Genomic DNA, 115343 nt, shown 5'->3' with positions numbered 1-115343 from the left:
TCACCATGCAACCTTCCATCAGTGCTGCATTCTTTCCAATATAAATCGGACCTGCTGAGGCATTTAAAATACAATGCTCCACTTTTGCTCCCGGTTCTAAAAATATTTGCGAAGGATTAATAAGTTTATTGGTTTTGGAAACAGGCCTGCTTTTTCTTTTTGCAGTGATCAGTTTAAAATCTTCTCTTATAGCCCAGTCGTTCAGTTGAAATATTTGCCAGGGGTAATGCAATACTTTCAAACTTTCATCATGCTCCACTGACCGACTGATCTTTATTTTATGCAGCCCCTGCACCTCTTTTTCAGAAAATTTGTAGGCAATCCCTCCCTCATCTTTTACAGAAAGAAATTCACCCCGTTGTAATTTTTTAATTTTTTTGATGATAGCTGCAGTTGGCAACACGTTGGCATGCACCATCAGGTAAATATCTTTACCTATATTCTTATCAATCTTTACAGATTGCTCATCATCCAGGTAATAGCCTTCCCATTTATCAAACGAAGGCAACTTCAGCAGCTTTTCCCATTTTTCCCTGATGGTTAAAATGCCCACTCGTATATCCTGGATGTGGCGGGTAAGTGTGAACGGATGAAGGTTCTTTGGTTTGCAATATTCTTCAGTAAAAATTATCTTTTGCATATTGTAAAACTACTAAGAAGCTGGCAAAAACAGATTTTCAAAAAGAGAGCACCTCATTTTTACCCAGCCTTATCATTAGTATTTGACAGGCAGTCTCCTGTATTAATCCGTGAAAACTTGTATAATCCGTGGCAAAAAAAATCCCCCCGGAGAACCGAAGGGACTTAAAGTATAGCCATGAAAAACAAACTTCAAATAAAGATAATGATCTTTACCAATTATTTTGCCTTCTTTTCGTAACGTTTTTTGAACTTATCAATACGACCTGCAGTATCAACCAATACGTTTTTACCGGTATAAAAAGGATGAGAAGTATTTGAAATCTCCAGTTTAATCACCGGGTATTCGTTTCCATCTTCCCATTTTACTGTTTCTTTACTGTATGCTGTTGAGCGGCTTAAAAATGAATGGCCATTGCTCATGTCTTTGAAAACTACTGTCTTGTAAGTTTCCGGATGAATTCCTTTTTTCATAATTTTTCTGTTTTTCTATACGGATTTTGCCGTATAATACTTTTGTTAGGATGCAAATTTACTAAAAAAAAGGGAATTATACGATTTCTGTTTAATTTTTCAGTGTTACAACATTCAAAAACTGCAACTTTTTGCTATAATCCGCCCAAAATGCCCGTTCTCTAGCTCTTCATATTCACCACCGCTAAAGCTATACCCAGGTTCCAGCCCTTGCTGGCTTGTATAACTTCCTGCAAATCATCTATTTTTTTTCCGGTTACCCTGATAATATCGTCCATTATAGCTGCCTGCACCTTGTAACCACTGTCTTTTATCAGCTTTACTATCTTTTTGGCATCTTCCTGTTTTATACCATTTCTTACCACTACCTCCTGCCGCACTACTTTACCACTCTGGTGCGGTTCTTTACTAAAATCATACACTTCTGCTGCCAGCCCCTGCTTCATACTCCGGCTGATCATCACATCCCGTATCTGTCCCAGTTTCATTTCACTTTCCGCCTCCAGGTTTACCTTAAATTCCTTTTTATTCAATTCAATCACCACGGGGCTTCCTTTAAAATCAAAACGGTTAGTAATTTCCTTACTTACTGTGTTGATGGCATTATCTAAGGTCTGCAGATCTACCTTACTTGAAAAATCAAAAGATGGCATAGCAATTATTTTTTTCAAAAGTACTAAAAAAGTTGAAGGTTGAAAGTTGAAAGTTAAATGCCCTGTCTCAACTTTTGATACAGCCTTCAACTTTCAACCTTCCGCTTTTTAGTTGGCTCCTTTCACCCTGCTTTGCTCATCACCTGCGCCGCCTGATTTCCTGCTTTTTACTCCTTTTAATGGTTTACCAAAACGATAGCTTAAGCTTAAGGTAACCACCCGGCTATCTCTTTGCTGACTAAAACTTGCATCTGTACTTTGTATGTTGATCTCTCCGTGAGGCGTCATTGTTTTAAAGATGTCACGCACATTTAATTTTACGGTGCCTTTCTTTTTTAATACTTGTTTTTGCACCCCTGCATTTAACTGCCCCAGTGAATGGATCAGTATCTGTGCTTCAATACCTTTGGTGCGGTAAAAGCCCGACAGCTCTGCACTCCAGCCATTTTTAAAAGTAAACTGGTTATTCATATTCGCTGTAAATGTAGTAGCATTTACATTTACTTTACCTGATGTAAATTCTCCATTGTAGCTGCTGTAATTCAGTTCGCCATAAGGTATAAACATCCACCATTTTGTTACCGGCACCTGTGCACTTACCGATAAGCTGGCATTATCAGAACTACCATAATTTCTGTGCGTAACCACAATGGCGTTTCCGTTAGGTTCAAATACTTCGGTAAACAACGCTTTGGTATGGGTGTAGTTAATTGAAGTGGTCAAAAAATCTTTGTACGTATGCGATGCTTCTACAGTATTAGCAATAGAAGGTTGTAAAAACGGGTTACCCTGCTCGTAAGTATAATTATCAATGAAGAAGAGGAATGGGTTCAGGTCTTCATAATCCGGGCGCCTGATCCTGCGGCCGTAAGAAAACGACAACTGGTTTTTATCATTCATTTTATAGCTCACAAATACATTGGGGAATAAACCGGTATAAGAGTTTTTAAAAGATGAATCGGTATGTAATGGGTTACCAAACTGGTTACCGCTGTTATTGGTATTCTCCATTCTTAAACCAGCCTGCAAACCCCATTTTTTTATTTCTTTAGATACATTAACATAGGCCGCATTAATGTTTTCTTTGTATTGAAAACGGTTGGTTTTGGAAAGATCCACCACTTTATTACCACCGATCATGTTAAAATAACCAGCAGTATTATCTGTATTTACATAACCTGATTTAATACCGGTTTCTAACTTATAGCCTCTTTTAAGATTCTGGTTGTAATCCATTTTAAAAGTGTAGATATTTACATCTGTAGGTAAATCACCCACTAAATTATCTCCACCTGTACGTTGCCAGTTATCAGAATAATAGTTGTTCAACAGATCCATCGTTTTGCCTGATCTGTAACTTACATAATCTGCATCCATGGTTAACTCTCTGCCGGTTGAATCGAATGTATGGCGGTAATTAAAATTGAGAGAACCATTTTTCCAGGGGCCATCTTCATTATTTTTTGCTACAGCTATAGAATCTAAAGTCTTTACACCATCATAAAAGTAGGTAGTGTTTAAACCATACTGGCCGTGAGAAGCATTAAAACCGGTTGCTACAAAACCAATCGTTGTTTTTTTAGACGCATAAAAATCCACTCCTATTTTACCATTGTAATTTTCATTTGTTCTGTACATTAAGGCATCCTGTTCAAATATCCTGTCTATACTGCCGGCAGAATTTTTAAATTTTCTTAAGATATACAGGTCCTGGTAATTTTTATCGTAACTGGCACTGAAATTACTGAACACATTAAACTTTCCGTTGCGGTAATTAAGATTAAGGCTATTATTATTCCTGGCATAAAAACCCTGGCCGTAAGAAGTGTTGGCACTGCCGTTAAAACCTTTTTGTTTATTCTTTTTGGTTTTGATATTGATGATACCTGCTGTACCTGATGCATCATACTTTGCTGAAGGATTGGTCATTATTTCAATCTGGTCTAAATTACCAGAAGGCATTGTTCTTAATAAATTAGTAAGATCAGCCCCGGTTAAATAAGCCGGTTTGCCATCAATCATAATCGTAACGCCTGCTTTTCCTTTTAAACTAACATTACCGTCTTTATCAACTGTTACGCCGGGGCTTTTTTCCAGCACTTCCAGGGCAGTGGTACCTGCATTTGAAATAGCGGCATCTACATTTACAATAGTGCGGTCGATCTTTCTTTCGATAAAGGGCTTTTTAGAAACTACAGTAACACCTGCCAGGCTCTTATCCTGAGGAACCAGCTGCAATACCCCAACATTTGCGGTTGGCTGATCGGCAGAAATAGCAAAAACTTTACTGTAGGTTTTAGAATGGCCAACCGAAGTAGCTAATACCAGGTAAGAACCATCCTTTACATTTTCGATAATAAAATTGCCCTCTTTATCAGTAATGGCAACTTTAATCAAACTGGAATCCTTTGCTTTTAAGAGAGAAACTGAAGCGGCATCGATGATCTTTTGCTGTCCGCCGTCTTTAATGCTACCGGTAATTTTACCGGCTGTGTTTGTCTGGGCTTGGCTGCACATAGCAATAGTGCTTGCAACCAAAAGGTTGAAAAATTTTTTCATGACTATACTTTTTGTTTTTAATTCCGGTGGCTAATCCGGAACGGCTATTAATAATTGCAGTTATATACTTTGATAACTACCTCACAAAAGTAGGTACTTTGTTTTGCATAGTACATTGTTTTATACTGAACGGTAAAATAAGTGGATAATCGGTATAAAATGTAAAATGAAAAGAAAACAGCTACAAAACTGTAACGTAAGAGGAACAGAAATAGTTACAGCTATAGCTTTAAATATGCAGAATGATAATATTATATTACTTAAATAGAAGAAATCTTAACTATCCTGGGCTTTTGATTTTTGTAATTGTATAATAATAAGTACCATGCCCGATATAAAGAGAAGTAAAGATATTATTTCAGCCTGTGTAGGATGAAGCCCGAATATAGAGTAAGTAGTATTTACCCGTATTTTTTCTACAAGAAACCTTTCCATTCCATTTAAAATCAAATAAATACCAAAAATAATCCCTGGTGTTTTAATCCTTTTCCTGATGCTCCATAAAAATAGAAAAAGCAAGCTGCAGGCAATTGTTTCATATAATGGTGTGGGGAAAACCGGTACCGGCAGCATCCGGTTATGCTCGTCATCGTCCCCGGCTATTTTAACGCCATCATCATTTACATTTTTGGGATAACTGTAAGCAAAAAGCCAGTCAGGCAGAAAGGAATTATTCTTATAATAAATATGAGATACCTTCTCTAATGAACTGAAAGTCCTGCCATTATATTGATTTGCATCCGGCATTTTACCGGTAAGAAAATAAGTGGAATCTTTTTTAAGCACTTCCATAAATTCTCCGTCTTTGGCTAATCTTACCTTTCCGTTTGCGTCGGCAACATAGGCACTGTTGTAAACGCCCCAGTCACCATCACCTGCCACCTGGCAGCCAATTCTCCCCACGGCATAGGCAATCATTAAAGCCGGCGCTGCAGAATCTACCAGGTGAATTAACTTAATACCTCTTTTGGTGGCATACCAGCAAATAGCTATAGCAGCAACAATCAAGCCTCCGTAAAAAGTAAGGCCGCTTTGCGAAAACAATCTTCCTATCGGATCTTTTACAAATTCATCCCAGTTTTCAAAATTATCAAACAGCTTGGCGCCTAAAATCCCAAACAACAATCCCAGGATAATAATATCTCCTACCCTGTCATGTGGCCATATCCTCACATTGCGGCGTTCGGGCTCCTTCAGTTTCTGCTTATTTTTCTCGTACCATTTTAAACCAGCCAATAGTAATCCTATAGCCAAACCTCCAATAATACTACCGTGTTTAGAAAAAACATAGTCCTGCGGATTTATATCATCAGGCCGGCTGAAAATGAGCCCCAGCACTTTAAAGCCAAAAATAAAACCAATAAGTCCATTGATGAGCAACTCCATAAAAGAAGCTGGTTTACCCACCGTAATCATCTCTTCCCTGGGCGATAGCAAGCCTAACTTCTCTTTTCGCTTTAACTCATTGGTAAGTACAATAGCTGCTACAATAAATGCTACAGCTACCATTAGCCCGAATGTATGTAAGATTCCAAGTCCTTGCCATTTCACTCCAAACCAATCTTTAAAAACGTAGTATAAATCGGGATACATTCAATTTTGATTTTAGATTTATGATTTTTGATTTCAGATTTTTATCAGCCGGAGAGCTATTAAAAATTAAAATCGCTTTTATGTTGCAAGATATTGAATAAAGCGATGAAAAAATACTGACCTCACCTTCCTATCGTACATCGAAATTGTATTTCGATACATTTACCCGGTACATTGAAATTATATTTCGACACATTCTATCAATAAAAAAATCCTCCCGCAAAACAGGAGGATGTATTTTACTAACCCATCTTTACTTAGTTACAATGCTGCTCAAAAGCCCCGATAAGGTTTTCGGCAATCATTTGTGCGCTTCTTCCTTCAATCATATGCCTCTCGATAAAATGAACCAACTGGCCATTTTTAAAAAGAGCAATAGATGGAGAAGAGGGCGGATAAGGCAACAGGTGTTCCCTGATCTTTTTTACCGCATCAACATCAAAACCGGCAAAACTGGTAGCCAGGTGATCAGGCTTTTTAGCACTGTTATGAACAGCCATTAAAACGCCGGGCCTTGCTGTACCGGCACTACAGCCGCATACTGAATTAATCACCACCAAAGTAGTGCCTTCATCATTTATAGTTTGTTCAACTTCTGCTGAAGTAGTCATTTCAGAAAAGCCATTTTCTGTAAGCTCTTCTTTCATCGGTATTACAATTTCTTCTGGATACATGTGCATTATATTTTTTGGAACACAAAATTACAGACTTAAAACAATTGAGAAATCATTTTTCTGTATTTAGAGTTTACCATATCTGGAATATTATCCGGGAGCTAAACAGGCAATTATGTCATGTTGAAAATACAAAACAAGCCATTTTGTCTTTTAATTTTCAGCATTTAGGAAATTAAGGCACTAAAAACCGGTTGGAATGTAATTTGAAGACCTGTTTATGTCAAACAAATTTTAAAAACTAAAAAAATATAACCATGACACTCGTAAAAACAAACAACCCATTTGCAAAATCTTTTGATGGCTTAATGAACGAGCTTTTTAATGAACTGCCTGCAACCTTTGGTAAAACTGTGAGGCAGGATGTTTTCGGTTTTCCTCCGGTAAATATTGTTGAGAAAAATGATCATTATCATTTGCAGGTTGCTGCTCCGGGTTTTGACAAAAGCGATTTTAATATTAAACTGGAAGGCGAAACTTTAACTATCAGTGCTGAAAAGAAAGAAGAAACCAAATCGGAAACCGATAAAGTGATCCGTAAAGAATTCAGTTCAAAAGCCTTTAAACGCAGCTTTACTTTAGATGAAAAAATTGATGCTGCCAATATCAGCGCCAAATACGAGAACGGCATTTTACATGTTGGTCTTCCTAAAAAAGAAGAAGTAAAAGCTGTAACAAAAGAAATTAATATTCAGTAAGAGTTTTCATAAGCATACAGTTGGTTTTGATTATTCCCCGCTATTCTTAGCGGGGAATTTTGTTTTAGCCATGGATCTACTTACCGACGGATCACACAGATTTTCGCAAATTAAGAACCAATTTATGCGGTATAAAAATGGGTATGCCTATAAAAGAATCACATATTATCCCCTCTCTGTCTTCGCTTTTCCATCCAATCTACTTCTTTGTTAGTAGTAAAAGCCTGGATGATAGCAATAAGAAAAAGCGTGGCTACATTGCCAGCCAAAAAAAGCAGGGTGAAGCTCCAGTAACCATCGCTGCCAAATGCAGCTTTATTAAAATAGCGGATGTAATCGTTCAGTAATACCACCAGGCACAACAAAAAACCTATTGTGAATATTGACCTGGAAATAAGCTTTACCGGAGTTGACGGGTGCTTTGCACTTCTTTTAAAAAAAATATAATACACACTAGCAAAAATGGCCGCAGGCAAAGACATGATCAATAACTCGTAAATGATATCCGTTGGGCGGGATGAAATAATTTTTGAAAGCCCCCAGAACACCCCTACCAACGATGCTATGATAACCGGCACAGAAAGGAATAACAGGAATATCAGGAAATATAGTTTTGAATATTTTATAAAACGGTCTTCCATTATTTTATTTTATCGGGTTTACTTGTCAGTGCATCCAGTAATTTTTTATTGGCAGAATCAATCGCAGAAGCAGAGTGTTTAAGGCTTTCGTCAACACGTTTAAATTCTTTTACAATGCTATCCGTTTTATGCTGTGCCACAGTTGCTGCATTTTTCATACTAATTGCTACTGAAGCAACCAGCCCAATTGCTGCCACCGCCACCAGTATGATTAACCCTTTTGACACAGGTATTGTTTAAAAATAACTCAAATTAGTTTTAGGTGTTAAGGTCAGCAATGTTTCATACATCAGCTTTACAGTATTTTCAATATCGTCTTTGTGCAGCATTTCCACTGTTGTATGCATGTAACGCAAAGGAATAGAAATTAATACAGAAGGACAGCCATCATTGGCATACGCAAATGCATCGGTATCTGTACCTGTGCTCCTGCTAACAGTATGCAATTGCACGGGAATTTTATTTTTACCGGCTACATGCTGCACAAGGTCCAGCAGTTTATTATGTACAGCAGGGCCAAAAGTTAATGAAGGTCCCTTACCACAAACCGTATCACCCTGTATGATCTTGCTGATCATTGGTGTGGAAGTATCATGGGTTACATCAGTAATGATGGCTACATCTGGTTTTATCCTGCGTGCAATCATTTCGGCACCACGCAAGCCAATCTCTTCCTGCACTGCGTTTACTATGTATAAGCCAAACGGCAGTTTCTTTTTATTTTGCTTAAGTAATCTTGCCACTTCCGCAATCATAAAACCGCCTACACGGTTATCAAATGCTCTTCCTATCAAAAAGTCGTAATGCAGTTCTTCATAACCGTCTTCGTAAGTGGCCACAGCACCAATATGTATACCCAGGTCTTCCACTTCTTTTTTCGTTCTTGCGCCACAATCTAAAAACAGGTTGTCTACTTTTGGTTGCGGTTCCTTAGCCTCCGGATTTTGCAAACGGGTATGAATAGCAGGCCAGCCAAATACGGCTTTTACGGCACCTTTTTTACCATGTATCAATACCCTCATTGATGGTGCTATCTGGTGATCCACACCGCCATTGCGTTTTAAGTAGATCAATCCTTCGGGCGAAATATAATTTACAAACCAGCTGATCTCATCCGCATGTGCTTCTATCACTACTTTAAATGGCGCATCGGGGTTAATTACGCCCACAGCTGTACCATAAGGGTCAGTAAAAAAACTATCTGTAAACGGTTTTACATATTCCAGCCACATTTTCTGGCCACTGCTTTCAAAACCAGTGGGAGAAGGATTGTTGATATAGTTTTTAAGAAATGTATACGATTCTTCTGATAAAATACTTTTCGTTTTCTTTGCTTTAGCCATCTTAATTAATTTATGAAAGCAAAATAACTAAATACTTGCCACAAAAGTTGCTAAAGCCGAAAATAACATCAGCCCGTCTACAATAAAATAATAAAAAATATAGCCTTGTTTTTTAAGCGAGAAAAAGTAAACAATTGCCGTAATTACACCTGTAACCAGTAAGGCTATTACCTGCATCGGTTCATCGTAATAAATCCTGAGTAAAATCCCATTAATAATGTAGGCTGTAAATATAGCCGCCATTATATATTGTACTGTACGGGGTTTAATAATTGTGGTTAAACTTTGCAATCCACGTATTTTGTCTACCCCTGTATCCCTTGCATCAAAAATGATGCATAACATCAGCATAAAAAGAAACCGGTTATTGAATAACATTACCAGTGTAATTAAATTACCGGAGGGGTTTTGTTTAAACGGAATGTACACGGTTACAAACGACCATGTAAGTGCCAGTAAAAAAGTTTTAAGCAAGCCGGCTTTGCGTGCAATATGAAATACTTTGAATGGTAAAAGCGGAATGGTATAAAGTGCGGTGAGCAATAAACCCACAACTATTACAGGCCATAGCTTTGTAAGATAGCATAAAGAATATACCAGGCCAATACTGCCCAAAAACATAACAATAGCGTTGCTGTAGTATTGCTGCAAAAATATTTTTACCGGCCGCCTGGAAAAACTGTAACCGCTCAAAAGCCAGTACAGGTTATAACTACTGATGGTAGAGAAAAAAATAAAGCTGTATAAATATCCTGTTAAACTAATGTGCAGCAATACTGCTGTTTGATAACACAATGCCATAGCGCAAATGGCAATAAAAATAGAATGTGATAAAATGAAGTGAAATAACTTCATTACTGTACGATATAATAAACCGGATCGCCGGTAATAATTACGTTACTTTTATTTTTTGCAAAATCTTTTATATACACTTCAAAGTACAAAGTATCTACCCTTGGCCTTGTAGTTACACCAGGCTTACCGCCTAATACATTAAATAAGTTAACCGTAATATCTGCTTTAAAATTTGCCTGTGCAGCAGTTTTGATATCGGGTAAAAAGGAAGAATCGATCTTATTATTGATAAGGTTTTTTACATATATCTTTGAAGTATCGGAGCCTGCTTTAAAGCCCAGGTCGCCTTCCGCATCAGTAACATTGATGGTAAGTACAGGGGCTATATCTTTCTGAAAAGCCGTGTTAGACGATAGCCAGCCATTGGGTTTTACAGATTTAAAACTGATTTGAGGAACTGTTGTAAATTTATCTTTTTTACAACCAACAAAAACCATAACAAGCATAGCAATTAATAGTGTATATCGCATCTTTGTATATTATTAATCAAATTTACAGATAGAAATTGAAACATCCCGTTAAAAATATTGACCTTGAGAAAAGGGTTTTTGCTGCCTCTGAAAACAACTTTACAGGGCTGGCACTGGAATTATTCCAGTTTCAGTACGGGAATAACGACATATATCGTAAATATTGCGATACCCTTAAGGTTGTGCCGGATAATATCCGTTCGCTGCATCAAATCCCATTTTTACCCATTTCATTTTTCAAATCGCACCGGGTTACAAGCACCGCATTTGAACCTGAAGTGATTTTTGAAAGCAGCGGCACTACCGGTTCTGTAAACAGCAGGCATTTTGTAAAAGACCTGCAACTGTATAAAAAAAGTTTTACTGCAGGGTTTGAGAAATTTTATGGTGCACCCGAAAATAAATGCATCTTAGGCCTTCTGCCCTCTTATTTAGAGCGAAATAATTCTTCCCTGGTTTTGATGGTGGATGAGCTGATAAAACAAAGTTCTCAAAGCTTAAGTGGTTTTTACCTGTACAACCTGGAGCAACTGCACCGTACGCTTTTACACAACGAAATTTTAAAACAACCCACTTTATTGATCGGTGTTACTTATGCCTTATTGGATTTTGCAGAACAATACCCTATGCAATTGCGTAATACCATTGTAATGGAAACAGGTGGTATGAAAGGACGGCGGGAAGAAATAACAAGACAGGAAGTGCATCAGCTGTTACAAAAAAAGTTAGGTGTAACTCTTGTACACTCAGAATACGGTATGACGGAATTGTTATCGCAGGCTTACTCTAAAGGCGATGGCATTTTTCATTGCCCGCCATGGATGAAAGTGGTTATACGTGAGGAAGACGACCCGTTTGCAATACACATAGCTAGGGATATAAAAGAAAAACCTGTTACCGGTGCCATCAATATTATCGACCTTGCCAATATTTACAGTTGCAGTTTTATTGCCACCAGTGATGTGGGCCGTTTATACAGCAATGAGAGTTTTGAAGTATTGGGCCGTATAGATAATAGTGATATAAGAGGATGTAGTTTGATGGCTTTATAATTGCAAGTTCTGAAATAACAACTATTTCAAAATAAAAACTTCAACATCAGTTGAGGTTTTAGTGAACCGGCCGGGACTCAAACCCAGGGCATTCCCGTAGAAGTAAATTTTGAATGGCCGATATTATGTTCATAAAGACGTCTTTCGAGATCGGTACAAACCCCAACATAATATTTATCCAACTTATCAGAATAAATGATATAGACATACGGCATAAAAAAAGCCTCTCATTTTTATGAAAAGGCTTTTTTGTTTTTGTGAACTGGCTGGGACTCGAACCCAGGGCCCATACATTAAAAGTGTATTGCTCTACCAACTGAGCTACCAATTCATCCTTATTAAAAACAGCAGTCAAATTTATATTTCCCAGAGGTCCTCCCGATCTTAAATCGGGATGCTCTACCAACTGAGCTACCAATTCTCCTGTCCCTTTTTTAATTGGGAGTGCAAAAATAGGGTAAAAACATATTGCAACAAATTTTTTACGCAAACTTTTTCAACATTTAAATTTGATTTTCAACATTTTGTTTGTTTTCACCCCGATAACTCACTTATTTTTGCCTATAATTATTTTATGAGCACATATTTTACAAATAAAGTAGTAGCCATTACCGGCGGAAGTGATGGTATTGGAAAAGCATTGGTGGATGCATTAATAGGTATGGGGGCAAAAGTGGCCACCTGCAGCCGCAACCAGGATAAATTGTATGATTTACAGGTGAAACACTCCGGTTTACCATTACATACCCTGGTAGCTGATGTGAGTAACCTGAATGATTGTAAAAATTTCATCAATTCTACTATTGCCACCTTTGGAGGTATCGATATCCTGATCAATAATGCCGGTATAAATATCCGGGGTGTATTACAGGATATAGAAATTGAAGCCGTTGAAAAAGTGATGGACATTAATTTTTACGGCACACTGTATTGTACCAAACTGGCATTAAATTCAATTATAGAAAGAAAAGGTGTTATTGTAGGGGTTTCTTCTGTTGCAGGATACAGAGGGCTTCCGGGAAGAAGCGGCTACTCGGCCAGCAAATTTGCAATGACCGGTTTTTTAGAGTCGTTACGTACCGAGCTATTGGATTCCGGTGTTCAGGTAATGTGGGTGTGCCCGGGTTTTACAAAGTCAAATATCCGCCATGTGCCGTTGATCAGTAAAGGAAAATTGGTAGAAGTAAGTACAGCACATGAAGAAAAAATGATGAGTTCCGAAGAGTGTGCCGAAAAAATTATCAGGGCAATTGAAAAACGAAAAAGAACCCTGGTGTTTACTTTTTCTGACAAGCGTACTGTTATGATGAATAAACTTTTTCCATCCCTGACCGATAAGTTAGTCAGAAAATTCTTTTTTAAAGACGGCGGACTTGTAAGATGATAAGTTGGGAGGTTAGGAGTTTAGAGGGTTAGGAGTTTAGAGGTTTAGAGGTTTAGGGGTTTAGGGGTTTAGGGGAGCCTGCAAGTATTAATTATTCACTATTCAATTATTCATTACAATAAATGCCATTATTAACCCTTACATCTGATATAGGCCAGCAGGATTTTTTAGTTGGCGCAGTAAAGGGACAATTATTACAGTCGAATACCGGTTTTTCTATTGTTGATATTACCCACCACCTCTCTCCTTTTAATTATCCGCAGGCAGCCTATGTTTGCCGCAATGCCATAAAAAATTTTCCTGAAGGAAGTTTTCACCTGGTGCTGGTAAATCTTTTTGATGAAAAACCGGAGCATATGTTACTGGCTGAGCATAACGGGCACTTTATAGGATGTGCAGATAATGGACTGCTTACTATGATATTAGAAGAAGTACCTCAAAAAGTAGTTGCGTTGGCGTTGGATAAAACACAACAAAAAAATACCCTGTATTGCACTACTATTTTTGCCAGGGCGTTTAATCAATTGCTGGAGGGTAAAAGCATTACCGAGATTGGGGATGCTTCAGTATCGATACAAGTAAAAAATCCGTTAAAACCGATGCTGGGGAATAATTGGATTGAAGGACAAATTATATTTATAGATAATTTTGAGAATGTAATCGTTAATATAACCAAAGAAGATTTTGAAGAACAGCGCAAAGGCAGGAGTTTTAAAATTGTTTTTAAACGGGATGAAGTGATTGATAGAGTAAGTGAAACCTATGCTGATGTTACGGAAGGAGAAAAGCTGGCATTGTTTAATTCTGCCGGCTACCTTGAAATTGCCATTAATAAAGGTAATGCCGCAGGGCTGTTTGGTTTGCAAGGCTATTCGGAAAAGCAGCAGCAACACCAATATATGAGCAACAGGATATTTTACCAAACAGTGAAAGTTTATTTTGAATAGACAGCCAGAGCCGGCTCATTTACAAAACCTGACAACTAAAAAACTATTGCTTTCCCGGACTTAGAAATTTGACCTTTTTAAAAAACATATCGCCTGACCAAACTACTGATAAAGAACTGGTAACAGCTTTTAAAGAAAGCGGTGATACCAACTATTTAAGTACGCTTTACCAACGTTATATGGACCTGGTATTTGGTGTTTGCCTGAAATACTTTAAAGATGCTGAAAGATGCAAGGATGCTGTGATGGATATTTACGAGGAGCTTAATACCAAGTTAAAGCAGCATGAAGTGGATAATTTTAAAGGCTGGTTGCATGTTTTAGCCCGAAATTACTGCCTGATGCAACTGAGAAGTCCCAGGAACATGAAAACCACGGAATTTAATGCTGATTTTATGCAATCAGCGGAAAATACGCATCTGAATGGCGAAGTGTTGGAAAAAGAGAGCAATTTTGTTAAATTGGAACAGTGTTTGGATACTTTGACTGAAGAACAAAAGCAAAGCGTGCAATTATTTTATTTAGAGAACAAATGTTATAACGAAATTGCGGCCATTACCGGGTACGACTGGAATAAAGTAAGAAGTTATATTCAGAATGGCAGAAGAAATTTGAAATTATGTATGGATGAAAAGGGACTGGAGTTATAGTTTAGGGGTTTAGAGGTTTAGGGGTTTAGGGGTTTAGAAGTTTAGGGTTTAGAAGAGCATTATAATTTAGAAACTCTTGTAAGTAACTACTAAGGACTCAGTATTCACGACTCACCATTCGCAACAATGTACAATAAAGAAAACGATATTATTTACACCGCAGCAGATATAGCACAATACCTGGAAGGAAAACTTTCGCCATTGCAGATGCATGCCATGGAAAAAGCAGCACTGGACGACCCTTTTTTAGCAGAAGCAATGGAAGGATATGAAGCTGTGCCACATGAAAACCGGGCAGACCAGCTGGCAGCATTAAAGAATGATTTTGGCAGGGAGAAAAACCTGGCTAAAGTGGTTGCTATGCCGGTGAGGCGTAAGAATAACTGGTGGAGGGTGGCAGCGGCAGTATTACTATTGGGTGGCACTGTTTCTATCGCTTACCTGTTGTTGAATAAAAAAGAGACCCTGGATATTGCAAAAAACACAGCGCCACAGGTAGAAAAAGAAAAAGCTGGTGCGGATACAAATTCATTTAAAAATTTACCTGAAACGCCATCATCCGGAAATACCATTGTAACAACAGAAACAAAGTTAAATACAGCAGCAGGTAATCAATATACGCCTGCTAATAAAAGCACAGCAGAAAAAAATGAAACCACCCGGGCCGACGATAGTCTGTTTGTTTACAGGCCTGCCAAAAAACCGGTAATTGCCGATCTGAAATTAAATGGTGGAGAGACTACAGACAATGATGCTATTAAAGACAGAAGCCCCTTACCTCCTGCTGCTACAACCGCTGCGCCTACAGTAAATTACAGCAATAACAGTAATGAAAAGCAAACTGAAGAAGCAAAAAAATATTACAACAGCAACATTGCGCAAAACGGAATTCTAACACAGGCTCAATATGAAAAAGGCCGGCAAGCTGTAGTTGATAAAGAAACTTCGGCTTACTTAAAAAAAGAAACAGCGGCATTTAACCGGAGTTTTTCGGCACAGGTTGTGGGTACAGATAATAGCCCGTTGCCTTTTGCCAACATCAGCATAAAAAGTGAAAACTTTGGCACTTATGCAGATGCCAAGGGAAACTTCAGGTTGGTATCATCCGACTCCCTGCTGGTTGTGGAAGTAAAAGCGGCCGGTTATCAGCCACGTTTTTACACTCTGCAAAGTTTTGTGCAACAAAATAAAATTGTATTGGCCGAAGAAGATGCCGCATCAAGATATAAAGCCGTTGTTGGAAACAGTTCAACAGCAAAAGCTAAAACATCAAGAAGAGCTACATTGGTAAAAGACTCTTTGATAAATGTAGAACCGGCCGACGGATGGGATAATTATAATACCTACGTTAATAATAATATTGAAATACCTGATGACATCACCAAAAAAGATATTCACGGCCAGGTTGAACTTTCTTTTGACGTAAAATCAAATGGCACTATCACTAATATCAGGGTAGATAAATCCCTTTGCGATAATTGTGATGAGGTTGCCAAACGCCTTATTGAACAAGGCCCTCAATGGAAAGTAAAAAAAGGCAAAAAGGGTAAAGGTAAAGTTACCGTGCAGTTTTAATTATTTTTCATCATCATTTTCCTTCTCATTTTATAGCCATTCAGTTACTTTTATAGCCAGAAATTTTATGTATGAATAAAACTATGCTGTTGCCTGTTGTAATGCTGTGCTGTGCGTCTGTATTATCGGCACAGGTAAAAATGCCCGAGCCTGCACCTTTGCAAACTATAAAACAGAGTTTTGGTATGGGCTCAATTGAATTGTTGTATAGCAGGCCTAATTTAACAAAGGGACGCAAAATATACGGCGACCTTGTACCTTATAACAAATTGTGGCGTACCGGCGCCAATGCTGCTACAAAAATAATTTTTACTGACCCTGTGGAATTAAACGGAAAAAAAGTGGATACAGGCACTTATGTTTTATATACTGTGCCGGGGCTGGATAGCTGGGAAATAATACTGAACAAAGGTTTGAATAACTGGGGTATTGAAGGATATAAAGAAAGTGAAGATGTGGTTCGCTTTAGAATTGAACCAGGGAAGCTGAAGACAAATATTGAAACTTTAACTATGCAGTTCGCCAATATAAAACCAGAGAGTTGTGAGTTGCAAATCATGTGGTCGAAAACAGGCATTGTAATTCCAATAACTACAAATATTAAAGACCGGTTAAGGGTGCAGATTGAAAAGGCGATGCAAACAGAGAATAAACCTTACTGGCAGGCTGCACAATTTTATAATGAATATGATCACAACCTGGTAAAGGCTTTAGATAATTGCAATAAAGCTATTGCGGTGAACAGCAAAGCATTCTGGATATATTTATACAAAGCAAAAATTCAAAAAGAAATGGGCGATAAAGCCGGGGCCAAAGCCAGTGCCCAAAAATCACTTGAACTGGCAAGAGATGCAAAGAATGATGATTATGAAAAAATGAACGAGGAGCTACTGAGAAAATTGAAATAAAATTCTAAACAGGTACAGAAAAGCTACTGCAATTATTGTTTTATTTTCTCTTTTAACAGGGGCTGCAATAACGCACTTAACACAATTACCAGTAAGGCACCAATTACATTGAGCCATAGGAACGAAATGATATCCATCCTGTAGATAAGAATGACCAGTAATTCCGAAATAATGGCGGCATAAAAAACAGCATTGCCTTTTACAAATTTTAACCAGAACGCTACTAAAAACACCCCTAATATTACGCCATAAAAAAGTGACCCGATAATATTAACCGCTTCAATTAAACTGTTGCCGATATTATAGGCAAACATGGAAATGATGATAGAAAATATCCCCCAGCCTAATGTGTACCATTGCGATATTTTATAATCTTCCAGTTCTGTTTCTTTTTTTACAAAAAACTTTTTATGAAAATCAATTACCGTACATGCGGCCAGCGAATTGAGTGCCGCAGCAATGCTACCCCAGGCTGCTAAAAAAATAATGGCAAAGATCAACCCTATTAAACCTACAGGTAAATTTTCTTTTACAAACCAGAGAAAGACATAATTGGTATCATTAGGTTTCTGATCGGGTAAGGCTCTTTCCATTACGCCCTTAAAAGTTTTTCGTATAGCATTGGCCGCTGAAGTATTCTTTTGTTCAAATGCTTTACTATACTGCAATTCCAGCATATTTAAAGAATCTTTCTTTACCGTTTGTTTTGCCTGTTGCAAGGTTACAGCATCAAAATACACCGGCCCTTTATTGTATTGGTAAAAAGAAAAAATCAATATCCCGATGAGTAAAATAAAAAACTGCATCGGCACTTTTACCAGGCCGTTTATCAGTAAACCTTTCCTGCTTTCAGTTATATTTTTTGCAGTTAAGTACCTGCCTACCTGGCTATGGTCGGTTCCAAAATAACTCAGCGCCAAAAAGAAACCGCCTATCAATCCACTCCATATATTGTATTTGTCTTTCCAGTCGAAACCTTTATCAGTAAATCCTGTGGTGATGATATTCATCTTGCCGTTTTGTCCACCTACTTTTAAAGCATCCGTAAAGCCAACTGCATCAGGTAATAATTTCACTGCCAAATAACCGGTTAAAAACAAAGCCACAAACACAATGATCATTTGTAGTTTTTGCGTATATGCCACTGCTTTAGCCCCACCACTCATGGTGTAAATGATAAGCATACCGCCCATGACCAGATTAGTGTAATAAATATTCCAGCCCATTAAAGAACTCAACACCAATGATGGGGCAAAAATGCTTACACCGGTACTTAATCCTCTTGATAATAAAAACAAAGCCGAAGTAAAAGTTCTTGTTTTTACATCAAAGCGGTGTTCTAAAAATTCGTAGGCGGTAAATACTTTTAATTTGCTGAATACCGGCACAAAGAAAACGGCGATAACGATCATGGCAAGTGGCAGGCCAAAATAATATTGTACAAAACGCATCCCATCGCTGTAGGCCTGGCCTGGACCGGTTAAAAAGGTAATGGCACTTGCCTGTGTACCCATGATACTTAATAAAACCAAATACCATGGCAGGCTCCTGTTGCTAAGAAAATAGCCTTCTAAATTTTTTGTGGTACGGCTTTTATAAATACCATAAACGATAATGGAAGTGAGTGTAATAATTAATATGGCCCAATCTATACGGCTCATATCCTAACCCCTGAGGAGGCTTTTAAGCATACAATAATTTTATTTTCCTTTCTTTTTTTCACAGAAAATAATCAATTAAAATACCTGGTAATAAAATAGAAAACGCTTATTTGTGCAAGCAAAAATAACAGCACACTAAAATACCATTTGCGCCAGTATGATTTTTCGTTTTTCATTTTTTTAACAAGCATTTATTTTACCAGGTCACTACCCGAAAAGGGTGGCTCACCCGGATTTGTTACTGTTCTATTTGTTGCCGGGTGGGTCACCCAGATTTGCTACTGCTATTTTTTTTTACCAGTTGGGTCACTATACAAAGGTGACTATCCCGGATTTACTACTGCCCCATTTGTTGCCGGGTGAGCCACTCTTTAAGGAGTGACCCACCCTATGATCATTTGATGTACTTCACTCTTTTATTCGCAATCAGGTTGGCAAACAGCCTGTATGCGCCGGGTACACCGGCAGGTAATTCCCTGAAGAAAACCAATCCGGTATACACAAATCTTCCTTTACCGTAATTGGCAATGATCAAACTACCGTCCTGTTCATTTTCGCCGGGATCTTTCATGCTTAAAATTCTCCTGTAAGCGGTATCAATATTTTCTGCATTGTAAATGCTGCGTTCCTGTATCCAGCCTTCAAAATCCTTATCGGTTATTTTATTGGGATAGTTCAACGCTTTATGATCTGGAATTAAAAAATTCACTTTGGCTTCTTCATCAGTAATCCTGTTGCGGCTGATGGTAAAAGGATAAGGTGCAATCTTCGCTCTTACCGGGCCGATCTGGTTACTGGTATTATATTGCGTGAATAATACACCGCCATCTTTTACATATTGCATTAGTGCATCGTACACATTATTCATCCATTCGTTAGTATTGTAAGTTCTTACACCGGTAATAATCACATCAAACTGGCGAAGATTAGCAGGTGTTATATCGCTTTCTTTAAGCGTTACTACTTTATAGCCCATTTGTTCCAATGCTTCCGGAATTTTATCGCCGGCACCAGGGATGTAACCTGCGTAGTTACCTTCTGTTTTTAAATCAAGGTTAATAAGCTTAACCGGATCTACGTGATTGTAAACGATATCAGGTATATGGTCGTAATTAATTTTACGTTGACCAAGCAGCTGTTTTTCTTTTATACCTTTTGCTGAAAAGATTCCGTTCATTAACAATGCATCATTATTTTTTAATCCACTATTGGAAACCGGCACAGTAAACATTTTTTTTTCGCCCTTTGAAAAAGCTGCGTAAGTACTTAAAGACGTGATAGTACTATCGCCTTTATTATAAGCCAGTTTAATACTGTCTGTAATTACCTTATTAGCCTGAACAATAAAACGGATATTTTTAGCCTGGTTTTTCACTTCACTGTTAAACAATACCATTGATGGCGCTGTACCCACAAATGCAGGGCTGATAATATTTAAAGGCTCGTACAATTCACCTTTTACAGGATCTGTATACTTGTACCAGATAGGTTTTGAGAATACAAATTCTTTTCCTTCAATCATCATACTAAAATTTACGCTTAAAGGATCGTTCTCTGCTTTGCCGATTTTAAGCTGATCATCTACATTAAAACTTCCTTTATCTTTTTGATTCTCCAACCAGTAAGGTTGTGTAAGCCTGGTATCCGGCTCCAAAAACCAGGTATACGACTTCGTTGCATTGGTATTTTTTTTCAGCTGATCAAAGATCAAATACGTTGTATCGATCTGCACATCTGCACTTAAAATATTGGCACCGCTCCGGTTATTTACAGTTAAAGTAACCTTTAAACTATCGCCTTGTACAGCATATTGTGTATTGGCAACAGCTTCCATAAATAAACCGCTGCAGTTCTCAATGATCTTTTTGATCTCCGCTTGTTTTAATTCTTTCCAGTAAGGATCGTTTATCTTATCCAGGTCGGTATAAAGCTTTACTAAAGCGGCATCAGATTTTTCGGGATGCTGCACATCGTAATTTTTAAAAATATCGTTGATCGTATTGCCAATATTTTCTTTTGTTACCCTGGACCAGCTCAGATCAATACCATCCATCAGATCATTAACCGGCGTACTGCCTTTTATGGTTTTAAAATATTCAATCACACTTCCCCTTTGCGCCGGCACACCAAAACCCTGGCTTTTGTGCATGCTGCGGCTGGTAGCTGCAATTTCGCCATAACTTTTACCAAGGATCGGATTATAATCACCAGACTCTAATTTAAACTGGTCGTCTCTTTGGGTATTGGTGCTGCCGAAATTAAATGTGTTCCATAGTAAACGTTTGGCCTGCCACACACTCACATATTTTAATTGCTCCGGAAATTTTGTGGGATCTGCTGCAGCATCAAATGCCTCTCCGGCTAATATTGCTGATGCTGTGTGATGGCCATGGCCGCCTTCGCCGGTAGTGGGAAACCTTGTAATGATCACATCAGGTTTAAATTTCCTGATTACCCAAACCACATCACTTAAAATTTTATCGTGTCCCCATATACGTAAGGCTTCTTCGGGGCTTTTACTAAACCCGAAATCAAAAGCACGGCTGAAAAACTGTTCGGCACCATCAACCCTTCTTGCTGCCAATAGTTCCTGTGTGCGAATCAAACCCAGGTCAACACCCTGTTCATCACCAATTAAATTTTGCCCACCATCACCCCTTGTTAAACTTAAATAACCGGTGCGGTATAGTTTTTCATTGGCCAGGTAAGCCAGTAATCTTGTATTCTCATCATCTGGATGAGCCGCAATGTATAATACAGAACCTAATACATTGAGCTTTTTTAACTGCAATAATATTTCGGAAGACGTGTAGGATTTTGGTGTTTGCGATTTTGCTTCGCAAAATAAAAGCACAAGAAAAAAGAATACGATTTGCTTATGCAAACTTAAATTTGCCACAGAGGCACGGAAACACTGCAATTTACTTTTCATATCAGAATACTACTCTTTTTATTTAAAATTTTGAATCGCAACTTGCGATATTACATGCCAAAACTTTGGTTCGGTAAAATGTATCGAAATAAAATTTCAACGTACTAAAAACAGTTGCCTACTGCCCTGCCAGGAACACGGCATTTGCAAATAACAATTTTCCATTCTCCCAAAAACTTCTGAATATCGGATCATCTGCAAAAAACACGATGCTTCCTCTTCCCATATCCTGAACGCCTAAAACAGTACCATCTTTTAATTTATCTTTTAATCGGCTACCTACAAAACCTGCTACCTGGTTATCTTTTTTTATCACCCCAACATTCCAGCCGTCTTTCATAAATTCATACAGGTCGCCATTCTGTTTTAGTGTAAAGTAATTGCCGGTATAGCCAAATGCCAGGGGATGAGAATCATCTAATGTTACTTTATAAATAGAACCGGGAATAAAATCTGCGATGCTTTCTCTTTCCCTGTTTTCAAAACGTTTTACATCTGCATATAAACTTTTATCATCCTTTTTATCGTCTTTCTTTTCATCATCATCGCCTTTCTTTAATTTAAAACCCCAGTCTGCTTTTGCCATTTGGGATGCCCCGTTTTCCATGGCTATAATTTTACCGCCTTGCTGCACCCAGTTTTTTATTTCGGCAGCAGCATCTTTATCAGCCAAAAATTTATAATTACCATCGGGCAAAATCAATACATCCATATTTTTTAATGCCGCTCCGTTAATCTCATCTGCATTAATTAATGTTATAGGATAATCCAATTGCTGTTCAAACAAATGCCATACTTCTCCTGCCCCGGTGGAATTTACACCTTTGCCGGTAAGCATGGCTACATTTGGCTTTTTGATAAAATGTACTTTTTCACTGCCAAAATCAAAGCCGCTTTCCATAAAGCCACTGGCTACAGCAGTTACCGCAGCATTGTATTTTTTTGATACTTCCATTAATACAGCCAGTTTATCTTCATTACCTTTTTTCAAAACAATTAAGGTACCTTTTTTAAATGCTTTGCCGCCATAGGTAAAATCTTTTTCAGCAAAACGCAATTTTATTTTTTCGTTTAATAAAGCAGCTAACAATTTAGCATCTTCAAAAGAAGCATAATTGATAAGATACCCATAAGCATTTGAAGCCACTGTTGCGGCAGCAGGTTGTACCGCATAAATACCGGCCGCCATTTTTTCTCTTACGGCATAAGCCTGCACGCCATATACATACGGCAAACTCCAGGCGGTGATATCATAAGTAACAGAATCAGTAAGCTTAGATCTTGGCTCAAATAAAACTTTTATTAATGTGGATTTCGGCTGATACGCAGATACTGCAATTCCGTTAACCGCCGTAAATATTTCTTCTTTACCCGTAGCGTAATTATACCCTTTAATTGAAGTGCCGCTGATACTGCCATATTTAATTCCATTTGCATCAAAGAAATTTTGCAACGGTTTTAATTTATTGGCATTGGTTTCTGTAATAACATAAGTTTTATATTCCCCAACACCATTATTTTTGGCATCATCAAAAAACTTTTTAAATTCAGTCACCAAACGGCTGTTGTGTACCGATGCAATCTCAACTGTACTCATGCTGGTAGCAAAGTGATGAGCAATCCTGTCTTTTAGTGTCAGTGTATCGCCATCAGATTTTAAGGCAGCGCTGCCGCCGCCGGGGCCACCTGCCTGTTCGTACGTCATCCCAATAGCGCCGTTATATATCGGGTATGTGTCCCCGTATGCAGGATAAAACAAATCGAATATCTCTTTGGTAAAATACAGCCAGCCATTGGCATCAAAATATTTAGCGTGATTTTTCCCGATGGTATATTGAAAATCTCTCTGCCACTGGGTGATCACTTCATGAAAAGGTTCTGCAGCAGGTGCAAAATAATAAGGATTGTTGATGCCCTGCTCGTGGTAATCGCAATGGATCTGCGGCATCCAGTCATTGTATTTTTTTACACGTCCCTGCGTTTCTATTTGTGTCTGCCATGCCCAGTCACGGTTAAGGTCAAAATTATAATGATTGGTTCTGCCTCCGGGCCATGGTTCGCTGTGTTCTCTTGCATCTGTATTAGGGTTGGCATTTTTACCAGACACTTGTGTAAACCAGTTTACATATCGGTCACGTCCATCAGGATTTAAACAAGGATCAATGATGACCACGGTGTTCTTTAACCACTCTTTGGTTTGCGTATTATTGGGATTCAGCAATTCATACAATGTTTTCATTGCTGTTTCGGAAGAGCTGGTTTCGTTACCATGCACATTATAACTGAGCCACACAATAGTTGGAGCATTTACATCTCCGGGTTTATCATTCAACAGGCCGGTGAGGCGTAAATTATTTTTCCTGATCTCTTCCAGCCTGGCAAAATTTTCTGCCGATGCCACAAAAGCCAGCAATAAAGGGCGGGCCTCGTTGGTGCTGCCATATTGTTCCAGCTTCATCATTTTGGGCATTGCCAATGCGGCCTGCTGAAAATAATTTACAATTTTATAATGGGGTGTATATTTATCGCCCAATTGATACCCTAAAAACTGGTCGGGGCTTTTTAATTCCTGTGAAAAAGAGGCGTAACTTGAAAATAATATGGCTAAAAGAATAAACAGGTTTTTCTTCATAAAATGTAAACTTTTATCGGACTGATTTTTTAAAACAATGCTGGGAATATGAAATTAATGAGAACGTTGCTGTCAATAGTTGTGATTTTTTTAGTGCTGCAAAGTACGGCACAAATTAATCCATATAATTACCACTCACAAAAAAAAGTGATAGCCGCAAAAGGAGCTGTAGTATCTGCCCATCCATTGGCCAGTAAGGTTGGTGTAAGTATTTTACAACAGGGCGGCAATGCGGTTGATGCTGCTATTGCCACACAATTAGCACTGGCGGTGGTATATCCCGGTGCAGGAAATATAGGTGGCGGAGGTTTTATGGTGGCACATTTAAAGAACGGAAAAAATATTGCCATAGATTACAGGGAAAAAGCACCGGCCAAAGCATCAAGGGATATGTACCTGGACAGTGCAGGAAATCCGTTATTGAGTTTATCGCAGGACGGACACCTGGCATCGGGTGTGCCGGGTACTATTGCAGGTGTGTTTGCCTCTTATAAATATGCCTCGTTACCTTTTGCAAAATTAATTCAGCCGGCAATTGACCTTGCAGAAAAAGGCTATGCTATTACTGCTGCAGAAGCATCTTCACTTAATAATTTAAAAGAAGAATTTATACAATTAAATTCAACTACTCCTGTTTTTGTTAAACAACGGGCATGGAAAGCCGGAGATACGTTAATACAAAAGGACCTGGCTAAAACTTTAGAACGCATCCGCGATAACGGGCAAAGCGGTTTTTACGAGGGTGAAACAGCAAGATTAATAGTGGAAGAAATGCATAAAGCCAATGGTATTATCAGTTATGAAGACCTGAAAAACTACACGGCCAAAGAAAGAAAGGCGGATGTTTTTGACTACAAAGGCAACACTATTGTTACTATGCCCTTACCCAGCAGCGGAGGCATTATACTGCAGCAAATGATGGGGATGATAGCCACAAGAAATATTGCGGCCATGAAATTTCAAACCCTGCAAAGCGTGCAGTTAATGACAGAAGTGGAACGCAGGGCTTATGCAGACCGTGCCGAATTTTTAGGCGACCCGGATTTTGTGAAAGTGCCGGTAAAGAAATTAGTCAGTAAAGATTACCTGGCACAAAGAATGAAAGATTATGATCCGTTAAAAGCAGGCAGCAGCGCCATAACAAAAGCCGGCGTAATTAAAGAAAGTGATGAGACAACACATTTAAGTGTGGCAGATAACCAGGGCAATGTAGTATCTGTTACCACTACTTTAAATGGAGGTTACGGCAGCCGTACTGTTGTAAGCGGTGCCGGTTTTTTATTAAATAACGAGATGGATGATTTTAGTGTAAAGCCGGGCGTACCTAATATGTACGGTGCCCTGGGCAACGAAAAAAATGCCATTGCACCCGGCAAAAGAATGCTGAGCAGTATGACGCCAACTATTGTATTGAAAAACAATAAACCTTTCCTGGTAGTAGGTACGCCGGGTGGTACCACCATTCCTACCAGCGTATTTCAAACACTTGTAAATATTTTAGAGTTTGGCATGAGTACAGAAGATGCAGTGAATAAACCAAAATTTCATCACCAGTGGTTACCCGATGAAATAACAGTTGAAAAAGATTTTGATGCGGCTGTAAAAAAACAACTGCAAGCCATGGGGTATAAAGTTGTTGCAGGAGGACGTATTGGCAGAACTGAAGTGATACAAATAAACGGCAAACAAATTATTGCTGTAGGTGATAAAAGAGGTGATGATGATGCAGAGGGCTTTACCCCTGTTCCATGATAAAACGAAGTATTATTTATCAAATTATATTTTCAAAATGACTGAAGACCTGATCACAAGTAATTTTGTTGACAACATCAACAGGTTAACCATTAAGAAAACTTTCTGGTTGGCAAAATTTATATTAATCCTGGTGATTGTTTATACCATTGTTGATTTAATTGACTGGTATATTGCCATCGTTAATTCGTGGGGGCGTACTTTTAAATACAATTCCACTTTTTATGAATACAGAATTCTCCCTGTTGTTGCCGTTATTCTTTTAGCAATGGGTGTTATAGGCGCAGTATGGCATATTAAAGCAAACAAATTAATTGATCAGTCATTTGAAAAGGCAGATGCGGATCTTTTTAATTTGGGATACCAATTTTATTACCAGTCAGCAAAATTATCCCTGGTGGCGTTTTGCATCAGTATTGCAAGCATCATTATAAGACTATTATTAAAACAATTACCATGACCATTGAAACTGTCTTTCTGCAATCTGCAATCAAACGCCTCAGTTATTATAAAGAATTAGGCGATAAAACATTTGTACAATTAAACGATGCCGGTTTTCATTTTCAACCCAATGAAGCCAGCAACAGCATTGCCATTATTATACAACATGTAGCAGGCAATATGCTCAGCCGATGGACTGATTTTTTAACCAGCGACGGCGAAAAAGAATGGCGCAACCGGGATATTGAATTTGAAGAACAGCAAATGAGCAAAACTGAGCTGATTGCTTTTTGGGAAAAAGCCTGGCAATGCTGCTTAGGGGCTTTACATACATTAACAACTGATGACCTGCTTAAAACTGTTTATATACGTGGCGAAGGTTTGCTGGTGGTGGATGCCATTAACCGGCAGCTGGCGCACTATCCCTATCATGTAGGACAGATCATTTACATTGGCAAGATAATTGCCAACAACAACTGGAATAATCTTTCTATTGCGAAAGGACATTCTGAACAATTCAACAATCAAATGAATAAAAAGGGGTAAATGCAACCTTAAAGAAACTATTAGCTACTCTTAGTAAAACTGTACATTTGCACCCAATAAAAAAACGCATGAAACTATTCGCTACTATTTTTGCCACATTATTAATTATCAACGTTACTAAAGCCCAGGTAAGGGTGGCAGCAAAAGCCGGCTGGAATTATTCAACTGCCACGGCTATGTATTCGGGCGTAAAACAACCTACTGATTTTACTTTTGGTTTTGGTGCCGGTGTATATGCCAAAGTGCCTTTTGAAGGGGTTTTAAATTTTGCCCCTTCGGTAATGGTCAATAAAAGAGGATTTATTGTGAAACCGCTGACAGGTACCAATAAAACAGAACAATACAGTATCACTTATCTTGATATCATCCCTTCCTTCAGTTTCGATTTTCCCCACAAAAGCAATTCTTTTGCCTTTGCCATCGGCCCCGATTTTGGCTTCACTAATTTTGGAAAACTGAAAGCCACTAACAACAACAATGTTACCACTACCGAAAAACTGAAATTCGGTTATGGACAATTTGGTTGGTTCGACCTGGGACTCAATGCCAGCGTGAGTTACCACATGAAAAAGATATTTGTTGAGGCCGGTTATTTGCATGGCCTGGCCAGCATTAACAACAATGAAGAAATTGACCAGCGCAATATCCGCAACCGCATGATCAGCCTTAACCTGGGCTTTTACATCAGGTAGTTCTTCTTCTGCAGGGCTTTTAAAACAGCAATATTTTGCAAAACCATGCTTTTACATGGATAAACCTTATGTTTACTTCTTATCTAAATAAACCATAAAGTTTGGTATTGAATTTGCCTGTAACAGGCGAAACATTATTTTTGTAAGAATAGTATAATACCCTGAGCAAAAGCCTTAACATATTAAAATGGATTTCGCTTACACTGCTTTTTTGGCTGGTGCTGGGCGTGATGACGTTTTTTGTTTACAACGAAAGTAAATGGCTGTTTTACCTGTTACTCATTGGATGGGGTACCGCCTGGGCATTTGTGTTTAAGAAAACCAGGCATAAGTCGGCATTTTTTATCTCCTTTCTTCTGTTTTTAGCCTGCGTTTGGGGCATCATCAACATGACTTCTTTTCAGAATTTCCTGGCTACAAGAATTGCTGCCACACTTTCTCAAAACCTGAAAACAAAAGTTTCTGTAAAACATGTGGACTTTTCTTTTTTTAATAAAATGCTTCTTGAAGGAGTAACGGTAGAGGACAGGAAGAAAGATACTTTACTTTATGCCGGTGTTGCTAAAGTTAATATCACCGACTGGTTTTTTATAAAAGACAAAGCCACCTTAAAGTATATAGGGCTAAAAGATGTTTCCGTAAATTTTAAACGAACCGATTCAATATGGAACTACCAGTTTCTGGTAGATTATTTTTCTTCTCCCAAAGACCCTAATGCAGCACCTAAAAAAGGGATAGCCATTGATTTTAAAGTAATGGAATTTGAAAATATCAGGTTTAATAAAATTGATAAATGGGTAGGACAGGATCTTATTGTGTCGGTAAAAAAAATGAGTGCAGAAGCTGATACTGTTGACCTTTCAAAAAACAAACTTTCTTTTAAGGATATCAATTTAGACAACCCGGTTTTCTTTCAGAGTAATTACACCGGCAACCGGCCGGAAGTTGCAGCACCTGCTACGAATGTTGTAAAAGTTGCAGCTCCTGCTCAATACAAATGGAATAATGATGGCTGGCAGATCAATGTACAGCAGCTACATATCAACGATGGCAGCTTTCAAAACGAAAAAGAAACCATAAGGGCACCTTTTACCGATGACAGGTTTGATGCCCAGCACCTGATTTTTGCAGCTATAAACGGCAATTTGAAAAACATTCGTTTTGCAAAAGATACGCTTACTGCAAACGTGAGCTTAGCCACAAAAGAAAGAAGCGGATTTGAATTAAAAAAACTGGCAGCCGATCTTAAGTTCACTCCAGAAATCATGGAATTTAAAAACCTGGACCTGGCTACTAACAAAAGCAGGCTGGGCAATTATTATTCTATGAGTTATGATGGCTTTAATGCAAGCATGAGTGATTTTATTCATAGTGTAACGCTGGAAGGTAAATTTGACAATAGCGTGGTACATAGTGATGATATTGCTTTTTTTGCACCTGCACTTAAAACATGGAACCGCAGTTTTGATATTAAAGGCACAGCAAAAGGTACTATTGATAACCTGGTGGCAAAAAATATTTTGATCAGGAGTGGTAATACTGCCGTGGATGGTGATATAGCATTGCGGGGCTTACCGGATCTGAAAAATACATTCATCGATTTTAAGTCCAACGACCTGGTAACTAATTATGCAGACCTGATCACCATCATCCCCGCTTTAAAAGATGTAACGCAACCCAAATTAAGCAGGCTGGGTAATATTAAATTCAAGGGCAATTTTACAGGTTTCATTAATGATTTTGTTACCTATGGCAACATCAACACTAACCTGGGTAATATTATTGCAGATATCAACATGAAACTGCCCGACAATAAACCGGCTACCTATTCAGGAAAAATATCTTCTTCGGGTTTTAACCTCGGGCAATTTATAAACACCAACACTTTAGGCAATATTGCATTAGACGGAAATATAGCGGGCAGTGGTTTTACACTAAAAGATCTTGATGCCAATTTTAAAGGTAATGTTCACCAGATTGAATTCTCCGGTTACAATTACAGGAATATTACCCTGGACGGTAATTTTGAGAAACAGATTTTTACCGGCCATGGTGCAGTAGACGACCCCAACCTGGCTATTGAAAGTTTTGATGGTTCTGCAAGCCTTGCCGGCAAAGAAGTTGCATTTAATTTTGATGCGGTATTAAAAAAATCCAATTTAAAACCGCTGGGTTTTACAAAAGAAGACTTTGCCCTGAATGGCCATTTCAACCTGAATTTTACGGGCAGTAATATTGATAATTTTTTAGGTACGGCAAAGGTATACAGTGCAACCTTACTACATAACAACACAAAATTATCTTTTGATTCGCTGGCATTAAATTCCTTTTATGCAGATGGCAAAAAACATCTTTCTCTTCAATCCAACGAAGTGGAAGCAAATGTGAATGGTAATTTTAAGATACTGGAACTGCCCGATGCATTCAAAGTGTTTTTAAGCCGTTACTATCCTGCGTATATCACCAAGCCAAAAAATAAAGTAAGCGAACAGGACTTTGATTTTACGATTAAGACAAAAGAAGTTGATGAGTACGTACAATTGCTGGACAGCAAACTGAAAGGCTTTAACAATGCCACATTCAGCGGCAACCTTAAACTGGCGCAAAATGAATTGAACATAAATGCCAATATTCCTGAATTTGAATACGATAAAAAAATATTCAATTCGGTGGTACTGGAAAGTAAAGGCAATTTTGATACCCTGAACACCAAAATAACAACCGGTGATATTGTTTTGAATGACAGCCTGCATTTTCCCGGCACTAATCTTTCTATAAAATCCAATAACGATATTTCTTCTATTCAGTTAAAAACAAGCGCCAGTAAAACCTTAAGTGAGGCTGAGCTTAATGCTACTGTACAAACTTTAACCGATGGTGTAAGAATTCACTTCTCCCCTTCTTCATTTATTCTTAATGATAAAAAATGGCGGTTAGAAAAAGACGGGGAACTTACCATACGCAAGGCCTTTATTGATGCCAGTGAAGTAAAGTTTGTACAGGAAAACCAGGAAATCACTTTTTCTACGGAAATGGACGATGTAACTGATAAAACCAATGTGGTAGCCAAACTTAAAAAAGTTAATATAGATGATTTTGCACCTTTCTTTTTAAAAAAACCGAGGCCCGAGGGAATGCTAACCGGAACTGTTACACTAAGAGACCCTTTTGGCAAACCCACTGTGGAGTATGATGCATTGGCAGAGAACCTGATGATAGACAATAAAGAAATTGGCAATACCACAATAAAAGGAGATGTAAACACCACCACAGGCCTTATACAATTTAAGGCCGATGCCAACAGTAAACTATACAAATTTCATATTGATGGCAACTACAATTACAAAGACTCTTCTGATAAGCAAATGACAGTTGATGCCGTGGCAGAACATTTTGATATCAGTTTACTGGACAATTATCTCGGTTCAGTTTTCACAAACATGAAAGGAGATGCCGTAGGCCCTTTAAAAATAACAGGCGGCCCTAATAACCGGTCATTTACAGGAAGTGTAACCGTAACTGACGGTTCCTTTAAAGTGATCTACACACAGTGCAAATACAATTTTACCAATACGCCCATTGTTTTTAATCCCGGCGAAATTGATTTTGGCAACATACGTCTTACAGATACACTTGGCAATGCAGGCACATTAAGCGGCAGGTTGTACCATAAATTTTTTGATGATTTTGTATTTGACAACATCAGGTTTACCACAGGTAAAATGCTGTTGCTGAATACGACCCAAAAAGACAACAGCCAGTTTTATGGAAAAGTAATTGGAAATGCCACCATGACGTTAAACGGCGATATTACCGATATGAAGATGAAAATCAGCGGTGAGCCATCCATATTAGATACCAGCCATATTTACCTGCCCATTGGTGCAGGAAAAGAGGCCGGGATAATTGACTATATCGAATTTGTTCAGTTTGGTACCGAAATGAAGGATGTAAGAAATAAGCAGGGCACCAATATTTCTGTTGATATGGACCTGAGAGCTAATACCGCCTGTAAAATTGATGTAATATTGGATGAGGCTACCGGTGATATCATTAAAGGACGTGGTACCGGTAATTTAAATATCACTGTGGGCAGCAAGGAACCATTAACAATGAGAGGCCGTTATACTATCACCGACGGTGAATATAAATTCAACTTTCAAACCTTTATACAAAAATATTTTTCTATCACCAATGGCTCTTCCATTACCTGGAACGGAGATCCTTACGAAGCGTCAATAAATATTAATGCAGAGTACCTTGCCCCCAATGTGGATCTTAGCAGCCTTGCAACCAGTAGTGGTAAATTCAACCAAAAATCAAACATCAGCATTGTATCGCATCTTACCAATACTTTAAAGGCCCCGGTAATAGATTTTGAATTTGTAATTCCTAAAGAGAATCAAAACGAGCGTACAAGCGATCCTGTTGTATTGGAAAATCTTAAAAAGCTTACCAAAGACCCTAACGAAAGAAACCGCCAGGTGGCTTCGTTATTGCTTTTTAACTCCTTTATCAATGATGGTACCAATAGTGGGTTTGGTGCTTCTATAAACCAGTTTTTATCCGGTACGGTAGGCCAGGTTATTTCAGGTTTTTTAAATAACCAATTGACCAAAGTTTTTCAGAAACTATTTAAAGATCCTACTTTAACACCTTACTTAAGTTTCAATTCAAATTATAATCTTACCAGTAAAGAACTGATCAATGCGCTGGAAGCATCCGGCAATTTTGGCTTTAAAAAAGAATACTTCAACGGCAGGCTGATTGTTTCCTTAGGCGGCAATATCGATTATAATAATCCCTACATCCTGCAGGCAAGAAATACCAACGTGCTGCTTACACCAGATATTACAGTAGAATACATTTTAACTGCCGATGGTAAACTTCGTATAGTAGGCTTTAACAGAACCAGCGTAGATGTTACGCTGGGGCAACGTAATAGAACGGGTGTGCGCCTCTCCTACCAAAAAGAGTTTGATAAAAAACAAAACACCACCCCAAAGAAAAGGGAGAAAAAGCCCGTTATAAAAACAAAGCCCTGATCAGCCGTTTAAAATATTATGGCCCAGCTTGTCTTTTTTAGTTTGCAGATATTTTTCGTTGTGCGGATTTGATTTTATTTCTATTGGCACATTATCTACTACCTCCAGGCCATACCCTAAAAGACCGGCACGCTTGCGTGGGTTATTACTCATCAGCCTCATTTTACTTACGCCCATATGCCTCAGAATCTGTGCTCCTACACCGTAATCCCTTTCATCCATCCCAAACCCCAGTTCCAGGTTTGCTTCTACTGTATCACGGCCCTGCTCCTGTAATTTATAGGCTTTTAATTTATTCAGTAGTCCAATGCCTCGGCCTTCCTGGTTCATATATAATATCAGGCCCTTGCCTTCCTGTTCTATCATTTTCATGGCATGATGTAACTGGTCGCCACAATCGCACCGTAATGAGCCCAGTATATCACCGGTCATACAGCTGCTGTGTACCCTTACTAAAATGGGTTCATCTTTTTCCCAATCCCCTTTCTTTAAAGCCATATGAATTTCGCCGGTATTCAATTGTTTAAAGGCCACCAGGTCAAAAGAACCGTATTTAGTGGGTAATTGAACACTTACTTCTTCTTCAATAAGTGTTTCCGTTTTTAAGCGGTATTCAATCAGATCTTTTATAGAGATGAGCTTGAGGTCAAATTTCTTTGCAATTTCCACTAATTCGGGCACTCTTGCCATAGAACCATCTTCATTCATAATTTCAACCAAAACACCGGCGGGATAGAAACCTGCTAATTGTGCCATGTCAATAGTGGCCTCAGTATGGCCGGTACGGCGTAAAACACCTCCTTTTTTTGCCCTTAATGGAAAAATGTGCCCGGGACGTCCCAGGTCTTCTGGTTTGGTGGAAGGATTTATCAAAGCCTGTACGGTTTTAGCCCGGTCGTGGGCCGAGATACCTGTGGTACAACCATTTCCAAGGAGGTCCACACTTACTGTAAAAGCTGTTTCGTGCAAAGAGGTATTATCAACCACCATTGGAGGCAGCAATAATTCGTTACATCTTTCTTCAATCAGCGGCGCACATATAAGCCCACGCCCATGGGTACTCATAAAATTTATCATTTCCGGTGTTACAGATTCTGCAGCCCCGATAAAATCTCCCTCGTTTTCACGGTCCTCATCATCAACCACAATAATCAGTTTTCCTTTTTTTATGTCTTCTATTGCACTTTCAATACTATCCAGCATATTTATGTTTTATACTGCAAAGGTAATAAGGTTTGCAGTTGATATGCTTTTGCGGCTATTTTGAATTTGGGAATATTTTGCATTCTATACAACAAAAAATAAACTAATGTATTAAATATCATCGTTTAAACTTTGATAAGCATTAAATACATAATAAAATAGACGCCTTTTGCGGTAAAGCAGCAAACAGAAGCATATTGTTGCCCTAGAATTTGTTAATAAAAGTTGGCTCAAATTCGCCAATTATTTAGTTTCTTTGCCACCGTAAAAACAAACTATTATGAGAATCAAGAAAATTGTACGTTTACTAATTGTACTATTGGCTTTTCCCTTTGCTTTAGCTGCCCAGGTAACCACCGGTAGCATCAGCGGAAGCGTTAAAGATGCAAAAGGTGCTGATTTAACCGGGGCTACCATCGAAGTACTTCACGAACCTTCCGGAACCCTTTACAGAGGTACCTCCGGCAAAAACGGTGTATTTAACATTCCCAGCTTAAGGGTTGGCGGACCATACAGGGTTACTATAAGTTTTGTAGGTTTTAAACCCGAAGTAATTACTGATGTAAACGTTCAATTGGGTGAGGCTTCTAAAATAAATGTGGTTTTAAATGACGCTAATTCAAGTTTAAAAGAAGTAATTGTATCAGGCGCAGCAAGAAAAGGTTCCCTGATCTCTAAGGACAGAAAAGGAACTTCAACCAATATCAACAGAAGGTTGATTGCAGCTTTACCTACACTTTCCAGGAATATCACCGATTTTACCAAGTTAACACCACAGGCAAGTGGTACTTCATTTGCCGGACAGGATAACCGTTTTATTAACCTTACTGTTGATGGTTCTATCTTCAACAACTCTTTTGGTTTACAGGCATTGCCCGGCAGCCAGACGAGCGCCTCTCCTATTTCTGTAGATGCGATTGAGGAGATACAGGTTAACGTATCGCCTTATAGTGTAAAAGATGCAGGTTTTACCGGCGCCAGTATTAATGCGGTTACCCGCAGTGGTACCAACACTTTCCATGGTTCTGCATTTTACAATAACCGTAACCAGAGCCTGGTAGGTACTAAAGCCGGTTCTGATGGTAAAACACCAGTTACCATCGCAAATTTTGATGTTAAGCAATTCGGGTTCAGCCTTGGCGGACCGATCATCAAAAACAAATTGTTCTTTTTTGCCAACTACGAAAATGAAAAAAGAAACGACCCGGGAACAGCTTTTGTATCAGATAATGGTACTAATACCGGGCAAACCAACGTGTCAAGAGTTAAAAAAACTGACCTTGATGCTTTATCGAGTTTCTTAAATACCAATTTCGGATACGATCCGGGTAAATATGAGGGCTATGATTTCATTACCAAAAGTTACAAGATATTAGCCAAGATCGACTGGAATATCAGCAATAAAAATAAATTCAGTGTACGTTTTAACTCGTTAAGATCTTTCAAAGATATTGGCGCAAGTTCTTCAGGCGTATTGGGAGGTTCAAGGGTAAGTAATTTAAATACCATGAACTATTCCAACAACAACTACGAGATCAATAATGATATCTATTCCCTGATCGGCCAGTTAAATACCCGTATCAGCAATAAAATCTCTAATGAATTGATCTTTGGCTGGACAGCTAACAGGGATTACAGGGCTGTAAAAGGAAAACTTTTTCCATTGGTTGATATATTGGATGGTACTACAGCCGACAGAAACTATATTTCTTTTGGTGCAGAGCCATTTACACCAAACAATAAATTGTTTACTGATACCTGGCAGGCTTCTGACAATATCACTTTCTACAATGGTAAACACACCACTTCAGCCGGTGCAAATTTTGAGTCATTTAAATTCTTTAACCAGTTTACACCACAGATACAGGGACAATACATTTTTAAGAGCCTTGCAGATTTTTATACTTCTGCCAACGCTTACCTTGCCAATAATAACATGGCCACAAACCCTGTTCAGTTAAGAAGGTATATTTTAGGTTTCAGTAACCTTGCAGGTAATGAAGTATGGAATGCAATTACACAAGCAAAAAATATCGGTGCTTACATTCAAGACGAATGGCAGATTGAAGACAAACTGAATATCACTTACGGTGTTCGTTTTGATGTACCATTCTTTACATCAAATGCCGTTTACAATCCACAGGTTGCCGGCTATAGTTTTGTTGATGAAAATGGTAACCCTACCAAATTGAGTACTTCTCAATTACCATCTGCAAAACTGATGATCAACCCAAGGTTTGGTTTTAACTACGATCTTAAAGGCGATAAGAAAACACAATTGCGTGGAGGTTTAGGTTTATTCTCAGGCCGCCCTGCATTTGTATTTGTAAGTAATGCAGTGGGTAACAACGGTATGCAGGCAGGACAGATAAGCCAGGATAATACTGTTAACTATCCTTTCAGCCCGAATATTAACCGTAATGTGCCTACTCCTAACCCAAGCTCACCGGCACCAAGTTATAATATTGCACCTATTGAAAAGAATTTCCGCTTTCCGCAGGTATTCAGAACCAATATGGCTGTAGACCAGAAAATAATTGGTGGTATTGTGGGTTCTGCTGAATTCTTATTTACACAGAGCTTAAGCAATATTTTCTATTATAACGCTAACCAGAAAGTGCCTACCACAACATTTGCAGGCCCTGATAAACGCCCTAAGTTTGCAGGTAGTGCAGCGGCAGTAAGAATTAACTCTAATGTAAATGATGCTACTGTTTTAGCCAGCCGTCCTTACGGTTCTAATACCAGCGTAACCCTTAAATTAGAGCAACCTTTACAAAAAGGATTAAGCTGGATGATCGCTTATAACTTTGGACGTACCAAAGATTATTCCAGTGCAAGTACAATTGCATTCAGCAGTTTTACTTCTACCAGAACGGTTAATGGTAACAACTTACCTGACAATTCTTTCAGTGATAACGATACAAGGCACCGCATCATTGGTAATGTTACCTACAGAAAAGAATTTGCCAAGGCTGCTGCTTTACAGATCTCTTTGTACGGACAGTCTCAAAGCCAGGGCAGATTTGGATATGGCTATTCTAACGATATGAATGGTGATGGTATCAGCGGTAACGATCTGATGTACATTCCTAAAGACCAGAGTGAGATGAATTTTGATGCCATTACAGGAACTACACCATTTACTGTACAGCAACAAAAAGATGCGTTTGAAGCGTATATTCAAAACAACTCTTACCTGAAAAATCACAGGGGCCAGGTTGCACAAAGAAATGGTGTATTGCAACCCATGCTTTCAAGGTTTGATCTGTCTGCAATGGTGGAAATATTTAAAAACTTTGGTAAACAAAGGCATACCATCCAGTTCAGAGCCGATATCTTTAACATTGGTAACATGATCGACCACAAATGGGGTGTTGCTTACGTAACCAATACTACCTCTCCATTAGCATATTCAAGAGTAGATGCAAACGGCGTTCCTTACTTTAAAATGAATACTGTAAACAACAGTTTAACATATGAAACTTACAGAAAAGGAACATCAATTGCTGATGTATGGCAGGGCCAGTTAGGTATACGCTATATCTTTTAAGCAATATAAAAGCACAACAACAAAAAGCCCCGAAAATTTTCGGGGCTTTTCGTATATTTTAAGTGGCATTTTAATCCAATAATTCTTTATTAAAGTAACCCCAACCCCATTTTAAAAAATCAGGGAAAGCACTTGCCCATGTTGGTACATCATGCCGCCCTTCCTGTAGTTCAAGGTACCGGATATCGGTGTCTTTGTTATACCCTTTTGCTTCCAGGTCGTCAATTAAACTTAATGCATCGTCAATAGAATCTATAATTCCATTATTATTTCTATCGGCAGTTTCATCCTGTGTTCCCACTTCAAAAAAGAATTTCAGCCAGGGAGCATATGCGCCCTCTTTTATTTGCCGGTGCATGATACGATCAGTATCCTCATTAAAATCGGCATCATCCTGGTCTTTATCCCTCCACCACAGCGATCCGCTGAAAACACCCACCCTTCTGAATTCCTGCGGATTATTCCACACTATGTCTAATGCACTGAGGCCGCCAAGAGAAAAACCTGCATACGATTTTTCTTTAAAAGATTGTATGCCATAAGTAGTGCGGATAAATGGTAATAGTTCTTCAAAAACAAAACGGGTATATAAAGCGGCTTTGGCACCACGGCCTTTATAATCTAAAATTTTTGCAGTGCCGTATTCATTTTTCCTGTCAGAAGAACAATGAATACCCACACAAAATAATGGTTGTATATCGTTAGTGCTGTAGAGTGTATCTAATATGCCTTCAAAGTTCATTGTTACCAGGTCCTGCCCGTCATTGATGAGTAGCAGGCTGAGTGCAGCGGTATCCTTCATTTGATGAGGAACGTAACAATCCACTTTTACCTGTCTGACTAAAAATTCTGATTGCAATAGATGATTTTCAACAATAACACCGGCAGCTCTTTCTTTGTCCATAGTTTCAAAATTAAGGAAAGAAGACGAAACCAGATGTAGGATGTATGATTTAGGATTTGGGATATCATACATCATAAATCCTACATCCTAAATCAAACAATATTTGTTTTATTGGCGGCGAAAAAATATATTTGAATACGGCACAATAAATTTATTTAAAAAATAAAACCAACTGTTATGAAGAAAATTGGCATGCTCTTCGGGAAAGAAAGAAGTTTTCCCATGGCCTTTATAGATAGGGTAAACAGCAAAAAAATTGATGGCATTATTGCCGAGCCTGTATACATTGATAAAGTAATGCAGGGCGAGCCCAGCGGCTATGCGGTTATCTTCGACAGGATAAGCCAGGACGTTCCCTTTTACAGGGCCTATTTAAAAAATGCTGCATTGTGTGGCACTACCGTAATCAACAACCCGTTTTGGTGGAGTGCTGATGAAAAGTTTTTCAATAACTGCCTGGCCACAAAAATTGGAGTGCCGGTTCCTAAAACAGTTATTTTACCCAGTAAGGATTTACCAACAGATACGTCAGATGAATCTTTCAGCAACTTAGCCTACCCGTTAGATTGGGAAGGTATTTTTAAATACATCGGTTTTCCGGCTTACATGAAACCATTTGCAGGTGGTGGCTGGAAAAGTGTATATCAACTAAACAGTATAGAAGAGTTTTTTGAAAAGCATGCTGAAACAGAACAACTGGTAATGATGCTGCAGGAAGAAATAAAATTTGACGAATATTACCGTTGCTATTGTATTGGCGGCAAGTATGTACGCATTATGCCTTACGAACCACGTAATCCACATCACCTACGCTATGTGGCCGACTTTAAACCATCGCCGGAAAGATATAAATTAATGGAAGATATAGTATTGCGTATCTGCCATTACTTAGGTTACGATTTTAATACTGTTGAATTGGCTATACGTGACGGTGTACCATATGCCATTGATTTTTGCAACCCTGCGCCCGATGCGGAAGTAACCAGCGTAGGACAGGAAAATTTTGACTGGGTAGTGGAAACTGCAGCTAATTATGCCATAGAAAAAGCTTTGGAACATAAAGATGATATGGATAATTTAACATGGGGCACGTATATCACCAACAGTTCTTCTAAAAAGAAACTGTATTAATGAATGAAGAATTATTTAACAATAGTGCATGATGATTTAAGTGAAGAATTGGTGCAGGAGCCGGAGAGTGAGTATGGATTTACTTATGCGGATTATCTTACCTGGAATTTTAAAGAACGGATTGAATTGATAAAGGGTAAGATTTTTAAGATGAGCCCGGCACCAACGGTTAAGCATCAACAAATCTCTATAAGGCTGGAAGCTCAATTAATTTCTTTTCTGCAAGGTAAACCTTGTCAAATGCTTCATGCCCCGGTTGACGTAAGGCTAAAAGGAAAACCATTCAGAAAGAAAAAATTGAAAGATAATGAGATCACAACAGTTGTACAGCCTGATATAATTATAGTTTGTGACGAAGAAAAATTAAAAGACATCCGTAGTGTTGATGGGGCTCCTGACCTGATAGTTGAAATATTAAGTCCGGGAAATACAAGAGTAGAAACGAAATATAAATTTGACCTGTATGAAGAAAATGGCGTACTCGAGTACTGGTTAGTATACCCGGAGTATAAACAGATTCATGTATTTCTGCTGGATGAAAATGAGCAATATGGCAGGCCCCAGATTTACGAAGCCAATGAAAATATTACTTCTTCAGTCTTAAAAGGATTAAGCATACCGATGAATGAAATTTTTAAACTTTAATTAAATTACAACATGGCAAATCTATCATACAAACATTTTACACTGGGGGTTGAAGAAGAATATATGGTAATTGATCCTGTAACCAGGGAATTGAAAAGCCATCAGCAAAAGATTGTACAGGAAGGGCAAAAAGTAATAAAAGATAAGGTGAAGGCAGAAATGCACCAGGCCGTAGTAGAAGTAGGTACTGATATTTGTGCTGATGTGGACGAAGCTTTTATGGATGTGAGTACGCTCCGTAAAACAATCAGCGGTATTGCGGGCGACCTTGGCTTATGGATCGGCGCATCGGGCACCCACCCCTTCAGCCATTGGGAAAGCCAGCTGATAACCGACCATGCCCGCTATAACGAAATTGTAAATGAGTTGCAGGAAGCTGCCCGCAGTAATTTAATTTTTGGCCTGCATGTACATGTAGGCATGGAAACCCGTGAAATGGCTATTCATATTGCCAATAGTGCCCGGTATTTTTTACCCCATATTTATGCCTTAAGTACCAACTCTCCTTTTTGGGAGGGCCGTTTAACCGGGTACAAATCTTTCCGCACCAAGGTATTTGATAAATTTCCCCGTACGGGCATCCCTGATTTTTTTGAAAGCATAGAGGCATACGATAACTATGTAAAGCTGCTGATAAAGACCAATTGTATTGATAATGCCAAAAAGATATGGTGGGACCTCAGGGTACATCCTTTCTTTAATACCGTTGAGTTCAGGATCTGCGATATCCCGATGACTGTGCAGGAAACGATTTCAATAGCGGCCTTATTCCAGGGTATTTGTGCCAAATTATACAAACTCCGGATGCAAAACCTGAATTTTATGATGTACAGCCGGGCTTTGCTGAACGAAAATAAATGGCGTGCCAGCCGCTATGGCATAGATGGCAGCCTGATTGATTTTGGTAAAGAAAGTGAGGTAAATACCAGGGTTTTATTATATGAATTGCTGGATTTTATAGATGACGTGGTGCCTCACCTGGGTAGCCGCCATGCGGTAAACCATGTGCATAAAATGATGGAACAGGGTACCGGCGCCGACAGGCAGCTGAAAGTATACGAAGAAAGCAAGAACCTGGTGAATGTGGTGGATTATATTCACGATAGTTTTCTTTCCGGCCTGTAAATGTTTGGACAGAAAGTATAAACTAACTATATTTGCACCCCGAATAAATGGCTGCGTAGCTCAACTGAATAGAGCATCTGACTACGGATCAGAAGGTTTTAGGTTTGAATCCTAACGCGGTCACTAGCTAAAGGAGATTACTGTTTTGGTAATCTCCTTTTTTTATTTTAATCTCTTTAAGCGTAGCTCCACTGCCAGGTATTTTGATAACTGCATTCCCAAAAAGATATTAATGGATTATTTGTTTGACAGGTTTACCCAATTGTTGCACTTTTTAAAAAGGAAGAATTGGAAGTGCCAAAATCAGGATCCGGAAATTCAATAAAAGGATTCCTTGTAAAAATTGCTTAGAAAATTTGAAGCGTTGATTGGAGAAGCACACCCATGCTTCTGCTGTAAAAATAAATACAGCAAACCTTATCGTTTTTGCGAAATATTTTTTGAACCTACTACATTGATCCAAAGCAACTGGTAAAACAAACCTGGTGAAGAGATTAATAAAAAAATATACTTTTTATAAAACAAATCATCACTGCTTACCAGAATTTTACATAGATCAATGTGATCAGCAACAGAATAATTATGATAAGCACTGTATGCAAAGGTTTAATCTTAAACATACTGCGGTCAATTTCCAATCCTTTAGGATTTACTGCAGGGCTTAGTAAACTAATGCCCACCATTACCGCTATTGCAAAAAAGAAACTGTACCCCATGTTAAGCAGGAATGGTATTTCATAAACACCACCGCTATTTCTGAATGCAGTATAAAGCCATGTCTGGTTTCCAAAAACACCCGGTGCATAATTCATAAAAAATAAGGAACATAAAAATCCGGATAATAAACCAGCTATAGCTGCAGGGCCGGTAGTACGCTTCCAGAAAAAACCAAGAATAAACATCGCAAATACACCCGGGCTGATCAACCCTGTATATTTCTGTATAAAAATAAATCCGCCTTCGCTGCTGATACCTAATAAATCGTTCCATGTAAATGCAATAGCAATAGCCATCGCTATTCCGATAACGATCCTTCCCCGCCATACCATGTTAGTTTCTGTTGCCTGCTTATTGATATATTTTTTATAAATGTCCAGGGTAAAAATAGTGGAGATGCTGTTTACTTTTCCGGCGAGCGATGCTACGATAGCAGCCGTTAATGCAGCAATGGATAATCCCTTTAACCCATTAGGCAAATAGGCAAGTATGGCGGGATAGGCATTGTCTGCACTTACTTTTCCATTAGCCAGCATTTGCGCCTGCAGCCCTCCGTTTTTATGCAATACAAATGCAGCTATCCCCGGAAGCATTACAATAACAGGCATCATTATTTTTAAAAAACCTGCAAATAATATTCCTGTACGGGCCGTTTTTAAATCGGCCCCTAACGCTCTTTGTGTGATGTACTGATTACATCCCCAGTAATTTAAATTGGCAATCCACTGCCCCGCGGCATACATAGCAATACCCGGAAGCGCCAGATAATTATTCACTTCTGCCTGTGTGGCGTTTTCGCCTGGCTTATCAAATATCATTTTAAAATGTTCCGGTGCATCTTCCATTAATTTATTAAACCCTGCCAGCATATTTTTTCCCATTCCAAAATGCTCGCTTACCAGTACCAGCGCAATATAAGAAGTAACCAGCCCGCCAATAATTAGCACTACCACTTGTATCACGTCTGTATAACCAATCACCTTCATTCCTCCCAGTGTAATAAAGAGTGCAAAGCAAGCCAGCAAGATCATAATGAGGTGAAAATGTGCTCCGCCGGTAAGATTATTTATTGCCAGTGCACCAAGAAAAAGTATGGAAGTGAGGTTGACAAATACGTAAAGAAATAACCAGAATATTGCCATGATCAGACTCACGGATTCATTATACCGCTGTTTTAAAAACTGCGGCATGGTAAATATTTTATTTTTCAGGTAGATGGGCATGAACCAGATGGCAATGATGATCAGTGCAATGGCTGCCATCCATTCGTAGGCTGCAATTGCTATACCCATAGAAAAACCGGCGCCGCTCATTCCGATAAATTGTTCAGCGGATATATTGGATGCGATCAGCGATGCACCAATTGCCCACCAGGTAAGTGATCCTTCTGCCAGGAAAAAATCTTTGGTGTCCACCACTGCCTTCTTTTTTCTTTTGTATATCCAGATACCATAAGAGGTTACCAGCAGAAAGTAAAAGGTGAATACAAGATAATCGGCAGTTACTAAACTGTTCATATTAAGCCGGTTTGATGATTTAGAATTTGTGTTGCTTGGTTGCTATAGTAATAAAAATATTATGCTATTTTTCCTCCGCCAGTCGCTGCTCCCACCGCCATGCGTCCCCTACCATATCAGTCAGCGTTTTTTCTGCTTTCCATTGCATTACTGTATTTGCCTTGTGAACATCAGCATATAACGCTGGTGCATCACCAGGCCGGCGTTTACCAATGGTGTATTGTAATTGTATTGCATTTGTGATCTCAAATTGTTTGATCAATTCCAACACAGATATTGCATTACCTGTACCCACATTAAAGATTTCGCAGGCCTCCGGTGCAATATTATCAATAAGCCGATGACAACATTTTACATGCGCTTTTGCCAGATCAACTACATGAATATAATCCCGCAGGCAACTGCCATCCGGCGTGTCGTAATCATTACCAAAAACGATCAGTTCTTTTTGTTTACCGATTGCTGTCTGCGTTAAATATGGCATGAGGTTATTCGGCACGCCTAACGGCAATTCACCAATAAGGCCGGATGAATGTGCGCCAACGGGGTTAAAATATCGTAGTATAATGGCGTTTAAAACGCCTGTTGCACATAGTTTTTCAATCATCTCTTCTCCCATTTGCTTGGTGCTTCCGTAAGCGGAAAGTGCTTTTTTAAAAGGGGCTCTTTCGTCTACCGGCAATACATCAGGAAAACCATAAACTGTTGCTGAAGAGGAGAATACCAGCTTATTACAACCGGCATTGATCATGCCATCCAGCAGGTTCATTAAAGAGGCAAGATTGTTTTGAAAATATTTTAATGGTTCCCGTACCGACTCTCCTACTGCTTTTAATGCGGCAAAATGTATCACTGCATCAAAAGGTTTTTCATTTTTAAATATTCCATCCAGTAGTGCTTTGTCGCAAATATCTGCCTGATAAAATCCCGGCCTGCATCCGGTTATCATCTCTATACGATTTAAAATAAATGCCTGCGAATTGCTAAGATTATCCACTATTACCACCTCATAACCTGCCTGCTGCAACTCCACCACGGTATGAGAACCAATAAAACCTAAACCACCTGTTACCAGTACACGCTTCATAAATTTTTATTAAGACTATAATGTAAAACGGGCAGGTTCCGTAATTTTTCTGCTGCCTGCTCCGGGGTAATATCCCGTTGCGGATTGGCGAGCATTTCGTAGCCCACCATAAATTTCTTCACGGAAGCACTTCTCAGCAATGGCGGATAAAAATGCATGTGCCAGTGCCAGGCCGTATGCTCGCCATCGTTTACCGGTGCCTGGTGCATACCAGCAGAATATGGAAAAGACATATTGAACAGGTTATCGTACTTCACCGTAAGCGCTTTTAGTATTGCTGCAAAAGCTTTTTTCTCCGCTTCATTAAATTGTACAATGCTTTGAATATGCCTTTTACTTATTATCATTGTTTCGTAAGGCCATATTGCCCAAAATGGAACCAGCACAACAAAGTGTTCATTTTCCAGAATGATCCTTTCCTGTTTTTTTAATTCGATATTTATATAGGCAGACAACAAACTGCAATCATGCTGCTGAAAATATTTTTTTTGTTGAGTTGTTTCTTTTGAAATTTCCAGGGGCACAGATGATGAAGCCCAGATCTGCCCGTGCGGATGCGGATTGCTGCACCCCATGATATCGCCCTTGTTTTCAAAAATTTGTATGTACTTAATGGCAGGATTACTTGAAAGTTGCTGATACTCGTACTGCCACAAAGTAATTACCTCTTCTATTTCAGCTGTACTCATTTGCGGCAGGGTAAGATTATGCTTTGGTGAAAAACAAATTACTTTACAAATACCGCTTTCGCTTTTAGCTACCAGTAAATTATTTTCATCCACCGTACCTGCTGGTGTATCCGCCAACAAAGCGGCATAATCGTTTACAAAAACAAATGGCTTTTTATAATCCGGGTTAATGCTCCCTGCAGCCCGGCTGTTGCCAGGGCACAAATAACAGCCAGGGTTATACGAAGGACGCTCTTCTGTAATAATATCTTCCGTTTTACCCTGCCACGGCCTTTTCATACGGTGTGGTGATACTAATATCCAGTCACCGGTTAACAGGTTAAGCCTGGTATGCGAATGTTCTTTTAAATCAAACATAATTTATCTGATGATGGACGTTCCGTTTTCGATTGTTGCGATATAATAAGTTAAAGGCAAACCCATGGCCTCTTCATAGGCCGGTTGTATTTTTTTTAATAATTCCTCTACCGCTTCTTCCTTTACCAGGTTGATGGTACAGCCACCAAAACCACCACCCATCATACGGGAGCCAATAACAGCCGGATCATAACGTACAAAGTCGACCAGGTAATCCAATTCTTTACAACTCACCGCATACATGTAGCTTAACCCGTCATGCGTAGCAAACATTTTTTTTCCAAGTGCACTGATATCTCCATTGATCAAGTCTTCGCATCCTTTTTGCAGGCGTTCTATTTCCTGTACAATAAAGCGGCTGCGTTTGTCTATTAAATTATCTTTTGGAAAAACACATTCGTCCAGCATTTTTTCTGTTGCATCCCTTAAAGAATTTACTTCAGGGTGATGTTCTTTTATCCAGGTCACAGCCTGTTCACATTCTTGCCTGCGGGTGTTATATTCTGATGAAGCCAGCGAATGCTTTACGTTGGTATTCAGCAGCAGTATCTTTATTCCATCTGATTTAAATGGTACATATTCATAGTGCAGCGAACGGCAATCCAGTTTAATAACATGATCCCGCCTTCCTGTTACAGAAGCAAACTGGTCCATAATGCCGCACATAACGCCGGCATATTCATGTTCCGCTTTTTGAGCCATCTGCACCATCTCTATTTTACCAAGCCTGGTTTGCAATAATTCATTCAATGCAAAAACGGAAGCGCATTCCACCGCAGCCGACGAAGAAAGGCCTGCACCAATTGGTACATCACTTGTAAGTACTGCATCAAAACCTCGAAGTGGTATATTCATTTTTTGAAACTGCGCCATTGCACCCAGTATGTAATTGGGCCAGCTTACATCACCTACAGGCTTTAAATCTTTAATTGATGTGGAAAAAGTTTCATGAAGATCCTGTGCCAGTAAATGTATTTCGTCATCATCTCTTAAAGCAACAGTAACATAAGCAGCTTTATCAATGGCTGCAGGCAACACAAATCCATCATTGTAATCGGTATGTTCGCCAATGATATTGACACGGCCGGGAGAACGCACAATGATCGGTTCACCGGAATTGCCATATTGCTGATCAAACAGCCCGAGTAGTTGTTGTATTTTATCTTTCACAAGCATCATTTTGATTATATACCTGGTTCACGGGTAAACAGGTTTATAGCATTCAATTCAGCTGATACGGTATCGTTTCGATTTTAAAAAAATATCCCCGGCATTTAATTGCACAGTTGATTTTTTAAAGAAGAACAACATTTATTATCTAGTAAAAAGCTGAATAACATAACAGCATAAATTTACCAATCAACAACATAAAGGGGCGGGAATATAGGAGTATAAAAAGGGGGTATATGCGTCAATATTCAACAGGCAATCCGAAGCCGGCGTATAATATATGTAAACATGGCAGATAAAATGTTTGACAAAAAAATGAACCGGTAAATGTCGGGCTATAGTGAATCCAATGACCAATAATCTCTCCAGTACAAAACAGGAGCACCCGATTCAAATGTAACCGGCAGCCAGATATATTTTCCTTCTGCTGCATTGTCGGGTGTCCACCGGTCTCCCATAAAAACGTACTTATCTTTTTTTCCGGTTACTTTTAATATATAGGTACTTTGAGAGTGAAATGTAGTAGCCATATCATCTGCTGAACCCCTTACAGGATTGCCTAAAGATTTCCACGGGCCGTAAATATTACCGGCAACAAATGAACGCCCGGGATTAGGTTTCCATCCAGTGGTACCTGAAGTGAACAGGTAATATTTATTATGGTATTTAAATATAGCGGGCGCCTCATTACTTTGCCCCGGCAGTATGCGGTAGTATTCTCCGGAAAATCCTGTATAATCATCATTAAGTTTGGATACATGCAAAGTCTGGTTATCCTCCGCTGATGTAATCTGGTATGCATTACCGTTATCATCTGCAAATAATGTCATATCTCTGGACATCTGCCCTTTTTCAAAATCTCTTCTTACAAACATTCCTGCAATCACTTTTTCCTTCCAGGTGGTATCCGATCTTTTTGGAATGGCATAATCCAACGCATGCTTCTGATCTTCGGGAAAGTTGGCAGGCCACACGCCCTGGTTGGGCCTGATACTTTTTATATAACGATATGGCCCTGCCGGCTGATCTGCAATGGCCAATCCTGCCAGTGCAGCACTATACCCTTTATTTTTTAACTCATGATGAAACCACATCACAAACTTTTGGGTTTTAGCATTATAGATCACTTTGGGACGTTCCAACACACAGCCCGGTTGCAGCATACTATTGGTATCTGCAATCATTTTCAATGCCAGCCCTTCGTTCTTCCAGTGTTGCAGATCTTTAGAAGAATAACAGCTAACGCCATCCAATGCAATGTTGCCATCTTTTCCACTTCCCTTCACTTCGCCAAACCAATAATACGTGTTGCGATAGCTGAGTATACCTCCTCCATGCGCATTAATCATCCTGCCTTCCGTATCGTACCAAAGCTGCCCGAGCGGCAACGGGTCGTATGATGCCGGCAAAGCAAACAGGTTGGATAGAACAAAAAGCAATAAAAATTTTACCATATTAAGCTGAGGAATAAACTAAGACCCAAAATAATTCCTTGAGTCTTAGTTTAACAACGGATGAGTAATTTACGATATCCTATTTAATATATCTTACTGAATATTTGCAGGAAAAGCAACAGGTGAAACCAGGTTATTCCAGTATTTACCGGCATCAGTAAGTGCACCAGTTGCATCTACAGCAGGCACTGCGGCAGGAAAGAAATAGCTGTACCGCTCGATATAATCGGTTGCATTCATCCAGTCTGAAGCAAGCTTCATAAAATATTTATGAACCACCGCCGATGTTCTTGTGGCATTAGCATTAAATTCGGTTACCCATAGCTGTTGTGCCGGGTATGCAGTATGGATTTTATCCATATAATTTTTAAACCTGCCGAATACGGCTTCTGCTGTGAGCGAATCGGTAGCCTGGTTATTGGTTTGATTACCCCAGTCGTACCAGTGCAGCGGAATAAAATCCACCCTTAATTGCAGTGCCTGTGCGGCAGCCATAAAATTAGTTCCCCATTTACCTGCGCCAGACATTTGATCTTGCGTAGTTACCGGTGACCCAAGCCTTAATCCCGATTGCATCATGGTCTTATACCTGGCAATAGCCGTATCGATGATTGGTATATTGGCCTGCGAAGCATTATCCGGTTCGTTGAATGATAAGAGATGGTCCACATCGGGCCTTCCTGCCAGGTAGCCCACATTATCAATTGTTGCTGTACCTTTTCCCCATGTCATGGGAACAAACTGTTCTGTACCAAAGGAGGGCCTGTTTATACTCCAGCCATAATACCATGAAGCGCTGAATAGTTTTACGGCATTACTATCAACAGAAGCAATTCCTTTTTTTAATGGATTGTTTACCGGTATGTACCTGATAAATGAAACCTTGCGGCGAACAGCAGTGGAAAGATTTGCTGTGATGGCGCTTTGTGCAGCCACGTAGCAGGATGATGCCCCTGTACCATCGCTGTTTTCAGCAAAGGTGGCCATATAGCCCCTGGGTAAATAAAATGAAACGATAGCATCTTCCACACCGGCAGGAAGCGGTGCGAATTTAGCCAGCCCATTATTTGTGGATGAATAAATAGTATCCGGATTCAAGTCTATCCTTACGCCACCCATGTCCACACTTTTGGCCACTGTAAGTTTTGGCCCGGGCTGAAATGGGGTTGTATTCGCCGTACTAGAAACGGTATCACTTTTTTTGCACGAGAAAGCAGTGCAAATAAGTACGCCCAAAAACAGTTTTGTAAACATAATATCTCTTTTTTATTTTTAATAATTAATGAACCGAAAACGCATGCACCAAATATTTGCCAGCCGGGTGTATACCTGTTACATTGCTGCAGCGAAGCGATTTTCATTTATCATTGCTACAGACTACAGACCTTTACTGCCAGTTAGGATTTTGAACCAGGCTTGAGTTGGCATCCAGCTCACTTTGCGGAATAGGAAATGTTTCCGATTTTCCACCCCGGTAAACGATACCCGTGTATCCGGGAACGTTATCTGCCAATGCTGCCATAAAAGCCTGCTGAACAGTCCCCCATCTCTTTAAATCAAAAAAACGCAAACCTTCAAATGCCAGCTCAATTCTTCTTTCATGCCTTACAATATCTCTTAAAACAGCCTGGCTTAACCCTGTTCCTTCAACACTTTCTACCGTAGGCATGCCTGCCCTTGCCCTTACCTGGTTTACCAATGCAGACACCGTACCCAGCTGATTTAATTCCACCATAGCTTCGGCACGCATTAGTAATACATCAGCATAGCGAAGTACATAAAAGTCCTGCCCGCCGGGATTGAAAACTGCCACACCTGAAGCAGAAGTATTTAATGTTCTGAGATATTTTTTAAGCCCGTATGTGGTGGATGTATTTCCTGTAAAAACCTTTGCGATATCTGTGAGGAAAATATCATTTTTGAAATACACAGAAGCAGCCAGGCGGGGATCCCGGTTATTTTTAGGCGTTGATGCATTGTATAACGGAGATGTGGTAATTGGTTTACCGTCAGTACAATAATAATCTTTTATCAAATTAGGCATTGGTTGCTGATCCACTTTTGGTAAAGCAGTAAAGGTGGCAGAAAACATTTCTCCGTTATTGGTAACTCCACCATCCTGATAAAACCGCACGGAGAAAATAATTTCTTTTGATGTTTCACCGGCTTCGGTAAACAGCTGCGAATAATTTGGATTGAGTGTGTAACCCAATGTAAGGATCGTTGCTGTGGCGTCTAATACGCCCTGGTAGTCTTTATTGTACAACTGAAACCTGGCCAGTAAACCTAATGCAGCTCCTTTGGTGGCATATCCATATTGAGCAACCGGATAACTAACAGGGAGTTTACTGATAGCATCTTTTAAATCTTTAATGATCTGGGCCGAAACTTCCTGGTAAGAATTTTTAGGTACATAGGCCTCATCTAAAGTTTGCGCTTTTAATATCAGGGGCACATCCTGGTAATAAATAGCCAGGTTCATATAAAAAAGTGCCCTGAGGAAAAGGGCCTGGCCCAGCAATGTATTTTTACTGGCATCAGAAATAGCCGTGGCAGGCATATTCGCAATATTTTCTATTGCCACATTTGCCCTTCCGATACCTTTATAAGATGATACCCATATAGGAGTAAAAAGGTTTTTTCCATTGTCTGTGGGATCAATATTTGCGATCATGTAATTACCCGGCCCTTCAAACTTGTAGGAGTTGTAGCAATTGTCGCCAAAATTATCAAACATGGCCAATCCTGTTGCGCCATTTAAAGTGCCACTGTACAAACTTCTGTCCTGCAAAGCATCGTACACACCATTGATACCTAAGATGGCATCCTGTTCTGTTTTCCAGAAGCTGGCTGATGCAATTTGAGTAAGGGAATGTTTGTCTAAAAAATTTTTAGAACAACCGGTAAATGCCAATACGAAACTTATAATTAATATCTTTCTCATTGTAATTAAAATTTAAGGTTTAAACCAAAAGTGAATACTTTATACAGCGGGGTCAACTGATCTGTGTTGCCGCCTCTTGCTCTTTCGGGATCAAAATTTTTCAACTTTGTAAAGGTTAAAATATTCTGGCCTGCAACATAGACCCTTAATTTTGACACGCCGATTCTTTTAGTAACGGTAGCGGGTATAGTATAACCGGCTTCCAGGGTTTTAAGGCGTAAATAAGAAGCGTCTTCAATATAGAATGTGGAAGGAACCGAATTATTAGGCCCGCCAAGGCGTGGCAATGTAGTTGACGGATTGGTGGGTGTCCACCTGTTGATCCAATAAGAAAGCGCATTGTTCCTGTCGCCTTCCATTGGTAGTTGTCCGTTATCGTTCAGCAGACGATCCAAACCACTAAGGCCTTCAAAAAGAATGTTGATATCAAAACCCTTATAGCTTGCACTTCCGTTAAAATTATAGATCATTTTAGGAAACGGGTTACCAATCACTGTTCTGTCGTATCCATCAATCACACCATCGGGTACCCCCTTGGGGCCAGACAAGTCTGCATATTGAAAATCTCCCGGGGCGGTTTTAGGACTGGGATTAGAAAATTGTACGGGAGCTTTGGTTACATCAGCAACGGTTTGAAAAACGCCGATCACCTTGTAGCCATAGTAAGCATTAAACGGCACCCCGATCCTTACGATACTTTCTGAGCCGATCGTTTCCAGTCCCCTGTCGCCTAATCCGGTTACCTTGTTATAGGCAAACTTGCTTACACTTGCGCCAAAGCTATAGTTAACTGTTTTAATTTTGCCCCTGTAGTTAAGCGCCAGTTCCAACCCACTGTTAACCATAGACGCAGCATTTTGTGCAGCCAGGTTAGTAACACCAATGGTGCTGGGTACGGGATAGTTACCATACAACAGGTCGGTACTGCTGCGTTTAAAATAATCGGCTGTTAAGGATAACTGGTTGTGTAAAAATCCTGCATCCAGACCTATGTCATACTGTGCAACTTTTTCCCACCTGATAGTGGGGTTTGAAAGTGCAGTAACAGCAACAGCACCCACAACCGTATTGGCGGTGCCCAGGAAGTAATCCAGCCCCGCATTATAGGTCTGATCAAAAATATAATTTCCAATATTATCATTACCGGTAATACCCCAGCTGCCCCTTAGTTTCAAATCTGAAATCCACTTTACGTTGCTAAGGAATTTTTCCTGGCTGATTCTCCAGCCTGCAGATGCCGATGGAAAAGTGCCGTAGCGATTTGAAGCACCAAATTTAGATGAACCATCTCTTCTTATATTGAACTCGAAAAGATACTTACCGTTGTAAATATAATTTACCCTTGAAAAATAAGACTGTACTGCTTCTTCGTTTGCAGAGCCCGAAACATTGGGGTTTAACACACCGCCTGCATTAAACTCCTGCAATGAATTTGAAGGAAATCCCGATAACGAACCGGCAAAGCCGTCATTCCTGTTATAATTAACCGACTGGCCTACCAGAACAGACAGGTCGTGCATTGGACCGAATTTTCTGCTGTACCTCAATATATTCTCGTTTAATAACCTGTAGTTAAAACTGCTGTTGTTGGTTAATGTATTTACTGCAGTTGTTCCTACCAGGATTCCATCATAATCGTAGGTATTGTTGGTGGGATTAAAATTTGAAACATTACCAATACTCAGGTTCAGGCTTCCGCTCGTTTCGAATGACAGGTTTTTATTAAAATCAATTTTTATTCCAAACCTGTCTGCAATTGTAATATCGTCGCTTACATAATCTCCCAGCAGTCCTCTCATTAATGCATGCGTAACAGGGAAGCTAAAGTTTACGTTCTGGTAAGAGCCATCAACAATACCATATTTTCCATTTGAATAATATACCGGCACTGTTGGTGTTGACCGCTGAAACTGGTTAATGATACCTGTTTCACCTGTAATGGCATCCGGGCCTCCGGCCGGGCCTTTAAACCTGGACCACGAAGCATTGGTAACATTGGAGATGGTTAACCAGTCCTTTAACTTTGAGTTGATATTCATTCCTAAATTAAACCGGTCTGATTTAAATTTTCCTCTCACCACAGCTTCCTGGTTCAGATACCCCAAAGAAATCCGGAAAGTGGTTCTGTCGTTGCCGCCGGAAAAAGCCAGGTAATGGTTCTCTACCGGTGCTGTTCTCAAAATTGCTTTTGCCCAGTTTGTATTGGCATACCTGTCGGGATCCGATCCGTCCGTTAAAGCCTGGATGTTTGAAGCGGAATACCTTAGGGGTGCGGTAGCACCGTTGGCGTTAATATCTTTTTCATTTTTTAATATGGCATAATTAACGGCGTCCAGGTATTGAGGTACAACAGTTACCTGCTGATAGCCTTTGTAAAAATTATAGACTACGCTCATGGCGCCACTCTTTCCTTTTTTAGTGGTTACCACAATTACGCCATTAGCGCCCCTGGCACCATAAATAGCACTGGCAGACGCATCTTTTAAAACAGAAACCGATTCAATATCAGAAGGTGCTAAATTATTAAATGCATCCAAACCGATATACTGGATATTATCAATAACAACTAAGGGAGAAGTGGATCCAAAAGTACCTACACCTCTAATGGTAACGCTGGAGTTGTCGGCTCCCGGCAAACCACTGCCCTGGGTAAGCTGAACACCGGAAAACTTGCCATACATAAGCTGCCCGGCATTTGTAACAGGTTGGTTTACCGCATCATCAAACCTGATGGTTTGGGTGGCGCCAGTAAGATTAATTTTTTTCTGTACACCATAGCCTACAACAACTACATCCTGTAATGCTGCTGTTACCGGTTCCAGTTTTATTACAACAGCAGACGAACCATTCCAGGTTAATTTGTAGGTTACAAACCCTACGCTGCTAAAAAGCAATACCGGTTTTTTTGCAGCAACCCGCAGGGTAAAAGAACCGTTTTGATCAGTAGTAGTTCCTTTGGAAGAACCTTGTTCTGCTACTGATACTCCCGGCAACGCAGTATTATCGGCAGCATTAATAACGGTACCATTTACGGTAACATTTTGTGAAAATAGGTGTGGGCTTATTAAAAGCAACAGGCAGCACAGGCCTGAACACACAAAAAGTTTTCGATTTAAAGCAAGCATTGTTTTGGTTTTATGTATTTAAAAATGCAATAGCAAGTAAGCAATTATATTTTATAAAGCAGGTAGGTAAGCGCTTCAAAAATGCGGTGTATTCAGTTCACAAGAAACCGGCTTGATTTTCATTTCGCACCGATTAGCCTGGCAGGATTGTTGAACTTTTCTCAACACATTTTTTTAGTTATTAAACATGAACTCGTTTAAAAACTTTGTTGACTATTAAATGAATGACTACCTAACCGTTCTATGATTGATATTTTTCTATCGTTATTCGTCCTGTTTTTTTTCTGTTGATTTTGCTGAAGGATTATAGCCGGGATTGGGTAAAGGCCTTAATGCATTAGTTTTTTGCAGCCATGTAAATAGTTTGCGTTTTAAGCGGTTCACTATTTCTTTATTTTCCGCAGCTATGTTGTTCTTTTCTCCGATATCAAGTGTTATATTATAAAGCTCCAGGCTATCGTTTTCATAATTATAAATCAGCTTGTAATTGCCCTCCCGAATTGCCGAACCTGGTTTTCCGCCCTGGTTACTGTAATGCGGATAATGCCAGAAAAGTTGCCGCGTTGTATATTTTGCAGGGTTTGACAACATTTGAAAAATATTTTCGCCATCAATGCTGCTGTCTTTTTTATAAGCCCCATTTATTGCTTTTGCAATAGTGGGAAAAAAATCTGCCGTGCATACAGGCACTGCCGAAGTTGCTCCTGCCATTATTTTTCCTTTCCAGTACATGATCAACGGCACCCTTATACCACCTTCGTACAGCCAGCCCTTACCGCCACGCAACGGGCCATTCATCGTGGGGCTACCTTCTGCAGTACTCAACCCCCCGTTATCGGATGTAAAAATAACCAGTGTATTATCGTCTATGCCTGACTGTTTTAATGCTTCCAGTATCCTGCCGATATTCCAATCCATATTTTCAATCATGGCTGCATACACCGGGTTATCCTGCACCAGTCTTCTTTTCCAGCCATTTTCATATTTCATCCAACTCTCGTCTTTGGCAAACCTGTCATTCATTTTAACATCAACCTGCTGTTGCTTTGCCTTGTATTTTTTTATCAGATCCTGCGGGGCCTGCAATGGATTATGCACGGCATACAATGCATAAAATAACAAGAAGGGATGTTGTTTGTTGTTTTCAATAAATGCAAGCGATTCATTCGTTAACCTGTCGGTAATGTATTCTCCCTTTGGCCCGTCGCTTAATTTTGGATTGGCATAGGGAGTAAAATATCCGCCCGTGCTATCGTTTATTTTTCCTGATGGAGAGCCTTTGCTCCATCCGCCTTTATTAATTTGAAAGCCCTGGTGATCGGGCCAGTATTTTTCTTCTTCACCCAAATGCCATTTGCCTGCAAAAAAAGTTTTATACCCCTGTGCTGTTGCCAACTCAGCAATGGTGTTTTCTGCAAGTGCCAGTTGGTAGGCTGTTGGCTGCGCAATTAATTTTTCAAAGGGCAAGGCTTTACCATTTTCCTGCCTGCCACGGATCCAGTCGGTAACACCGGTCTTTACAGGATATTTGCCCGTCATCATACTTGCCCTTGACGGACTGCAAACCGGGCAGGTGGCATATCCCTGTGTAAAACGAATTCCTTTTTTTGCCAGCGCATCAAGATTGGGCGTTTCATAAAAAGTACTGCCATATGATGACAGATCGTACCAGCCAAGATCATCAGCCAATATGACCACCACATTGGGTGGCCGCTGAATATTTTGCGCATGCAGGTATTCACCCATCAGCAATAATCCAACAACGATGATACAATACCTGAACATTGCAGTACTTTTTATTTGTGAAGATGATTACTATTTTCCGGCGGGTATCATTTCGATTATTCGTCCTGCTCATTTCATTTGCAAAAATGGGCGGGATGATTGGTTTTTCTAATACTTTTATAACAATACAAACTACCGGATGTTTGGCGCTGAAGCCGGCACCAGGTATTTGTTAATTACAGCTTTTTTGATGTAGCATCCCTCACACATCTGAAACCGGTATGCTCAAGGCCTGTATCGGGACTGCTCTTCATCCTCCTGGCCACACGATAGCCACTACAGTAACTATCATTGCAAAGAAAACTCCCGCCACGCAACACTCTTTTATGTGAATAGGGTTCCTGCGGATCGTAACTGGTTTGAGGGCCTCCCGGGTTCACACTTGTTTTACCAGCCAATGTTTTGTAGTAATTATAATCATACCAATCACTGCACCATTCCCAAACATTGCCGGCCATATCAAACAAACCATAATGGTTGCCCGGATAACTTTTAACCGGTGCCAGTGTAGTGTAGCCATCTTTTTTTTCATTCTGATAAGGGAATGAGCCTTCCCAGCTGTTGGCTTTTGGAGCGCCGGAATTGATGTGTTCATTTCCCCATGGATAAATATTATTGATCAGTCCGCCCCTGGCAGCAAACTCCCATTCTGCTTCTGTTGGCAAACGTTTACCTGCCCATTTACTATACGCCACCGCATCATACCAGCTTACCTGTACCACCGGATAATTATCTTTCCCCTCTATAGTACTGCCAGGCCCCTCAGGATGTTTCCAGTTTGCATTGGCCACCCAACTCCACCACTGCAAATAATCATTGAGGTCCACCGGTCCGTTAGCAGGCTTAAAAACAAGTGAAGCCGCAATTAATAAACTATCAGCAGGTTTGGGTGTGCCTGGCGGCAGGCTTTTTTTTAATTCTTCCCAATCAGGTTTTCGCTCCGCTGTGGTTACATAGCCGGTAGCATCAATAAATTTTTTAAACTGTGCATTGGTCACTTCAGTTATATCCATATAAAATGAATGCACCGTTACGGTATGTTTCGGGTATTCATCAGCGGTAGCCTGCTCGTTATCGCCGCCCATTTCAAAATTTCCGCCTGGTATTAATGCCATACCTGTTAAAGTGGTTTCGTTTTCCGGTGCAGTTTTAATTGAATCTGTAATATTGCCAAACCTTTCCGGCACCTGCATACAGGAATGAATGGAGTCTTTATCAACAGGTTTCTTCGCCTGTGAAAAATTGCAGCTGTTGCACAGCATCAGCAATGTGCTTAACAACATGGTATTTATTATTTTATTACTCCCTTCCATATTAATTCAACCGATTTATTAAAAGGCCCGCTGTATTACTGGTGTTTTATCTTTTCCAGCATTGCTTTCATTTCTTGTACTTTATCCGGATATTTATAAGCAAGATTTTTAGTTTCGGAGGGGTCATCAGCTAGATCATACAACTGTGGCTCTTCTGAATTTCCCAGCTCTGTATTGGTATCCTTATTTATTTTAGGCCCCCTGGAAGCTTCAATATATTTCCAGTTGCCAATAATCAGCGAAAGTGTATTATTCAAAGACTGCTCTACTACATAGTCGCGGGACCTGCTGCTCTCATTCAGCAATACGTCTAAATTATTGCGGCTATCGGGTGCCTGTCCCTTGTCAATTGTAACACCTGCAAATTTTGCCAATGATGCATACAAATCGACCTGGCTGAATAATGCCGTGTTGATTTTACCCGGCATGATCTTTCCTTTCCAGTACACAATAAATGGCACTTTTGTTCCTGCTTCAAAAGCGCTATATTTACCCCCACGATAAATACCTCCCGGTTTGTGATTGCCTAATTTTTCAACCGCATCATCTTTATAGCCATCATCAATTACCTGCCCGTTATCGCTGGTTAAAATAATGAGTGTGTTTTCGAGCAAGCCTTTGTCTTTTAAAAAAGCAGTTAGTTGCCCTACCGTCCAGTCTAATTGTAATATCACATCGCCTCTTGGGCCCAATCCGCTCTTTCCTGCAAAGCGTGCATTGGGCATGCGGGGTACATGTATATCGTGTGTGGCGAAATATAAAAAGAACGGTTTGTCTTTTTGACTGCCGATATAATTTTCTGCCTTCTGTAAAAGCGTAGCTGCAAAATCTTCATCGGTCCATAATGCTGATTTACCACCCGACATATAACCAATGCGGCTTACGCCATTCACAATGGTCATATCATGCCCGTGCGAAGGCAACATTTTTAATAATTCAGGATTCTTTTTTCCTGTTGGTGCAGAGGAATCAATAGGACCGCGGTAACTTACTTTTATCGGGTCTTTTTTATCCAGGTTTACCACATCATGGTTTTCTACAAATACACAGGGTACCCTGTCGCCGGTAGCGGGAATTAAAAAAGCATAATTGAAACCTATTTCATTGGGACCGGGTGTTATCTTTCCATTCCAGTTGGCACCAGTTGAATCACCCAGCCCGAGATGCCATTTACCAATTGCAGCGGTGTTGTAGCCTGCTTTTTGCAGCATGCCCGGTAAAGTGGTAGTGGAAACAGGTATCAGCAGAGAAGCATCACCGGGGGCAATGCCTGTTCCCTCCTGGCGCCAGGCATATTTACCGGTGAGCAGCGAAAAACGGGAAGGCGTACACGTAGCTGATGTGGCATGCACATTGGTATAACGAACGCCATTTTTTGCAAGCTGGTCAATATTTGGCGTTGCAACTGCCGAAGTGCCATAGCAACCAAGATCTCCATATCCCAAATCGTCCGTATAAATTAAAATGATATTGGGCTTTTGTTTTTTTACAGCCTGGCCGCGGCTTGTAATAAAACTACACAGTGCAAAGATCAAAAGCAATAAACAGCAAGTATTTTTTTTCATATTGTTGCAATAAATCCGGCCGGTAGTAATCAAACGTGCTGCATGAATTTAAACAAGTTTTATTCACCAGTCTTCTTCACCATTTTACCGGTGGTATTCATTATTCATGCAAAGATTTATACCAGGCCATCGATGAACTATATTTTTACAGTACATAGTTAGATGAAATATCCAGTTCCGTTTCAAAATTCCGTTTCAAAAAAAGGGGGCAAAAGAATCAATCGGTACAGTATTAGTTTTTTCCATCATCAGTAAAAACAGTTTTACTTTTTATATTCCGATGGTGTTACTCCAAACTGATCATGAAAACGTTTCCTGAAATATTTAATGTCGTTGAACCCTGCTTCATACGCAGCTTCCGTAACTGCAAACTTACCGCTCTCCAGTAATTTGGCAGCATAGTTTAGCCGTGCAGTTCTGATGAACTCATTTCCTGACATTCCCGTTACCGCTTTAAGTTTTCTGTAAAATGTTGACCGGCTCATGAACATCAGATTGGCAAGTTCATCATTATTGAAATCACTGTTGGCGATATTATCTTCCACCAGCTTCATCAGTTTAAACAAAAATTCTTCTTCAAAAGATTTTATTTCGAGGTTACCCGAGCCCAGGAAAACTTTCTTGGCGTATAACTCTTTGAGCGTATTGCGCAAATTGATCAGGTTATGTATATGCACCAATAACAGTTGTGAGTTGAATGGTTTAGGTAAATATACATCTGCACCTTCCCTTATGCCCTGCACATGATGGGTCATATCCGACAATGCAGTGAGCAGAATGATAGGTATGTGAGAGGTGCTTTTATCAGACTTCAGCCTGCGGCACAATTCAATACCATCAATTTCCGGCATCATGATATCACTGATAATAAGATCGGGAATGGCTTCCAATGCTTTCTCTATTCCTTCTTTACCATCAGATGCGGTGATCACTTTAAAAGAAGGAGACAGAATTTCAAAGATGTACTGCTGTATATCGGTGTCATCTTCAACCACAAGAATAATGGGTTGTTCCTGTTCCAGCGTTACCTGGTCATTTTCTTCCTGCATATCTGTAGAATTTAAAATGGTTTCTCTTTTTTGAACTATAGTAAACAACGGCTCCTGTGAGATGTTCATTGCCGTTTCTGTAACTGATATTGGCGGCAATGTAACGGTAAACAGGCTGCCATTTATACCGTTGCTTTCTGCTGTAATGGTCCCGCCATGCAATGCGGTTAGTTCTTTAACAAATGAAAGCCCGATGCCCGTGCCGGAAATTGTAGTTACATCCTGTTCTTTTCCACGGTAATACCTGTCGAATATATGTTCTATTTCCTGTGCAGGAATTCCCCTGCCTGTATCCTGCACTGCAATTTCACAACTATGCTCTTCATTTTTTCTCACTGAAACCGAAATGCTTTTTCCATTTGGTGTAAACTTAAATGCATTGGAAAGAATATTAAAAACAATAATCTCCAGCTTATTGTGGTCAAACGAAAAAGAAACATATTTTTCTTCTGCACTAAAAGTGTAATCGATATTTCTGCGGCTTGCCTCATCAATAAACAACGCATAAATATCATAACAGAACGAAACAATTTCTCCGGGTTGCGGCGAGAGTTTTAAACTGCCCGATTCTGCTTTTTGAAAATCCAATAACTGGTTTACCATCCTTAACATTCTCTTGGACTGCTTTTGTACCAGCCTGAGACTTTTTTCTACCGGAATGTCCAGCGCTCTTCTTTGCAACAGGTCATCTACCGGGCCTAAAATAAGTGTTAGCGGGGTGCGGAATTCGTGGGATATATTAGTGAACAACCGTTCTTTAAACTCAGCCAATTTATTTTCCTGCTGGCGGGCAAGTTCAATAAGTGTTAATTGATTTTTTAATGCCACCTGCCTTAAACCAAAATAGCGTGTTAACCAAAGCAGGAATACAAAAACAGCGATGTAGATACAATAGGCCCACCACGTTTTCCAGGGCGGTGGAAGTATTTTTATTTTCAATTCATGCGGTACGGGGTTCCATATCTTGTCGCTATTGGTTGCTTTTACTTTTAAAGTATAAGTGCCGGCCGGCAAATTGGTAAAAGAAGCTAACCGGTTCTTTCCGGCATACACCCATTCTTTATTGAATCCTTCCAGCTTATACATATACTCATTCTTATCCGGCGCATGATAATCGAGCGCTGCAAATTCAATGGAAAAAATATTTTGTTTATAGGAGAGTACAATATCATCAGTTTGGAAAAATGGTTTTGAAAGTACCGCATCATCAGTTTTGTCTGCTCCAAATTCGTAGGGAAGATTATTGACCTTGAGGTTGGTAAAATAAACAGGCGGATGAAACTGGTTGATGGTAATACTATCAGGAAAAAAATAAGTTACCCCTTCTATGCCGCCAAAAAAGAAGCGACCGTTAACGTCTTTGTAGGATGCGTTTTCTGAAAATACCGTGGATTGAATACCATCCCTTTTATCAAACACTGCAAAAAAATCACTTTCCTGGTTAAAGCGGATGATGCCCTTGTTTGTACTGGCCCAGATATTGCCGGCCTTGTCGGGAATAATAGCGTTGATGTAATCACTGGGGAGGCCATCCTTTGTTGTGTAACTGATCACATCCAATTTATCACCGTGAATGCCGGTGATCTTATTTAATCCCACCTGTGTGCCGGCCCATATATTTCCATTGCTATCTTCTGCAAGGCACAGGATGGTATTATTGGTAATACTTTTTTTATACTCGTTTGTTTGTGTAAAAAGCTGAAAGCCGTCGGTGGATGGCTGGTACAGGTGCAAGCCTTTGTATGTGCCCACCCAAAGCCTTTGTTTGGAATCCACCAGCAAACAACTTACTCTTTCATTTTGCAAGCCACCGGCCACACCAAAAGCGGGTAAATAATTTTTAAATACGGGTTTATTATTTTTATCAAAACCTGTGATACTGCTCAGTCCGTTCTCCTGTGTACCTACCCATATCTTACCTGCAGCATCCCTTGCCAGTGCAGTTATCTTTACTCCGCTTATGGAACCTGAATCTTTTGCATCGGGTAAAAAGATCTCGTAACCGCCGGCACCAGATGCTTTATTTGGAATACGGATCAATCCTCTGTCGGTACCCGACCACAGGTAATCGCCAATGGTAAGAAATGAACGGCTTACAGGGGGAAACGGGGGTAAATGTTTTTTACTTTTTTCATCAATGGAAAGCAACGTAAAATTTTTCCAATCGGCTGCATATTGAATACCCCCGCTCTTGGTGCCTACCCAAAGTTTATTGAACTGATCTACAAATGCAGAAATTACGTGTGTGCCTCCCAGTATGGTATTGGTATTATTTTTATACCCGATATTCACAAACTTCTTCTGGTTAAGGTCGAATTTAAAAACTCCTGTACCATCCGTTCCAACCCACAATAAACCGGATGGATCTTCGCTAATGGTTAGTATGATCTGGTTATCGTTGGTATAAAGCCCCGGAATATCCAATGCTATTTTTTCAAATGTTTCTGACGTTTTATCAAACCTGTTTAACCCCCCGCCCCATGTACCCACCCATAATGTACCTTTCGAATCCAGTAAAATACGATAACTGTTGCCGGAGCTCAGCGATGTTTTATCTTCTTTTTTATGCGTAAAATTTTTAAATGCTTTTGTAGCCGGGTCAAATTTAATAACACCCCTTAACCATGTACCCAACCACAGGCAGTGCTGTTCTTTGTCTGAAACAATAGCTGTAATATTGATATTGGGTATGCCAAAATCGTATGTAATATCATTGACCAGTTGCCGGTTCAGATGCCTTAAGCCGCTGTTGGTGGCCAGCCAGTAACCATTGTTACCGTCGGGTTGAATATCAAATGTTTTCCAGGTACTGCTGAGAATTGTAAACTGCCCGGTCTTCTTATCCAGGTATTGAAATCCCTTCCATGTGCCAATGAATAATTTATCCCCATCGGTATCCAGTAAAGAAAGGATATAATCCGAATTAAATCCTTTTTTATCCTGGTGGTTGTTAGTGTAATTAAATATTTTGCCGGTTTCAAGATCATAACTGCTAAGCCCACCCGATTTTGTTCCTATCCAGATATTATGCAGGCTTCCGTTTTGCAATGCTTCAACAGACTGGCTCAGCAGGTTATTTTCTTTTCCTGCATCATTCTTCAGCAGTTTCATCTCATACCCGTCAAAACGCTGCAAACCACCACGGGTACCAAACCAAAGAAACCCTTTTTTATCCTGTATGATGGAAGTGACTTCATTATTTACCAATTGATCAGAGATACTGATAAAAGATGTGGTTGACTGGGCTGAACTTTCGATAACAGCGGCAGTAAAAAACAGCAGGAGAAAATATTTTTTCAACAAGGACAACATACCGTTTTATGAGTAAATCCTTTAGTAAGCAATCAGTTATACAGGTTGTAAGTTACCTGAAATATTTAATTATACCAGTATAGAAATTAAAGGAAAATCAACAGCGATACAAATAAAACTATTAATAAAATATAAATCATTGTAAGCTTTATATTTAAATGCTGATGACTGCTGTTAAATTTAGCTTTCTTTTGTTTGGTGAGCATTTAAGTTGTTCAGTTTACAGGATCAATAATAACTATTTCGTTAAACGAAATTTTTTCAGTTCTTCAGGATTATGCACCCGCACTTTACGGTTGTTCATAAGATCATCATGAATCATGAGTGTAATGGTATCCCAAATGGCACCTTCCGTCCAGAGTGGTTTCATTTTATCTTTTTCCCAATTATCAAGCTTTTGATTTAACAATGATAATATCTCAGGGTGTGCAGCCCGCAGATCTGTAGTTTCTCCCAGATCATTACCCACATCATACAGCCGTTCTCCCAAACCTCTTACACGAATTAATTTGTATTGATTGTAACGAATGGCTGCAGCCGCATCTTTTCTCCATTCTAATTCCTGGTGGGGATTGCCCTTTTTTTCTTCTTTTACATAAGGCAGCAGGCTAACCCCATCCAAACTATTGTTTAAATGAGTGGCCATTCCTGCGGCCTCCATTGCTGTTGGAAAAATATCGAGCGAAGAACTAAGCCCCGTAAAGACGCTGCTATGAGAAATTTGCTGAGGCCAGTTGATGAAAAAAGGAACCCGGTGCCCTGCTTCAAATTTGTTTCCTTTAAAACCTTTCAGCGGCAAATTACTGGATTGGTTATTATGAGCACCACCATTATCACTTAAAAAAAAGATCAGTGTATTGTGAAACAACCCTTCTCTTTTCAGTTCATTAATAATTTTACCTACAGACCTGTCCAGGGCAAAAGTCATTGCTGCTAAAAGCTGGCGTGGGTGCCCGGTAAATTTTTGCAGATCTTCCTTTTTGGCTTCAAGCGGTGTATGCACTGCATTGGGAGCCCAATACATAAAAAAAGGATGGTGCTTATTTTGCTGAATATAGTCCACCGCTTTATCGCCCAGTACATCAGTAAGGTAGCCATCAAATTTTACCGGGTTATTATTGTCAAGTAATGCCCGGGGATCATTTTTTGCATCATCTTTATTGGGTTGATAAAAATAACTTCTGCTACCCGAAAGGAATCCGAAAAAATAATCAAATCCTTTTTGCAACGGTTGCTGGCTGTGCTCAAAACCAAGATGCCATTTACCAAAGGCAGCAGTTGTATACCCTTGCTGTTTCAATACTTTTGGAAGAATTGTCTGCATGGTGTCCATACCGGTATAACCCTCACCATCATTACATTCATAACCAAAACGCTGCTGGTACCTGCCTGTCAGCAATCCCGCTCTTGAAGGACTGCATACTGAAGCAGAGACGTGTGCATCTGTAAAACGCATGGCAGTTGTGGCTAACTGATCGATATTGGGGGTGAGCAAATCTTTGCATCCCATAAATCCAAAATCGGCGTAACCGGCATCATCCACCAGGATGATAATGATATTAGGCTTGCCTGGTTTTTGGCCGGTCGTCTTTTTGTTTTTTATAGTAAAAGCAGGAATTGTTACTATTAAAAATAAACAAACCATCCAGGTAATTTTTTTCAACAGGTGTTTTTTATTCACTGATTGTAAGTTGAGTTGGTGTTTAAAATATTATTTCAATCCGATAGCCCCCATACCTGGCCCGCCTTTGATGGGATTTCCTAAAATATCGTTCTTTACCTGTAACCCGATTCTTAGCCCGATACTATCGTTGGGCAGTGGGCTGATGGTGATCCCTTTGTTCAACATCAATGCACTGTTGGTGGGTAAATAATCTTCGGGTTGCAAACCTCCTTTATTGGCAAAACCCGGATCGCCGGTTACCGGATCTGTATCCTGCAATAACAAAGCAGATGGCCAGTTGTCCGGCTGCAAAAAAAGATTATGCGTCATTACGATATTGGATACCGCAGTGGAATCCAGTTCCTTTTTTTTCTGATCGCCTGCCACTATTTTAGCAGGAGTTTCGAAATAAAAAATATTGTTGGCAATAAGGATACCATTGGCACTGCTGCTCACTGCAATTCGCGGAGTAATACTGCGTGATACATAAATACTGTTGTTATAAAAATAGCTGTTATAAGGGCCGGCACTTTTTTTATCATTACCCTGGTAACCGCTGAGCCAGAAAATTTTTCCTTCCTGGAAAGCCCCCTGCTCTCCTTTTATCCTGTAGCCATCATTCACACTAATATTGTAACGGTATGCACAATTGTAATTATTGCCCAGTATTTCGCAAAAGCCCCCGGCATTATTGGCACTGAAATTACACTGCACTATCACATCACTGCAATTGTAATCAATATGAACACCTGCTGAATCACCAGGCCCGTTGGCATTTTCAAACCGGTTGTATTCAATCAGGATATTGCTGCAACCCCATGTCCATAATCCGCTACCCCTGCCCCAGTTGCGACTGTCGCTTACAGCACCGGAATGATCAATTGTATTGTGATGTATATGCCCGGCGTTTACCCCTGACAGTTGCATACCCGGGCCGCCGGTTTGAAAAATTGTACAATACGCTACCTCAATGTTTTTAATGCCGTCTTTTGTTGAAGTAAATTTCAGCCCGGTATGACTTACGTTGAAAATTTTTGTATTGAACACCTGCACACCTTTTAAAACGCCTTCCCTGGTATTGTTAATAAACCGTATGCCCCATCCGTAAGGCTGGGTTCCGTTTGCCGTTTTTACTTCTGCTGCAGCATGCATAAAACCCGGAGGATAGAAATGGATATCGTGTACCACCATGTCCGAAAATTTTATACTTTCATATTGATCATTTGCTGTTATTGCTACTAAAATTCCACAGCGCATGCGTTCTGTATTTGCTGCGTCGCTGCTGTAGGGAATAGTTGCCGTGATTTCCAGTCTACTTACTGCTATAAACGAAGCATTTTGAATAAGCAGGGCATTAAGGTTATTTCCGGCATCCAGCACCGGTCTTGACGTATCTCCATTATAGTTGTATGCACTAATTACGATGGGACGCATGCGGCTGCCTTTTACATTCTGCAGCGAGATCATGCCACTGAACTTTTGGCCTGACGCAAATAACAATGAGTCACCGGGTTTCAATTGAATACCCGCAATTGCTGCAATTGATTGAAAGGGAACTGTGCGGCTGGTTCCCCTGTTGAAATCTTTTCCTGTAAGGGCATTAAAATAATAATTTGTTGCGGTTGATGAAAACCAGAAACTGGTGAACAGTACAAGCAAAAAAAAGTTTTTGATATTCATTTACACTATTATTATCAGTAATGACCGGTTTGCCTGTCCCCAACATTCCATAACCGTGAGGCCGCAAGAGGCGTGGGATGTTTGCCGGATATTTTAATGAAATAAAGCTAATAGTAAAGTGGAGAAAATTAAGGAAGAGTAATTTCAAAAAAGAGGGGTATTCCGTTCAAATGAATACCCTCAGATATTTTTCCCTTCTGCTATGGCGCAGGCTGGTAATTACTGAATAATCGTATCATCGCTTGTATCATCTTACCAGTTATCTGTGCGGAAGGATGAAGCGGGCAAGCCTTGAGTATTGAACAGAGACCCAACTACCCAGCTTTTAAATGCATACCTTACACTAACAGGTTTTTTCACACTATCGCTCCACACCGTAATATTTGCTCCTTTATCATTGTTATTGATCGTTGCAAATGCAGGATAAAAAACTTTGTCGTCCCCGGCTATTTCAAAATCAGTCAGTGGTTTCCCAAAACTTGTCAGCCCCGACTCACTATAATCAAATGTCAGTTTTATCCTGCCGTTATTTGTTTGTTGCATATCCCTGTACACAGGGCCGCTGCAGGCAATGCCTTCTATATCGTAATCTTTCACCAATGCCCAATAAGCCAACCGGTTGCCAACGGCTTCTTTTTGTGCAGGATGAATAACTACCTGGTCGCCGATATCCAAAGTAACCGCCATACCGGTATTTTTTACCGTCTGCATGGTTTTCATTTGTGCTTCTCTCACAAAAGCTGCACCGGTATCCTTATAACCGAATGGCGCTATCTGAACGAAATAAAAAGGAAAATCTCCCTGTTGCCATTGCCTGCGCCACGATGCGATCATGCCCGTAAACATGGCCTGGTACTCTGCTGCATTTGTGCGGTTAGCTTCTCCCTGGTACCATATTGCTCCCTTTATCGTGTATCCTATATATTGGTGCAGCATGGAATTGTACATCATCGTTGGTGTTTTGTTCACATCCGTTTTAGGTAATGTATCGGGTATTTGAATATGCTTAAAACCCGCCAGCGTTTCTTTATCCATCCAGCTCTCAATAGTACTGGCACCCCATGAAGTATGTACCAGGCCCACAGGCACGCCCAGCAATGCTTGCAATTTTTTTGCAAAAAAATAGGCTGCAGCACTAAACCCTCCGGTAGTGGCCGGGCTTGCAGCATTCCACACACCATTCATATCGTACGAAGGAGTTAAGCTTGATGTTTTGCGTTGCGTAAACATTCTTATTTTATCATTCAAAGAATTTAAAATTGCTTCGTTACTGCCCAAAACAGGTTGGTTAAAATTACCTTTAACAGGCATTTCCATATTGGATTGCCCGGAGCATAACCATACCTCGCCAATCAATACGTTTTTTAAAACCACCGTACTACTTCCCTTTATATTTATAGTGTAAGGACCGCCGGCAGATGGAGTATTTATTTTCAATTTCCAATAGCCGCGGTCGTCTGCAACTGCCCTGGCATTTTTTCCCCAACTGCCTGTTACCACAATTTTGCCATAAGGCTTATCGGTACCCCATACAGACACCTGTTGTTGTTGCTGCAATACCATATTATCGCTGAAAATTGCCGGCAAATGTGTTTGTGAAAAAGACAGTGTAGTAAACACGATGCAACAAGCCGCCAGTAAGAAATATTTTGTCATCATTTTAATGTTGGATATTAAAAATTAAAGCGTTCCTGATAATTTCTGCGAATACATTCTTATTTAAAACTACCTTTTTAAAACCTTCATTTTAAGTCACTTTTTAAAACTGCTTATCTCCCAGGAATCTTTCCATTCAATTGCAGGAACATCATCAGCAGTCATTGTAAGGGGTAACCACACATACCTCGAATCTTCAAGATCCATTTTATTCCATTTGTCGGCCACGAATACAAATACCCCTTTTTCCGGGTATAACGGTAAAACATAAGCGCTTTGTGAATCAAATGTCTGACTGGCATTTTGCCCAACGCAGGGATTGGAATATTCTTTCCATTGCCCCATCACTGTATCTGCAACAGCATAGGTAGCAGGATTAGGAGACCAGCCTGTACATCCGGAGCTGATAAGGTAATATTTTCCTTTATACTTAAACACAGCAGGCGCTTCCCTCGACCTGTTAACCAGTATACGTACATCATTTGCAGTATGTGAAAGATAATCATCAGACAAAAGGCAGATATGCATGGTGGAATTATTCTCGGAAGAATAAAAATGGTAGGCTTTGCCATCGTCATCCTGGAATATCGTCATATCCCTGGCCATATTTCCATTAGGCCTTTCACTTCGTATATATTGAAAGGGGCCCACGGGAGTATCACTCACGGCAACGCCTGACCTGGCGGCTGCATAATTTTCAGTATCAACATGCAACCACATCACGAATTTTTTTGTTTTGCTGTTATAAATTACTTTAGGCCTTTCAATTACTTTTCCTTCGTACAAATCACTGGATGAATCCGTTTTATTCGATGCCAGGGCAATGCCCTCATATTTCCAGTTCAACAGATCTTTGGAAGAATAACAGGAAACCCCACCCGCAACAACCCTGTAGTTTTCCCAGTTAGACTGTGGTACTTTCCAGGTTTTACCTTTTTTGATTTCACCGTACCAATAATATATGCCGTTATGAACAATTATACAGCCTCCATGTGCATTAATTACATTGCCCGTATTGTCGTTCCATATCCGGGCGGGCATAAAAGAGGCTTGCCGGGGTTTTTGTTTATTTTGTACAGCAGTTTCCTGAGCTATAGCACCTCCCGAACAGAAAATAGAGGCTAAAAAAAATATGGGTTTCCATTTCATGAGTTTGAAGAATTTTTAACCTTTATGCCTGGCTCATTGATCACAGACATAAAATACAGGCGGCCCAAAAGTAAAGGCCTGATAGCAGAATACCAGAAAGATATAGGGCAAAAATGAGGGGCAAATAATGCAATTTCTGTACGAAAACAGTAATGATAAGATTATCTCCAGCAAAGTTCGCCCCTAAGGAAGTTGCCTTATTTCAAGCCCTCATCTTAAATGAAATCCGAAGTGTAAAACAATCAGAAGAAGAAAATACTTTAAAGCAAATATCCGGAATTCTTACCAGGAATTCCCCAATAACTGCCTACAGCCATGTATAGTATAGTACATTTAAAAGCAACTGATCTCAGCCGTAATTGTTTACTTCAGGGGGAATAATGATTAACTGATAAATTTTGTTGTATTGGATTTAATCTGCTTTTAACAAAGGTATATCTACTATCACCTCACATCCGTTTCCAACAGCCGAGTGTATAACAAAGCTTCCCGAAAATAATTGTACCCTCCTGTTCATATTAGCCAATCCTATACCTGCCTTACCAGCTTTGGAATCAAACCCTATTCCATCATCTGTTATCTTCATTTGCAACATATTGTCATTGATGGTCACTTCTACCTCAATATTTAATGCTTTTGCATGTTTTAAAATATTTCGCAATTGCTCCTGCAATATCCTGTAGAGGTTCAGCTGAAGGTCGCGATCCATTGTATAGGTTTTTGCTGCCTCGTTAAAATACAGGCTGATCTTATATTTTTTTTCTGCGTTGAAACTTTTTAATAAATGTTTAAATGCATCTTCCAATGTTGCGTTATCAAAAAAAGCCGGGGCAAGACGATGGGAAAGATTACGTATTTCATTCGAAGCAAGAGTAATGTATTCATGCGTTTGCTCAAAGAATTCGTTTATACCGGGTGGTATGGATTTTTTCATTAATCCAAGAAAGATAAGTGATGTTGCCAGTATCTGGCATACATTATCATGAAGTTCGCCTCCTATCTCATACCTTTCTTCCTCCTGCGCCTTTATGGATGCACGGGTTAATTTTCTCTCGTACTCATTTTTTTCTGTAACATCAATGGCAATCAAAAGTATTTTCTTTTCTCCATTTAATACAACCGGGATACTGGAAATTTCCACATCCATCAATTCGCCTGATTTTTTAACATGCCGTTGTCCGCTATTGATAAAATCAGAAGCAGGTCTTTTTTCAATCCCTGACTTTTCCAGTTCCCCATCGCTAGTGACCGGGCTAATATTGTCAATAGTCATATTGGCAAATTCTTCTGCGCTGTAGCCATAATTTTTAATGGATGCTTTATTTACCTGTGTAAATTTTCTGGTCTCATAATCAACCACCCACATAGAAGCAGGACTGAGATCAAACAGCTGGCGGTAGTTGGCTTCAGATTGCTTAATTATTTCTGCTGCTCTTTTTTGTTCTGTAATATCCCGTAATATTTTTGAAGCACCCACTACGTTGCCCATAATATCTTTAATAGGAGAAATAGTAAGGGCTACATCAATTAAATCTCCATTTTTTCTTACCCTTTTAGTTTCGAAATGTTCAATTAGTTTGCCTAGGCGTATGCCCGCCAAAATCTCATCTTCCTCTTTAAGCAAATCAGTTGGAATTATCCTGGAAATATGCTGACCAACCATTTCATCATAAGTGTAACCTAAGATTTTTTCGGCTCCTTTATTCCAGGATGTTAAATAACCGTCAAGTGATTTACTGATGATAGCATCATCAGAAGAGTTAACGATAGAAGAAATAAGTAGTTGCTGCTCTTCTGCCTTTCTTCGTTCAGAAATATCCCTGTAAACTACTACATAGGCGTTCACACTTTTATCATGCAGCAGGTTCATTAAAAAAACTTCTATCCAGATGTAATGTCCCATTTTATGCCTCGTGCGGTACTGGCTTTGTACAGAAATACCAGGGGAAGTACGTGAGCTTTCATATTGGTCAATACAAAGCTGCACATCATCGGGGTGTATGAAATCCATTGCCGTTTTACCATTTCTGTCTTCAATCGAATATCCTGCAATGCGCTCTACCGAAGGGCTTTGATAGATTATTTTCCAGTCTTCATCAACCAGTACAATGCCATCGCTTATATTTTCAATTAAAGCACGATGCTTTTCTTCACTTTGCCGCAATTTTTCTTCAGCTACTTTACGTTCAGTAATATCACGTACTATGGCAATGGCTCCGGATGCATCAGGAAGCATTTTCCTGCTTATCTCCACTTCCACTTTTGAGCCATCCTTTTTTTGTAAAAATCTTTCATCTGTGTATGATTTGTTTTGCCTGAGTGTATCCCAAATCAAGGGCACACTATCTTTTATTTCGGGAGGATGAAGATCCAGTACTGTTTTCCCTATCAACTCTTCTTTGGTATATTGCAGCAATTCAGTAGCGCTCCGGTTTACTTCAAAAATGATTCCATTATCAGCTACCATAAAAACGGAGTCGGCCGCATGGTCAATCAATGAGTGATACTTCTCTTCAGATTTTCTTAATGCCGACTCTGCTTTAACTTGTTCGGTAACGTCGTTACCCAATGACAAGATTGCTTTACGATTCTTGTAAATTATTTTGTGTGACGCAATTTCCATTTTCATTTCATCGCCATTTTTCTTGAGGTGTGTCCACGACATCCGGGCTACCGGTTCGCTACCATTCAGCATACTTTGCGCAAATTCTTTTATTCTTGCATGCTCTTCCTGATGACGGTATTGAAGTACCGGCATATTTATCCACTCCTCCCTGGAATATCCGTACTTATCAATCACAGTGTTGTTTACTTCCAGCACAGTAAGCGTTTCTAAATCCCACACAATAATGCATGCCGGGCTATTCTCAAAAAGGTATTGATATTTTTCAGCAGACTCCCTGATTTCCAAAATTGCCTTTTTTCTTTCACTGATATCACGAATAATGGATATATACCCAATACCTTCAAGTACACGAACATTTACCTCGGTTTCCACCAGGCTGCCATCCTTCCTTTTTACGTTTCTTTCATGCAATGAACCGCCTTCTTTTTTTATAAATTCCACTTTATCGGAAAAGCGGGACTGTTCTTCAGAAGCCATGATAGCTGAGATTTTCATGGTAAGCAATTCTTCTTTTGAAAATCCCGTCAACCCTGTTGCGCTGTCATTGGCATCTGCAATAGCAAGGTCGTTGTTAACAATAAAAATAGCATCTCCGGCGTACCTGATAAAGGTTCTGAACTTTTCTTCAGACTCTTTTATCTTCCGGTTACTTGCTTTTAATTCCCTGATCAGTTTTCTGGTATCATTGATAATAAAAAAACTGAGCAGACAGGCAACAAACAGTGATATAAAAATAATATTATAAAATTTTCTCCTGGAAGACTGGTATAATTGTTCATTATTTATATTGAGCTGTTCACTCACTTTTACCTGCAATTGGGCCAGGTCATTTAGTTTATAAATAAGCGGATTGACAGCAGTGTACAATTCTTTATCCTCAATACCGGAAGACAGTGATTTAGGGTTGCTGCTAATTTTTTGTTTCAGCTTATTAATAGCCAGGTCAGCTTTCTGTTTAAGTTCTTCTACTTCTGCAACCAATTGCTGTTCGTCCCGGGTCAGGTATGTTTTCCTGTACTTTAGCCAATTATCTTCAACTCTTTTTTCAGCTTCTTCAAGCCTGGCAACCGCCTGGTCTGGCTGAATAGAATGATTTTCCAGTTCTTGAAACAAATTAAGAATACCAGCTGAATAAGAGTAACGAATATCTGTTATTTGTCTTAGCGGTATCACCCGGTCTGCCTGTATCGATTGAGTATTCTGGCTCATCTTTCGCATACCTGCAATGCCAAAATAACCAGTTTCGATAATGAAGAATGCCATGGTGAAGACCAATAAATATAATTTTATTGAGGTGCTGATTTTTTTAATCATCGCAAGCAGTTTTGATTTAGGAAAGGCTGGTAAATTAGTTGCTGTTCAACCTATTTCATTGGAGCACATTCAATATGAATGTACAATAGCAGCGTCATAATACATAATTTATTACCGGGAATTTTAAATTCTGTTTATCTAACGTAACACATGTTATTAATCTATATTAAACAAAAATGACACGACTATTCTTTTTTAATTAATGGAACTTATGTAAATACAAAGAAGTTAAGTCAACAAACAATTAAGGTAATAAATAAGCGTTCAGCATAATTTCTTCCACCCAATATATTTGATTATATTAGATTACCTGATACAATACGGAGTGCAGTTTTGGCCTAAACATCAAAATACCAACAAGCAAAACACCAGCAGCGTTTTATTACAAAGACAACTCAATAGCTTTTAACTTGTCAGTGATGTATGCCTTTTAAAACAACTGTTTTGTGTGCCTTTAAGTAGCATGTGGTTTGCAATGTAGCTCACTGCAACAATTATTATACGACCGGAATAAATGTTTAAATTCTTTTGCATTAAGTTGAAATTTACCAAACAATATAAATACTTAGTACTGGTGTTGCTTACCTGTATGCATTGTTTAAGTGTAGTGGACAGGCAGATCCTGGTGATTCTCCAGGAATCTATAAAAAAAGATTTGCATTTAACAGATACACAATTAGGCTTACTAACTGGATTTACATTTGGTATATTTTTTATTGTGATGGGAATTCCGATTGCAAGAATGGCGGATAAATTCAACAGAAAAAATATCATTTCGGCTTCATTATTTTTATGGAGTGTAATGACTGCAGTATCGGGGTTTGCAAAAAATTTCATTCATTTATTTTTTGCAAGAATCGGAGTTGCTATAGGAGAATCGGGTGGCAATCCCCCTGCCTATTCAATCATTGCTGACTACTTCCCCAAAAACAAAAGAGCTTCCGTATTTTCAATTTTTGCCTCCGGTGCATTTTTAGGGATTTTATCAGGATACCTGGGTGGTGGTTTATTGAATCATACTTTTGGCTGGAGAAAAACACTGATTATGCTTGGCACACCCGGGGTCCTGTTTTCATTGGCACTTTTCATGTTTATAAAGGAACCCAAAAGAGACGGCATTATAAAAAATAATGGCAGCAGTAACATAAAACAACCCTTTGTTACATCTGTTAAATTAATTTTCAAAAGCAGGGCGTTTGTTTACCTATGTCTTGCATTTGGCGCAAATTTATTTTCCTTTTATGGCATCAATAACTGGATGCCATCTTTGCTGTCACGCATACATGGAATGGGAACGGCCGAGATAGGTACCTGGCTATCATTAATTGTGGGTGTTTCAGGCCTGCTTGGTAGTATTGCAGGTGGAAAACTGATTGACAAATACGGCGTATTAAATATCAAATACTACCTGTGGTTTCCGGCTATAGCTAATTTGATATCAATTCCTTTCTTGCTGGTTGTTTTCTTAAGTTCCAATAAACTGCTGGTTTTAGTGGCTTATATCGTTCCAAGTCTTTTAAGCAGTATGTTCCTTGGAACAGCATTTGCCCTCATCTACAGGGTGGTGGCAAATGATGTTAAAGCACTAGCCACTTCAATCTGCATGTTTATAGTAAATCTTCTTGGTATCAGTATGGGCCCACTAATAATAGGATTTTTGAGTGATTTGATGGCGGCTTCTCTTGGCACTTTTTCTTTAAGATGGGCTTTAATGCTTGCTTTAGTAGTAAGTACAATTGCTATTTTCCTATTTCTTAAAGCTGCAAAATATGCCGGGCAGGAAATCATAAACCAAGTCTCTGATTAATTGTCTCAGTTTGAAAATAAAAATCACAAAGGGGAAATCAAATTTCTAAAATAAAACAGAACAAGTAATTTATGCTTTCCAAACTAAGTTGAAACGAAATGAGTTCACAAGGAATTTCTAACATTTCGTTACATAAAAAAAAGCAGTAAAAGCTGTGAACAAAACAGGTAGCATAAACCTGTACGTTTTTGCTATCACCTTATTTTTTGCATGATATTTAAATAAAGCTGTCCTGGTTTTTTAACAGAAATAATTTTGTTAAACAGCGCTATACCTGAAATGGCACACCCTATACCTGCCAGTACATCTACTACATAGTGATGACTGGTGTATACAGCTGCCAACCAGATACCCAGCATAATAATAGCGAAAACAATATTGATCTTACCCAATTTACCCTTTATACCATAGTACAAAACGATGACCGGGTAAGCCGAGTGCAAAGAAGGCATGGCAGCAAATACGTTGGAGCTTTTTGCATAGAGGGATGCGAAAAGACGGATTTGAAAAAAATCATCAAACCGCTGCAGCCCTGCGGTATTGCCAGCTGTATGTTCTATAAAATGAAAACCATGTTGCTGTACGTACCATGGTGGTGCTGCAGGATAAATATAGTATACTACAAAGCCGAGAATGTTTACTAAAAAAAAGGTAAGGGCAAATTGTAAAAATAATTCCCGGTTTTTATAAAACAGGTACACCGCAAATAACAAAGGCACAGGTATCCAGCATAAATAAAACAAACCAGCTATTATATCGAGGGCGGTATTAACATGCAGCAACAAAAATTCATTGGGTGTAAGAGTGCTTCCTCCATTATGGATACCAAATAAATATTTTTCGGCATTATAGATGCTTTCTATGTGTACCACATTAAAATTATAATTGGGAAATGCCTTCATATAATCAAACACTATCCAATACACGATGAATATGGAAAACCCCAGGATAAATTTCCTGGAAGGCAGCGAAGCATAATAAAGCACATTAAAAATTGCGGCTAAGATCACCTGCTCCGTTTTAAAACCTACCAGCACAGCAGATAGCAACAGGTAGATTGTGGTAATTACCGAAGTAATTATCACATGATCTTTAGAAAGATAAGCTGTTTTTTTAGTGGCCTGCATCAGCATTATTTTTCTTTGTAAAACCCGACCTGAAAATAATATCCCATAAGGCAGAACTTACCCCATAACCTTTAGTGGCATCATCGTAATGGTGCAGCATGTGGTGCTGTTTAATTTTTTTCATCAGTCGGCTTTTGAAATTATAGTGGTGCATGGCATAGTGCAGCATATCATAAACTAAATATCCGGTTATAAAACCCGGGTAGAATGCAAACAGGTTAGCCCGGGTCTTAAAAAATAAAGCAAATAAAAAATAAAACCCAATTGCCAGAGGAATACTTGCAGATGGTGGCATCACTAATCTTTTAGCATCTTTCGGATAATCGTGGTGTACCCCGTGAAAGATAAAATGCAAGCGCCTGCCCCATTTGGAGGAAGGTTCAAAATGAAAAATATACCGGTGCAACAGGTATTCGGTAGCCGTCCATATAAAAAGGCCTGCAATAAAATACAGCAGAAAAACACCGGTATTGATAGCTGCATCAAAGGCCCTGACTGAAAAAAATATAATTACCGGGATATAGATAAAAAGCGGAACTGTAAAATGAACTTTAGATAAAGCTTCCATTACTTCATTATTGAACATTCGAACCGATGAAGTAGCATTAGAGATGTATTTTTTTTTCATAACCGGGGCTGTTTATTGTTACGCTACACTTTTATTTGTTCGGTTGCTTCTAAACCTGTTACAAGATCAATACCTTTAAACTCGATATATTCCACATTGGGTGACCAAAAAGTGCCGCCGTTAATTTTCAAAAAAATGCGGTTGACCATTATCTGCCTATTGTTTACGCTGGTGTACACATAATATCTATTGTCTTCGGTTTTTCGCATATAAAACAACCGCTTTTTGTAGGCCACAATACGCAATTCGTAAAAATCTTTAGCCAGCCACTTTGTTTTAATGCCATAGGCATAATGACGTTGTATGCCACTCAATTCTGCACGTTGCCCTTTTTCGCCATACCGTATCCAAAAAACGTGTACTGGTTCAATGGTATCCAGTTCGCCGGTTTTGGTATAATTTACCTCGTACACCACGGTATTGATATTAGGGGTACGCTGCAGGTAAAACAATTGATTAGCATTTCCGGAGGGCACCGGAAAAACTTTATCCTGCGCCATGCCCTGGCTGGCGTTAAGCATAAAAAGAAGTATTGCTATCCTCCCTGTTAAATTTATTTTTGTCATACTGATATTTGTTTTACTGATATTTTACAGTTTATAAAACCGTATCAGGAAGCATTGAAAAAATAATCATGCTCCTGCAAAATTTGTTTATGTAAAAGCATTTGCTGTTTTTTTTGATCAGCAGCTTTTTTCTCCAGCGCTTTTTTGGCATCCATTAAACGTTTAATAGCTGTAAAATTGGTTAGCACAGCCATTACGGTAATGGGTAACGTAAATACCGACATGGTTTCAAAAACATGAAATGATACGCCCGGAATAAATAATTTATAATCGCTGCCAATTATTTTGGAGCTGATAAAACTTGCAATGGCAGCTACCGATATCAATACAATTCTTTCCGGCCGTTGCATAATGCCTCCTTTATTTTCAATACCAAGCCCTTCACTGCGGGCTCTTGTATAGCTTACCATCATTGAACCGATCAGTGCAATAAAAGCAAAGAGGGAGCTTAAAAAATAATGATGCGCCACTAAATAATAACATATACCTAAAAAAAGTACCAACTCACTATACCTGTCCAGCACAGAATCAAATAGAGCGCCGAAGGGGGAACTCATGTTTCCCAAACGGGCAACCTGGCCATCGAGCATATCAAACAACCCTGCAAACAATATTAAACCACCGGCCCATCCTATATACCTGAAATCGCCCCGGTTACCTTCTTCGGCCCCCACTATAAAAATGGCTGCAACGCCAATATTTAATACCAGGCCGGTTACTGTAATAGCATTGGGGGTAAAACCTATTTTGATGAGACCCCTTACCAACGGGTTAATGATAGTATAGATCAGTTGCTGCAACCTGTCTCTTATTAATTGTTTTGGCATAAAATATGCTTTATGTTAAAAATCAAATTTCACTCTTGAACGTATGCCCCATTTTGATACATCGGGATTGTCCAGGTAAGTAAGCCGTTTTACAAAATCTATTCTTATCAATTTAAAAATATTGGCGATGCCCACACTTACTTCTACGTATGGTTTTTGATTTAATGAAAAGGTTGTAGGCGCACCTGTGCCTGAATCATTGGGAAATTTAAATACAGCTGTAGTTTTGTCCGGGTTGTTTTCGTCCCTTACACCACCGTATAAGATTTTGGCACTCGCTACTTCACGAAATTTTAGTTTTTTCAGCAGCGGTATCTTATTAAAAATAAAACCGTTCAAATAGTAGTCTGTACTTAGTGATGCATAGTGATCACTTACAAATTCCATAAAATTCATCAGGTTGTAAGAATTGAGCTGGTAGGCATATGTCTGATTAGCCCGGTGAATATTTAAGAGCGGGTATGGCACCTGCCCGAAAGTGTAGCCACCTTCTGCAACTATATCTGCAAAGCCAAGTTGCGACAAGTATACCCGTTTGAATATATTCAGGTTTACTGCGTGATAATTATACTCGCCGGATACCAGTCCTTTAATACCTGCGCTGTAACGCAATTTAAAAACGGGATATTTATTAAAGATGGGTATGCGGTATACTTTGCCCTGGTAAAACTGTTCATGCGGCGCCCATCTTATTTCTGCCGATACTTCTGTAGTGGTGATATCAGGAATTATGTTATACCCGGACACAGAAGGCTTTTGATACACAATGCTACCTGCTGTGGTTTGTTTCCAGTTTTTAAACCCGATTGTATAAGAGATATTTTTTCCAAACTCTTTTATATATTCTACTTTAAAAATATTGTTGTACAACCATTTACTGTTATCGCCTCTTTTAAAAGACAATAAAAAATTATCTTCCTGCACAAACTGCAATTCCTGTCCGGGTATCTTTGTATCATACTGGTAGCTTACCCTCAAAAAATTTAACGGGTAAGAGTAAATTGATTTATGGTTGAAGGAATAGGTTGATGATAGATAATATTTCCATTTTTTATCTTTAAACCCATAGGCAGCATAATTTTCGAAATAAATATTTTTATTGAATTTGGGTGTGGTACGTCCCCCAACCCTGAGCCTGAAACCTTCTACCGGGTTAAAACTATAGAATGAGTTTACAGGCCCTATTTCAAATCCGCCAAATGTTTTATAGCCCGCCAGTATAAGGGTAGCATAATCCATAAACCTTTTGTACGAGTGCATATTCTGCAGGCTGTCGATATTGGAATATACTTTTGCTTCAATTACAGATAAAGGGTGATGCCGGTTAGCTAACCAGAAACTATCAGTCATGCTTTCGGGATTATCGAGTACCACTTCCGGTTTCCCTTCGTAAACACTATCGGCCCCGGGCTGGTTGATAGTAAAGTCTTTGTATGACACCGTTCTTTCGCCCACAATACCACCCGATGCATTTTTAGACAATGCAAATTCGGCCAGCATATTACTCATGCTCACATGATACCTGCCATCAGTACTTTTTTCAAATTGCTGGTTAATTTTCAGTTCCCTTGTCCAGTTAATATTTGCCCGCTTACTGATCGTCATATTTATTTTCTGTACGGCAAAATTGCCATCCAGCGTAATAAACATAGTACCCCTGAAGATCAGGTCATTCGGGTTTTTAGGGGTGAAATATAATTTCACCAGCTTAATCCCCTCCTCTTCCACCGTATCTCTTATGTAGAACCTGTAAAATGCCGGGGCTGCATCTGCAATAGGACTCAAAAACTGGTTGCTCAGTATGGTGATATTATTTTCGTACACATCAATATCTGCGTACATCCGGTTCAGGTAAGTACTGATACCATTATTGTCTACAAATTCACCAAAATTTACTTTCTTCTCTCCAAGTATATAGGTTTTTTCTTTTTCGGGATCTTTTCTAAAATATTTCTGTGATAATTTCTCTTCCAGGTAAACAGGCAGTAATGACTTACCCTCCAGCTTGCTGGTATCCTGGTTTTCCAAAACAAAGCTGTAGTTCTTCAGCAATTTACTGTGCTGCAGTTTTTCGGGCTTATTGGTTAATGACAGCTCCATTTTTTCGTACTGCTGGTATTGCACATAAGGATAAGCAGTTATCCTGTTGCTGTTTTTATGGCCGATCACTTCACGTATCAGTTCCACAGCAGGGTTATCCTTGTTCCTGTATTTGCCTCTTTTATTGGTGGATACAACAACTTCTTTCATTGCTGTTAATTGCATGTCAATATTTATCTCCTGCTCCTTACCGGGAATAATGGTTTTAGAAACGCCAATATAACCGCCACATGAAAATTCTATTGTTGTAAGCGTGGCATTGGTAGTTGATAAAGTGTATCTCCCGTCTTCATCACTAACGGCACCCTTATGATTTTTAAAATAAACACTTACAAACGGCAACGGCTTTTGTGTAACTGCGTCCCTGATCACCCCCTTGATCACTGTTTGAGCATTGCTGTAGTTATAAGCCAGCAGCATAAATATTAATACTATTACCTGTCTTAATTTTTTATATCGGTTCATTAGTCATCTGATTTTTCTTAAACACATAATTCTTTTGCAACGGATAGTTATAGGCAATTGCAATACAACAAGCAACAACCAGTTTTGCAAGGGCATAGTGCAGCGATGCTAATTTTGTAAGAAAATACATTCCCCCGGCGTTCAATAGCAGATTACCTGTCCAAACCAACAGGTATTTTAAAGCCTGTGAACGGGTACTTGTTCCTGCTGCGTTAAAAGCCCAGTACCTCCCTATCAAAAAATTTATCAAGCCTCCGCTAACCGTACCTGTTATGGCTGCCGTAACCACGTGTACTTTAAAAAAGTATATTGCCCCGGTTGTAACTGCAAAGTCAAATAAAGAAGCCATTAATGCGGCTACATTGGCTTTAAAAAAAACAAGCATTTTAAAAAATATTTGATGCAATTACAAGCCGCAGCAACAAATGAGCATATATCCCGGCCACCACATCGTCTGCCATAACACCCCAGCCGCCCGGTAATTGCTCGGCTTTTTTTATTCCCAATGGTTTTACTATATCAAAAAAGCGAAACAGTATAAATCCAATGGATAAATACGTACTGGTAACCGGTATAAACAACAAGGTGATCATCATACCTGCCACTTCATCAATTACAACTTTATTACTGTCATGCCCCCATATTTTTTCCAATGCTCCTGCACTCCATATACCTGTGATTAAAATAATTACCAGTGCAACCGGCTGCCACACCAAATCATAGGCAGCCAGGAAAAATAAAATAGTGCAATAAGCTACTGCAGCAACAGAACCTGCGCCCTTATCAACATACCCGATGCCGCATACAGTAGCTATTGACTTGTAAATGATCCTCATGCAAAGGATGTAAGTTCTTCATAGTAATCCTGTCCAAGATGTGTGATCAGGTCCTCACCCATGATATGCCTTAAAGTGTTCTGCAATTTTATCTGCTGTTTAAAAATATCATGCTCCACCCTTAGTTCCGGTAATGTTTGCGGTGATTTAAAATAGAAGGATAACCATTCCTGTATGCCACTCATGCCGGAGCGTTGTGCCAGGTCAAGAAACAAGGCAAGATCGAGTACAATGGGTGCAGCCAATATAGAATCTTTACACAGGAAATTTATTTTGATCTGCATCGAATACCCAAGCCACCCGAATATGTCAATATTATCCCAGCTTTCTTTATTATCGCCATGCGGTGGATAATACTCAATCCTTATTTTATGGAACAGGTCGCCGTACAATTCAGGATTAATATCCGGTTGTAAAATATCTTCCAGCACACCCAGTTTTGAAACTTCTTTTGTTCTGAAATTCTCCGGGTTATTTAGTACATAACCGTCACGGTTACCCAGTATATTGGTAGAGAACCAGCCACGTACCCCTAAAGCCCTGGCCTGTAATCCCGGTGCCAGAACGGTTTTCATTAATGTTTGCCCGGTTTTAAAATCTTTACCGGCAATTGGTGTTCCGGTTTCCTTTGCAAGATCGATCAATGCAGGAATATCACAGGTAAGGTTAGGTGCCCCGTTTGCAAAAGGTACGCCAAGCCTTATGGCAGCATAGGCATAGATCATGCTGGGAGATATGTGCGGATGATTATTCTTTAACCCTGCTTCAAAACTTTCAATAGTGGCATGCACTTCTGATTCTTCAAAATATTTTTCTGTGGAACCGCACCAGACCATCACCAGGCGGCTGGTATCATTACGTTGCTGAAAATTTTCAATATCTTCTATTACGGCAAGCGCCAGGTCATATTTTGTGGCGGCGCTTTTAATATTATTTCCACTCAGGTTAGCAACATAGTTTTTATCAAAAACCGCTTTCATGGGTTGTATTTTTTCCAACTCCGGTTTAATGGCGTTTAATAAACCAGGTTCAAGCACTTTTGCTTTTACTGCAGCTTCGTACACATTGTCTTCATAAATATCCCATCCGCCAAATACAATATCATCCAGGTGGGCAAGCGGCACAAAATCCTTTATTTTCGGCTGACGGTTTTCGGTTCTTTTACCCAACCTGATCGTTCCCATTTGAGTTACTGATCCAAAAGGTTGGGCCAGGTCTTTCTTAATAGCTTCCACACCTGCTATAAAGGTGGTGGCTACGGCGCCAAGGCCCGGCATCAGGATGCCCAGTTTTCCTTCGGCAGGTGTTACAAATCCTTTCATATCTTTTGTTTTTATTGTTTAAAAATTATGTATTCAGATCCATTTGTTTTTTTTATACCAGTCAACAGTTTCAGCCAGGCCCCTGTTAAGATCATACACAGGCTCAAATCCCAACTCCAGGTAAGCTTTTTCAATACTGCAGTTCCAGTTTACAGCAGTTAATTCTCTTAGCTTTTCACTGTTCAATGCCGGCACCCTGTTAAAAGCTCCATAAGTTATTTCCAAAACCCCGGCCAGCAGTTTTACTGCCCATTGTGGCAAATGAACCTGTTTTGTTTTTTTGTGCAGTAAAAATTTTATACGTTCAGCTAATTCATAACGGTTATGAATATCCCCATCGGATATATGATACACTTTGTTATGATAATTACTCATCAGCGCTTTTACAGTTACATCAGCTACATCTTTTACATATACAAAACTCAATTGCTGGGCCTGCTTTCCTATATATGGTTCCCACCCCCTGCTGATAGCTTTAAAAAGCAGGAAGATGTCTTTTTCACGGGGACCATAAATTGCTGTAGGCCGTATTATGGTCAAGGGCAGTACCAGATCACCCAGCTTTTGTTCTGCTAACAATTTGCTCTTTCCATAGGAAGTTACCGGCCCGGGTATTGAATGTTCTGTAAGTATACCTCCGGTATGTTGTAATGGACCAACAGCTGCAAGGCTGCTTACAAAAACAAATTTTTTCAAACCGGTATCAGCCATTGCTGCAGCTTTACCTAATTTATAAGTGAGCTCTGCATTTACCTGGTTGTATTTTTCTTTATTATCTGCTCTTGTAATACCTGCGGCATGAATAATATACTGGTATTGCTTATTTTCTATTTCAGCTTTCATATTGGTGATACTGCTGAAATCAGGATAAGTATATTTGATATTGAAATGCTGCAGGTGTTTTACATCACTGTTCTTCCTTACCGCTGCATACACATCAAGGCCAGCAGCAAGAGCCGCTTCAATAAGATGAAACCCTAAAAAGCCGCTGGCCCCCGTTATCAATACCCTTTCACGCATGTAATGATTTTTTATAGATGCGGTACTTTTTGTACAGCCTGCCATTCATATTTGTAATGCCCCTGTTCATAAGATCGTTGTGTTCCAGTATCCATGAGGCTTCGCCGCCACGCATTTTTCTTTCTGCAGCCCGTTTAATGATGCCTGCATAAAAACAAGCTTCTATGCCTTGTTTTTTATACCCTTCTATTACCCCCAATGCAATTACCCTTACGTTATTTATTTTCTTCAACCCCAGTAATAATCTTATGATGCCCGTGGGTAATAACCTTCCCCGTTTAACTTTTATCAATGTCTGGTTGATATCGGGAATGGCCAATGCAAAACCAACCAGTTTACCATCATGCTCGGCAAGCAGGCATAATTTTTTATCCACGATCAGTTTTAAATCTTTGGCTAAATAATTAAACTCATTATCTGTAAATGGAACAAAGCCCATATTCTTATCCCATGCTGCATTATATACTTCCTTTACTTTGGCGACCTCGTTTTTAAAGTCCTTCATATTTAAAGTGCGTATGGTAATATTCTTGCGTTGTAACCTTTCTGTTAATGTCTTTTCCAGTTTTACCGGCCTGTCATTAATATTATCGATAGCAATATCATAAGCCAGCAGGTCTACGTTTTTTGTAAACCCGAATGTTTCCAGGAGTTTACCGTAATAAGGTTTGTTATATACCATCATGGCCACAGCAGGTTTATCAAATCCTTCAATCAGTAAACCACAGGGTTCATTAGTAGAAGGGTTTACCGGGCCTGTGATATTGGTTACTCCTTTTGCACGTAACCAGTTTGCTGCGGCAGTAAAAAGAGTATTCGCAATTTCCTGGTCGTTCACACAATCAAAAAAACCAAAGAAACCATCTGAAGTATTATTGTAACTATTGTGGTTATTATTAAGTATAGCAGCTATCCTTCCTTTTATGTGCAGGTTTTCATGTACCAAAAAAAGCTGTATAGCTGAATGCTGATGAAAAGGATGTTTGCCGGGTGTAAGCAGGTCTCTTTGTGCAATAAAAAGTTCAGGCACATAATTGGCATCATCTTTATACAGTTCATGCGGAAAATCAATAAATGATTTCAGCTTGCTTTTTGTATTTACTTCTTCTACGTAGATCATAGTTCCTGTTTTTGAAGCAAGTGCTTAATGTCTAATTTTATAGCGGTGATATTAAATTTTTCCAGGGCTTCCTCCACCTGGCTGAAAGTATGTGTTGCCATTAATGAAAACCTGATAAGCGAACTATCTGATGAAACTGCAGGCGATACCACAGGATTTACAAAAACACCGGCCTCCAGTAATTTTTTTGTAAAGAGGAATGTTTTATAATTATCCCTGATATACACCGGTATGATGGGGCTTTCAGTTTGTCCTGTATCAAAACCATAATAGTCAAATAGCTGCTTTGCATAAGCGGTATTATCCCAGAGTTTTTCAATACGCTCAGGTTCATTTTGTATGATATCCAATGCAGCAATTACACTGGCGGCGGCAGCAGGCGTCATGCTTGCACTAAAGATCAGTGAGCGTGCCTTGTGTTTCAGATAATCAATTACATCTGCATCTCCGGCAATAAATCCACCCAATGAAGCCAGTGATTTACTGAAGGTGCCCATAATTAAATCCACCTTGCCGGTGAGATCAAAATGAGAAGCGATGCCTGCGCCTTTACTACCGATTACGCCTAAACTATGGGCTTCATCCAGCATGATATTGGCACCATATTTATCAGCAAGCGCTACTATTTCCGGAAGCCTGGCGATATCGCCTTCCATGCTGAAGATAGCATCTACTGCAATCAGTTTCATTGCATCGGCAGGAAGATGTGATAGTTTTGATTCCAGGCTGGCCATATCATTGTGCCCGTATTTGATCACTTTTGAAAATGACAACCTGCTGCCGTCAATGATTGAGGCATGATCATATTCATCCAGTATCAGGTAATCATTGCGCCCGGTTATACTGGAGAGTACGCCCAGGTTGGCCTGGAAACCTGTACTGAAAAGGATAGCAGCTTCCTTACCGGTGTATAAGGCCAGTTTATTTTCCAGTTCAATATGAATGTCCAGTGTACCATTTAAAAAACGGGAGCCTGCCACACCGGTCCCGTATTTTTCAGTGGCTTTTTTTGCAGCTGCTATTATCGTGGGGTGGTTGGTTAATCCCAGGTAGGAATTAGAACCGAACATTAAAACTTTTTTATTATTCAGCATTACTTCCGTACCCTGTCCCGACTGTATTACGCGGAAATAAGGATAGATACCCATTTCCCTGATGATGGAAGCATCTTTAAAAGCAGTAACCCGGTGCTGTAATTTTTTCTCCATTGATTTTTATTTTGCTTTGGAAAAATCTCCAGTGTTGATAAAGAAATAACCAGGAATTTGTATGGATGGCCATTCAATTCCCGTCTGTCTGATTGAAAGCAAAATTGCGACAGTAAAACCGGCTTGTCAATGTCTGTATGGCGTATTGATATGTCTGAATGGCTTCAAATAAACAGGCCACTTAAATTGCTTCACAGGCCTAATTGCAAGCCTTTATTCCCAACCTGAGGAAGGAGTTAATGACATATAAAATACCGCCGGCTATTACACATGGTGTAGCCGGCAACTGTTGATTGCATGAATGTAAATTTTACCGGTAAGCGGGCAGAGTAAAAAAGGGAGTAGCCCGGTAACGCCACCTAAGGCGAACCAATGAGAGGATTGAAATAAAAGAAAGTGCGTTTCTATTGTACCGTATTGGTTTCCTGAAACATTTGAAAAATATCATCGGGCCTGCTGGCCTTACAGAAGTACAATTGCTGGATACGGCTACCGATCATTTCGCTGCTTACTACCGAAGTATATTCCGGCGTATCAGCAGTTAATGGCGGAACCAGGTTCTGGTCTACCCAAAGATGGTAGTATTTAACGTTATGCTTTTTTGTTTCGTCAGCAAATATTTTCGACATCTCCATTTTGGTATTGGCAGCAATCTTTGATAAAGGGCATAGATTTTCCTGCTTAAGCAGGCTGCTGTCGCATACACTGATATAAAGGCCTTCGCTGTTTTCCTTCATAGTACGTAATATCAGTCTTGCACACACGAAGAAAGGGGTTACTTCATTATCCATCATATTCTGCCAGTCGCTGATATGCAGTTCTGTTAACTCCATATTGCATGGCATACCATTAAATATGGCAATGCCAATATCTATCTTGCCAAACCGCTCAACGATTGTTTCTGCAATATCAAACCCTGAGTCATAATCGGGCAGCTCCGTTAACTGGGTTATTAGTGTACCGTCTTTTATATCAGCTACACTTTCTTTTAACTTATTGATCTCGTGTAAACTTTTTGCAGGCACTATTAATGTGGCATCCTGCTCTAAAAAATAACGTACAATACCTAGTCCCACAGGGCTTGTTCCACCTGCAACCAATATGATCCTGCCCGTCATCTTTTCATTGCTTTGCTGCATGTTACTATATTTATGTAGTGTAAAATTACAGCAAAATAATTGCAGAAAAATGTTTTAAAGTACTTATAATATGTCAGAATGGAGCAAAAAGAACACGGATGATACCGGCAGAACAGATAAACAGGGAATTTTATGCTGCAAAGCTGCAACTACAATGTACATCCGATTTTAAGGTGACTGATTTTATTCAATAAACTCCTGAACTAAAAGAAGCCCGTAAAATCCATCTGATCCCGATCATCCGTGTGCAAGAAAAGTTATTCCCTAATGGGATATTCTGAATTCAGAAGGCGTAAAGCCCGTATGTTTTTTAAAAAATTTACTGAAGAAGAATTGATCACTGAAATGAAGATGGTCGGCTACATTGGCAATAGATAAAGACGGATCATTAAGCAAGATCTTTGCTTCCATGATCACCATTTCATCAATTAATTCGCCACAGGTTTTATTGGTAAGTTCCTTTATCGTTTTTGTTAAATGCTTGGGGGTAATAAAAAGCAGGCCGGCATAAAACTGTACGCTGCGTTCTTCTTTAAAATGCAGCGGTAAAACTTTTAAAAACGACATCAGTATATTTTCCTTACGGGTGATCTTAAAGTCTGTTTCGTTGCGATGCTTTCTTGAGATTCCCGCCAGCTCGTACATAAACAAGTTAAAGGCATGACTGATCAGTTCATCCCTGAAAGGGTGTTCCGTATCGTATCGGTCCTTCTCGTGCAGCAACAGCATGATCTGCGACAGGGCTGCAGCTTCATGATCGGCCAGTAAATAATAAGGGTCGCTTTGCGATGAAAAAAAAGTGAAGGCATCGGCATGTTTCCTGTTTACGCCTGTTTGCGAAAGAAACCCGGGAACGAAGCCCATGGCAATAAAGGAATTATCCGACTGATCAACAAATTCATGTATGGTATTGGGTGTAATAATTAAAAGGCCATTTTTTTCAGTATGATAATCTACAAGATTTAACCGCACATGAGCCGTACCGCCAAGCGTGAGTATTATAATAAAATGGTCGATCCTTACAGGTACATAGGGCTCTTTCTCCCTGGTTAAATCACTGCTTTTAAATAAATGAAAATCATTGACCATTTTCTTCCGCCCGGTATAAGATATCAGTTCGCTGATACTTACAGAAGTTATGGGAGCTGTTTTCTGCATTTAAAGATTAGTTGGTTATTTGGATATACAAATATAATTTATCGAACTACCGGTAGCATCAGCATATTAGGTTTATCCACTTTCCCGGAATAAAGCGGGAAATGCCGGAACACGGATGACAGAGATTGAACGGCTTGTAAATAATTTTTTCCGGCAAAAGATCATTTTATTCAATAATTCACTTTATCATCAGTGACCATCACTTCAACCCGTATCATCCGTGTTCAGACATACAACTTTGCCACCGTTGCCTTACCATTTCCTGCTTATTTCCATCCTCCTCCCAGTGCCTTATATAATTCCACCACTGCATTCAACCGGTCTTTCTTAAGTGCCGCCAGTTCCAGTTCTCCCTGCAATACATTACCCTGGGCTGTTATCACTTCAAGATAAGTGGCCATACCGTTCCGGAATAACAGATCTGAATTGATAATCGCCTGCTTTAAAGTACTCACCCTTGTTAGTGCAATATCCTGTTGCTCTTTCAGTTTATCCGTCTTCACCAATGCATCAGACACTTCCCCTACAGCTGTAAGCACCGATTGCCTGAACAGGATCACTGATCTTTCTCTATCGAGCTTTGCCAGTTCGTATTTTGTTTTTAATTGTTTACGCTGAAACAGCGGCTGTGTGATGCCTCCTGCAACAGTTCCAAACAATGATGCAGGGATATTAAACCAGTTACTTGCCTTAAAAGCATTAAGGCCACCAGCTGCGGTAATGGTTAATGCAGGATACATATCAGCTTTTGCAATACCCGTTTTTGCATTGGCAATATCCAATGCCAGTTGATAACTTTTTACATCGGGCCTGTTGCCTACTAACGCTGATGGCAACCCTGAAGATAATTTATCTGTAAATGTAATATTGTTGATAGAAACGTTACGCTCAACAGCTCCCGGCTGTATACCGGTCAATACACTCAATGCATTTTCCTGGATGGCAATATTTTGTTGTAAGAATGGCAGCAGTTGTACTGCTACCAGCCGCTGTGCTTCTGCCTGTTGAACGGCAAGCAATGTTACCTGGCCGGCCTGGTATTGTAATGTAATGATGTGCAGGGTGCTGTCATTCAACAGAAGATTTTTACGGGCAATATCAACCTGTGCATCCAGCATCAGTAAATTGTAATATCCTTTGGCTACAAGAGCCACAACATTTGTCTGTATTGCTTTTTTAGCTTCGGTTGTTTGCAGGTATTCTGCAAGGGCTTTGGCTTTTTGGTTTTTTATCTTTCCCCAAATATCTGCCTCCCATGAAACAGCAGCGTTGATATTATAATCTTCCACATAAGATTTGCCCAGGTACTGGCTTAAACTTAAACCATTTAAACTATTATCAGATGGCCGGGTAATACCCGCTGCCGCCTGCAATTTTACTTCGGGCAAATACCCGAGTTTAGTTTGCTTTACTATTAATTGAGCAGATGCTATATTTTTTAACGCAGCCTGCATGTCATAATTATTCGTAATGGCGCTATCTATTAATTTTTGCAAAGCAGCATCAGTAAAAAAGTTCTTCCATTGAATGCCGGCAATATTTGCTGTATCTGTATTTGCAGCATTTCTGTAGGTTGCCGGCAAAGCTGCCTGCGGCACAGTATTTTTCTCTGTTACTTTACAGGCAGCCAGTATCAGCAGCGCCAGTAAAGGAATATATGTTCTTATTTTTGTGTTCATATTTTTTCATTTAACCCTGCCCGTTAGCAGGCTGATTATTTATTTTTACGGATAGCCTATTTAACATGGTCTAACCTGTCCTCTATCCAGTTATCTTTTTCTACTATTTTTTTGCTGCTGACTTTTTCCTGCAGAAACTGAAATACAGTAAACAACACCGGAATAATGAAGATACCCAGCAACACCCCTGTCAGCATCCCTCCTACTGCACCGGTACCTATTGAGCGGTTACCCATCGCAGATGCACCTGTTGCAGTTAACAATGGTATCAATCCTGCAATAAATGCAAAAGATGTCATTAATATAGGCCGCAGGCGCAACCTTGCTGCTTCAATAGCGGCATGCTTAATTGAAAGCCCTGCCTTTCTTCTTTGTACGGCATACTCCACTATAAGGATGGCATTTTTTGCCAGCAAACCAATAAGCATGATAAGCCCCACCTGTACGTAAATATTATTCTCTATGCCTGCAAAACTGATAAAGGCAAATACACCCAGCAAACCGGTAGGCACCGATAAGATAACTGCCAACGGAAGTATATAACTTTCGTATTGTGCTGCCAGTAAAAAGTATACAAACACCAGTGACATGATGAATATCCAGGTGGTTTGTGAACCCGCCTGTTGTTCTTCTCTGGTTAAGCCAGACCATTCATAAGCATAGCCCCTTGGTAAATAAGCAGCCGCCACTTCCTGCACTGCTTTTAAAGCCTCGCCTGAACTAAAGCCGGGTTTAGGTACACCATTAATAGTTACTGCATTAAAAAGATTGTTCCTTGTTACTGTTTCGGGGCCATATACTTTCTCTAATGATAACAATGTTTTTACAGGGATCATTTGCCCGGTATTGTTTTTTACCTGTACATCATTTAATGTGGATGGATCAATACGGTAAGCAATATCCGATTGCAGTATTACTTTATATTGTTTTCCAAAGCGGTTAAAATCCGATGCCTGGTAACTACCGTAATACACCTGTAATGTTTGCAGCAACTCACTTATGGAAACACCCAGTTGTTTGGCCTTACTTTCATCAATATTTACTTTGTATTGAGGGTTGCCGGTGTTGAACGTGGTAAAGGCATAAGCGATCTCTTTACGTTTCATCAGCTCACCAATAAAGCCATAAGCTGTACTGCTCAGGTCCTCCAGTTTGCCGCCCGCCCTGTCCTGCAGCAACACTTCAAAACCATTGGTATTACCAAACCCCTGTACGGTTGGTAAGGTAAAGGTGAAAAGATCTGCGGCAGAAATAACGGCGAGTTTTTGATTTACTTCGCCCAATATCTTGTTGATATCTTCTGTTTTGCCCCTTGTTCCCGGTTTCTTTAATTTTACAAAGGCCAGTGCACTGATAGGGCTTGTGGCGTTGGTAATAATATTCATCCCTGCTACACTGTAAGATTTTTCAACAGCTTCCACGGTAGCAATAATACTGTCCACTTTTTCCACCACTTTTTTTGTACGTTCCAACGAAGCTCCCGCAGGCATGTTCAATGAATACAAAAAGATGCTCTGATCTTCTGTAGGAATAAATCCTGTAGGTGCTTGCTTTACCAATACAATTGTACCAATGGTGATAATAACAAGGCCTGTTAATGCGATCCATTTTGTTTTGATCAAAAACTTAAGGCTGTTACCGTAGCGGTTGGTTACATTAGTGAAACCTGCATTAAAAGCACTAAAGAACCGTTTTTTAAATCCTTTGGATTGATGATCGCCATGGTGCTGGTTTTTCAGAAATAATGCAGCTAAAGCGGGACTGAGTGTAAGCGCATTCAATGCCGAGATAAGAATGGCTATTCCCAATGTAAAGCCAAACTGTTTATAAAAAATACCTGCGGGGCCCTGCATAAAACCAACAGGAACAAATACTGCAGCCATCACCAAGGTGATGGAAATAATAGCGCCGGATATTTCACCCATACTTTTAATGGTGGCTGCCCTGGCAGGCAAATGTTCTGTTTCCATTTTTGTATGCACTGCTTCCACAACCACTATCGCATCATCCACCACAATACCAATGGCCAATATCAATGCAAATAAGGTAAGTAAATTAATGGTAAAACCAAACAACTGCATAAAGAAGAAGGTGCCCAGGATAGCCACGGGTACTGCAATTGCGGGAATAAGTGTACTGCGAAAATCCTGTAAGAAAATAAATACCACAATGAACACGAGGATAAATGCTTCTATCAGGGTACGTTTTACTTTTTCTATTGATGCATCTAAAAATTCTTTTGAAGAATAAGGAACAAATGTTTTGATGCCTTTGGGTAATGCTTTGTTTACACCTTCCATGATCCTGTTTACTTCAGTAAGTATATCATTGGCATTGGAACCGGCAGTCTGGTAGATAATGATACCGGTTGAAGGACCTTTATCAACCGTAGCCGCTGCAGTGTAACTGAATGAGCCAAACTCTACCCTGGCAATATCTTTAAGCTTTATTGCCGACCCGTCGTTATTGCTTTTAAGAATGATGTTTTCGTAATCTTCATTTTTATTCAGTTTGCCTTTGTACTTGATCACATATTCAAAAGATTCCTTGCTGCCTTCGCCGAATTTGCCCGGTGCGGCTTCAAGGTTTTGTTCTTTGATAGCTGCCATTACTTCCTGTGCCGATAAGTTATAGGCCGCAAGCCTGTCGGGCTTCAGCCATATACGCATGGCATAATCTTTTGAACCAAAGATGGTGGCCTGCCCTACGCCATGTACACGTTGTATCTCCGGTACTATATTGATCTTGGCATAATTCTGTAAAAAGGCTTCGTCATAAGCAGTGTCTTTACTGTATAAGGCAATTGCCATAATAATGCTGTTCTGTTGTTTTTGTGTACTCAACCCGGCCTGTAATACTTCTGGGGGCAGTAAACTATTGGCCTTGGCTACACGATTTTGTACGTTAACAGATGCAATGTCCGGATCTGTACCTGATTTAAAAAACACACTCAGCGTCATGGTACCATCGTTGTTGGAGTTGGAAGTCATGTAGGTCATATTCTCCACCCCGTTGATGGCTTCTTCCAGCGGAGTGGCTACCGAACGGGCCACTACTTCGGCACCGGCGCCGGGATAATTGGCTGTTACCTGTACCGCAGGCGGTGCTATATCCGGAAACTGGGTGATGGGTAACGATAACAGTGACACGATGCCCAGTAATACCAGCAGTATAGATATAACTGTGGAAAGAACCGGGCGTTCTATAAATTTTTTGAACATATAATTTAAATTAGATGGCCAGGTTGATGTAATATTTTGCCATTATGCCGGCAAAGCCTGCATTTACAATTATTCCTGACCGTTAGTGATTATTTTTCTGCCTGTTTATTTTATAAGTGAAGCCTGTAGCACACTGTCTGCCGGTATTTGCTGCGGCGTAATAACTGCTCCGTCCCGCAGGCGTTGTATACCACTGTACACAATGGTTTCGCCGCTGGTAAGCCCCTTGCTCACTAAATAATTGTTACCGCTTTTGCCGTTAACCGTTATTTGTTTACTGGCTACTTTATTACTGTCGCCTACTGCAAAAACAAATATCTTATCCTGCAATTCATAAGTAGATTCCTGTGGCACCAGTAACTGGTCTTTGTGCAGCGAAGGGATGAGTATCTTACCGGTAATGCCTGAACGCAATATCTTTTCCGGGTTAGGAAATGAAGCCCTGAAGCTGATAGTGCCGGAAGTTCTGTCGAACTGTCCCTGTACCAATTCAATTTTTCCTTTGGTGTTGTAAACAGTATGGTCGGGCAGTTGCAGGTCAACAGGAGGAATATTTTTTATCTTTTCTTCGGTTGATTTTCCCTGGTATTGTGCAGCGAATGATAAAAAGTCGGCTTCGCTCATGGCGAAATAGGCATGTACAGTATTCACTTCGGAAAGAACTGTAAGCGGCAATACTTCCCCGTTACCCACCAGGCTACCCTGCTTGTAGGGAATATGGCCGATATAGCCGCTAACCGGTGCCGTTATTAAGGTATAGCCAACATTAATATCGGCACTTCCCTTAGATGAAACAGCCTGTGCGTGGGCGGCTTTGGCTGCAGCCAGGTTTGCTTTGGCAGTTTTCAGCTGCACTTCGGCAATCACTTTATTATCTACCAGGGGTTTTAACCTGTCTACTTCAATCTGTGCTTTTGCTATGGCTGCATCAGCTGCCTGTACGGATGCCGATGCATTGTTGGAATATTCGTTGTAGGCTGCACTATTGATCCTGAATAGTGGCTGTCCTTTAGATACCCAGGCGCCTTCTTCTGCGTAGATCTTTTCCAGGTAGCCGCTAACCTGTGGCCGTATCTCCACATTGGTAGCCCCTTCAACAGATGCCGGGTACTCCTGCCAGGTAGTGGCTTGGTTGGCAACGATCTTTACCACCGGAAGTGACGGAGGCGTAGAAGGCATTTGATTCATTGATTTTGCTGTGCAGGAGGCCAGAAAAATGATGGCGCTGTATTGTAATAGCTTGTTCATAACGTAATTAAATTGTTTAACAGTGTTAAGTATTTTGTCTAAAAAAAACAGTCTTTTTATAAACTGCCGGTATTTGCAGAAAGGCAATAATTTCCGGATCATTACGGCCTGCCCTGCTTTTGTATTAATTAAAAAAGGGTTGAATTGTCAGAATAAAATGGGAGTTATCACCGGGTGAGATTATTATCAGGGACTAAGTGAGTGTTGTTGGTTTTTAAAGTTTTGGTTCATTGCTGTTAGTTTTATAACGTTATTAAATGGTTTAACAGCGTTAATTAGTATTTAAAAAAATATAGTTACTTCATGGAGTTAATAATGCTGCTGATGGCGTCCTTCAGCACTTGTTCATTAATGCCCTCCGGTGTTTGCTGACGTGTCATGTTTATAGAAATCAGCCCGTGCACTACCGACCACATGGTGTAATATTTGGTACATATATAATCCTCTGTCCGCTTGCTCTCAGGGATCAGTTCTTCAATTTTATCCCAAAGCATATTGGAAGGTGCCTGCATATCCGGGCAGGTATTTTGAAAAGCACAGCAGTTCACTTCCACCCCATACATTACCTGGTACAATTCCTTTTCGGCAAAGGCAAAATTCCAGTAGGCCAGCCACATCGCTTCCAATTGTTCCGCAGGGTCAGTAAGTTTATTCCTGGCTTCCTGCATTAGCTTGCCCAATTGTACATAGCCCTGCCGGGTAAGTTCATTCAGTATGGCGTCTTTGTTGGCAAAATATTCATAAATGATCGGGGCTGTATATTCGATCTTCTCAGCTATTTTACGCATACTCAACGCCTGCCAGCCTTCTTCTTTTACGATATCAATAGATGCTTCAAGGATATTAGTCCTTGTTTCATCTTTTAATCGCTGTATTCTTTCTTTACTGGCCATTATATTCCCGGCATTTACTGTGGTTAAATAATTTAACACCGTTAAGCAAAGTTACAGTGTAATTTTCCAGACCACCAAATATTTTTATTAAAAGAGAAAAAAAATTGCTTTTTGTATTGAGCAGGAGCTGCTTTTAAAGGGCAGCAACGGCTTTCGCCAGGCCATATTACTATTTAAAGATAATGAGCTGCTGTACAGTTAATTTATGTGGTTGTCCGGAATTCTGTAGGCGTAAGCCCGGTGTGGTTCTTAAAAAATTTACTGAAGAAAAACTGGTCGCTGAAATGCAGGCTGTCTGCAACATTTGCTACAGAGCGGGACATATCATTCAGTAGTACCTTGGCTTCCATAATTACCATGTCATCTATAATTTCGCCACAGGTTTTATTGGTAAGTTCCTTTACTGTTTTGGTTAAATGCTTGGGGGTTATAAAAAGCTGGTTGGCATAAAACTGCACACTGCGCTCTTCTTTAAAATGTTCGGGTAGTATTTTTAAGAAAGACATCATGATCTCCTCCTTACGGGTAAGTTTAAAACTCCGGCCTTCCCGCTGCTTTTTGGCAATGGCGGCCAGTTCAAACATAAAAAGATTAAAAGCATGCTGTATCACTTCTTCTTTAAACGGATGCTCCTCTTCTGTATGATCTTTTTTGTATAATAAAACCATCAGCTCATGCAGTGTTGCGGCTTCCTCTGCTGTAAGCTGAAAACAGGGATCGCTTTGTGATGAAAAAAAAGTAAACGCATCTGACTGCCGTTTGTTAACATTCACCCGGGCAAAGAATCCGGGAACAAAACCCACTGCTATAAAATCATTCCCTGCGCTCCTGCTGAATTCATGTATAGTATTAGGTGTAATAACCAGGAGGCCATTTTTTTGAATTACATGATCAATAAGATTTATCCTTACTTGTGCAGTTCCTTCAATAACAAGCAGAATTATAAAATGATCGATCCTTACCGGCTTTGAAGGTTTTTCAGCTTTGCTGAGCTCACTGCTTTTGAATACATGAAAATTGTTTTCAGGTTTAGTTCTGCCGGTATGGGCAATGATGTCATTAATGCTTACGGAAGTAATAGTTTCGGTATTTTTCATCTAAAAAACTCCTGACCTGGTTTAATGACCAGGTATACCGGCAGACGTTTAAGCGACAGTAATGTTTTAAAAGTTGTGTGATATTTAAAAAAAAAGTGAAAAGACAAAAAATCCGGCTTTCATATATCCCTCGCCCGGAACATAGCAATGATATAGTTTTAAAAGCAGCCTGCTATTTTTTGATGTGTTGGTATTTTCCCTATTCCATGATTAAAAAAAGACGTTGTTGTTCTTTTTGCGACATTCAGACATATACTCACTCCCTCCAAACATTTGCAGGCAAAAATTCCGGGTGCAATTTTACATCGTGAATCTGAAACAAAAAAAATGATAGTGATCATCGCATTTCAGATCATAGGAGTTACATGTTGAATTGAATATCCGGAAATTGAAGTCAGCGTGAATATCAAATTGCGTGCTTTTATATGGTCAGACGGGGGCGTCAGACCAAGGTAGAACACAGCAAAGAACAATTAATCTAAAATAAAATTAAAATTTATGAAAAAGTTTTTTATGTATGCGTTTGCATTAGGCAGTTTACTTACCGTAAAATCAGTTAACGCACAAAAGGGATTCTCTGTAAGCGTAAAAGGAACCCCTCAATTTAGTTTTCTTGAAAACAAAGATGACAACAACAATAACAGTTATAAGCGTAAAGCTACTTTCAATGTAAATTTTGGCATTGGCGGTGCTTATAATTTCACCGGTAAACTTGGTGTTGGTGCAGATGTGTTGTATTCTTTGCAGGGACAACGTTACACACTTAACAGCAGTAACGAATACAATCAAAAGAATGAGTACATTAAAGTGCCGGTATATTTCAGTTACAATACTGATGCTACTAAAAAAATATCTTTTATTGGAAAATTAGGACCACAGGTTAGTTTTATAACCAGCTCTAAACTGGATGATAAGGATGGCAATGAAATTATCGGCGATACAAAAAGCCATTATAAGTCAGCAACTTTTGGAGGAATGGCTTTGGCAGGTGCACAATACAAATTGAACCGCAATTTATACCTGAGCACTGCGGTACGTTTTGATACTGATTTCACTAATGCAGAAGATGACAGTTACAGTGGCTATGTTGCCGGCAGGGCAAAGACTTACAATATGACAACAGGCGTAGAAGTAGGATTAAAATATATGCTCAATAAATAATTGTTTCAGGCATTGAGGTTGGTTTTAGGTTACTTAGGTTTTGGCTTAAGTTGAAAGGGAGATGTAAGTCTCCCTTTTATTTTTCCTTTCGGTGCCTGTAAATTCAGGAAAATAAAATTCCTGATTTCCTCCTGTTCATGCTGTTCTTCTTAAAGCGCTTTATCAAAAGGCCCATTGCCTGCCGATGAAAGAGTTACTGATGAAGTATCATTACAGGAACATGGCTATGCATAATAAATTGCCGGGTATGACTTTTATGAATCAGCCTTTCCAGCAATGCATGGCGCTTTGGCAAAGCAATCAACAGGTCAATATTATTATTTACAACAAAATTGATAATGCCGGTGTCTGTATCGTGGTCGTTAATAAAATGATAACTTACTTTTATCGGGAATAACATTTCTTCCAGTAAACCAGATTGAAATACAATTTCGGGATCAAATTTTTCTTCTGTGCCGATATTTAATACATGTAATTCAGCATTAAAATCTTTCAGCAGTAATTTTATTTCGCCAATGGGAATGGTATCTGTTACATTCATAAAATCGCAGGCAAGACCGATCTTTTTTACCGCCGAAAATTTACTTTCTTTGGGTACTGTTATTAACGGCCAGTCCAGGTGCTTCATTGCGCTTACGGTATGACTACCAAAAAACAAATGTTCTGCGGCAGTTGTGCCCTGGCTACCCATTATTACAGCATAAGGCTGTAATTTTTCACACACATTTTTTAAACCATCTAAAAAAACTGCCTGTATTGCAATGGTACTGATACTTAATTTACCCCCCGTTTTTTTATTTAAATCATCTTTTAGTTTATTCAATTCCATTTCAGCATCTTTTTGCAACGCTTCAAAATTAGCTGCCACCGGTATCTCCATGTAGCTTACCGGGATATCATAGGTATTAAGTAAAACGATATCCGCCCCGATTGACTGTGCCATAGCTGCGGCATAATCGGCTGCGTTTGAAGCAGCAGGGGAAAAATCTGTAGCAACCAGTAAGGTTTTCATAAATTTATTTTTTAGGTTAATAATTTTTATGTCATTGCTATAGTAGTAAACAACATTTTCTATAGTGAAATTACTTAGTACCGGGCTCTTGTTTGATGACACCAGTCACCAGGCCTCTTGACAAAAATCATTATACACGTAATAGTTTACAAAATAGTATTTCATGCTCTTTAATTGAGTATAGCATGCTGCCATTATTGTTACTGCAAAATATTTTCAGCCCCGGTTTACACTGCAACAGATGCACCTGGCTACTTTGTCATTGCTTTTTCTATTTCCCCTTTATCCAATCGCTGCTCTGGCGGAATATACTTCATATGCAAAAACCGGTAAATCTCCTCTTCCCCGGCCCCCATTAATCTTTTGTTAGTAGCAATTTCAAATAGTCCGTATTCATTTATTTTGTAGCCCATATTGCGGGCAATAGTGCGTAGTTTAATATTATGCTCCCTGGAACCGGTAAAGTATAATAATGCTGCGCCATATTCGTAATTGTGTACCAGTCTTATATCAACCTGTATATTTTTTTGAGTAAGTAACACACTGATCTTTGTGGTTCCCTTCACCAAAACTTTTTTTACCATTGGTAAAGCCATAAATCTTTCTACAATCCGTTTTCTATGCTGAGGCGCTGCCACTGCAATGATGTCAATATCACCAATGGTTTCTTTTTTCCTGCGAAGGCTGCCTGCAAGTGTTGCCTTTTCTACCCCGGGAATTTTGATTAATTCAGAGATGATCCTGTTGCCAATTTTTTGCGCCACTGCAAAAGGCATTCGTTCGGGTTGTTTAATTACTTTAAGCTCCCGTTTTAAATTTTCTATTTTTTTTGCACCAAACCCGGGAATGCTTCCCAGCTTATCCTGTTGCAGTAATATTTCCAGGTCTTCCCTGTTGTTTACGTTCCTCTGCTGATGTAATATCCTTAACGTTGAAGGCCCGATACCGGTAATATCCAATAACTCCAGTAACTTATAAGGCACCTGCGTTTTCAATTGCTCAAATGCCTTTATTTTACCTGTCTTTAAAAACTCTATGATTTTTTTAGCAATACTTTCGCCAATGCCGCCAATGGCATCCAACGATTTTACATTTGCTGCGTACATTGAGATATCCTCAGTCATGTTATAAAGTATCTTAGACGCATTTTCGTAAGCCGTTGCCCTGAACCGCATGTCATTTCCCAGGTAACGGTAACAATCTGCCATGCGGTGAAAGATGACCGATAAGGCAATATTATTTTGAATGGGCTTTTTCATGGTCAAAGTGATTTACAATCAAAATCAGCTGATTATTTCAGCAACAAATTACATGCCTGTTGCGGCCACTAAAATGAGTTGCGTTAAAACAAATAATTTTAAATGGTTTCCTGAAAAAAGGGGTCCGGATAAAAATCCAACCCCGGTTAAGCGATTCAAAATCCTATGAAAACCAAATAAAAATACGACCATGATATTTTTATTCTGCAATCCGTAGTTACCGATACCGATGATTGAAATCACGGGTGGCAGTTTTATTTGAAGAATAAAATAAACAGGGGATCTCCGGTGTGCATGATTTGGCTGCGGCGCAAATTTCAACAGCAAACAATGGCCGGTTTTTACAAAAGAAGCAGCGTCCTGTTACTTAAAAAAAACACTTCATGTCATCTATCATAACAGTGCCTGACACCAGTCATTACTATCCGCAGCAAAAGTTTTTAACTTTTATTCATAAATGATAGCAGGCTGTTTCAGCATTTTTTATGTACCTGTAAAATATATCTACCTGATTATTATGCAATCCCTTAATTACGATAGCCATTATTTTGAGCATCCCCTTTTTTTTGCCTTAAGCGATAACATGCGTGAGGGTGCTGCCATTATTGAAGCTGCTACAAGAAAGTTCATCTATTGCAATCAGTCTTTTCTTAACCTCTTTGGTATTCACTCACTGGAGGATATTACTATAGAACTAATAAGGATATTGAGGAAGGATGCCATTACTGCAGCTATCATTGCTGAAAGGGAAAAAATCATCAGGGAGAAGAAGATTTTTTATGAATTGGTGGAATACAGGTCATTACAAGGTGAAACTTTTTTTGCCGAGGCATCAACCAGGCTGTATACCAATAAAGGAACAGATTATTTTCTGTATATAATTACCCCGGTTGACAAGACCTTTTTTGAAGCTGCTACCATGGCCATATTGATGGTAAACAAAGCCGGTGAAATTGCCACTATCAATTCGTTTGCATTACAATTGTTTGGGTACGAAAAAAAAGAGATCATTGGCAAAAAGATTGAACACCTTATCCCTGCACGCTTTCATCATACACATGTTGCTCACCGGCACGAATATATACAGCAATCGCAAAACCGGTCAATGGGAGTTGGTATGGATTTATTTGCCCTGAAGAAGGATGGTACCGAGTTCCCGGTGGAAGTTAGCCTGGGCAATTACTGTACTGATGGCCATACCTATACAATTGCCTTTATCAATGACATTTCATTTCGCAAAGAAGCTGAAACCAAATTAAAAACGCTAAACGAAGAGCTTGAATTTGAAGTTGAGCAACGCACAACAGACCTGAAGAAAACACTGCATGAGTTAGAGATTTCCAAAGCTGAACAACAAAGGATCTTTTCTTTTCAAAAAGCTTTGCTGGATAATGCAGGTGTGATGATTGTAAGTGTGGATACCGCCGGTATCATACAGGCTTTTAACCAGGAAGCAGAAAGAGAACTGGGCTATAAAGCCGCAGAACTTATAGGCAAATTTAAACCCCTCATCTATCATGACCCTACACTTGTTGTAGCCAGGGCAAAAGCATTATCGAAAGAATTGCGTAAGGATGTTCCGCCGGGAATGGAATTGTTTCATGCAAAAGCACGGCTTGGACTGCTTGATGAAAACGAATGGATGTATGTAAGAAAAGATGGCACCAAATTTCCGGTACAACTAAGTATTACTGCAATGAAAGATGATGAAGGGAATATTACGGGTTATGTAGACGCCGCCGTTAACATTTCTAAATTAAAAAAAATTGAACTTGATCTTCAACAGGCACTGGAACGGGAAAAAGAACTCAGTGAATTAAAATCGAGGTTTGTATCAATGGCTTCGCATGAATTCAGGACTCCTTTGAGTACCGTTCTCTCTTCCTCCTACCTTATTGAAAAATATACCAGCACTGCCGAACAACCAAAAAGAGAATTGCATTTGCAACGCATTGTTACTTCTGTAAAAATGCTTTCCGATATACTGAATGATTTTTTGAGTGTGGGTAAAATTGAAGAAGGAAAATTACATGCCAGATTTTCAACGTTTGATATTAAAGAATTTATTACAGGTGTGATTGATGAAATGAATGGTAACCTGCAAAAGCATCAAAAAATAAACTACCAGCACCAGGGCGATAATACGGTATACCTGGATATTTCCCTGCTTAAACACATTTTATTGAACCTGATTTCAAATGCGTCTAAGTTTTCACCACAAAAAAGCATGATTGAAATAAAAACCTGGTGTAGTAACGGGCACCTTAAATTGTCAGTAAAAGATTACGGTATGGGCATCTCAGAAACAGATCAGCAGCACCTTACGGAAAGGTTTTTCCGTGGCGCTAATGCCACTAATATACAAGGTACGGGGCTTGGGTTACATATAGTTTCAAAGTACGCCGAATTAATGAATGGAACGGTACGCTGCAAAAGCGAAACAGGTAAAGGCGCCGAATTTATACTAACGTTTACAAGTGTTTAAAATTACCAGGGTAAGCCTTACTGCTATTGCCAATTAACTTAAGAAACATTTATCTGTTTTGGGAGATTTTAAAAATGAATTTTTTTATTGCACTACAGGTTACCTGCTCATTTGGCGGCAGCTGCATTTTCCAATAAAAAACTATTAAATTCATATTTCAATTTCAGGAATTGTTTTTCTATGTTTTCTGTATTATAACTCAATTTCCTTATCATTTTACCAATCTCATCGCTATCCGGATCATCATGAGATAACTCCTGGCGGTGTAATAATGTTTCAACGTCGGCAACATCATTTCGCAGCAGGCCGATCAGTTCATCTTCTGTTATAAACCTGCTTTGAAAGACCTCCAGCTTTTCCAGCATTTTTTTATTAACATTACTTTTAAGAATTTGCGAAAGCCTGTCCTTAAAAAAAATATTTTCTTCCATTAAAAAGTTGAGAGAACGTTTGAAACTGTTGATCTCACATCTGAATTGATATAGTAGTATGTCGGACATATATCCGGATATTTAAATTCACCGTAAAATTCACCAGGGCATACAGGGCATATTTTTTAAACGCAGGAGCAGTTACCATTTATAGTTTGTATCTAAAAGCTCCGCCAATAAATGACGGAGCTTCAGGCCAACAGGAGCTGGCTTATTTAACAGCAATATGTTTTGCTGAAAGTTTTTTTGCTCCTTCTTTAAATGGCAATGAAATTTTCAAAACGCCATCTTCATATTTAGCTTCAATTTTGTCATTATTTATTTCTTCGGGTAATGTAAAACAGCGACTGAATGAAGAGTAATTGTACTCCCTGCGGGTAAACTGTTTATCCTTTTCTTCTTTATTTTCTTCTTTCTGGCTGCTGATGGTAAGCAGCTTATCATTTACATCTATATTAAAATCGTCTTTTTTCATTCCCGGTACGGCCATCGTTACCTGGTAATGATCTTTGTGTTCAATGATATTTACAGCCGGTACATTTAATGCAGGAACGGCCACTCCATTATCAAACCACCCGTTAAAGGGTTTTAAAAAATCATCAAAAAATAATGGCATTCTTTCGCTTACTTTAGCTAATGTTTGTGTTGACATAATAACCTCCGTTTTTAAATTTTAAAAAATATATTACGAAACAAATGTAATTACCCAACTATTGTTCAGCAAAACCTATCGTCATTGCAAACAATGAGAATGGTCAATACCCGGTATTATTTTATGTAACCGGTTTCAAGTATTCCTTTAATGATATTGGGGCATTCTTACGCAGTAAACATTATATGACTTAAAAAAGTTACCGCTTTACACTTTGCTTAAATCATCAGCACCATGCAGTAATATTTTCATTGCTTTTCAAACCGGCCGGTAACCGTATTAATTTTAACGCGGTACATTACCTGTTTTATACGGGTGCTATCATCTATCGTTCCTGTAGCTTCATGCCCATAAGGATTTATGGTACTGCTTGTTTTTAAAGTAAATATATGCCCGAATAAAACTGCTCTTGCTTTATCTGCATCTTCACCGGATAATTCTTCAAACCTGCCATAGATAACCACACTCTCCCAGTTACGCATATCCGTCATTGTATCCACTTCAAAACATACATTCGGATTTTTACGCAGCAGCTGTAATTTTAATCCTTCGTTAGATTGGCCGTAAATATATGTACCATCATAAACATAGGTAACAGGTACAATATAGGGTTGCATATCATCGCAACATGCCAGTCTGCCAATCACCCTGCTGGATAACACATTCTGAATCTGCATATTGGTAAGCTCACCTGTCATGATCCTTTTATTGTGGTAACACAAATGGTGTTCTGGCGTTATTATTTATCTCAAATGCGGCAAGTTGCGAAAGCCTGTCATCAATTTGTTTTTCCTTTACTTCAGCTTCGTGAAATACAACTGCCTGTTTTTCCATTTCCAAAGCATTGGCAAATGCTGCCGCTGTACCGTATGTACTGATTTTGTAATGATTGATAGCCTGAACACCGGCCAGCAAACAGGCATCTTTTATAGCGGCATCAGCACAGCGGTTTAATTTTTCTTCAGTTTCATCAATGAAGGCCTGCATTACACGATTGCTAAGGCTTATCGAATTGATCTCTTCCGCTTCTTCAAACATTTCCATTTTCTGAATATTCTCCTTCACAATATCCAGGTAGCGTTGCAATATTGTTTTGAGAATTAAGGACTGTGCATTTATGATCCATTTATCCAGGCTTTTTTTTAACTGAATTTCTGCACTGGTAAATTTACTGGCTTCATAATCCAACAGATTATGAAGTGTGGCAATTACGGGGGTATTTTCTGACATAATAATATAGTTTTATTGCTACTAAATTAACTATCCATTCATGTTGTATAAATGATACCCGTCAAGTAAAACATTGACGGTACTCACCGTCGCATTATTTAAATACCCTGTTTATTACTGATAACTGTCACCGGCAAAATTGATTGCAGGCATTTTAAATTGCCGTTAAATGATTTTGCTTTGTCTGCATAACCAAATTGAATCAACTTTTAAATTACCCGTCATGCTTCCCAAAAAACTACCGGTTAAACCTGTTGAGATTCCGGTGCCAAAAGAAAAACCGGAAATTGAATTACCGATTGATCCTGAAGCGCCTTTAATTCCTGAAGAAGATCCGGACATAATACCCGAGGAAAATCCATTTGAAACACCGCCATTTGAATTACCCGAACCAGGGGAAGGTCCATAGTGAAAATAAAGCAGTAACAGCAGCAAGGCCATTACTGATCATTTTTCCTGGTAATTTTTTGACGTTTAAAATAAAAAGTAAATAAATAAAAAATCAAGCGGATACCCTGGTAGGAGCACCAGCGGATAAATTGATTAAATATATTTGTGGAGTGTTTATGCTTTTCCTCCGTGATCTTTATGCAATCATTCAGTATGATCTTGTGGAAGAGCTGATCCATATCTTTAGAGAAATTTTTATTGAACACATCGATATTCAGTTCTATACTGGCATAGGCACTGATATTATTTACATTATAAGAACCTATCGTAACCCATTCCCCGTCGCAAACAGCAACTTTGGCATGAAGAACAGCAGACTGGTATTCATATAATTCTATTCCATTTCTTAATAACCAATCATACATCCAACGCTCTGCATTTTTTGCCACTTTAACGTCTGATATCCCGGCTGTAATTATTTTTATTTTTACACCTCTTTTTGCAGCGTTACTTAATAATCTCCTGATCACTTTGCCCGGCAAAAAGTAGCTGCACAAAATTGTAACGTGAGATTTCGCTTCTCTCAACATTTTTATGTAGGTAGCTGATATTTCATTTTTTCGTCTCACCCAATCATTACGCCTTACAAGTAACCTGCTCAGCTCCTGATTTTTGAAGTCAAAGCTGATCAGTTTTTTTTCGCAGGGTGTTGTATCCAGTTTCAACGGAAACCCAAACCATGCTTTCCAGCAAAGCACACAAAGCTCCACGGCCACCGGCCCTTCAATATGCAGGGCAAGATCGAACCATGCAGGCTTGCCGGGAAAATCATTGTACCTGTCAGCAATATTTAATCCGCCTACCAGCGCCGATCTTGCATCAGTAACAACTATTTTATGGTGCATCCGCCTGCCAAAATAAAAATACCTGCTCCGGAAAAGCGGTTCAAAAAAACGGAAATGTACGCCGGCATCTTTTAATTCATTGATAAAAACTCCGGGCAGCGTTTGCGAAGCATAACCATCTGCAAGTAAATACACTTCAACATTTCTCCGTGCCGCAGCTTTTAAGGCATTTGCTACCAAAACGCCCGTCTCATCATCATCAAAAATATATGCCTGGAGGTGTATACTCCAGGTAGCCTGATCTATCAATTGCAACAATACATCAAAATACTCCTTGCCCCCATGCACCAGCATTATTTTATTCATATACTTATTGCCTGCTTCAATATGGTGGTCTGTATCAATCACTGAACGGATTTAAAAGTAAATGACTAAATCTGCCGTACCAGTAAACATCCTTCTTTTGCCTGTTTGCCGGATGCTTAACAATGGCCCTGAATTTTGTTACTGTAAATTTTGCTTTCTTTTAATGAAACATGAATGACGTCAGTCAGCGTAACCTATGACTTAGTCTGGTATATTTTGAGTGTCGGCTTAATTTGTTATTACCAAGTACGGAATACAACAGTTTGTTTTGCTGCCATTATTTATAGCGGTAAAATTTACAGCCCGGATTTTAAACAACCTGATCACCCGGATGAATTACAACAACTGGTATTGCGGTTAAATTTGACCATCGTCATTACTCCTGTTAATGAGCATCATTGTTACAGTAATAATCATGGAATAGTTTTAGACCATAAAATTTAGAAAAATGGACACCCTGCTACAAAAAGATGCCCTTACTGTTATTCAGGAAAGAAAAAGTGTACGCCATTTTACCGGTGAACATGTAATGGATACTGATATTGACAAAATATTGCGTGCAGCCATGGCTGCCCCTTCTGCTATACATATGATGCCATGGAAATTTATTGTTGTGAAAAATAAAGCACAACTAAATGCACTGGCTGAAGGTTTGCCCTTTGCAAAAATGCTTAGAAAAGCCGGGGTTGCAATTGTTGTTTGTGCAGTGCCCGAAGAAGCTGCCACGCATAGCGAAGCCTATGCTTTACTTGATTGTGCCTGTGCCAGCGAAAACATACTACTGGCAGCAGAAGCCCTTGGTTTGGGAGCAGTATGGACTGCAATATATCCTAATGAGGCGTTGATAGATTTTATAAGAGGAGAACTGAAAATTCCCAGGCATGTGATACCGTTGAATGTAATACCAATAGGCTATCCTACAGGTGAGGAAAAACCCCAGGATAAGTTTAACGCAAAAAATATTCACAAAGAAAAGTGGTAAGCTGACCGATAAGAAAATACTGTGTTCAATTAAATGAAAATCATATGCCCAACAATATTGCAACCTTTTATGTTGATGAGCTTTCGGACTGGACTGATGCCATTGCTTTTTACAACAACGAAATCCACGACTTTGAAAAGAAGTTAAGTGATGTGATCAGCCGTAATTCGATACCTCATATAGCCAACAAGGTAGAGGTACAACAATCAAAATTAAATATGGTAACAGAAAAATTTCAGGAACTGCAAACAGAAATGGAGCAGCAGCACCGGTTGCTTAAAACAAACAGCAGTTTAATTGACGACCATCTTATTAACAACGAAACAGCAAAAAGGCAAAACGAATTGCGGCGCAAGATGCAGGCTGCTGAGAGGGAATACGTGGATGTAAAGTTCGATTGCTACGATTTTTTATCCGGCACATTAAAAAAACAATAATTATCCACCCTTATTTAATCATCTGTAAATCTTCATTTATGAACAGCACAACATTTTGCCAAAGTTGCAGTATGCCGCTTGATAGGCCTGAATTAGCCGGCACAGAAAAAGATGGCAGTAAAAATCAGGAATATTGTATCTACTGCTATCAAAACGGGGCCTTTATTAATCCGGGGATGACACTGGAAGAAATGAAAGTGTTGGTGAAAGAGCAAATGGAAAAAATGAAAATAGACAACAATCTCATTACTGCTGCGGTAAATATCTTACCCACATTAAAGAGATGGAATGGAAAGTCTCATTGATAAACAAGGCTGGCTTTATTCAGGCCAGCTTTTTTGTTTATATAAAATAACAAAGAGTAGCTCCGCAACTGATTACGATCATTGGTAAAAAGATCATGCGCTTTTATTTTTATGTGGTTGTATTTAATTCACTTTAAAACATGGTTTATGAAAAAAATACTCACCCTTGTGCTTTTTTATTTTTCAATGATACCTGTGAATGCGCAGGTAGCTGCAACACTAAGGCCAAAGCTGGTGGTGGGTATTGTAATAGACCAGATGCGTTGGGATTACCTGTACCGCTATTACGATAAGTATGCAGAGAATGGAGCATTTAAAAGATTACTCCGCCAGGGCTTCAGTTGCGAAAACACCATGCTACCATATGCACACACAGTAACAGCATGTGGCCATACCAGCATATACACCGGTACAGTACCAGCAATTCACGGTATTACAGGAAACGACTGGTGGGAAAAAAGAAACAGCGATTACCAATATTGTACCAGTGATACATCAGTATTAACAGTTGGCAGTGCTACTGTTGCAGCCGGTGCCATGAGCCCACGAAATATGATGGTGACCACCATTTGTGATGAACTGAAATTGGCTACCAATTTCAATAGTAAGGTTATCGGTGTTGCGTTAAAGGACCGCTGCGGTATTTTGCCCGCCGGCCATAGTGCAGATGCAGCTTACTGGTATGATACCAAAACAGGAAACTGGATCTCTTCTACCTATTATATGAAAGCGCTCCCGGATTGGGCCACTAATTTTAACGCATTAAAATTAGTGGATAGTTGTTATGCCCTTGGATGGAAAACGCTTTACCCTTTGACTACTTATACAGAAAGTTCTGCCGATACGGTGGTATATGAAAATAAATTGTTTGGAAGTGGCTTTCCTTACAATCTCTCACAATACACCGGCAGGAATTATAATGTTGTACTCGCCACTCCCTATGGCAACACCATTACAACAAGGTTTGCAAAGGCAGTTATCAACAACGAAAAAATGGGGGCTGATAATACGACTGATTTTCTTGCGATCAGCTATTCAACACCCGACTATACCGGACATTCTTTTGGCCCCAATTCCATTGAAGAAGAAGATGTATTTCTACGGCTTGACAAGGAGCTGGGAGAATTCCTCGACTTTTTAGATAATAAGATCGGCAAAAACCAGTACCTGCTTTTTTTAACTGCTGACCACGGTGCTGCTCATGCACCCGGCTTTTTAAGCAGCCACAACATACCTGCAGGCCATGTTCAGTTACAGCAATTGAAAGACACGGTAAATGCCCAACTAAAAAATAAGTATGGTAATGATTTAATTACTGCAGCAATTAATTACCAACTGGTGCTTAACACCCAATTGATTGATTCATTAAGATTAAATGTCAAAGAAGTTAAGCAACTGGTAATTAAATACGTATTACGGCAACCGGGAATAACATTCGCCATCGATATAGAAAATGTGATGCAGGCGCCGCTGCAGAATACAATAAAAGAGATGATCGTAAACAGTTATTATCCCGGCCGCAGCGGCGATATACAATTAGTGTATTCGCCACAGTGGGTAGATGATTTTGAGAAAGGCGGCACCACCCATGGCGTATGGAATCCATATGATGCCCATGTACCGCTGCTTTGGTACGGATGGAATATTGCACAAGGCCGGTTAAACAGGGAAATAAGTATTACAGCTATTGCCCCTACCCTGGCCGCACTATTAAAAATTCAAATGCCCAGCGGTAGCCTGGGTAGTCCGATAGAAGAACTATTTAAATAGCAAAAGATGTTGAACGGAAAGCACAGAGGCCCCTCACTAACCACCAGGCGTTGTTTTATAAAAGGTTATCGGCGCAGATCAGTTTTTTTTATATCCTTAAAACAAAATGCAGCTGCTGCAATCTTTCAAAAAGTAAGCATGCTGTTGTTATTTTTCGGAATATTCAATACCGGCGTGGGGCAAAACACAGGTATTGATAAAGTTAAATTCTTTACCGACGACGAATTAATTCAGGTTACCATTACTGCTGATTTTAAAAAAATGGACAAGAAAAATATGAGGCCGGATGCAGAGCCAATTTTTTTTCCCGCTGCCATCACTTTTTTTTATCCCGATAGTACAGTAATATCCGATAATGCTGAAGTGCGGATACGGGGTGTATTCAGAAAAGAAGAATGCGTAACACCGCCGCTAATGGTAAACTTTAAAAGCCCCACAGCTGCCGCTTTAAAAAAACTGGGACATCTTAAATTAGTGAGGCCATGTGATATCTCTGTTTATAATGAACAGTTATTGCTGAAAGAATACCTGGTGTATAAAATTTATAATCTCCTTTGTGAAAAAAGTTTTCGTGTGCGTTTGATAAAACTAAAGTGTTGCTATAGCAGCGGGAAAAATAAACCCATTAGCCAGTTTGCCTTTTTTATAGAAGATGTGGATGATATGGCCAGGCGAAATCATTGCTATGAAATTAAAAGTCCCAAATTTCAAACCGAACAAACTGAAAGAAAACAAATGACATTGCTGGCACTGTTTCAATATATGATCGGCAATACAGATTGGGCAATACCGCTTTACCGGAATGTAAAATTATTACGCATCAATAAAGACAGTATGTCGCTGCCCTTTGTGGTGCCATACGATTTTGACTACTGCGGACTTGTGAATGCGGCCTATGCAATACCTGTACCCGAACTCGAAATTGCCAATGTAAAGGAACGATTATACAGGGGCTTTGCCAGAACAATGGAAGAGTTGAGACCTGCGTTACAACTTTTACAGGACAAGCGATATGCGATCGATTCACTGATCACGAATTTTGAACTGCTGTCTGCAAAAAATAAAAAGGAAATGGTGAGTTACCTGAGCGAATTTTATTCTGCAATAGCGAATGAAAACAATGTAAAACATCTTTTTATTGACAATGCCAGGAAAGAATAACAATTCTATTATTCCTTCCCGGCATCAAAATATTTTATTATGCTTAAAGAAGAATTCCTTACCCTGCTATTAAAAGAAGTATACGACAAGGAAACACTTGCTGTTTATGATTATACTGCTACCATATTTACCCCATACTCCGAAGATTTTGCAAATACCAAGAGATGGGCAGACCAGCTGGTAAGGGACAAATTAGCCATTTATTCAGATGCAGAACACACCACGCTGCAGCTCACCAATTTTGGCAAATACTGGATATTGCATGGCGGGTATGATTTGTTTTTAAAAGAAGGGCAAAGCTGTAAGAGCCATTCCAAAGAAAAGGAGGATGCCAAATTACCTTGCATCCGTAAAGATGAGTTGCTGGAGGCAAGGCTTAAACTCACTCATTACCGCATTGTAGGATTCTGGTTAATGATTGTAATTTCTTCAATGGGCTTTTTGCTCTCCCTGTATAATTTGTATTTAATATGGAGTGGCAGAAAATAACAGTCTCTGTTGCTGCACATCCTGCACTAATAAAAGCAGCAACTGCCTTGTAATTAATTTACAAGGCAGTTGCTGTAAAAGTATTACAGCATAAAAAACAATCCCTATTCGGCAAATGCATATTCAGGCACTTCTATCTCCAGTTTATTTTCCACACTTGTAACACCGGGCGCATTCCATGCAGCATTTTCTGCGTCTTCTTTTTCTGCAAATGACCTTACATGCCCACGTAACACCACTTTATTACCAAAAACCTCTGCAAAAATTCTACCCGAATCAATGGTGGCATTTCTTAAAAATGCGGCGTGTATTTTTTCCTGGATATCAACCGGTGTAGTTTTAGGTTTTACGGTAATTGCATTGATCACCATACGCACACCACTTAAATTTTCAACCGCTTTTTTGGCATTGTTGCTTTGGTATCCCCAGTCCACTTCACCTTCCAGCCGCACAATACCATTTTCTACTTTAATTTTTATTTTTTCTTCCTGTACTGCTGTATGCCATTTTAATGCGTTAATCACTGCCTCTGCTATTTCTGCATCGGTTTTAATAAAGCCGGGAGATATACCAACCTGTATATCTTCTGCTATTGCTTTAACACCGGCAATTTTTTTCACAGCTTTCTCTGCTGCCAGTTTTTTGATATAATTGTCAACACGGCCCGAAAGTGTTACGATACCGTTTTTAACTGTTACACCAATTTCTGAAGCGTTTAACAAAGGTTGCCAGCTTAATTCCTCCATTACATCTTTCTGTAATTGAAAATCACTTTTCATGATTGTAAGTTTTAATGGTTAAAAATATTTTTACATAAAGAAAATCAATGCAGATACTGTTTACAATGACAGCAGTCAGAACAGACCTTAACTGTAATCACCGCAACTGCTTTATTAGTGCAAAAATGAAAACCTGTTTATGGCAGCTATTTTTTATTACCTCATTGTACTACTTTGAATGGCCTTGAATTTACCGGGCTCAGTGGCATCAGGAAGACTTTCTTCAAACCAATCTGCGGCCAGTTCACTTACTCTTTTCATCGCTCCTTTTTCTTCAAACAAGTGTGTTGCACCCTGTATCACTTCCAGTTTTTTTTCGCAGTTGAGGTACCTGCAGGCTTTATAATTCAATGTAACAAGCTGGTAATCCAAACTTCCTATGATCAGCAATGTGGGCACTTTTACCAACTGCAGGCTGTTCAAAACCAGGTCGGGCCTTCCTCCCCTTGACACCATTGCATACACACCATGCAATTGTGCAGCGGTTTTTATTGCAGCAGCAGCACCGGTACCGGCTCCGAATAAACCGACGGGATAATTATGTGCAGCCGGAAATTTTTCCAGCCACTCAACAACACCGGTAAGGCGTTCAGTCAACAGGTCTATATCAAAACGATCAGGACAATTAATATCTTCATCCATCGTAAGCAGGTCCGGCAGCAAGGTTCCGAAATTTCTTTTTTGCAGGAACTGCGCTATTACCTGGTTGCGATTGCTGCACCTGCTGCTCCCGCTTCCGTGTGCAAAAATTATAATTGCATGGGCATTTTTAGGAATTACCAGGTCTCCCCTTAATATTATTCTGCCTGCAGGGATGCTTACTTCTCTGTTAAAATGTACACTCATCATCTGATTTTTAAGGTTCTGAAATATTTGTTCCGGTTATCAAAAAAACACAGTATTAAACCTGCTGTGATATAATTACATATAGCCAATTGAAGTATGAACAAATCTATATTACTTAAAGTTTGTGCCTGATGACGATTGTCAATACAAACATTGACAGAACTCAATGACCTGCTTAATAATATTTTTTTTTGTGGTGACTACTATCACTGCTAACCTTGATGCAAGGCATTTGAAAAGACTATCAAATGAAGTTGTTTTGAATGAGCAATTTATAACCGCATAAACTTATGCGACATTATTTTACAAGAGAAGTTTCTGTAAATGAAGATGAAGCCAATAACTCTGCCCGGCAACTATCGTATCTGTGGCACAGCAAAGCAGGCCTGCAAACTGGGTTTAACAGCACCGGCAATGCAAACGCCGGCGGGCATAAATGTGGGTTAATCAGCTGAATTTTATCAACAACATAAATAATTTTTTATGAAAAAGATATTCCTTATTACTGCACTCATCACCCAATCACTTACAGGGTTTGCATTGCGGATTGAATACGGCAGCAATATTACTATCAGCAAACCCGTGTATGAGGATCTGTATATTGCTGGAGGCACTGTTACTATTAATGCACCGGTATACGGCGACCTTATTATTGCCGGTGGTACAATTCTTATAAATGATACTGTAACAAATGACATTTTACTTGCCGGCGGTACAGTAACCTTTAATGGATTTACAGGAGATGATATACGCTGTGCCGGTGGAAATATCCGCATCTCTAAAAACGTAACCGGTGATATGGTGATCACCGGTGGCAGCGTATTTATTGATAAGGACGTATCAATAGGAGGACTACTTACCAGCGGCGGCGAAATTATAATTGACGGAAATGTAAATGGCGAGATTAAAAGTGCATCCGGAAATCTTACTTTAAACGGAACTGTTGCCAAAAACATAGATTGCCGTGGAGGGAAAATTATTATTAACGGAAGTATTGGCGGTAAATCGATCCTGGTAGCGAATAATATTACTATTGGCAGCGCCGCAGCCTTTAATGATGACGTACGCTACTGGAACAAAAAAGAATACGTTGATTTCAAAAGAACTTTAAAAAATGGCAAAGCTACTTTCGATAATTCATTACGCCTTCAAACACCTGAGTGGTATTATTTGGGCAGTGCCACACTCATTGCATTACTATGGTATCTCGGAATGGCGCTATCACTCATTCTTCTTATTCAATACCTGTTTTCAAACACCATGAAAAAAGCTGCCGGTTCAGCATTTGACAACACAATGAAATCATTTGCCTCAGGTGCATTGTTCTTAATAGCATCGCCCGTTGCAGCAGCAGTGGCATTCATCACCATCATAGGTGTACCTGTAGGATTATTGTTACTGACCGGTTATTTAATATCGCTACTGCTTGCTACAATAATTACATCGGTGGTGGCCGCCAACTGGCTTAATAACCGCAACAGGCAGCAATGGGGTTATTGGCAAATGTCATTTACTGCGTTCGGTATTTTTGTCGTACTGAAATTATTCTCATCAATACCTTTTGCCGGTTGGATATGTTTGCTGTTTATGGTGTGTATTTCGTTTGGCAGTATCCTGCTCAGCATTAATCTTAAAAGCAGGAGAAAATTATTAACAATGAAACAGCCGGACTAGCACCGGGTATTTGTAGTGCCGGCCGGTTTGCACTAATCATCACTATTCAATTTTAATTT

The 115343-nt window shown here is 39.5% G+C and carries 89 protein-coding genes and 2 tRNA genes (1 of these 91 running past the window's edge); 28 read left to right on the top strand and 63 right to left on the bottom strand.

Annotation, left to right across the window (positions count from 1 at the left end; translation table 11 throughout):
• The 6 genes from ACYVM0_RS01325 to ACYVM0_RS01300 all read right to left on the bottom strand — a co-directional run.
• Positions 1 to 640, bottom strand: partial view of a putative sugar nucleotidyl transferase gene (locus tag ACYVM0_RS01325; RefSeq protein ID WP_460551296.1) — the 5' portion only. It extends 545 nt beyond the left edge of the window; the window shows 640 of its 1185 coding nt (coding positions 1–640); the start codon lies at positions 638 to 640; the stop codon falls past the left edge of the window.
• A gap of 218 nt (positions 641 to 858) precedes the next feature.
• Complete coding sequence (locus ACYVM0_RS01320) at positions 859 to 1113, bottom strand: 50S ribosomal protein L31 (RefSeq protein ID WP_460551293.1); 255 nt, start codon at positions 1111 to 1113, stop codon at positions 859 to 861.
• Positions 1114 to 1274: 161 nt separating this feature from the next.
• Positions 1275 to 1766 carry a YajQ family nucleotide-binding protein gene (locus ACYVM0_RS01315; protein ID WP_460551290.1) on the bottom strand — a complete coding sequence of 164 codons (492 nt, stop codon included), beginning with the start codon at positions 1764 to 1766 and terminating at the stop codon, positions 1275 to 1277.
• A 108-nt stretch (positions 1767 to 1874) separates the two neighbouring features.
• Positions 1875 to 4325: a TonB-dependent receptor gene (locus ACYVM0_RS01310; RefSeq protein ID WP_460551287.1), complete on the bottom strand. Its 2451-nt coding sequence runs from the start codon at positions 4323 to 4325 to the stop codon at positions 1875 to 1877.
• Positions 4326 to 4601: 276 nt separating this feature from the next.
• Positions 4602 to 5918: a prolipoprotein diacylglyceryl transferase gene (locus tag ACYVM0_RS01305; protein ID WP_460551284.1), complete on the bottom strand. Its 1317-nt coding sequence runs from the start codon at positions 5916 to 5918 to the stop codon at positions 4602 to 4604.
• A 257-nt stretch (positions 5919 to 6175) separates the two neighbouring features.
• Positions 6176 to 6592: a BrxA/BrxB family bacilliredoxin gene (locus ACYVM0_RS01300; protein WP_460551281.1), complete on the bottom strand. Its 417-nt coding sequence runs from the start codon at positions 6590 to 6592 to the stop codon at positions 6176 to 6178.
• 257 nt (positions 6593 to 6849) lie between these two features.
• Here ACYVM0_RS01300 and ACYVM0_RS01295 point away from each other — a divergent pair, with 257 nt between their 5' ends.
• On the top strand, positions 6850 to 7290 hold the full coding sequence (locus tag ACYVM0_RS01295; protein WP_460551278.1) for an Hsp20/alpha crystallin family protein: 441 nt from the start codon (positions 6850 to 6852) through the stop codon (positions 7288 to 7290).
• 158 nt (positions 7291 to 7448) lie between these two features.
• Here the strand turns inward: ACYVM0_RS01295 and ACYVM0_RS01290 are convergent, their stop codons facing one another.
• From ACYVM0_RS01290 to ACYVM0_RS01270, 5 genes are read right to left on the bottom strand one after another with little or no spacing between them, the layout of a single operon-like run.
• The gene (locus tag ACYVM0_RS01290) at positions 7449 to 7931 is read right to left on the bottom strand and encodes a hypothetical protein (RefSeq protein WP_460551275.1); all 483 of its coding nucleotides are present in this window, start codon (positions 7929 to 7931) and stop codon (positions 7449 to 7451) included.
• A complete protein-coding gene (locus ACYVM0_RS01285) occupies positions 7931 to 8158 on the bottom strand; it encodes a hypothetical protein (protein WP_460551272.1) in 228 nt (75 codons plus the stop codon). The genes ACYVM0_RS01290 and ACYVM0_RS01285 overlap by 1 nt, the downstream gene beginning before the upstream one ends.
• Positions 8159 to 8167: 9 nt before the next feature.
• Positions 8168 to 9274, bottom strand: a complete 1107-nt coding sequence (locus ACYVM0_RS01280; protein ID WP_460551269.1) for a M42 family metallopeptidase — start codon at positions 9272 to 9274, stop codon at positions 8168 to 8170.
• Between the two features lie 27 nt (positions 9275 to 9301).
• Positions 9302 to 10129: a UbiA prenyltransferase family protein gene (locus ACYVM0_RS01275; protein WP_460551266.1), complete on the bottom strand. Its 828-nt coding sequence runs from the start codon at positions 10127 to 10129 to the stop codon at positions 9302 to 9304.
• A complete protein-coding gene (locus tag ACYVM0_RS01270) occupies positions 10129 to 10599 on the bottom strand; it encodes a hypothetical protein (RefSeq protein WP_460551263.1) in 471 nt (156 codons plus the stop codon). The genes ACYVM0_RS01275 and ACYVM0_RS01270 overlap by 1 nt, the downstream gene beginning before the upstream one ends.
• A gap of 35 nt (positions 10600 to 10634) precedes the next feature.
• On the opposite strand from ACYVM0_RS01270, the gene ACYVM0_RS01265 reads away from it, so the two are divergent.
• Complete coding sequence (locus tag ACYVM0_RS01265; RefSeq protein WP_460551260.1) at positions 10635 to 11651, top strand: long-chain-fatty-acid--protein ligase; 1017 nt, start codon at positions 10635 to 10637, stop codon at positions 11649 to 11651.
• Positions 11652 to 11728: 77 nt separating this feature from the next.
• Here ACYVM0_RS01265 and ACYVM0_RS01260 read toward each other — a convergent pair whose 3' ends face one another.
• Both ACYVM0_RS01260 and ACYVM0_RS01255 read right to left on the bottom strand, forming a co-directional pair.
• Positions 11729 to 11866: a GIY-YIG nuclease family protein gene (locus ACYVM0_RS01260; RefSeq protein ID WP_460551257.1), complete on the bottom strand. Its 138-nt coding sequence runs from the start codon at positions 11864 to 11866 to the stop codon at positions 11729 to 11731.
• 43 nt (positions 11867 to 11909) lie between these two features.
• Positions 11910 to 11982 (bottom strand) — tRNA-Lys (locus tag ACYVM0_RS01255).
• A 243-nt stretch (positions 11983 to 12225) separates the two neighbouring features.
• On the opposite strand from ACYVM0_RS01255, the gene ACYVM0_RS01250 reads away from it, so the two are divergent.
• The 5 genes from ACYVM0_RS01250 to ACYVM0_RS01230 all read left to right on the top strand — a co-directional run bounded on the left by ACYVM0_RS01250 (position 12226) and on the right by ACYVM0_RS01230 (position 17115).
• Complete coding sequence (locus ACYVM0_RS01250; protein WP_460551254.1) at positions 12226 to 13035, top strand: SDR family oxidoreductase; 810 nt, start codon at positions 12226 to 12228, stop codon at positions 13033 to 13035.
• Positions 13036 to 13157: 122 nt separating this feature from the next.
• Complete coding sequence (locus ACYVM0_RS01245) at positions 13158 to 13982, top strand: SAM hydrolase/SAM-dependent halogenase family protein (RefSeq protein WP_460551251.1); 825 nt, start codon at positions 13158 to 13160, stop codon at positions 13980 to 13982.
• A 68-nt stretch (positions 13983 to 14050) separates the two neighbouring features.
• Entirely contained in the window at positions 14051 to 14632 is a 582-nt protein-coding gene (locus ACYVM0_RS01240) for an RNA polymerase sigma factor (protein WP_430989105.1), read from the top strand.
• 126 nt (positions 14633 to 14758) lie between these two features.
• Positions 14759 to 16207, top strand: a complete 1449-nt coding sequence (locus ACYVM0_RS01235) for a carboxypeptidase-like regulatory domain-containing protein (RefSeq protein WP_460551247.1) — start codon at positions 14759 to 14761, stop codon at positions 16205 to 16207.
• Positions 16208 to 16278: 71 nt separating this feature from the next.
• Complete coding sequence (locus tag ACYVM0_RS01230) at positions 16279 to 17115, top strand: DUF2911 domain-containing protein (protein ID WP_460551244.1); 837 nt, start codon at positions 16279 to 16281, stop codon at positions 17113 to 17115.
• Between the two features lie 32 nt (positions 17116 to 17147).
• Here the strand turns inward: ACYVM0_RS01230 and ACYVM0_RS01225 are convergent, their stop codons facing one another.
• The 3 genes from ACYVM0_RS01225 to ACYVM0_RS01215 form a co-directional block, all read right to left on the bottom strand.
• Positions 17148 to 18776: a sodium:solute symporter family protein gene (locus ACYVM0_RS01225; RefSeq protein WP_460551241.1), complete on the bottom strand. Its 1629-nt coding sequence runs from the start codon at positions 18774 to 18776 to the stop codon at positions 17148 to 17150.
• A gap of 394 nt (positions 18777 to 19170) precedes the next feature.
• Entirely contained in the window at positions 19171 to 21660 is a 2490-nt protein-coding gene (locus ACYVM0_RS01220; protein WP_460551236.1) for a PIG-L family deacetylase, read from the bottom strand.
• A gap of 166 nt (positions 21661 to 21826) precedes the next feature.
• A complete protein-coding gene (locus tag ACYVM0_RS01215; RefSeq protein WP_460551233.1) occupies positions 21827 to 24340 on the bottom strand; it encodes a M14 family metallopeptidase in 2514 nt (837 codons plus the stop codon).
• Positions 24341 to 24388: 48 nt separating this feature from the next.
• Here ACYVM0_RS01215 and ggt point away from each other — a divergent pair, with 48 nt between their 5' ends.
• From ggt to ACYVM0_RS01190, 5 genes are all read left to right on the top strand, one after another.
• Complete coding sequence (gene ggt, locus ACYVM0_RS01210) at positions 24389 to 26092, top strand: gamma-glutamyltransferase family protein (RefSeq protein ID WP_460551231.1); 1704 nt, start codon at positions 24389 to 24391, stop codon at positions 26090 to 26092.
• 37 nt (positions 26093 to 26129) lie between these two features.
• Positions 26130 to 26552, top strand: a complete 423-nt coding sequence (locus ACYVM0_RS01205; protein ID WP_460551228.1) for a hypothetical protein — start codon at positions 26130 to 26132, stop codon at positions 26550 to 26552.
• Complete coding sequence (locus ACYVM0_RS01200) at positions 26549 to 27079, top strand: DinB family protein (protein WP_460551224.1); 531 nt, start codon at positions 26549 to 26551, stop codon at positions 27077 to 27079. The genes ACYVM0_RS01205 and ACYVM0_RS01200 overlap by 4 nt, the downstream gene beginning before the upstream one ends.
• A 68-nt stretch (positions 27080 to 27147) precedes the next feature.
• Positions 27148 to 27771 carry a porin family protein gene (locus ACYVM0_RS01195; protein WP_460551221.1) on the top strand — a complete coding sequence of 208 codons (624 nt, stop codon included), beginning with the start codon at positions 27148 to 27150 and terminating at the stop codon, positions 27769 to 27771.
• 230 nt (positions 27772 to 28001) lie between these two features.
• Positions 28002 to 32816, top strand: coding sequence for a translocation/assembly module TamB domain-containing protein (locus tag ACYVM0_RS01190; RefSeq protein ID WP_460556281.1), 4815 nt, complete (start codon positions 28002 to 28004; stop codon positions 32814 to 32816).
• Here ACYVM0_RS01190 and ACYVM0_RS01185 read toward each other — a convergent pair whose 3' ends face one another.
• Positions 32817 to 34019, bottom strand: a complete 1203-nt coding sequence (locus ACYVM0_RS01185) for a bifunctional 3,4-dihydroxy-2-butanone-4-phosphate synthase/GTP cyclohydrolase II (protein WP_460551218.1) — start codon at positions 34017 to 34019, stop codon at positions 32817 to 32819. It abuts the gene before it with no gap.
• A gap of 280 nt (positions 34020 to 34299) precedes the next feature.
• Here ACYVM0_RS01185 and ACYVM0_RS01180 point away from each other — a divergent pair, with 280 nt between their 5' ends.
• Complete coding sequence (locus tag ACYVM0_RS01180) at positions 34300 to 37572, top strand: TonB-dependent receptor (protein ID WP_460551215.1); 3273 nt, start codon at positions 34300 to 34302, stop codon at positions 37570 to 37572.
• 70 nt (positions 37573 to 37642) lie between these two features.
• Here the strand turns inward: ACYVM0_RS01180 and ACYVM0_RS01175 are convergent, their stop codons facing one another.
• Positions 37643 to 38476 (bottom strand): alpha/beta hydrolase, encoded by an 834-nt coding sequence (locus tag ACYVM0_RS01175; protein WP_460551212.1) that lies wholly within the window; start codon positions 38474 to 38476, stop codon positions 37643 to 37645.
• Positions 38477 to 38653: 177 nt separating this feature from the next.
• Here ACYVM0_RS01175 and ACYVM0_RS01170 point away from each other — a divergent pair, with 177 nt between their 5' ends.
• The 4 genes from ACYVM0_RS01170 (at position 38654) to ACYVM0_RS01155 (ending at position 41500) form a co-directional block, all read left to right on the top strand.
• A complete protein-coding gene (locus ACYVM0_RS01170; RefSeq protein WP_460551210.1) occupies positions 38654 to 39607 on the top strand; it encodes an ATP-grasp domain-containing protein in 954 nt (317 codons plus the stop codon).
• 3 nt (positions 39608 to 39610) lie between these two features.
• A complete protein-coding gene (locus ACYVM0_RS01165) occupies positions 39611 to 40252 on the top strand; it encodes a Uma2 family endonuclease (RefSeq protein ID WP_460551207.1) in 642 nt (213 codons plus the stop codon).
• Positions 40253 to 40264: 12 nt separating this feature from the next.
• Entirely contained in the window at positions 40265 to 41377 is a 1113-nt protein-coding gene (locus ACYVM0_RS01160) for a carboxylate-amine ligase (RefSeq protein WP_460551204.1), read from the top strand.
• A 49-nt stretch (positions 41378 to 41426) separates the two neighbouring features.
• A tRNA-Arg gene (locus ACYVM0_RS01155) sits at positions 41427 to 41500 on the top strand.
• 413 nt (positions 41501 to 41913) lie between these two features.
• Here ACYVM0_RS01155 and ACYVM0_RS01150 read toward each other — a convergent pair.
• The 17 genes from ACYVM0_RS01150 to ACYVM0_RS01070 all read right to left on the bottom strand — a co-directional run bounded on the left by ACYVM0_RS01150 (position 41914) and on the right by ACYVM0_RS01070 (position 73549).
• Positions 41914 to 43611, bottom strand: coding sequence for an SLC5/6 family protein (locus ACYVM0_RS01150; protein ID WP_460551201.1), 1698 nt, complete (start codon positions 43609 to 43611; stop codon positions 41914 to 41916).
• A 64-nt stretch (positions 43612 to 43675) separates the two neighbouring features.
• The gene (gene galE, locus ACYVM0_RS01145; RefSeq protein WP_460551198.1) at positions 43676 to 44698 is read right to left on the bottom strand and encodes an NAD-dependent epimerase/dehydratase family protein; all 1023 of its coding nucleotides are present in this window, start codon (positions 44696 to 44698) and stop codon (positions 43676 to 43678) included.
• On the bottom strand, positions 44695 to 45744 hold the full coding sequence (locus tag ACYVM0_RS01140; protein WP_460551195.1) for a galactose-1-phosphate uridylyltransferase: 1050 nt from the start codon (positions 45742 to 45744) through the stop codon (positions 44695 to 44697). The genes galE and ACYVM0_RS01140 overlap by 4 nt, the downstream gene beginning before the upstream one ends.
• Positions 45745 to 45747: 3 nt before the next feature.
• Entirely contained in the window at positions 45748 to 46914 is a 1167-nt protein-coding gene (gene galK, locus ACYVM0_RS01135) for a galactokinase (RefSeq protein WP_460551192.1), read from the bottom strand.
• A gap of 335 nt (positions 46915 to 47249) precedes the next feature.
• Positions 47250 to 48368, bottom strand: a complete 1119-nt coding sequence (locus ACYVM0_RS01130) for a glycoside hydrolase family 43 protein (protein WP_460551189.1) — start codon at positions 48366 to 48368, stop codon at positions 47250 to 47252.
• Between the two features lie 93 nt (positions 48369 to 48461).
• Complete coding sequence (locus ACYVM0_RS01125; RefSeq protein ID WP_460551186.1) at positions 48462 to 49622, bottom strand: glycoside hydrolase family protein; 1161 nt, start codon at positions 49620 to 49622, stop codon at positions 48462 to 48464.
• Positions 49623 to 49755: 133 nt separating this feature from the next.
• Positions 49756 to 51312, bottom strand: a complete 1557-nt coding sequence (locus ACYVM0_RS01120) for a RagB/SusD family nutrient uptake outer membrane protein (RefSeq protein WP_460551183.1) — start codon at positions 51310 to 51312, stop codon at positions 49756 to 49758.
• A 5-nt stretch (positions 51313 to 51317) separates the two neighbouring features.
• Entirely contained in the window at positions 51318 to 54437 is a 3120-nt protein-coding gene (locus ACYVM0_RS01115) for a SusC/RagA family TonB-linked outer membrane protein (RefSeq protein WP_460551180.1), read from the bottom strand.
• A gap of 264 nt (positions 54438 to 54701) precedes the next feature.
• Positions 54702 to 56222 carry a sulfatase gene (locus tag ACYVM0_RS01110; protein WP_460551177.1) on the bottom strand — a complete coding sequence of 507 codons (1521 nt, stop codon included), beginning with the start codon at positions 56220 to 56222 and terminating at the stop codon, positions 54702 to 54704.
• 176 nt (positions 56223 to 56398) lie between these two features.
• Positions 56399 to 57535, bottom strand: a complete 1137-nt coding sequence (locus tag ACYVM0_RS01105; protein WP_460551175.1) for a formylglycine-generating enzyme family protein — start codon at positions 57533 to 57535, stop codon at positions 56399 to 56401.
• A 35-nt stretch (positions 57536 to 57570) separates the two neighbouring features.
• Entirely contained in the window at positions 57571 to 59100 is a 1530-nt protein-coding gene (locus ACYVM0_RS01100) for a sulfatase family protein (protein WP_460551172.1), read from the bottom strand.
• Positions 59101 to 59363: 263 nt separating this feature from the next.
• Positions 59364 to 63449, bottom strand: a complete 4086-nt coding sequence (locus ACYVM0_RS01095; RefSeq protein ID WP_460551169.1) for a hybrid sensor histidine kinase/response regulator transcription factor — start codon at positions 63447 to 63449, stop codon at positions 59364 to 59366.
• A gap of 250 nt (positions 63450 to 63699) precedes the next feature.
• Positions 63700 to 65124 (bottom strand): sulfatase-like hydrolase/transferase, encoded by a 1425-nt coding sequence (locus ACYVM0_RS01090; protein WP_460551167.1) that lies wholly within the window; start codon positions 65122 to 65124, stop codon positions 63700 to 63702.
• 48 nt (positions 65125 to 65172) lie between these two features.
• The gene (locus ACYVM0_RS01085) at positions 65173 to 66783 is read right to left on the bottom strand and encodes a right-handed parallel beta-helix repeat-containing protein (protein WP_460551165.1); all 1611 of its coding nucleotides are present in this window, start codon (positions 66781 to 66783) and stop codon (positions 65173 to 65175) included.
• 273 nt (positions 66784 to 67056) lie between these two features.
• Entirely contained in the window at positions 67057 to 68463 is a 1407-nt protein-coding gene (locus ACYVM0_RS01080) for a sialate O-acetylesterase family protein (RefSeq protein WP_460551162.1), read from the bottom strand.
• A 93-nt stretch (positions 68464 to 68556) separates the two neighbouring features.
• Positions 68557 to 69609 carry a glycoside hydrolase family 43 protein gene (locus tag ACYVM0_RS01075; RefSeq protein ID WP_460551159.1) on the bottom strand — a complete coding sequence of 351 codons (1053 nt, stop codon included), beginning with the start codon at positions 69607 to 69609 and terminating at the stop codon, positions 68557 to 68559.
• Positions 69610 to 70021: 412 nt separating this feature from the next.
• Positions 70022 to 73549, bottom strand: a complete 3528-nt coding sequence (locus ACYVM0_RS01070) for a PAS domain S-box protein (RefSeq protein WP_460551157.1) — start codon at positions 73547 to 73549, stop codon at positions 70022 to 70024.
• Between the two features lie 538 nt (positions 73550 to 74087).
• Between ACYVM0_RS01070 and ACYVM0_RS01065 the strand changes: the two genes are divergently transcribed.
• Positions 74088 to 75356, top strand: coding sequence for a spinster family MFS transporter (locus tag ACYVM0_RS01065; RefSeq protein WP_460551154.1), 1269 nt, complete (start codon positions 74088 to 74090; stop codon positions 75354 to 75356).
• A gap of 194 nt (positions 75357 to 75550) precedes the next feature.
• Here the strand turns inward: ACYVM0_RS01065 and ACYVM0_RS01060 are convergent, their stop codons facing one another.
• The 18 genes from ACYVM0_RS01060 to ACYVM0_RS00975 form a co-directional block, all read right to left on the bottom strand.
• Positions 75551 to 76483 (bottom strand): phosphatase PAP2 family protein, encoded by a 933-nt coding sequence (locus ACYVM0_RS01060; protein WP_460551151.1) that lies wholly within the window; start codon positions 76481 to 76483, stop codon positions 75551 to 75553.
• A complete protein-coding gene (locus tag ACYVM0_RS01055) occupies positions 76470 to 77111 on the bottom strand; it encodes a sterol desaturase family protein (RefSeq protein WP_460551149.1) in 642 nt (213 codons plus the stop codon). The genes ACYVM0_RS01060 and ACYVM0_RS01055 overlap by 14 nt, the downstream gene beginning before the upstream one ends.
• 23 nt (positions 77112 to 77134) lie before the next feature.
• On the bottom strand, positions 77135 to 77677 hold the full coding sequence (locus tag ACYVM0_RS01050; protein WP_460551147.1) for a DUF4833 domain-containing protein: 543 nt from the start codon (positions 77675 to 77677) through the stop codon (positions 77135 to 77137).
• A 44-nt stretch (positions 77678 to 77721) separates the two neighbouring features.
• Entirely contained in the window at positions 77722 to 78504 is a 783-nt protein-coding gene (locus ACYVM0_RS01045) for a CDP-alcohol phosphatidyltransferase family protein (protein ID WP_460551145.1), read from the bottom strand.
• A gap of 15 nt (positions 78505 to 78519) precedes the next feature.
• Positions 78520 to 81069 (bottom strand): DUF5686 and carboxypeptidase-like regulatory domain-containing protein, encoded by a 2550-nt coding sequence (locus ACYVM0_RS01040; RefSeq protein ID WP_460551142.1) that lies wholly within the window; start codon positions 81067 to 81069, stop codon positions 78520 to 78522.
• The gene (locus ACYVM0_RS01035; RefSeq protein ID WP_460551139.1) at positions 81056 to 81454 is read right to left on the bottom strand and encodes a GtrA family protein; all 399 of its coding nucleotides are present in this window, start codon (positions 81452 to 81454) and stop codon (positions 81056 to 81058) included. Before ACYVM0_RS01035 ends, ACYVM0_RS01040 begins: the two co-directional genes overlap by 14 nt.
• Before the next feature lies 1 nt (position 81455).
• A complete protein-coding gene (locus tag ACYVM0_RS01030) occupies positions 81456 to 81905 on the bottom strand; it encodes a phosphatidylglycerophosphatase A family protein (protein WP_460551136.1) in 450 nt (149 codons plus the stop codon).
• Positions 81902 to 83227, bottom strand: a complete 1326-nt coding sequence (locus ACYVM0_RS01025; protein ID WP_460551133.1) for an inositol-3-phosphate synthase — start codon at positions 83225 to 83227, stop codon at positions 81902 to 81904. The genes ACYVM0_RS01030 and ACYVM0_RS01025 overlap by 4 nt, the downstream gene beginning before the upstream one ends.
• Positions 83228 to 83260: 33 nt before the next feature.
• Positions 83261 to 84247 (bottom strand): NAD-dependent epimerase/dehydratase family protein, encoded by a 987-nt coding sequence (locus ACYVM0_RS01020; RefSeq protein WP_460551130.1) that lies wholly within the window; start codon positions 84245 to 84247, stop codon positions 83261 to 83263.
• Positions 84240 to 85367 (bottom strand): hypothetical protein, encoded by a 1128-nt coding sequence (locus tag ACYVM0_RS01015; protein ID WP_460551127.1) that lies wholly within the window; start codon positions 85365 to 85367, stop codon positions 84240 to 84242. Before ACYVM0_RS01015 ends, ACYVM0_RS01020 begins: the two co-directional genes overlap by 8 nt.
• Positions 85364 to 86575, bottom strand: coding sequence for an aminotransferase class I/II-fold pyridoxal phosphate-dependent enzyme (gene spt / locus ACYVM0_RS01010; RefSeq protein WP_460551124.1), 1212 nt, complete (start codon positions 86573 to 86575; stop codon positions 85364 to 85366). The genes ACYVM0_RS01015 and spt overlap by 4 nt, the downstream gene beginning before the upstream one ends.
• Before the next feature lie 404 nt (positions 86576 to 86979).
• Positions 86980 to 87714, bottom strand: a complete 735-nt coding sequence (locus ACYVM0_RS01005) for a Rossmann-fold NAD(P)-binding domain-containing protein (protein ID WP_460551121.1) — start codon at positions 87712 to 87714, stop codon at positions 86980 to 86982.
• Between the two features lie 264 nt (positions 87715 to 87978).
• On the bottom strand, positions 87979 to 88872 hold the full coding sequence (locus tag ACYVM0_RS01000; protein ID WP_460551119.1) for a helix-turn-helix domain-containing protein: 894 nt from the start codon (positions 88870 to 88872) through the stop codon (positions 87979 to 87981).
• A gap of 266 nt (positions 88873 to 89138) precedes the next feature.
• The gene (locus tag ACYVM0_RS00995) at positions 89139 to 90551 is read right to left on the bottom strand and encodes an outer membrane factor lipoprotein domain-containing protein (RefSeq protein WP_460551117.1); all 1413 of its coding nucleotides are present in this window, start codon (positions 90549 to 90551) and stop codon (positions 89139 to 89141) included.
• Between the two features lie 56 nt (positions 90552 to 90607).
• Positions 90608 to 93772 (bottom strand): efflux RND transporter permease subunit, encoded by a 3165-nt coding sequence (locus tag ACYVM0_RS00990; protein WP_460551114.1) that lies wholly within the window; start codon positions 93770 to 93772, stop codon positions 90608 to 90610.
• 105 nt (positions 93773 to 93877) lie between these two features.
• The gene (locus ACYVM0_RS00985) at positions 93878 to 95020 is read right to left on the bottom strand and encodes an efflux RND transporter periplasmic adaptor subunit (RefSeq protein ID WP_460551112.1); all 1143 of its coding nucleotides are present in this window, start codon (positions 95018 to 95020) and stop codon (positions 93878 to 93880) included.
• A 296-nt stretch (positions 95021 to 95316) separates the two neighbouring features.
• Positions 95317 to 95952 carry a TetR/AcrR family transcriptional regulator gene (locus ACYVM0_RS00980; protein WP_460551109.1) on the bottom strand — a complete coding sequence of 212 codons (636 nt, stop codon included), beginning with the start codon at positions 95950 to 95952 and terminating at the stop codon, positions 95317 to 95319.
• Positions 95953 to 96116: 164 nt separating this feature from the next.
• Positions 96117 to 97010 (bottom strand): helix-turn-helix domain-containing protein, encoded by an 894-nt coding sequence (locus ACYVM0_RS00975; protein WP_460551106.1) that lies wholly within the window; start codon positions 97008 to 97010, stop codon positions 96117 to 96119.
• A 498-nt stretch (positions 97011 to 97508) separates the two neighbouring features.
• Here ACYVM0_RS00975 and ACYVM0_RS00970 point away from each other — a divergent pair, with 498 nt between their 5' ends.
• Positions 97509 to 98171 (top strand): porin family protein, encoded by a 663-nt coding sequence (locus tag ACYVM0_RS00970; RefSeq protein WP_460551104.1) that lies wholly within the window; start codon positions 97509 to 97511, stop codon positions 98169 to 98171.
• Positions 98172 to 98364: 193 nt separating this feature from the next.
• Here the strand turns inward: ACYVM0_RS00970 and ACYVM0_RS00965 are convergent, their stop codons facing one another.
• The 3 genes from ACYVM0_RS00965 to ACYVM0_RS00955 all read right to left on the bottom strand — a co-directional run bounded on the left by ACYVM0_RS00965 (position 98365) and on the right by ACYVM0_RS00955 (position 100685).
• Positions 98365 to 99183 carry a universal stress protein gene (locus ACYVM0_RS00965; RefSeq protein WP_460551101.1) on the bottom strand — a complete coding sequence of 273 codons (819 nt, stop codon included), beginning with the start codon at positions 99181 to 99183 and terminating at the stop codon, positions 98365 to 98367.
• A 251-nt stretch (positions 99184 to 99434) separates the two neighbouring features.
• Positions 99435 to 100442, bottom strand: coding sequence for a helix-hairpin-helix domain-containing protein (locus ACYVM0_RS00960; protein ID WP_460551098.1), 1008 nt, complete (start codon positions 100440 to 100442; stop codon positions 99435 to 99437).
• Between the two features lie 48 nt (positions 100443 to 100490).
• A complete protein-coding gene (locus ACYVM0_RS00955) occupies positions 100491 to 100685 on the bottom strand; it encodes a hypothetical protein (RefSeq protein WP_460551096.1) in 195 nt (64 codons plus the stop codon).
• A gap of 274 nt (positions 100686 to 100959) precedes the next feature.
• On the opposite strand from ACYVM0_RS00955, the gene ACYVM0_RS00950 reads away from it, so the two are divergent.
• Positions 100960 to 102927, top strand: a complete 1968-nt coding sequence (locus tag ACYVM0_RS00950; protein WP_460551094.1) for a sensor histidine kinase — start codon at positions 100960 to 100962, stop codon at positions 102925 to 102927.
• Positions 102928 to 103034: 107 nt separating this feature from the next.
• Here the strand turns inward: ACYVM0_RS00950 and ACYVM0_RS00945 are convergent, their stop codons facing one another.
• The 4 genes from ACYVM0_RS00945 to ACYVM0_RS00930 form a co-directional block, all read right to left on the bottom strand.
• Positions 103035 to 103427 (bottom strand): hypothetical protein, encoded by a 393-nt coding sequence (locus ACYVM0_RS00945; RefSeq protein WP_460551092.1) that lies wholly within the window; start codon positions 103425 to 103427, stop codon positions 103035 to 103037.
• 142 nt (positions 103428 to 103569) lie between these two features.
• Positions 103570 to 104010 carry an Hsp20/alpha crystallin family protein gene (locus tag ACYVM0_RS00940; protein WP_460551090.1) on the bottom strand — a complete coding sequence of 147 codons (441 nt, stop codon included), beginning with the start codon at positions 104008 to 104010 and terminating at the stop codon, positions 103570 to 103572.
• A gap of 248 nt (positions 104011 to 104258) precedes the next feature.
• Entirely contained in the window at positions 104259 to 104708 is a 450-nt protein-coding gene (locus ACYVM0_RS00935) for a pyridoxamine 5'-phosphate oxidase family protein (protein WP_460551088.1), read from the bottom strand.
• Between the two features lie 7 nt (positions 104709 to 104715).
• Positions 104716 to 105240, bottom strand: coding sequence for a YciE/YciF ferroxidase family protein (locus ACYVM0_RS00930; RefSeq protein ID WP_460551086.1), 525 nt, complete (start codon positions 105238 to 105240; stop codon positions 104716 to 104718).
• A gap of 223 nt (positions 105241 to 105463) precedes the next feature.
• Here ACYVM0_RS00930 and ACYVM0_RS00925 point away from each other — a divergent pair, with 223 nt between their 5' ends.
• A complete protein-coding gene (locus ACYVM0_RS00925) occupies positions 105464 to 105649 on the top strand; it encodes a hypothetical protein (protein ID WP_460551083.1) in 186 nt (61 codons plus the stop codon).
• 31 nt (positions 105650 to 105680) lie between these two features.
• Here ACYVM0_RS00925 and ACYVM0_RS00920 read toward each other — a convergent pair whose 3' ends face one another.
• Positions 105681 to 106883 carry a phospholipase D-like domain-containing protein gene (locus ACYVM0_RS00920; protein WP_460551080.1) on the bottom strand — a complete coding sequence of 401 codons (1203 nt, stop codon included), beginning with the start codon at positions 106881 to 106883 and terminating at the stop codon, positions 105681 to 105683.
• A 406-nt stretch (positions 106884 to 107289) separates the two neighbouring features.
• On the opposite strand from ACYVM0_RS00920, the gene ACYVM0_RS00915 reads away from it, so the two are divergent.
• The 6 genes from ACYVM0_RS00915 (at position 107290) to ACYVM0_RS00890 (ending at position 111985) form a co-directional block, all read left to right on the top strand.
• Positions 107290 to 107823 carry a nitroreductase family protein gene (locus tag ACYVM0_RS00915; RefSeq protein WP_460551077.1) on the top strand — a complete coding sequence of 178 codons (534 nt, stop codon included), beginning with the start codon at positions 107290 to 107292 and terminating at the stop codon, positions 107821 to 107823.
• 44 nt (positions 107824 to 107867) lie between these two features.
• On the top strand, positions 107868 to 108260 hold the full coding sequence (locus ACYVM0_RS00910) for a hypothetical protein (protein WP_460551074.1): 393 nt from the start codon (positions 107868 to 107870) through the stop codon (positions 108258 to 108260).
• Positions 108261 to 108298: 38 nt separating this feature from the next.
• A complete protein-coding gene (locus ACYVM0_RS00905; RefSeq protein WP_460551071.1) occupies positions 108299 to 108565 on the top strand; it encodes a zinc ribbon domain-containing protein in 267 nt (88 codons plus the stop codon).
• Between the two features lie 147 nt (positions 108566 to 108712).
• Positions 108713 to 110335 carry an alkaline phosphatase PafA gene (gene pafA / locus ACYVM0_RS00900; protein ID WP_460551068.1) on the top strand — a complete coding sequence of 541 codons (1623 nt, stop codon included), beginning with the start codon at positions 108713 to 108715 and terminating at the stop codon, positions 110333 to 110335.
• Positions 110336 to 110473: 138 nt separating this feature from the next.
• Positions 110474 to 111496: a hypothetical protein gene (locus tag ACYVM0_RS00895; protein WP_460551065.1), complete on the top strand. Its 1023-nt coding sequence runs from the start codon at positions 110474 to 110476 to the stop codon at positions 111494 to 111496.
• 39 nt (positions 111497 to 111535) lie between these two features.
• The gene (locus ACYVM0_RS00890) at positions 111536 to 111985 is read left to right on the top strand and encodes a hypothetical protein (RefSeq protein ID WP_460551062.1); all 450 of its coding nucleotides are present in this window, start codon (positions 111536 to 111538) and stop codon (positions 111983 to 111985) included.
• 104 nt (positions 111986 to 112089) lie between these two features.
• On the opposite strand, the gene ACYVM0_RS00885 is transcribed toward ACYVM0_RS00890, so the two are convergent.
• Both ACYVM0_RS00885 and ACYVM0_RS00880 read right to left on the bottom strand, forming a co-directional pair.
• Positions 112090 to 112764, bottom strand: coding sequence for a BON domain-containing protein (locus ACYVM0_RS00885; RefSeq protein ID WP_460551059.1), 675 nt, complete (start codon positions 112762 to 112764; stop codon positions 112090 to 112092).
• A gap of 156 nt (positions 112765 to 112920) precedes the next feature.
• Positions 112921 to 113613 (bottom strand): dienelactone hydrolase family protein, encoded by a 693-nt coding sequence (locus ACYVM0_RS00880; RefSeq protein ID WP_460551056.1) that lies wholly within the window; start codon positions 113611 to 113613, stop codon positions 112921 to 112923.
• Between the two features lie 480 nt (positions 113614 to 114093).
• Between ACYVM0_RS00880 and ACYVM0_RS00875 the strand changes: the two genes are divergently transcribed.
• The gene (locus tag ACYVM0_RS00875; RefSeq protein ID WP_460551053.1) at positions 114094 to 115284 is read left to right on the top strand and encodes a bactofilin family protein; all 1191 of its coding nucleotides are present in this window, start codon (positions 114094 to 114096) and stop codon (positions 115282 to 115284) included.
• The last annotated feature ends 59 nt before the right edge of the window (positions 115285 to 115343 follow it).

The organism is Ferruginibacter profundus, from assembly GCF_054783275.1.
The sequence above is the reverse complement of the archived record's forward strand: the minus strand, read 5'-3'. Positions and strand labels throughout refer to the sequence as shown.

Coding starts and splice junctions, on each gene's coding strand:
- ACYVM0_RS01310 (WP_460551287.1), bottom strand. CDS start 4,325: ATGAAAAAATTTTTCAACCTTTTGGTTGCAAGCACTATTGCTATGTGC.
- ACYVM0_RS01015 (WP_460551127.1), bottom strand. CDS start 85,367: ATGATCTACGTAGAAGAAGTAAATACAAAAAGCAAGCTGAAATCATTT.
- ACYVM0_RS01160 (WP_460551204.1), top strand. CDS start 40,265: ATGGCAAATCTATCATACAAACATTTTACACTGGGGGTTGAAGAAGAA.
- ACYVM0_RS01100 (WP_460551172.1), bottom strand. CDS start 59,100: ATGAAAAAAAATACTTGCTGTTTATTGCTTTTGATCTTTGCACTGTGT.
- ACYVM0_RS01170 (WP_460551210.1), top strand. CDS start 38,654: ATGAAGAAAATTGGCATGCTCTTCGGGAAAGAAAGAAGTTTTCCCATG.
- ACYVM0_RS01020 (WP_460551130.1), bottom strand. CDS start 84,247: ATGCGTGAAAGGGTATTGATAACGGGGGCCAGCGGCTTTTTAGGGTTT.
- ACYVM0_RS01025 (WP_460551133.1), bottom strand. CDS start 83,227: ATGAAAGGATTTGTAACACCTGCCGAAGGAAAACTGGGCATCCTGATG.
- ACYVM0_RS01165 (WP_460551207.1), top strand. CDS start 39,611: ATGAAGAATTATTTAACAATAGTGCATGATGATTTAAGTGAAGAATTG.
- ACYVM0_RS01225 (WP_460551241.1), bottom strand. CDS start 18,776: ATGAGCCGTATAGATTGGGCCATATTAATTATTACACTCACTTCCATT.
- ACYVM0_RS01275 (WP_460551266.1), bottom strand. CDS start 10,129: ATGAAGTTATTTCACTTCATTTTATCACATTCTATTTTTATTGCCATT.
- ACYVM0_RS01190 (WP_460556281.1), top strand. CDS start 28,002: ATGACGTTTTTTGTTTACAACGAAAGTAAATGGCTGTTTTACCTGTTA.
- ACYVM0_RS00935 (WP_460551088.1), bottom strand. CDS start 104,708: ATGACAGGTGAGCTTACCAATATGCAGATTCAGAATGTGTTATCCAGC.
- ACYVM0_RS01125 (WP_460551186.1), bottom strand. CDS start 49,622: ATGTTTACAAAACTGTTTTTGGGCGTACTTATTTGCACTGCTTTCTCG.
- ACYVM0_RS00890 (WP_460551062.1), top strand. CDS start 111,536: ATGCTTAAAGAAGAATTCCTTACCCTGCTATTAAAAGAAGTATACGAC.
- ACYVM0_RS01110 (WP_460551177.1), bottom strand. CDS start 56,222: ATGTTCAGGTATTGTATCATCGTTGTTGGATTATTGCTGATGGGTGAA.
- ACYVM0_RS01305 (WP_460551284.1), bottom strand. CDS start 5,918: ATGTATCCCGATTTATACTACGTTTTTAAAGATTGGTTTGGAGTGAAA.
- ACYVM0_RS01040 (WP_460551142.1), bottom strand. CDS start 81,069: ATGAACCGATATAAAAAATTAAGACAGGTAATAGTATTAATATTTATG.
- ACYVM0_RS01005 (WP_460551121.1), bottom strand. CDS start 87,714: ATGCAGCAAAGCAATGAAAAGATGACGGGCAGGATCATATTGGTTGCA.
- ACYVM0_RS01245 (WP_460551251.1), top strand. CDS start 13,158: ATGCCATTATTAACCCTTACATCTGATATAGGCCAGCAGGATTTTTTA.
- ACYVM0_RS00925 (WP_460551083.1), top strand. CDS start 105,464: ATGCTTCCCAAAAAACTACCGGTTAAACCTGTTGAGATTCCGGTGCCA.
- ACYVM0_RS01235 (WP_460551247.1), top strand. CDS start 14,759: ATGTACAATAAAGAAAACGATATTATTTACACCGCAGCAGATATAGCA.
- ACYVM0_RS01150 (WP_460551201.1), bottom strand. CDS start 43,611: ATGAACAGTTTAGTAACTGCCGATTATCTTGTATTCACCTTTTACTTT.
- ACYVM0_RS01290 (WP_460551275.1), bottom strand. CDS start 7,931: ATGGAAGACCGTTTTATAAAATATTCAAAACTATATTTCCTGATATTC.
- ACYVM0_RS01185 (WP_460551218.1), bottom strand. CDS start 34,019: ATGCTGGATAGTATTGAAAGTGCAATAGAAGACATAAAAAAAGGAAAA.
- ACYVM0_RS01175 (WP_460551212.1), bottom strand. CDS start 38,476: ATGGACAAAGAAAGAGCTGCCGGTGTTATTGTTGAAAATCATCTATTG.
- ACYVM0_RS00905 (WP_460551071.1), top strand. CDS start 108,299: ATGAACAGCACAACATTTTGCCAAAGTTGCAGTATGCCGCTTGATAGG.
- ACYVM0_RS00945 (WP_460551092.1), bottom strand. CDS start 103,427: ATGTCCGACATACTACTATATCAATTCAGATGTGAGATCAACAGTTTC.
- ACYVM0_RS00880 (WP_460551056.1), bottom strand. CDS start 113,613: ATGATGAGTGTACATTTTAACAGAGAAGTAAGCATCCCTGCAGGCAGA.
- ACYVM0_RS01250 (WP_460551254.1), top strand. CDS start 12,226: ATGAGCACATATTTTACAAATAAAGTAGTAGCCATTACCGGCGGAAGT.
- ACYVM0_RS00885 (WP_460551059.1), bottom strand. CDS start 112,764: ATGAAAAGTGATTTTCAATTACAGAAAGATGTAATGGAGGAATTAAGC.
- ACYVM0_RS01140 (WP_460551195.1), bottom strand. CDS start 45,744: ATGTTTGATTTAAAAGAACATTCGCATACCAGGCTTAACCTGTTAACC.
- ACYVM0_RS01195 (WP_460551221.1), top strand. CDS start 27,148: ATGAAACTATTCGCTACTATTTTTGCCACATTATTAATTATCAACGTT.
- ACYVM0_RS01295 (WP_460551278.1), top strand. CDS start 6,850: ATGACACTCGTAAAAACAAACAACCCATTTGCAAAATCTTTTGATGGC.
- ACYVM0_RS00960 (WP_460551098.1), bottom strand. CDS start 100,442: ATGAAAAAGCCCATTCAAAATAATATTGCCTTATCGGTCATCTTTCAC.
- ACYVM0_RS00930 (WP_460551086.1), bottom strand. CDS start 105,240: ATGTCAGAAAATACCCCCGTAATTGCCACACTTCATAATCTGTTGGAT.
- ACYVM0_RS01320 (WP_460551293.1), bottom strand. CDS start 1,113: ATGAAAAAAGGAATTCATCCGGAAACTTACAAGACAGTAGTTTTCAAA.
- ACYVM0_RS00875 (WP_460551053.1), top strand. CDS start 114,094: ATGAAAAAGATATTCCTTATTACTGCACTCATCACCCAATCACTTACA.
- ACYVM0_RS00975 (WP_460551106.1), bottom strand. CDS start 97,010: ATGAAAAATACCGAAACTATTACTTCCGTAAGCATTAATGACATCATT.
- ACYVM0_RS01280 (WP_460551269.1), bottom strand. CDS start 9,274: ATGGCTAAAGCAAAGAAAACGAAAAGTATTTTATCAGAAGAATCGTAT.
- ACYVM0_RS00950 (WP_460551094.1), top strand. CDS start 100,960: ATGCAATCCCTTAATTACGATAGCCATTATTTTGAGCATCCCCTTTTT.
- ACYVM0_RS00995 (WP_460551117.1), bottom strand. CDS start 90,551: ATGAACACAAAAATAAGAACATATATTCCTTTACTGGCGCTGCTGATA.
- ACYVM0_RS01075 (WP_460551159.1), bottom strand. CDS start 69,609: ATGAAATGGAAACCCATATTTTTTTTAGCCTCTATTTTCTGTTCGGGA.
- ACYVM0_RS01300 (WP_460551281.1), bottom strand. CDS start 6,592: ATGTATCCAGAAGAAATTGTAATACCGATGAAAGAAGAGCTTACAGAA.
- ACYVM0_RS01105 (WP_460551175.1), bottom strand. CDS start 57,535: ATGGAAGGGAGTAATAAAATAATAAATACCATGTTGTTAAGCACATTG.
- ACYVM0_RS01050 (WP_460551147.1), bottom strand. CDS start 77,677: ATGACAAAAATAAATTTAACAGGGAGGATAGCAATACTTCTTTTTATG.
- ACYVM0_RS01115 (WP_460551180.1), bottom strand. CDS start 54,437: ATGCTTGCTTTAAATCGAAAACTTTTTGTGTGTTCAGGCCTGTGCTGC.
- ACYVM0_RS01315 (WP_460551290.1), bottom strand. CDS start 1,766: ATGCCATCTTTTGATTTTTCAAGTAAGGTAGATCTGCAGACCTTAGAT.
- ACYVM0_RS01180 (WP_460551215.1), top strand. CDS start 34,300: ATGAGAATCAAGAAAATTGTACGTTTACTAATTGTACTATTGGCTTTT.
- spt (WP_460551124.1), bottom strand. CDS start 86,575: ATGGAGAAAAAATTACAGCACCGGGTTACTGCTTTTAAAGATGCTTCC.
- ACYVM0_RS01045 (WP_460551145.1), bottom strand. CDS start 78,504: ATGCCAAAACAATTAATAAGAGACAGGTTGCAGCAACTGATCTATACT.
- ACYVM0_RS01200 (WP_460551224.1), top strand. CDS start 26,549: ATGACCATTGAAACTGTCTTTCTGCAATCTGCAATCAAACGCCTCAGT.
- ACYVM0_RS01060 (WP_460551151.1), bottom strand. CDS start 76,483: ATGCAGGCCACTAAAAAAACAGCTTATCTTTCTAAAGATCATGTGATA.
- ACYVM0_RS01080 (WP_460551162.1), bottom strand. CDS start 68,463: ATGATGACAAAATATTTCTTACTGGCGGCTTGTTGCATCGTGTTTACT.
- ACYVM0_RS01215 (WP_460551233.1), bottom strand. CDS start 24,340: ATGAAGAAAAACCTGTTTATTCTTTTAGCCATATTATTTTCAAGTTAC.
- ACYVM0_RS01030 (WP_460551136.1), bottom strand. CDS start 81,905: ATGAGGATCATTTACAAGTCAATAGCTACTGTATGCGGCATCGGGTAT.
- ACYVM0_RS01130 (WP_460551189.1), bottom strand. CDS start 48,368: ATGGTAAAATTTTTATTGCTTTTTGTTCTATCCAACCTGTTTGCTTTG.
- ACYVM0_RS00915 (WP_460551077.1), top strand. CDS start 107,290: ATGGACACCCTGCTACAAAAAGATGCCCTTACTGTTATTCAGGAAAGA.
- ACYVM0_RS01035 (WP_460551139.1), bottom strand. CDS start 81,454: ATGCTTGTTTTTTTTAAAGCCAATGTAGCCGCATTAATGGCTTCTTTA.
- ACYVM0_RS01260 (WP_460551257.1), bottom strand. CDS start 11,866: ATGCCGTATGTCTATATCATTTATTCTGATAAGTTGGATAAATATTAT.
- ACYVM0_RS00965 (WP_460551101.1), bottom strand. CDS start 99,183: ATGAAAACCTTACTGGTTGCTACAGATTTTTCCCCTGCTGCTTCAAAC.
- ggt (WP_460551231.1), top strand. CDS start 24,389: ATGAAATTAATGAGAACGTTGCTGTCAATAGTTGTGATTTTTTTAGTG.
- ACYVM0_RS00895 (WP_460551065.1), top strand. CDS start 110,474: ATGCTGTTGTTATTTTTCGGAATATTCAATACCGGCGTGGGGCAAAAC.
- ACYVM0_RS01055 (WP_460551149.1), bottom strand. CDS start 77,111: ATGAAAAAAAAATACATCTCTAATGCTACTTCATCGGTTCGAATGTTC.
- ACYVM0_RS00990 (WP_460551114.1), bottom strand. CDS start 93,772: ATGTTCAAAAAATTTATAGAACGCCCGGTTCTTTCCACAGTTATATCT.
- ACYVM0_RS01270 (WP_460551263.1), bottom strand. CDS start 10,599: ATGCGATATACACTATTAATTGCTATGCTTGTTATGGTTTTTGTTGGT.
- ACYVM0_RS00985 (WP_460551112.1), bottom strand. CDS start 95,020: ATGAACAAGCTATTACAATACAGCGCCATCATTTTTCTGGCCTCCTGC.
- ACYVM0_RS00910 (WP_460551074.1), top strand. CDS start 107,868: ATGCCCAACAATATTGCAACCTTTTATGTTGATGAGCTTTCGGACTGG.
- ACYVM0_RS00940 (WP_460551090.1), bottom strand. CDS start 104,010: ATGTCAACACAAACATTAGCTAAAGTAAGCGAAAGAATGCCATTATTT.
- ACYVM0_RS00970 (WP_460551104.1), top strand. CDS start 97,509: ATGAAAAAGTTTTTTATGTATGCGTTTGCATTAGGCAGTTTACTTACC.
- ACYVM0_RS01230 (WP_460551244.1), top strand. CDS start 16,279: ATGAATAAAACTATGCTGTTGCCTGTTGTAATGCTGTGCTGTGCGTCT.
- ACYVM0_RS01205 (WP_460551228.1), top strand. CDS start 26,130: ATGACTGAAGACCTGATCACAAGTAATTTTGTTGACAACATCAACAGG.
- galE (WP_460551198.1), bottom strand. CDS start 44,698: ATGAAGCGTGTACTGGTAACAGGTGGTTTAGGTTTTATTGGTTCTCAT.
- ACYVM0_RS01000 (WP_460551119.1), bottom strand. CDS start 88,872: ATGCAGAAAACAGCTCCCATAACTTCTGTAAGTATCAGCGAACTGATA.
- pafA (WP_460551068.1), top strand. CDS start 108,713: ATGAAAAAAATACTCACCCTTGTGCTTTTTTATTTTTCAATGATACCT.
- ACYVM0_RS01070 (WP_460551157.1), bottom strand. CDS start 73,549: ATGATTAAAAAAATCAGCACCTCAATAAAATTATATTTATTGGTCTTC.
- ACYVM0_RS01120 (WP_460551183.1), bottom strand. CDS start 51,312: ATGAGAAAGATATTAATTATAAGTTTCGTATTGGCATTTACCGGTTGT.